Raw genomic sequence first — 115,343 nt, 5'->3', positions numbered from 1 at the left:
TTATACCTACATCGCTACACTTCAATTGGTCATGGAAGCCTGTGCCGAAAGCAATATCCCAGTGGTGGTCTTGGATCGGCCCAATCCGAATGCCCATTATGTAGACGGACCCACCATGGAAAAGGAACATACCGGTTTTCTGGGCATGACCACGATCCCCTTGGTCTATGGGATGACCATTGGGGAATATGCCACGATGATCAACGATGAAGGCTGGCTTACAGATAAGGTGAAGGTAAATTTGACGGTCATACCCTTAAAGCACTATACCCATGATTCGGAATACAGCTTACCCATACGACCTTCCCCCAACCTCCCTAATGATACGGCCATCAATCTTTATCCAAGTTTAGGATTGTTCGAAGGAACCAATATCAATGCCGGACGGGGAACAGAGTTTCAGTTTCAACGGTATGGCGCTTCTTTCATGGACAGCACCCAATACGATTTCAACTACCTGCCAAAACCGAATTTCGGATCAAAAAATCCAAAAGAAAATGGAAAAATCTGTTATGGCAAGGACCTTTCAGAAACCTCCCCCATGAACGAAGTCTCCTTAAAATGGCTTATCGATGCCTATAAAAACACCCCGGACAAATCCAAATTTTTCAATACATCAGGCTTTACAAAACATGCGGGAACGGCACTTTTACAACAACAAATAGAAAATGGACTGTCGGAAGGGGAAATAAAAGCGACCTGGCAATCCGATTTGGAGTCGTTCAAGGCGGTTCGGGCAAAATACCTGATCTACGATTAAAGCAAACCCCTTAAGGCAACCTTTTTTTCATTTCCTCTACGATATTGAATGCAGCAGGACAAATGGCTATGTTCTTTAGGGTAAGATGGCTTATTTGTTGGAATTTTTTGCGGTCGGTATGCGGAAACTCCCGACACGCCTTGGGCCGAACATCGTATATGGCACAAAGGTTGTCCTCACCCAAAAACGTACAGGGCAATTCCTGCAACACATAGTCATTATCCTCATCAACACGTAAAAATGCCTCAATGAATTTTTGGGGCTTCATTCGAAAGTACTTTGAAATACGCTCAATGTCATTATTGGTAAATAGCGGCCCTGTGGTCTTACAGCAATTGGCACAGGTCAAACAATCCGTTCGTTCAAATTCGGCCTCATGCAATTCTTGCATTACATAGTCCAGATCCTTAGGTGGTTTCTTTCTTAGTTTGGCAAAGAATTTCTTGTTTTCCTTCTGTTTTTCAGCGGCTTTTTTAGGGAGCTGTTTTAAGACCTTATCCATTCTTTAAAAAGCTTAAAAAGGTTACAGCCCCCTGATCGAAGTGATTTTCGGAGACCTTTGATTTATTTTCTTCCAAGTACGTTGACCCCTGTTTGTCCATATCGATTTTAGGCCGGCGTCCTTCCATTCCGATCCATGGCTGGCCATAGGTATACGACAAGCACTGCTTGTTGCCCAAATGCCCCGAAATGGGCTCGGCATCTTTTAAGGAACCGGAACCCTGTGCGCTAAAGACCATTGCAACAAGCCAACAAATAGGGTGAAATTGAAAAATGCTTCATGTTCGGTTTTTTAAAACGGAGGAAAAGCCCCAATTTTGCCTGCAAAGTACGAATTCTATGGAAACCGATGTTTTCGGCAAGGCTTTATTGGATTATCTAAACGACGATTATAGCGAAGATATCCTCACCTATTCTTCTTTGGACGAGGACGATGTTATCCCCGTACCCTACCTATTCAGAACTTACGAAGACATGCCCGGTATTGAGCAAAAGGCGTTGGATCTGTGCAACGGCCATGTCCTGGACATTGGGTGTGGATCGGGAAGCCATAGTCTTTACCTACAAAAAAAAGGAATCCGGGTCACGGCACTGGACCATTCGGCCGGAGCCATGGAATGCTGCCAACTACGGGAAATCGAAAACACCCTATGTACGCCGATCTTGGAGCATAAAGGAATGAAATACGACACCCTGCTCTTATTGATGAACGGTATCGGAATTGTCGGGAAATTAGGGCAATTAAAAACCTATTTGGAACATTTTAAATCACTGATGAACCCTCAGGCGCAAATATTGTTGGATTCCTCGGATATCATTTATATGTTTGATGATGAAAACAAGGATGAAGATCCAGATGACCTTCAGGATTGGGAATTGGATTCAGGGGATTATTATGGAGAGGTAGATTTCACCATGCAGTACAAAGGGATGCAAAGCAAGCCATTCCCATGGTTATATATAGACTTTACGACCCTGAAAAATGTGGCCCATGAATGTCATTTAGAATGCGAATTGGTTACCGAGGGGGAACATTTTGACTATTTGGCCAGATTAACGCACCTCTAATACCAATTTATCAGTTTAAACGTTATCCTTTTTAAACCCGACTATGAAAAATCGATATTGGGCCGTACTATTTCTATTTTTGGTTCTTGTAAATAGTTGCTCTAAAGAATCAAGTGACCAAAGCGATCAGAGCAGAATCGACAATTCGGCAAATTACCAAGCCTCCGGCTCTTCTGCCAACGATATTCTATCGAACAATACGTTCGACAAACTACAGATTCAAATCGCATATGTTACCGGCTACAAACCAACAACCACGGCCATGACCGACTTTGTTGCGTTCTTGGAGCAATACTCCTATAAAGAGGATATTGAGTTGGTTTATACCGAATTGCCTTCGCCAGAAGAAGAAACCTTATCATTGGAGGAAATCGACGCATTGGAAAAGGAGAACAGAACCGTATATAACGATGGGACCACCTTGGGTATTTACATTTATTTTGCCGATGCCCCTTCTGAAGATGACAACGAAGAGGAGGATTTGGTGACCTTAGGTGCCGTGTATTGGAATACATCGATGGTCATCTATGAGGAGACGGTACAGACCCTGGCCAATAAAAGCTACTATATTGGCATCGACGATGTGGAAACCGCAACCCTAAACCATGAGTTCGGTCATTTGATGGGGCTCGTGGATATAGGCTCCGAACCCGTGCACGATCATGAGGACACCACGACCGATGACGATGGCAATGAAATCGGCAACAACCACTGCAATGTGGAAGGATGCCTTATGCGTGCGGAATTGCAATTCGGTGCCAGCATGGGAAAATTTTTGGAAAACAGGGCCTCAAAAGGATTGGTCACCATCCCCGAACTCGGGGAGGAATGTCTATTGGACCTCCAGGCGAATGGGGGTCGGTAATCGGTTCTGTACACTGCGGAAACATCGCAGATCGGCGTCTACCACACCCGGTTCACTGACAACTGATTACTGATCACTGGTTACTGATCACTGGTTACTGACCACTGATTACTGGTTACTGACCACTGATTACTGATTACTGAAAAAGGAATTACGGAATATTCAAATATTTATGGGTCTGTAAAGACACCTTCCATTTTGGATGTTTCATCACAAAATCCACGATCAAAGGCATCATTTTATCCCGAACGCTCCATTCCGGTTGCAGGTACAATATACAATCCCCATTCACCTTCGCTGCTTGCTCTTCGGCAAAGATAAAATCGTGTTTGTTGAACACAATGACCTTTAATTCATGGGCCTTATCATAAATGACCCCGGTAGGCAATTTGTTTTTTTTGGGAGACAGGCAGATCCAGTCCCATGTACCACTTAGCGGATAGGCACCGGATGTCTCGATGTGGGTTTTTACCTTCTTGTCTTTTAAAGCTTTGGTCAATGGACCCATATCCCAAGTCAAAGGTTCCCCTCCGGTCACGACAATCGTATCGGAATGTAACACGGCATTTTCAACAATACTGGCAATATCGGTGGGCGGATGTGTTTCGGCATTCCAACTTTCCTTCACATCGCACCAATGGCAACCTACATCGCAACCTCCGACACGAATAAAATAAGCGGCCGTTCCTTTATGGAAGCCTTCGCCCTGTATCGTATAAAACTCTTCCATTAACGGAAGCATCAACCCCTTGTTGACCAATTCTAAAACCTCATCTTTCATCATTTGGCAAAGATAGTACTTACCAATCGTTTTATTGTTGCCTAAAAATGCCCTATTTTTATCAAAAATTAGACCTTATGAGTACCAAAGACGAATTCTTTGCACATATCGAAAAAGGATACGCCACCAAAGGGGATTCAATTATCATGGGAGCAGCGATGCTCAATGGTGAAGCGGTTTCCAATGCCCTTGTCAAAGTACCCCTTAAAACCCTCAACCGCCATGGTTTGATTGCAGGGGCGACAGGGACGGGAAAAACGAAAACGCTCCAGGTACTTGCAGAAAATTTATCGGATAAGGGAATACCCGTTTTATTGATGGATTTGAAAGGCGACCTGAGTGGTCTCGCCCAACCGAGTCCCGGGCATCCCAAAATAGATGAGCGCCATGCCAAAATAGGTATCCCCTTTGACGCGAAAAGTTTTCCCGTGGAAATACTTTCGCTCTCCGAACAGGATGGCGTCAAATTACGGGCTACGGTTTCAGAATTCGGACCTACCCTATTGTCCAGGATATTGGATTTATCGGAAACCCAGGAAGGTATCGTTGCCGTGGTATTCAAATACTGCGACGACAACAAATTGCCCCTATTGGATTTAAAGGATTTTAAAAAAGTACTTCAATACGCCACAGGGGCCGGCAAGAAGGAATTCACCAAAGATTACGGTCGAATTTCAACAAGTTCAACCGGTGCCATATTACGAAAGATCATTGAACTTGAACAACAAGGTGCCGATCTGTTTTTTGGCGAAAAATCTTTTGATGTCGACGACTTGACCCGTATCGATGAAAAAGGCAGGGGGTATATCAATATTCTGCGATTAACGGATATCCAAGATCGCCCTAAACTGTTTTCCACTTTCATGTTGAGCCTTCTGGCAGAGATCTATGCCACCTTCCCCGAACAAGGCGATAGTGACAAACCGGAACTGATCCTCTTCATTGATGAGGCCCATTTGATCTTTAAAGAGGCTTCAAAGGCTTTGATGGACCAAATTGAAAGCATCGTTAAATTGATTCGATCTAAAGGCATTGGCCTCTATTTCGTGACACAAAACCCAACGGATGTACCCAATGAGGTATTGGCACAATTGGGGTTAAAAGTACAGCATGCCTTACGGGCGTTTACCGCGAGAGACCGAAAAGCCATCAAATTGACTGCGGAAAATTATCCTATTTCAGCATACTACGACACCAAGGAGGTCTTGACATCGCTCGGTATCGGAGAGGCTTTGATTTCGGCATTGGACGAAAAAGGGCGACCCACCCCATTGGCCGCAACATTGCTACGGGCCCCGATGAGCCGTATGGATATATTGACCCAGAAAGAATTGGATCAGGTAATCGAAAACTCGGGTCTGGTAAAAAAATACAATGAAACGATCGATAGGGAGAGTGCCTACGAACTATTGAACGAAAAAATAGAAAAGGCCGAAAAAGAAGCCGAAAAAGAGCGGGAAGCACCTAAAAGTAGGAGAACCAGCACCCGAAGCAGTACAAGGCAAAATCCATTAGTAAAAGTATTGACCAGTGCCACCTTTATCAGGGGCGTTTTAGGAGTGTTAAAAAAAGTAATGCGTTAATAGTAACATGAAGAATTTTTTTATTGTTTTTGGCATTTGTGCCATGGTTTTCTGCGTACAGTGCAAAAAAGAAAAGGACACCTCATTCCTTATCACCAACGACAGTGTGGGTAAATTGGAAAAAATAAGTTTGGTCCGGGATTTGGACCTCATTTTCTACCAAGATTCGATTGTAAGGGACACCATGAAATTAGCTTCGGGCCTAGGCGCCAGAAGCATAAAAATATATGAAAAGGGCGGCAAACACTTACTGACGATCACCCCCAGTTCCGATAGCATCCCCAAAGTACAGAATATCCGTATAAACGACCCTCGATTCTTAACGGAAAAAGGTATCGGTCTTAATAGTACTTTTAAGGATATCATTGAAAATTACGAGATTCAAAAAATAGTGACCTCGATAAACAACATCGTCATATTCGTTAAGGACAGTGACATTTATTTCACCATAGACAAAAGTCAGCTGCCCGAAAGCCTAAGGTATGTATCAAACGGAGGCATTGATGCGGTACAAGTTCCCGACGGTGCCAAAATAAAATATTTGATGGTCGGGTGGGAATAATCGCTATAAACCCCTTCCTATTTTGCCGTTAACGGAAACATCAACCCCCCAAAGAAACAATGCGCAAATATCTAAACACATATCTTCCCCTTTTTTATGGGGCATATTTCAATTCCCTTTCCTTGGTATCCAAGAAAAAAGCCGCGGAAAAAGCCTTTATGCTTTTTTGCACGCCCCGAAAAGGCAGCGTACGCTCAGAACAACAAGGATTTTTGAATGAAGCGAAAGGCATCAGGGTAAAAACAAATGGTTTGGAACTACAAACCTATCATTGGAAAGGCAGCAAGGAAACCGTACTGCTTATCCACGGATGGGAAAGCAATGTTTATCGTTGGAGGAACTTGGTGGGCTATTTGAAAAAAGAAGACTATAACATCATAGCTTTTGACGCCCCCGCCCAAGGATATTCCACGGGGGAAATTTTGAATGTTCCCTTATATACCGAATGCACCCAAGCTGTTGTCGACCAGTTCAAACCTAAGTTCGTTATCGGACATTCAATGGGCGGAATGACCACATTGTACCACCAGGAAAAATATCCCAACGAAGCCATTGAGAAGATCATTACCATAGGGGCCCCTTCGGATTTGACGGATGTAATGCTCCATTACCAAAGACTGTTGCGTTTCAATGATAAAGTCCTTAAGGGGTTGGATGATTACCTAAGGGAAAACTACGGATTTGGGATCAAAGAATTCTCAACTTCGAAATTTAAAGGCCATTTATCCAAGAAGGGGCTGGTCATACATGACAGGGAAGACCCCATAGCACCTTTTATCGCTTCGGAAAAAGTACATGCCAAATGGAAAAACAGTGAATTTTATATCACACAAGGCCTAGGGCATTCGATGCATCAGGATCAGGTGAACATTCATATAATGGATTTTCTAAATTCATAGGAAAACGGTAATTTTAATTCGGCAAGAGCTTTTTTGACATCAGGCAGTTCCTAACGGATCGACACCCTATTCAATACACCCAAAAAGGCCATCCATCGGACAACAACTTTTATATATGCAACAAATAACTCCTTTCCACATTGCCATTCCGGTTCATAATTTAGCGGAATGCCGTAAGTTTTATCGGGAAACCTTGAACTGCGAAGAAGGCCGTAGTAGTGACCATTGGGTAGATTTCAATTTATTCGGACATCAATTGGTGATCCATTACAAACCAAAACCCGCCTCACCGACAGGCAAAACGGATGAAGGGCTACATACGAACCCTGTGGACGGTAAAGACGTTCCCGTACCCCATTATGGCGTGGTCTTACCTTGGGACGTTTTTGAAACCTTTTCGGACGATTTGAAATCAAAGGGCGTGAATTTCATCATTGAACCCTATATTCGCTTTAAAGGTTTGGTGGGGGAGCAAGCTACGATGTTCTTTTTAGACCCGGCCGGGAATGCCTTGGAGTTCAAGGCTTTTAAGGACATGGGGCAGCTATTTGCCAAATAACCACCGGGTACAACGTTAAACAATCGGATTCGGTGATTTGACCGAAAAAATCGGGCCTGGAACAATCATCCCTTTTTATTCCTGTACTTTTCGCGGAACCAAATAAACACCCCATACAAAAGTCCAAAAACGACCCCCTCCAGGATTTCCCTTACGACAGTGGCCTGTGAGTATTCTTTTTCCAATATCAGGGAAATAACGACGTACAATAGGATTGCCGCAACTACCTGTACCAATAATTTTTTCTTGTTCATGCTATAATATTAAAATGAATGGACCCCCGTGACACAAATTGCAACACCCCTGACAACAAAAGCCCTTTAAAGCGTTTAATGGCGACCAACGCCAAAAAGCGAATGATTGCCTGCTAATTTACCCAATGACCAATCCACGTTTCCTGACCCAGAAAAAAGCGAACACGATATTCGGCACCCAACACAACCAGGACACTATTCGATAGGCTACAATATGGTCATCGAACAAAATATGTAAAATGGGCAACCAAATGCGTAGGGTAACAGCGGCAAAGGTGGCTGCATAACTATAAATCATAAATCCTTTATGCAAAGATAAATCCTTATTACGTACGGCAAGGTACCCTCTTAAGGTGTAAAAAAGCCAAATAAGTGCCAAACTGGCAAAACCTATGGTACTCACTATCCCCCCTGTCGCAAAGAATGCTATATAACCTCCACACACCGCACTGATCAAAACGGAAATAACATATAGCTTGCCGATACCCTTATGCAATTTTATATAGGTATTCCTTATCTTTTCACTGAATTGCACCCATCCTATGAGCAAGGCCACACCCCCAAAAACAATATGCCCATAAAACCCTATGTTCCAGAACGCATTGTCCAACAATTGCTCTCCTTTGGAGGGTAAAATACCGAACTCCCTACCTACAACAAAATACAGCAAAGGGTACAACCCGATACTCACGGCCGAAACCCCGAGAACAATCCATGCCACGATATTCGTTGTATTTTTCATAAGCTATTGATACCGCCAACTTTTTAAATCGGCCCCTTTGGGTGCACTTTCAGCAATTCGTTTCATGATTTTTGGAACATACATGGTATTATATCGCATACGACTTATGGCATTGGGCTGATCGGGGTCACCGTTCCAACAGTGTTCCGCCCTATCCCCATAGGCCACTTCACCTCCATAATAGGGCTCTGTTGTACTTTCGAGAAAATCTTCCATAAGATACACGGCATTATTAAGATAGTAATTATCCATGTCACCACAATAAATATGGATCTTTCCTTTCAGATCGTCGCCCAATTTATCCCAATCCCGCTCCAATATATACCTGAGATCATAGTTCTCTTTCCAATATTCGGCCACTTTATGATCGATATCCCCGGTCATTTTATCCCAAATCCGAACAGGATACCCATCATCCCCTTGGGGTGAATAGGTAGCCTCCCAAATGTCCCATTGCTGTCCCGATCTGGATTTATCGCCCAGGACCAATTCCAAATGATTCCCTTGACGCTGTGTGGATGTGATTTGCCCTAAATAGTCCCTATGTGAAGGTACTTCCAACTTCTTATGTTCACTGTCGTAGTAATACGCATTGTCATCTTCATAGATATTCGTTAGGCAATAGGCCCTAAAATCGATGGGATCTGGGCAAGCGGCAAAACAACCATTATATTCATTGGGATATTTAACCTGTACCGCCAGGGCTTCCCACCCCCCTGTAGAGCCCCCATATAAAAATCGGGACCAACCTTCCCCGATGCCACGGAATTGTTTTTCGATTTCGGGAATCAGCTCATAGGTAATGGCATCGCCATAAGGACCCTGACTGGCAGAATTCACTGCGTACGAATCATCATAATAAGGGGTTGGGTGCTGTATTTGGATAATCAAGAAACGAGGAAAATCAGGTTCATTCCATCGCTTGTAAAAATCGTAGGATTCCTGTGCTTGGACAATATTATAGCCCTCCATATCAAAACGCCCGGAATATTCCGGTTTCATGTTCGGATCCGGGGGGCTCGTGCTAAATCCCCCAAAATCGGACGGAAAATGACCATGGAAGACCATTAGGGGGTATTGGGCCTCAGGATGCTCATTAAAGCCTTTGGGCAGCAATACATGGGCGCCCAAATACATGTCCCTACCCCAGAATTCCGATAACTTTTCAGATTTTACCTTAATATGTTTTATCCACTCCGTATCCACGGGTTCTTCAATTGGCGGAATAATTTCATCCATGACCACATTTACATCTTTGACACCCGCTTCCGTAACCGTGATCTTAAAAGGTTTACTATACAAATTACCCGGAGATCTGTTCCATTTTTGTCCTTCACCATTATCCATCGGTAACTTAACCGTATGGCCTGTCGATAAATCAAAGGTCTCATAGACATGGAGCAAGGCCTGTACTTGATATTCCCCTGGAGGTACATTGGCCAAACTCGCATAAGGATACCCGAATACGGCATCGTCGAAGACGACGTTCTCCCCGGCGGTCATCCCAGCTACATTCATTCCAAAGATCAATTGGGTATCGAGTCCGTCATTGATCTGAAAACGGGGTTCTTTTTCATTGTTACTCGAAAGCATCAGTAATAATCGGCCATCCAATTTATCGGTGTTTACGGTTTCTGCGAAGGATACCGAAATTTGGCTCGTACTTTTTGAACCCGGTCCACATCCCGTTAGGCAAAGGAGCAAGATAAAGGGGAAGAACATTGATTTTTTCATAATTCAGGTTGATTTTCAACAAAAGGTACTGATTTACCCCCAACCAATCAACCCTTCTTTCAAAAGGAGGTAACAAATCCTAGATTTTTACGTTATCGAATGGCATAACCTCGGTAATCACCCCTACTAATAGTACTGGATATGAAAAAAATATTGATTGTAGTGATGGTGTTGACAGGCATCATCGGAATGGGCAGTTGTGAATATGATGACAGCAACGATCTGGATCTGCTTACGCCCGTCGACAGCACGGCCGCAATAGCTGTAAAACCCCAACCGGTAAATTAAAAAACCCCAATCTTTTCAATTGGGGTTTTCCGTAAAATTTTCCGTTAGGATGTTACCAAATTTTTACCCTGTTCTCCGGTGCCAAATATAAAGAATCCGATTCCTGTACATTAAAGGCCGAATAAAAATCCGGAACATTGCGAACAATCCCATTTACCCTGAACATAGATGGGGAATGTGGATTTGTGTTTACCTGCACCCTTAATGCTTCGTCCCTGGCCATTTTACGCCATACTTGTGCATAGCCCAAAAATACCCGTTGTTCTCCGGTAAAGCCATCCATTTCGGGGGCTTCCTTTCCATTCAAGGACATTTTATAAGCCTTTAGACCGATACTTAAACCGCCCAAATCCCCGATATTCTCCCCTAGGGTAAATTCGCCATTTACATATAACCCCGGCAAGACCTCATAGCCATTGTACTGTTGCACCAAGGCATCTGTCCGTTTTTTAAACTCTTCTTTATCGGCATCGGTCCACCAATTTCGCATCGCACCGTCCCCATCAAAAGTACTTCCCTTATCATCGAATCCGTGACCGATCTCATGTCCGATAACGGCTCCGATAGCGCCATAATTTACGGCATCATCGGCATCCATGTTAAAAAACGGTGGTTGTAAAATAGCTGCCGGAAAAACAATCTCATTCATGGTGGGTTTGTAATAAGCGTTCACGGTTTGGGGGGTTATCGCCCATTCTGTCTTATCGATGGGCTGTCCTAATTTGGCCAAGTTCCTTTTAAATTCCATGAGATCGGAACGTCTTAGGTTTCCGAAGAGATCATCCGCTTTGATTTCCAGATCATATTCCTTCCATTTGTCCGGATAACCGATTTTAGGTGTGAACTTACTTAACTTTTCCAAGGCTTCTTTTTTGGTATCCTCACCCATCCAATCCAAATCCTTGATACTCACTTCATACGCTTTCAACAAATTGTCGACCAATACCTCCATACGTTCTTTGGCCTCTGGCGGAAAATGCTTTTTTACGTAGACCTTACCTACAACTTCCCCAAGGGTACGGTTAACTACCGTAACACCCCTTCTCCATAGTGGACGTTGTTCTTTTGTCCCCCTTAGTTCTTTGCTGAAAAAGGACCAATTTTGATCACTCATTGCTTCATTCAAACGGGATGCATTGGCATCTATAACTCCCCATTTCAAGTATGTTTTCCAGGTGTCGAGGTCCGTGGAGGCAATAATACCATCCAGGGTTTTTGAATAATCGAGCATTAGTGTCCCGAGTTTTTTCTGATCTTTTAATCCGGCCTCACTAAGGTAATTATCCCAGTTGAATCTTGGCATTATATTCGACAAGGTATCTACGGGTAACATATTATACAAGCTGACCAAGTCCCTTGTTTTCTCTTTTGGCAAATGTTCTTTTGCGATTTTTGTTTCCAAGGCCATGACAACACCTGCGGCATCCTTGCCATGTTCAAGTCCGGCCAAACCATACATCTTCTCAATATGCCCAACATATTTTTCGCGTATTTCCTCAGTCCTCGCATCATCTTTCAAATAATATTCACGGTCTGGTAAACCCAAGCCTGATTGCCTTGTATAAACCGCATATTGCGTAGGGTCCTTGAAATCTTGATAAACAAACAACCCTAACGGAACAGTATAGCGGTACTTGTTGGCGTACGCAAAGTAAGTGGCCAAATCATCGTAGTTCTTTATGGCATCGATTTTATCGAACTCGGCTTTCAAAGGTGCTACGCCCACTTTGTTACGCATCTCCAAATTCATATAGGAGGCATACAAATCCCCTACCTTTTGCTCATCGGAACCTACTTCAAAATCCCCTTCGGCCGATTCTTCGATAATGGCTTTTACATTTTCTTCGGATTGATCGTTTAAAATATTGAAAGCCCCGTAAGTAGACTTGTCCGCAGGTATTTCCGCGGTTTTTAGCCAACCTCCATTCACGTAGGAATTGAAATCATCGCCGGGTTTGATCGTTGTATCCATAAACTCCTTATAAACCCCAGAAATGAGTGCTTTTTGTTCAGTTTTTTGTTCAGTTTCGCCTTTACATCCTATACCCAGTACAATGACCAAGGCTGATGCATATTTGAGCAAACTCATTCTCTTCATACTATTCTTATTTGTTTTAATTTGATATTTAGTAGTTCAAAGTAGTCATTTGTTTCCTGTATTACTTTAAAAATTCGTCCAAAAAAAAGCCTCAAATCAATGAGGCTTTTTTTTATTACTTTCTACTTCTATGTCTTTCGCGCGCCAATAAGGTGTTTTTCAACAACATGGCTATGGTCATTGGACCAACCCCACCAGGTACAGGAGTGATATAGGAGGCCTTTTTGCTGACATTCTCAAAATCTACATCCCCAGTGATGTAATATCCTTTTTCCTTGGTATCATCGGGCACTCGCGTGATCCCTACATCGATAATGACCACATCATCCTTGACCATTTCGGCCTTTAAGAATTTGGGTACGCCCAAGGCGGAGATAATGATATCGGCTTGGGAAGTGATTTGGGTTATGTTCTTTGTTCTACTGTGGGTTAGGGTCACGGTTGAATTTCCGGGAAATCCTTTACGCCCCATTAAGATACTCATAGGACGGCCCACAATATGGCTTCTTCCGATCACAACGGTATGCTTACCTTGGGTCTCTACCCCATAACGCTCAATCAATTCCAAAATCCCGAACGGTGTCGCAGGAATGAAGGTACTCATATCCAACGCCATTTTACCAAAATTAGTGGGGTGGAAACCATCGACGTCCTTATCGGGATCCACGGCCATGATTACCTTTTGGGTATCTATTTGGTCCGGTAAGGGCAACTGCACGATAAATCCGTCTATGTCATCATTCTTGTTCAGCTCTTCGATCTTCTTTAACAATTCGATTTCCGAGGTGGTACTCGGCATTTGAACCAATGTAGATTCAAAGCCTACCCGTTTGCACGAACGCACTTTACTGCCGACATAAGTAAGGCTAGCCCCATCATTACCAACGATTATGGCCGCCAAATGAGGGACTTTCTCCCCATTTTCCCTCATTTTTGCCACCTCGGCGGCAATTTCCTCTTTTATCTGATTTGATATTTTTTTTCCGTCTAGAATTTCCATATTATATTATGTTGGCAGAGGCAGTTTGCAGTATTGATTAGACTCCAAACTTACCGGTATTGTTCATCATGTACACCAAAGGTTTACCCATTTCCCGGACTTCACTTTTTCACTTATCGCTTTGTTCATTTGAAATCCCTTGGTCCAAATCCACTATCGGTAAACCGTCATTGTTTATCGTTAATTATTAATTGTTTATTGTCTATTGTTAAGGTCGCATTCCTTTCATTCCACCCATCATTTGCATCATCTTCTTACCGCCGCCACCTTGCATCATTTTCATCATTTTGCTCATTTGGTCGAATTGCTTCAACAATTGATTGACCTCTTGGATGGATCGACCACTACCTTTGGCAATTCGTTTTTTCCTGCTCGAATTCAGTTTTGAGGGAGTGGACCGTTCTTCGGGCGTCATCGAATGAATGATCGCTTCAATATGTTTAAAGGCGTCATCATCGATATCCAACCCTTTTAAAGCCTTTCCGGCTCCGGGGATCATTCCCATAAGGTCTTTGATGTTCCCCATTTTTTTGATCTGTTGGATCTGATTGAGGAAATCGTCAAAACCGAATTTATTCTTGGCGATCTTTTTCTGGATTTTCCTGGCCTCCTCCTCATCAAACTGTTCTTGGGCCCTTTCAACCAAGGATATCACATCGCCCATTCCCAAAATACGATCGGCCATACGTGAAGGATGGAAAACATCGATTGCTTCCATCTTTTCCCCGGTACCGATGAACTTAATGGGTTTGTCGACCACTGATTTAATCGAAATGGCGGCACCCCCACGGGTATCACCATCCAATTTGGTAAGGATCACCCCATCAAAATTAAGTACATCGTTAAAGGCCTTCGCCGTATTCACCGCATCTTGACCTGTCATGGCATCTACCACGAACAAAGTTTCCTGGGGTTGTATGGCATTGTGGATGTTCGATATCTCGGTCATCATCTTCTCATCAACCGCCAAACGACCTGCGGTATCTATGATGACCACATTATAACCATTGGCCTTGGCATGGGCAATACCAGCTTGGGCAATGGCCACCGGATCGTTGTTGTCACGGTCCGAAAATACCTCTACCCCAATTTGGTCGCCCACGACATGCAACTGATCAATGGCCGCAGGACGATAAACATCGCATGCAACCAACAAAGGTTTCTTGGTTTTCTTCGTCTTTAGATAGTTGGCCAACTTACCCGAAAAGGTAGTTTTACCCGAACCTTGAAGACCCGACATTAAAATGACCGAAGGCGCACCTGAAAGGTTGATGCCTTCCGTCTCACCCCCCATAAGTTGGGTAAGCTCATCCTTAACGATCTTGACCATTAACTGGCCCGGTTGCAAAGTGGTCAGTACATTCTCGCCCAAGGCTTTCTCTTTGACCCTATTGGTAAATTCCTTGGCAATCTTAAAATTGACATCGGCATCCAATAAAGCCCGCCGGACTTCCTTGGTGGTCTCTGCTACATTAATTTCCGTAATCTGCCCGTGTCCTTTAAGAACGTGCAGGGCCTTATCTAACTTTTCGCTTAAATTATCAAACATATGCTTTCCTTATTAGCGGAGGATTGCAAAGTAAAGAAATATAGCGTGCTTAGGCAAGGGAGTGTTAATAACAATAGTCGATTATTCAGGATTTTACAATTTATAGCCTACCTGACTTCCTGGAAATTAGAAATAAGAAAGCACCCCTTATTAGGTGGGTGCTTTCAAAAAAATTTGGGGCAAAAAAGTTTATACTTCCACAAAGGTCATATTAGCGGAATCCCGAACCTGCCATCTTCTACATTTTGGTACTGTTCCGAGGACAACCCTTTAGGTTATTTCTTTTCAAAAACCAGATGTTCATACCCATCGTACTCATTCTCATGCTTCAATTCTATACGATTTTCCACAACCTCAACGATGAGATAATCATTGCCTAATGGATAGAAATTACTTTCCGAACCAAAACGGATGATCATTTCCAAGTAGCCTTCACTATTTCGATACACATACCAGTTGCCGGTACTGATCGCAAGTAAATCCTGGTCCATTACCGTAATGGTACCATCGGTATTGAATTCATAGGTGAAATCGCTATAGGCATCGGTCAATGGATCTTCATTTTGGGAGAACAAGGCCAGCTCCCATTGCGTATCGCTGAATAGGTCCCTGATCCAAGTTACGTCCCCATCATTTTCATCGTCATCACAGTTTCTTTCAAGTACCAACTCATAATCGGTACCGGTAATCTCGAACTCCAATCTTTCGTCATCAAGAGAGGATAACGGCCATACAAAACTTACACTTTGTTCTTCACCCATGGTAATCTCCATGACCAATCTACCTTGTGCATTGGTCGAAACTTCCCAAGTCCCATCAGAAACCACATCGCCATTGCTGAGGGTTACAACACCTTCTGCCATAAAGTTGAATTCATAGCCCAACAACCTTTTTACATCCACACCGTCGTTGTATATTTCCTTGATGATCCAACTGCATTCCTTTAAAGCCTCCCGCAACGTTGTGGGGTCATCATCGACTAAATCGCAAGCCTTACTCAACATAATCGTATTGCCGTCGCTAACATGTAAATTCACCAATCCTTCCCCTTGTTCATATATGAACCATTCCATATTAAAGACCTCAAGCGATTCAAATTCCAAATCGAGAAGTAATGCGAAATCGGTTTCCCTGGTGCTCCAAGCCCCACCATAGACATTACCTTCACCATCTGTTGCAGATACCGACCCATCTTCTTCGAAATTCAAGACATAATCCAAATATAGTTCGGTCTGGTCCTGATCATTCCTTTTTACTTGTTTGACCAACCAAGGACATCCCGCCAAATAATCGACCAACTCATCTTGCGTAAAATCATCATCGTTATAATCATCATCATCATCTTCATCACAAAGATCCTTGGCATTTTCGATGGCATTGGCCAATTCGGCATTTGATTCCACTACAACGGTAGTATCATCATATAGTTCCAAAGTCACCGGGAAATCTATACTTATCAGGTCATTTTCATCCAAACCTGCGAAGAAAAGCCTAAACTCCATGTCGCTTTCCACGGTCACATTTCCGGTAGCCTCATTATTAAGGTCAAAAGTGTAGAGGGTAATCGGATACACAAAATCTATACATTCTATATCATCGTCTTCCCCACCTTCCACACATTCTTCCACCATTTCCTCAAAACCATCGATTCCGTCTATCGTCAGCTCCGAATAATCGGACAATGTGATCGTAATGGGAAAAATAATATCCAAAAGCTCCTCATTGTTGTCGACAGCATCAAGAAGTTCTTCTATACTTTCCAAATCTTCGATGTCATTGATGGTCAATGATACGCCGTTAACCTTCACCGTATAAGGAAAGTTAATACTAAAACAGCTCGCCGCATCCACGATATTATCAAAAGAACCATCATTGGCGGTAGTATTCTCTATCAACTTCGCAGTGGTCGAAGTGGAGGATATCGATTCGGTCTGTCCATCTTCATCAGGTAACGATTCAAATTCATCTTGGCACGAAGTGAAACTTAGTCCCATTACCAACAGGCTTACGTAAAAAATGTAATTGAAAAAATTTTTCATATCGGTTTGGCATTTTTGTTTATACCCCTTTAAAACAACCCACTTCCAAAATACCCTACCCCAATTATTCATTTTTTTCAAATATCTTTGTCCCAAACTAGTGTTGTGAATAAAGATACCAAGGATAACGTATGTAATGAAGAGGTGTACAGCCAACTCTTCAGGGCCAATTCCAAAACGGTTTTCAACTATATATATTATAAATACGGCAATGAGGAAAAAGCCTATGATGCCGTTCAGGAAGCTTTTACCCGACTTTGGGAAAATTGTTCCAAGGTAACACCCCCCAAAGCCAAAGCCTATGTTTACACGATAGCGAACAATCTTTACCTTAATGTTTTAAAGGCTGAAAAAGTACGTTTAAAGTATGCCGACCGGGTGAATACCACGAATCATGAGACCCCGGAATATGTCATGGAGGAAAATGAGTTCAAGAAAAAACTGGATACCGCATTAAACGGCTTACCGGAAAACCAACGTACCACCTTTTTATTAAATAGGATCGATGGTAAAAAATATGCGGAAATAGCCGAAATGGAGGGGGTAAGTGTCAAGGCCATCGAAAAACGGATGCACCTGGCCTTAAAATCACTTAGGGACCAAATTGATGGGATTTAGGGCGGAGGTAATTAAATAATACGATCAGGTAGGGTTTTTTCAACCTTGATTGTTATAAAAAAGTAAAGCAAGAAATCATGCAAGAGAATTACTTGGCAAAATGGCTCAATAACGAACTCTCCGAGGAAGAGCTCGCAGCATTCAAAAAATCTGACGAGTATGCTTCCTATCAACGCATTATAGAAACTTCGGACACTTTGGAAGCACCGGATTTCGATACTGAAACCGCACTTGAAGCCTTAAGGAACAAACAAAGCCTGACCGATACAAAAGTAATTCGTTTAAAACCCTTTAGAAGGTTCTTAAAAGTTGCTGCCGCAGTGGTAGTCATTATGATCGGGTCTTATTTTTATTTGAACACCTTGGAGGAGACCTTCACCACCCAATACGCCCAAAATGAAGAAATAACACTTCCCGATGCTTCAAAATTAATATTGAATGCCGATTCGGAAGTTTCATTCAGCGCCAAAAAGTGGGACAAAAAGAGAAAGGTCGCCTTAAAAGGGGAAGCTTTCTTTAAAGTCGCCAAAGGTAAAAAATTCACGGTAGAAACAGACCAGGGTACGGTAGCCGTACTTGGCACCCAATTCAATGTTGAAAATCGCAAGGGTATTTTCGAAGTAACCTGCTTTGAAGGCCTGGTAAGCGTTACTTATCAGGACAAAGAAACCAAATTACCCGCAGGATCCTCTTTCATGGTCATCGACGGGAAAATCATCCCCACCGAAAAAACCAATACGGCATTGCCTTCATGGATCAACAAGGAAAGTACCTTCAAAAGCATTCCCCTAAAATATGTATTTGAAGAACTTCAAAGGCAACATGCTATTACCGTACAAACCCAAAATATTGATTTGAACAAACTTTTCACCGGTACTTTTAGCAACACGGATGTAACTTTGGCGTTACAAAGTATTAGCGTACCTTCTCAATTAAAGTATAAATCAGAAGGAAATAAAGTGTTGTTCTATGCCGAAAGTGCACCATAAACCACTTTTCATACTTATTATAGGCTTACTGTTGTTTTTTACCCCCCAAAAAACAATGGCACAGGAAAATAATGCCGAATCATTACCCCTCACATCGGTACTTAAGAACCTGGAAAACAGGTTCAACATAAAATTCTCCTATGTTGACGAGGATATTGACAACACCTTACTTACCCTTGATATTACAAAAGATCTAAAATCGATCCTTGCCGATATTGAGGAACAGACCCCATTAAAGATAAAAAAACTGGATGAACGCTACTATTCCCTATACAAAAGCACTACGATAGCTATCTGTGCAACCGTCTTGGATAATTATAGCCAAAACACGGTAATGGGTTCTTCGGTAGAAGTTTTAGGGACCGATATTGCCTTGATTACGGATAGTGAGGGCCGATTTTCTTTGGAGGACATCCCCAGGAAATCGATTATACGGATAAAGCATATCGGTTTCAAACCCATTTTCATCCCGGCCGAAGATTTAACAAAGCACGACCCCTGTACGGTCCTGTTGTTGGATCTTAATTACGAACAACTCGATGAGGTCATCATATCCCAATTTTTAACCACGGGACTTCACAAGGAAATCGATGGAAGTATTCGTATGATTTCCAAAGATTTCGGCATTCTACCAGGTTTGATCGAACCCGATGTCCTACAAACCATTCAAGCGCTTCCTGGCATTGAAAGCATCGATGAAACCGTATCGAACATCAATGTACGGGGAGGCACCAATGACCAAAACCTTATTCTTTGGGACGGCATGAAAATGTACCAATCCGGGCACTTTTTTGGGCTTATTTCAGCCTTTAACCCCTACTTAACCCAAAAAGTCTCCTTGATTAAAAATGGTACAAGTGCCCAATACGGCGACGGGGTGAGTAGTGTCCTGGATATGGAAACCAATAATGAAATTACCGGGGATTTTTACGGTGGTGCAGGCTTTAACCTTATCAATGGGGATATATTCGGAGACGTTCCATTGACCAGAAATACCGCCTTCCAATTTTCCGCCAGACGCTCTTTGACCGATTTTTTTGATACCCCTACGTACAAACAATTTTTTTCCCGCGTATTCCAAGACAGTCAAATCAATGAAGATGCCGGACAGACTGAAGATACCAAAAGGACCGAGGATTTTTACTTTTATGACTTTACGGGAAAGTTTCTATTCGATATTCACCCAGACCACAAGATTCGGGTCAGTTTTATCAACATCAACAATAATCTCAATTATATTGAGGAAAACCTTAGTGATTCCAGCAAAACCCAAAGCCGGTTAAACCAAACGAATATTTCTTTCGGGGGAAGTCTGGAAAGTACCTGGAATACGAAATTCAACACCAAACTCAATACCTATTATACCAAGTACAACCTAGATTCGAGGAATACCTCGGAAGGTTCGTCCCAGTTGTTATCGCAGCGAAATGAAGTTATTGAAACAGGTCTTAAGATCAATACCTCCTTGAAGTTGGCAGAATCATTGGATTGGCTTAACGGGTACCAATTTACAGAAACCGGGGTATTGAATTTTTCCGATGTTACCGAACCCCCATACAGCAACAATTCAAAGGTGGTGATGCGGACACATGCCGTTTTTTCTGAATTGGAGTATCGGTCTCCCAACAAAACTTTCTATGCCCGTGGTGGTGCCAGACTCAACTATAATGAAAACCTCGACACGTTTAAGGAATACCGTATAGAACCCAGGCTTAATCTTAATTATGAATTTCAGAAAAACCTGAAGATCGAGCTACAGGGCGAATTCAAAAACCAAACCACCCATCAGGTAGTTGATCTGGAACAAAATTTCCTAGGCGTGGAAAAACGACGTTGGTATATCGCAGACCCTGAAAACAGCTTATTGCCTTTACCCATTACCAAAAGCAGGCAAGGCTCATTGGGCCTTAATTATGACCATCAAAGTCTTTATATAGGGGTCGAGGGCTTTTATAAAGAGGTTACCGGAATAAGTGCCAGAACCCAAGGTTTTCAGAACGAGGGGCAATTCAATGAGGAGATCGGCAATTATACCGCAAGAGGCTTGGAATTCCTCATCAATAAAAAAACCAGGGATTATAGTGCATGGCTCAGCTATGGCTATAACGTGAACGACTATACTTTCGATGAAGTCGCCCCACCTACCTTTCCGAACAATTTAGATATCAGGCACACGATATCCTTTGCCGGAAACTACACCCATAACCACTTTAAATTCGGAATAAGCCTGAATTACAAGACCGGAAAGCCCTATACGCAACCTGACCCGGAAAATCCGGTCGATAACAGATTTTTCCCTAGTAGTATTGCCTATCAGAAACCGAACAGTAGTCGATTGCCCGAATATCTTAGGGCCGATGCCTCCGCGATTTATGATTTTAAGATAAGCCCTAAAATAAAGGCCACGGCCGGAGCATCCGTCTTGAACTTAACCGACCGTAAAAATATTTTGACCAGGTATTATCAAATAAATGAAAACGATGAAATTGAAACGGTGGAAAGTGTCTCTTTGGGCCTTACCCCGAACATCAGTTTCAGGGTGGCCTTTTAATGGCACCTTCGATACTTTACCGGAACGGCATCGGTTCGGGAGCATACCATCATGCCGACAAATTTTCAGTCGTCAGAACCCGACATATTCCCTATTACATACGTTCGGGAACCTGTATGCCCAATAACAAAAATGCGGATTGGATCACTTCCCCCACTTTCTTGGATAGTTGAACCCGAAGTATTTTTCTTTCCTCATCGGATTCCCCCAAGATAGAGACTTGCTGATAAAAGGAATTGAATTCCTTGACCAGGTCATAGGTATAATTGGCAATCAATGCCGGACTATAATTCTCGGCCGCCAATTGAATGGTCTCCGGGAACAATTGTAACTGTTTTAAAAGTTCCTTTTCTTTTAAGTGAAGTTCCAAAGTATTAGCTACCGTAGTCGACCAAACAATCTCGATTTTATCCGCCTTTCTTAGGATAGACTGTATCCTGGCATAAGTGTACTGTATGAACGGTCCGGTATTCCCCTGAAAATCGACCGATTCCTCGGGATTGAACAAAATACGTTTTTTAGGATCTACCTTAAGAATATAATACTTTAGGGCACCCAATCCGATCATTCGGAATAGCTCCTGTTTTTCGGTATCGGTATACTCCTCCAACTTGCCCAATTCTTCGGAAATCGTTGCCGCTGTTTGGGACATATCGTCCATAAGATCATCGGCATCAACAACGGTACCTTCCCTACTCTTCATTTTACCACTGGGAAGATCCACCATACCATAACTCAAATGGTGTAATCTTTCCGCCCATGTGAAACCTAATTTTTTAAGGATCAAAAACAATACCTTAAAATGGTAATCCTGCTCATTCCCTACCGTATAGACCATTCCCGTTATATCAGGAAAATCCTTGACACGCTGTATGGCCGTTCCTATATCCTGGGTCATGTATACCGCCGTACCGTCCGAACGCAAGACTATTTTTTCATCGAGGCCTTCGTCGGTAAGATCGATCCAAACGCTCCCATCCCCCTTTTTATAAAAGATGCCTTTTTCCAATCCGTCAGCAACCACATCCTTCCCTAAAAGATAGGTATTGCTCTCATAATACAACTGGTCAAAATCGACCCCAAGGTTTTTATAGGTCTCATCAAAACCTTTATACACCCAACCGTTCATTCTTTTCCATAGGGTAACCACTTCTTCATCACCGGCCTCCCATTTTCGAAGCATTTCCTGTGCTTCCTTTAAAATAGGAGCTTCCTTTTCCGCGATTTCCTTTTCGACCCCTTCAGCGATCATTTCGGCAATCTCGGCCTTATAGGCCTTATCGAAGGCCACATAATAATTCCCTACCAACTTATCCCCTTTCAAGCCGGAACTTTCCGGGGTTTCCCCATTACCGAAGCGTTGCCAGGCCAACATACTCTTACAGATATGGATACCCCTATCGTTTATTATCTGGGTCTTGTACACCTTTTTCCCTGCCGCCTTTAAGATCTCGGCCACGGAATATCCCAATAAATTGTTCCTAATATGGCCTAAATGTAAGGGCTTATTGGTATTGGGGGAGGAATACTCCACCATTACCGCTTCATGCCCGGGCTCGGATACGCGTCCATAATCAGCCAATTCCTTTATCGTATTGAAGAAACTGAGATAATAAGAATCGCAGATCACAATGTTCAAAAAACCCTTGACCACATTAAAACCGGAAACCTCATCCACATTATTTTGAAGAAACTCCCCGATTTGCTTGCCGATCAGCTCTGGATTCCCCTTTACGAATCGAAGCATGGGAAATACCACTACAGTGACATCCCCTTCAAAATCTTTTCGTGTAGGTTGAAATTCCACATGGGGCAATTCCACATTGAAAATTGAATAAATCGCTTCTTTGACCTTATCCGACAGGACTTCTTGAATGTTCATTTACTATTGGATTATGAGCTGCAAAACTAAACATTTTTTAGGCTTTAGTAATACCGCGATTCTCTAAATCGTCTTGAATTGGTTAACTTTAGTACTGCTATCGAAAAAGAATCAACATGTTACTCAATGTTTCGTACAACCGTAGTGAAATTACCCAAAAGATCGATCGGGAAGTCGGGAAGCCCTTTACCCTTAAAGAACGCTGGGCAATGGGCGGTATTGGATCCCCTAAATTGTTCATTACAGCGGCCAGTATCGAAATCAGGAATTTATTGTTATTGGACAACAATATCGACTGCTGCAATATTGAATTACGCCCCAAAGGGATCATCGTGGGTTTCCGCTCTTTATTGGACTCCTATGCTCTGATCATCCCCTTTTATAAATTGGCCATTTACAAGGGTGCCCCTGCCGTATATTCAATCTACAGGGACAACCACTTTGTAAAAGTGAAATCGGATACCAAAGCCGTTCAAAAGTTCTTTAGAAAGGTCTTGGATTACAAAACAGACCAAAAACCCACTTCAATCGAGGACTTATGAAAATTCTACTCACCGGGGCCAATGGCTATATCGGCATGCGATTACTTCCCCAACTACTGGAGTTGGGCCACGAGGTTATCTGTGCCGTAAGGGACAAAAACCGCTTTTCCATTGATGCTTTGACCAAAGAAAAGATCAAGATCATTGAAATTGATTTTTTGAAGGGATATATCCCCGATTTGGTCCCGAAAGATATTGATATAGCGTATTACCTTATCCACTCCATGAGTTCATCGACCTCCGACTTTGATGAAAAGGAGGCTCGATCGGCCGTTACCTTTAATGCATATATGGCCGAAACCAATGTAAAACAGGTCATTTATTTGAGTGGGATCGTCAATGAGGAAAAGCTGTCAAAACATTTGGAATCCCGTAAGAACGTTGAGGAAACCCTTTACCAAGGCCCCTTTAACCTAACCGTTCTAAGGGCGGGTATTATTGTGGGATCGGGCAGTTCTTCCTTTGAGATCATCCGCGATCTCTGTGAGAAATTACCCTTTATGATCACCCCCAAATGGGTATTGACCAAAACCCAACCCATTGCCATCAGGGACGTCATACGATTCTTGACAGGGGTTATCGGCAATGAAAAAACCTATAACGATTCTTTTGATATCGGGGGCCCGGATGTGATGACATACAAAGAAATGTTACACGAATATGCCAAGTGCAGGGGGTTTAAAAATTGGATCGTAACCGTACCGATCATGACCCCTAAATTATCTTCGTATTGGCTCTATTTCGTTACCTCTACCTCTTACAAATTGGCGGTTAACCTTGTGGACAGTATGAAGATGGAGGTAGTTGCCAAAGACCGAAGGCTGCAGGATATCTTGGGCATAAAAACCCATAGCTACAGGGAAGCCATCGCAATGGCCTTCAAAAAAATCGAACAAAATTTGGTCATCAGCAGTTGGAAAGACAGTATGATCAGCGGGCGATTCCAAAAAAATTATGAACAGTACATTCAGGTACCCAAATATGGGGTCCTCAAAGATGTACAAAAAAGAAAGGTTACCGATGTAGATGCCGTTTTGGGGAACATTTGGAAAATAGGGGGTGAAAACGGATGGTACTATGGCAATTGGCTTTGGAAAATAAGGGGTATTCTCGACAAAATGAGTGGCGGGGTAGGTTTACGACGGGGACGCACCCACCCAGATAAGATTTACACCGGAGATGCCTTGGATTTCTGGCGGGTGCTTTTGGCGGACAAGAAGGCCAAAAGACTCTTGCTTTTTGCCGAAATGAAGTTGCCCGGAGAGGCTTGGTTGGAGTTTAAAATCGACGACGACGACATCCTGCACCAAACGGCTACCTTTAGGCCCCGTGGCCTAAAAGGTCGTTTATATTGGTACAGTATACTTCCCTTTCATTATTTTATTTTTGGGGGAATGATTCGAAATATTACCAATACCTAATATCCATTCCGTTCACCGGTAAGCAAGGTCCGAGCCATTTTGGTTGTTTTATTTGGGATTGGACCGTGTTCCATGATGTTTACCGTGGGCTTTACCGTTTGGGCATTTTAGGGGTCGTGACGACCGGGATTTTCATTAAAAGGGTGTTAGAAAAACACGGGTGACCTATAGGATTGTTATTTTAGGGATTTCAGGACCGTATTATTATATGGAACGTATTATTTTCGCCCTTCATTGCCTCTTGCATATGGTTAAAATTGCCGCTAGTATTAAAATCAATTTGATTAATGGAGAAAAAAATAGTCACTTACAACAAGATCTCGCCCGTAGACGCCATTAAAATAGAACCCTTTGACCCAAGCAAGCGATATACGAAACCCCATAGGCACAATAAATATCTAGAACTGGTGTATTTTCAAGAAGGTGAAGGATTCCATTATTTGGACGGAAAGCCTTACCCAATAACACCCCCCATTTTCTTCTTTATTTGGAAAGAGCAAATCCACAATTGGGAAATAGATACGATACCAAAGGGGTATGTGATCATCATAAAAGAAGCGTTCCTTGCTAAAAGTCTTGATAAAAGTCTTGGCACCCTATTGGCAAGGCTACACGACCTTCAGGTCTCAAAAGTGCCCAAAGACCCTACCATAGAAACCTTATTTGAAACCCTTACCCGAGAAATAAAACAGAATTCCCCTGTTCAAAAAGAGATCCTCGAGGGCTGTTTAAAATCCCTATTGGCCAAAATAATATCCTACGCGGAAGTTACCGCCAACCCCTCGGTCGATATGACTACGAAATTTATCGCGCTCTTGGAAAAACATCCTAAAAACAATGTTCGTTTTTATGCGGAAAACCTCAACACTACGGCCCAAAACCTCAACTTGCTCTGTAAAAAAAGGTTTTCAAAAACAGCTTCCGAAGTTATTGCGTCCTACATGGTCCAAAAAACAAAACGACTACTTCTATTTACCGATCTTTCGGTCGCGGAAATTTCTTTTTTTCTCGAATTTAAAGATACCTCCCATTTTATCAAGTACTTTAAGAGACAGGTTGGGCAGACACCATTACAATTTAAAAAAGAAGCCGTGTCATAAGTACCATTAATTTTACGAATAGACCATTTTCAAATGAACATTGGCCCTATGTTTGCAGGACAACCATAAAACCAGTGTACCTTGAAGTTGAAACACCTGAGTAGTTTATTCCTTTTACTTTTTGCAAATCATAGTTTCGGACAATTGACCGGAAGAATTGTGGACAATGCTGATGGGTCCCCTATCGAATACGCCACAGCGGTAGTTTACAATGAACAGGACAGTACCGTGGTAACCGGTGTTGTTACGGATACCGATGGCCATTTCTCCCTAAACAACTTGAAAAAAGGCAATTACTATTTAGAAGCTTCGTTCATAGGGTTCCAAAAAGAAACCATTTCCCCCATCCAAATTCAACATAGGGGTACTGCCATGGATTTAGGTTCCATTGCACTCTCTATTTACCAGAATCAACTTAACGAAGTAATTGTCAGTGCCGAACGAGCAACGGTCATCCATAAAATAGACCGTCAGGTTTATGATACGAAGAAGTTTCAAAATAGCCAAGGGGGCAATGCCGTTGACATTGTAAAGAACATTCCCTCGGTAAGTATCGACGTTCAAGGGGAAATCAGCGTAAGGGGCAGCAAAGGATTTGCCGTTTTGATGAATGGGAAGCCCACCCAGGGCGATGCCAGTGCCCTCTTGGCACAATTACCGGCGAATGCCATAGAATCGGTTGAATTGATTACGGCACCATCTGCTAAATACGACCCGGAAGGAAAAGGAGGTATTATCAATATAATCACAAAAAAAGGGGCTATGAACGGCACCTATGCACAAATTAATATTCGAGGCGGATTCCCTTCCATAGAACCTTATGACACCCAAGAAGCCGCCCAAAGATATGGGATCGATGCCACCTTGAACAAAAAAACCGAAAATTGGAACTTTTCGTTTGGGGCCAGTTACCAACGCAATGATAAAACCGGTAGAAGGGAAGGAGAGGTTTTTGTCATTAATGAACCCGAAGACAAGCAGACCTTTTTACCTTCGGATGGTGAACGCAGTTTTGACGACCTTAACTACAACGGAAGGTTAAATATTGATTTTACCCCAAATGATTCGGATACCTTTTCTTTGGGTTTTTATGCAGGAAAACATACCGTCGACCGTTTGGCCGATATCGATTATTACGACAACCATGCGGTTTCCCCGATAAACAGTAACAACAGGGAATATACTTTCCAATATTTCAACCACAACCTAAGAACCCGGAAAGGGGATTTTGTCTTGGGTAGTTTTGACTATTCCCATACCTTCGATAACGAATCAAAATTGGCTACATCGTTTTTATACGAGTATACCTTTTTGGGAGGCCCTACCTATAATGACAATTTAGGGCTTATTGATCGGGACATCATTTACCAACAGGAATACAATACAAACGACAACCCTTTGAATGGATATCGCGTCAACATTGATTACCAATGGAAACCCTTGTCCATAGGAACCTTGGAAACAGGATATCAATTCAGGGCCTTGGACCATAAGGGGGAGTTTGTTTACGAACGTGACGGAGTGCTGGTTCCGGAATTTTCAAGTGACATAAGTCTTGAGCGGATATTACATTCCGGCTATGCACAATTGACGGGCACAAAAGAGAAATGGGATTATGCAGGTGGCCTACGTGTTGAATCGATGGATCGCACCTATAAGGAAGATTTAAAAACAACCGACCCCGAACAGACCTACGAGTATGATTTTGTTAAATTATTCCCCTCGGCATCCTTACATTATGCCGCAAATGAATCCACAAAAATAAAAGCGGCCTATAGTAAACGGGTTGAGCGAACTACAACCCTTAAAATGAACAGTTTCGCAGAGCGGGAGCATTCCGAAGTTTTTGAACAAGGGGACAATCGATTAAAACCGGAATTCATAGATTTGGCAGAACTTGGGGTTGTCAAAAATTTCAAAGGCGGCCATTCATTAAGCGCAACGGCCTACTACAGGCATGTAAACAATGTCATTAACCGAGTGAATACCTTGGCTTATGAAACCGATGGTTCAGTATTGGATAGCATTATCAATCGGGTATACTCCAACGTCGGAAAAAGCAATTCGCTGGGATTGGAAGTGGGCGCCCAACTTAAACCCACAGAAAACTGGTCTAATTATATAGGGGCAAATGTATACTCTTATGATATTGAAGGCGCCTTTACTTTTAGGCACCGGGACGGTATTACCAGAAATTATGACGTAAATAGCTCTGCTACGGTCTATTCCTTTAATGTCAATTCCACCTATTCGTTTTGGGAAAATGCCTCGGTACAATTTACTTTCAATTACCTGTCCGATAGAAATACCGCCCAAGGGGAGGATTCAAGATTTTACAACCCGAACCTTACTTTTCGGAAAACATTTCTCGACAATAAATTGACGGCGACCTTGCAATGGCAAAATATGGACATGGGGCTATTGCGATCGAACGAACAGCGCATAACCACCCTGAAGGCCAATGAATTTTATACCACCACCAATTACAGGTATGAAGTGGATATGGTATCGATCAACCTAACATACGTATTCAACCCGACAAAAAACAAGTCTAAATTCATTGAGAGTGAATTCGGAAAGAAAGAATTTTAAGCTCCCGTAGTATTCCTTGGGGCATCAGCGCTTCTTTGGCAAGAACACCTCTGCCATCATACAACGTGCACTACCCCCACCGCAAGTCTCGATGGTATCCAACGGACTATGGATGATCTCGCAACGTTTCCTTATTTGTGCCAATTGACCGGAATCAAGACTATTGAATGCCGCCGAACTCATTACCAAAAAACGTTTATTATCGGCCCCTAGGACTTCGAGCATATTCCCTGCAAAAAAATGCATTTGTGCTTCGGTAATTGCGATAATCTCCTTCCCATCCCTTTTTAGATGGTCGATAACGTTCTTACGCTCTTTCTTATCATCGATGGCATCTAAACAGATTACGGCAAAATCCTCCCCCAAAGCCATCATAACATTGGTATGGTAAATGGGTAAGCGCTGGTTGTCCACCGTTTGGTTGGCCGTAAAAATAACAGGGAAACAATCGAAATCCTCACAGAATTCAATGATCAATTCCTCATGGGCCCTATCGGACAAGGCGCAATACACTTTTTGGTGTACCCTGTCCATAAGTATACTTCCGGTACCTTCCAAGAAAACATCTTGCCCTTCCGCCGAAGTATAATCCACAATATCCCTTATTTCGAACCCTTTTTCCTCGAGGATATCCAAAATATCCTCCCTTCGTTCATTTCTTCTGTTCTCGGCGAACATCGGATAGATGACAACGGTCCCATTCTCATGGAATGATATCCAATTGTTCGGAAAAATGGAATCCGGAGTATCGAACTCATCGGTATCATCAACAACGATCACTTGAACCCCTTTATCCCTCAATGCCTTCACAAATGCATCGAATTCGGTCTGGGCTTTTGAATTTATGGTCTGATTTTTCAATTCCAATTCCTCCATGAAATAATTGTTCACGGCGGTTTGCTCGTTCATCCTGAAGTTAATCGGGCGAATCATCAATATGGTATTGGTAATCTGCATCCTTGAAGTTATGTATTATGGCAAATATACCTTTTCGGTAAGGGTAATGGCTTAATTATATCGTAAAATTGTTTTGAACTTATACCGAACTTATTGTTCCCGAACCAAGGGCATCGTGCTACAGCGCAATAAACCTCCCTGTTTAGAGATTTCGGCATAGGGAATTTCCTCGACCGTAAAGCCCTGTTCCCTTAACCAAGTATTCAATCGATTGAAATTACGTTCAGAAACAACAACATCCGGGGCAATCGAGAATACATTGCTATACATTTGATACATCTCATCGGATGTGATCTCAAAGATATTCTCCTTACCAAAATAGGCGACCAGCCATTCGTATTCCTCTTCAATCAAAAAGCCGTTCTTATGTATGATCGCCTTATCCCTGCCAACAGGCTGAAAGCAACAATCCAAATGCAATGCATTTTCCCTGGGGTTCTTGATCGACTTTCGCAATTCGAAAGATTTGACCTTTTTCCCCGGGAACATCCCTTGAATATATTCAACCCCTTCCTTATTGGTCCGTGCCGTTATATAATCGGGATAATCGCTCCCCGTATAAGTACCGATAAAGATATAATCGCCCCAAGGCATCACATCCCCTCCTTCAATATGTACTTCCTCCGGTGGATATAGGATGTTTTCTTCTTTGATCATATCGAGTACATGACGAATGGCCTCGAATTCTTCCTCCCGATCGGGTAGGATATTCGCCTTGACCAACTTATCGTCTATGACGAAAGCTATATCCCTTGAAAATATCTGATTGCAATCGGCAATGACTTCAGGTCGAAAGACCCGTACCCCATATTTTTCAAAAACCTTTGCGAATGCCTCCATTTCCTTGACCATATCCTCTTCCTTTGGATACGTGCCCAACAGGATATGCTCCAAGGACTTTGGGTCATAGGCCTCTTCAGGTAGTGGAACGGGACCGCTTGCCTTGGCCGTACCCAAAATCACTGCCTTCAACTTTGAGGTTTCGTTATTTATATGCAGGTGCAACATGCCTAAATTTTGACCAAATATAGACAATCGGAATCTTTGACCATAAAAAAACACCCTAATCTAAATTAAAAAAGGGTGTTTCCTATACAAGTTTCCAAAGTGTTTACCTTTCTTCCAAAGGTTTAAAAGGTCTATACGTTTTCCCGATATACACTTGCCTTGGCCTTCCTATCGGCTCATGTCGAAGTCTCATTTCCCTCCATTGTGCAATCCACCCCGGAAGTCTTCCCATGGCGAACATCACCGTGAACATTTCACGTGGAATACCCAGGGCCCTATAAATGATTCCGGAATAAAAATCCACATTGGGATATAAGTTTCGTTCTACAAAATATTCATCCTCCAAGGCTACTTTCTCCAAGCTCTTCGCAATATCCAAAATAGGGTCTACAATACCCAAATCTTCTAGCACCTCGTCGGCCGCCTTTTTAATTATCCTAGCCCTTGGGTCAAAGTTTTTATAAACCCGGTGACCAAATCCCATCAACCTAAACTCATCGTTTTTGTCTTTGGCTTTATCCATATATTTATGGGTATCCCCACCATCTTCCTTAATGGCTTCCAACATTTCAATGACCGCTTGGTTGGCCCCTCCGTGCAAGGGACCCCAAAGGGCTGATATCCCTGCGGACAATGAAACGAATAATCCTGCGTGGGATGAACCGGTGATACGAACCGCCGAGGTAGAACAGTTTTGTTCGTGATCCGCATGAAGGATCAACAATTTATCCAGGGCGTCGATGACGATCTTATTGCTTTTGTATTCCTTACTCGGCTTTTTGAACATCATTTTATGAAGATTTTCAACATAGCCCAAATTATCATCGCCATAATCAAGGGGCAAGCCTTTCTTTTTACGCATGGTCCAAGCCACCAAAACAGGGAATTTCCCTAAAATCTTTACAATGGCATGGTACATATCCTTTTCAGAAGAGATATTCACCGATGTGGGATTAAATGCGATCAAAGCACTTGTCAAGGAAGATAAAACCCCCATTGGGTGTGCCGACTTTGGAAAACCATCCAAAATTTTCTTCATCTCCTCATCTACTTGGGATTCGGCTTTTATATCCTCATGAAAGGTCTCCAACTGTTCTTTATTGGGTAATTCACCAAATATCAGTAGATAGGCAACTTCCAGAAAATCGGCCTTTTCGGCCAGTTCCTCTATCGCATACCCCCTATACCTAAGCATTCCTTTTTCACCATCCAAAAAAGTTATTTCACTCTCACATGAACCGGTATTCTTAAAGCCCGGATCAATGGTTATCATCCCTGTGGACGACCTTAATGATTTGATGTCGATGGCCAATTCATTCTCAGTATCCTTTATTACTGGGAATTCATACCTCTTACCATCGTATTCAAGAATTGCTTTGTCTGACATTTTTTTATTTTAATGAGTTAAATCAAGCGGTAAATTTAAGGAAAACGCATCATTTTAACAATTCCGCAATTGTTAATAATCCTTATAGGAAATTCAGTGAAATATTTAGGTGGAAATGTATCAAAAAAAGGCTATGAGCTACACAGATATAAGGACTTATAATATTCGTCAACGGACTTCTTCCATGTAAATCGCATTTTTTTCGCATTGCTCTGTAACTTTTTCCAAAGTTCCTTATCGTTATAAAAGACATCAAGGACAACATCGAATGAGGCAACCATGTTCTTGATTTTTTCATCATAGGTATCCCCATCAAAACTAAATCCGGTTTTCATATGTTCCACCGTATCCTTTAATCCACCTGTATGATGAACCAAACAGGGGTGTCCATTTCTCATGGCAAGCATTTGACTGATTCCACAAGGCTCAAAGAGGCTTGGCATGAAATACAGGTCTGTTTCCAAATAAATGGAATCAATAACATCTTCCGATTGGGCATTGATAAAGATCAGGTTGGAATATTGATAACTAATGGACCTTAGCAACTCCTCATATTCGGGAGCTCCCGTCCCTAAAATCATAAGGATGCCATTGCGTTCCTCCAACTTCCTCAATATTTCGATCAAAGCCTCTGGAGACCGTTTAAAGAAATAAAATTTCTGTTCGGTTAAGCGTGCCACACTGGATACAACAAAACTGGGTGGTGCCGTTAAATACTTAACCACTTTTTCCCCGGTATGGGCCAAAAAGTCCGCCTTATATTTTTTTGATTCTTCCTGAAGCCATTGAAAAATGGCGATAATGATATTTCCATAGATCTGGTTTTTCTGGGCCACCCTAATATTGGAATAATTACTGCCATTTAGAATACCGAACAACCTACCTTCGTTTTCCGCCTTCAGTAAATCGACCTCTAGCCCTTCCCCTCCTATGAATTCGGGCGGAGCGCTAGGTAGCAGTACATCTTCCTTATACGACGGCGAAACGGTATGTACGGCATCTGAAAAACGGATACCAACGGCCATCAGGTTAATACAATCCTGATATCTATAGTCTTTCAGTTGATCGGTATCATAATCGATGTCCCGAAACCAATTCCGTAGCGATGCATAATTATTCTCAAAAGGCCGAATGCCCTGTATTGCCAAATTGTGGATGCTATATACGAATCTGATTTTCTTGAGCACTTCGTATGCTGGGTGAAAGGTCTTTAAAAACACCACCAGACTCGAATGCCAATCGTGCATATGCACGATATCCAAGTCACCAAAAGCGCCTTGTTTTATGGCCTCGGCCACGGCTGTACAGAAAATCACGTATTTTATGAAATCCGAATAAAAGGGTTCAACCGGGTTGTTGTGATAAATCTGGGCTATATCCCCAGCTTCGATTTCCGGATGGTGGATGACATAGTGGTGGACATTGGGAAACTCTTTCTTGGGAACAACCTCATACAACTCGGCGGTATAAATCGTCCCCCGCAGCTCAAAATGAAGCAGGGTTTTGAACGTCCCTCCTTTATGTAGCCTGGAATAGGCCGGCACAATGACATGGGCTTTATCCCCCCTTTCTGAAATTTGCCTTGGCACATCGCGGACCACATCGCCCATACCCCCAGCCTTACATTTATATAGCCCATCATTTTCCGCGGCTACGAAAAGAAAATTAGTCATGCAATAGCGTAATCATTAATTAATAATCATTATGCTATGAAGTTACTTAAACTTAGACTCAAAGCCAAAAAAAAAGCCTTTCAAATGAAAGGCTTTTTAAAATTATTTTAACATTACTGGTTTACCTTAAATGCTTTCTCTTGTGGAAAATATGCCGTACTTCCCAATTCCTCTTCGATGCGGAGCAATTGATTGTATTTGGCCATTCTATCCGAACGTGAAGCAGAACCGGTTTTTATCTGACCCGTATTCAATGCCACCGCCAAATCGGCGATCGTATTGTCTTCAGTCTCACCTGAACGGTGTGACATTACTGAAGTGTATCCAGCATCCTTGGCCATGTTTACTGCAGCAATGGTTTCGGTCAAAGAACCTATTTGGTTTACTTTGATTAGGATTGAATTGGCAATACCATTTTCAATACCTTTTGACAAACGCTCTACATTGGTAACGTAAAGGTCATCACCTACCAATTGCACTTTGTCCCCGATCATTTCAGTCAAGACTTTCCAACCGTCCCAGTCGTTTTCATCCATACCGTCTTCAATGGAGATAATAGGGTACTTTTCACAAAGTTCGGCCAAATACTTGGCTTGTTCCTCTGAAGTACGTACAGCACCTTTGTCGCCCTCGAATTTCGTATAATCGTATTTTCCGTTTTCGTAGAATTCGGCAGAAGCGCAATCCAAAGCGATCATCACTTCGCTACCAAATTTATACCCTGCATTTTCAACTGCTTTACCGATGGTTTCAATAGCATCCTCCGTACCGTCCAAAGTAGGTGCAAAACCACCTTCGTCACCAACCGCGGTACTTAGGTTTCTATCGTGCAATACTTTTTTAAGATTGTGGAATATTTCAGTTCCCATTTGCATGGCATGGGTAAAACTTTTGGCCTTTACGGGCATGATCATGAATTCCTGAAAAGCGATCGGCGCATCTGAATGCGAACCACCGTTTATGATATTCATCATAGGAACCGGAAGTGTATTTGCACTGACACCACCTACATACCTGTATAATGATATTCCAAGCTCGTTGGCAGCAGCTTTTGCCGTAGCCAAAGAAACCCCTAGAATTGCATTGGCACCGAGTTTTGATTTGTTTGGCGTACCATCCAAATCTATCATGGTTTGATCTATAAGGTTCTGTTCAAAGACAGACATTCCCAAAATCTCTTCCGCTATGACGGTATTTACATTTTCAACCGCTTTGCTGACTCCTTTACCCATGAAAGCACTGCCACCATCACGAAGTTCAACGGCCTCGTGCTCACCGGTTGAAGCGCCTGAAGGCACCGCAGCACGCCCCATAACACCATTTTCCGTAATTACATCTACCTCTACTGTTGGATTGCCCCGAGAATCTAAAATTTGTCTCGCATGGACACTAAGAATAATACTCATATGAATTTGTTTTAGTATTGATTTTTGAAGGTACAAAGATACAAAACGAGCTACTTTTCAGAGGCTTTTAAGGTCTCTTTTTACATCAAAATAACGATAGTTTAAACTTCTTGTTTCACTTTGGACGATTTCGCCAACAATTCAATAAACTGATCAAAAAGATATTCCGCATCATGGGGTCCCGGACTGGCTTCCGGATGGTATTGCACAGAGAAAACATCCTTGTTTTTCATGCGCAGACCCGCTACGGTATGATCATTGAGATGTACATGGGTAATCTCCAATTCGGGGTGTGACTCCGTCTCTTCCCTATTGATGGCAAAACCGTGGTTTTGACTTGTGATTTCCCCTTTGCCCGTGAGCAAATTCTTTACCGGATGGTTTATACCACGATGTCCGTTGTACATCTTATAGGTAGACACCCCATTTGCCAAGGCAATTACCTGATGCCCCAAACAGATACCAAAGAGGGGTTTATCACTTGCAATGATATCCTTGGCGGTTTGAATGGCATTTTTCAAAGGTTCCGGATCACCAGGGCCATTGGAAATGAAATAACCGTCAGGATTCCATGAACCCATTTCCTCAAAGGAGGTATCGTACGGGAACACTTTTATGTAACAGTCCCTCTTGGCAAGGTTTCTAAGGATATTCTTTTTAATTCCGATATCCAAAGCGGAAACCTTGTAAGTGGCGTTTTCATCCCCAAAAAAGTACGCTTCTTGGGTAGAGACTTTCGACGCCAACTCAAGACCTTCCATACCGGGCATTTCCTTAAGCGCTTCTTTCAGCTTATCCAAGTCATCCACTTCGGTCGATATTACGGCATTCATGGCACCGTGATCACGTATATACCCCACCAAAGCCCTTGTATCCACATCGGAAATGGCCAGGGTATTGTTCGCCTCCAAAAATTCCAACAAACTTTTGTCGGCATCGGGTCGGGAATAATCGTAGCTGAAATTCTTACAGATCAACCCGGCAATCTTGACGTTATCGGATTCCGATTCATCTTCATTGGTTCCATAATTGCCAATATGGGCATTGGTAGTGACCATAAGTTGTCCAAAATAGGAAGGGTCTGTAAAAATCTCCTGATATCCGGTCATACCAGTGTTGAAACAAACCTCCCCAAAGGACGTTCCTTCTTTTCCTCCAACTGATTTTCCATAAAAAACGGTTCCATCGGCCAATAACAACAATGCTTTTTTCTTAGATTGATATTTCATTAATAATTATTTTAATTTTGCTTTACTCTTGTATTTAATTTCCTTTCATCCAAACTTCAGGATTTGAATATATATAATTAAGTGGTTATAGCTAAATAATACTTAAGAATTGAAACAACATCGTGAAGATTGTTATATTTTAATTTATGCTTCTTCACATACGTCTCCACTTCCTTTAGACTATTTTCGGATATTAATTTCAATACATCCTTTTTCCTGAATTTCAACTTTTCCAACAGTTCATTTGCCCCCTTTTTCACATAATAATCTTCCTGATGAAGTAATTTGGGCAACCCTTCGGGAACTTTCGTCAATGGATTTATGTTCGGCTCACGCATAACGATAAAATGTTTTCGTAAGAAAAGGAAGTCGTTAGCGACCAGAATCTCTTCGAAATAAGAGTTCCTCATATATTCCGTATCCAAATACCTCCTGTATACCTTATCCCGTATAATGACTTTATCGACCCCTCTAGGATTAATGATATAAACCGAATCCTCAGAAATCTTAGCTTCAAATCGTTCCGCATATGCATTGTAATTGAAGCGTTTGAAAGTGTATACCTTATCCTCAAAGTACACTTTGGAATCATTTTCCCAGGTTTGATAGATGTAAGGGGAACCGTCGACGGTCTTATTTTTTATAATATCCTTCCTGTTTACCAAACTTAACGTGGATCCCCCTGGAATTTCGACATAATCACTCGAGGCAAAGGGAAGCTGTAAAGTCTGGCCAAAAATCGGTAGACTAACGAAGGTTACGGACAATAAAACAACATAAGATATTAATTTTCCCATATACCGATGAATTTCAATTATATTCCAACTGTTTAAAAATAAACAATATTCCGCTTTCAAGAAGCCCATTCCGGATAATCCAATTTCAGATACGGTAGGATATTCCATTATACCCCCAAATATCAATCCCCATTTTAATTATATAAAAAAAGGATAAACCGTTAAGCTTATCCTTCTGTAAATTGTATTGGTAAATGACATCCTATTCTTCTGAATCGTCAGATTTGTTATCAGCCACAGGAACCGGCGGAACCTCTTTTTTAGCACCACTACCTCTTCTACTACGTCTTGTAGTTTTCTTCTTAGCCTTGTCCGCATTGTAGATCTCATTAAAATCAACCAATTCGATCATTGCCATATCCGCATTATCCCCCAATCGGTTCCCAAGTTTAATGATCCTTGTATAACCACCGGGTCTATCCCCTACTTTTTCAGATACCTCACTGAACAATTCCGCAACTGCCAATTTGTTTCTTAGGTATTTGAAAACGATACGTCTGTTATGCGTACCCTTATCCGCAGTTTGGTTGTTTTCCGCTTTTGACTTTGTGATCAAAGGCTCAACAAACTGTTTTAGGGCTTTGGCCTTGGCCACAGTGGTATTGATTCTCTTGTGCTCGATCAAGGAACAGGCCATATTGGCCAACATCGCCTTTCTATGGGCTGCCTTTCTTCCTAAATGATTAACTTTTTTTCCGTGTCTCATCTCTTAATTTTATCATCTTGCTACCAAACCCGAATTAGCCGAGGAGCAAAATATGATTATTTAATCTTTGTCTAATTTATATTTTGAAAGATCCATACCGAAGCTAAGACCTTTATTGATCACCAATTCTTCCAATTCAGTCAAGGATTTCTTTCCAAAATTCCTGAACTTCATCAAATCGTTCTTATTGAAGGAAACCAAATCACCCAAGGTATCCACTTCAGCGGCTTTCAAACAATTCAAAGCACGTACTGAAAGGTCCATATCAACCAATTTGGTCTTCAACAACTGACGCATATGCAATGATTCCTCATCATAGGTTTCGGTTTGAGCAATTTCATCGGCTTCCAATGTAATTCGCTCGTCGGAGAACAACATGAAATGGTGAATCAAAACCTTGGCACCTTCTGTCAAAGCATCCTTTGGATGGATAGATCCATCGGTAACGATTTCAAAAACCAATTTTTCATAATCGGTTTTCTGTTCTACCCTAAAGTTCTCGATACTGTATTTTACATTTTTGATCGGTGTAAAAATAGAATCGATGGCAATGGTACCCAAAGCAGCATTCGATTTCTTATTTTCCTCGGCAGGAACATATCCCCTACCTTTATCAATAACGATTTCCATATTGATCGCCACTTTGGAATCCATGTTACAAATCACCAAATCAGGATTCAATACTTGATATCCCGAAATGAATTTTTGAAAATCGCCTGCAGTCAACTGTTCTTTACCACTTACGGAAATAGATACCACTTCTGCTTCAGAATCCTCAATCTGTTTTTTGAAACGAACTTGTTTCAAATTTAGGATAACCTCGGTAACATCTTCTACAACACCAGGTATAACAGAGAATTCATGTTCGACTTTGTCGATTCTTACCGAAGTAATCGCATGGCCTTCCAAAGAAGAAAGCAAAACTCTTCGCAATGCATTCCCTATGGTCAATCCGTAGCCAGGTTCCAATGGTCGAAATTCAAATTTCCCTTCGAAATCTGAAGAATCGATCATTATTACTTTATCGGGTTTCTGAAAATTAAATAATGCCATAATTGGATCAGTGTTGTTTTATTTTGAGTATAACTCGACTATTAATTGTTCCTTAATGTTCTCAGGAATCTGTATTCTCTCTGGAATGGAAACAAAGGTCCCCTCTTTCTTTTCAGAATTCCAGGTAATCCATTCGTACACATGATTACTGGCCGCCAAGGAATCTTGGATGGTTTGCAGCGACTTCGATTTTTCCCTTACCCCAACAACATCACCGGCTTTTAACGAATATGATGGAATATCCACCAACTCCCCGTTAACCGTAATATGTCTGTGTGAAACCAATTGTCTTGCTCCCCTTCTTGAAGTGGAAATACCCATTCTATAAACAACATTGTCCAGTCTGGACTCACATAATTGCAAAAGCACCTCACCGGTAACGCCTTTACTTCTGTTCGCACTGGAAAACAGATTTCTAAATTGGCGTTCCAATATACCATAGGTATATTTCGCTTTTTGTTTCTCCATCAACTGAACTGCGTATTCGGATTTTTTACCCCTACGTCTATTTTGTCCGTGTTGTCCTGGAGGATAATTTTTCTTTTCAAAAGACTTATCGTCTCCAAAAATCGCTTCACCGAATTTACGGGCGATTTTACTTTTTGGTCCTGTATATCTTGCCATCTTCTATTTGTTTGGAAATGTGATTATGAATTAAGGCTTAATCCTTCGATAATCGTAACTACACCTCCTGTGAATTACTGTTGTTAATTATACTCTTCTTCTCTTTGGAGGTCTACAGCCATTGTGTGGCATAGGCGTAACATCGATGATTTCGGTAACCTCGATCCCTGCATTATGTATGGAACGAATTGCGGATTCCCTACCATTACCAGGTCCCTTTACATAAACCTTCACCTTTCTTAGACCGGCTTCATGGGCTACTTTGGCACAATCCTCGGCAGCTACCTGTGCAGCATAAGGAGTGTTCTTCTTAGACCCTCTGAATCCTTGTTTACCAGCTGATGACCAAGAAATAACGTCTCCCTTTTTATTGGTCAATGAAATAATGATGTTATTGAAAGATGCCGTTACGTGAGCTTCTCCTACAGCATCAACTATAACCTTACGTTTCTTGGCCGTTTTTGCATTTGACTTTGCCATAATCTGCTACTTATTATTTAGTTGCCTTTTTCTTGTTGGCCACTGTTTTTCTTTTTCCTTTACGGGTTCTGGAGTTGTTCTTGGTCCTTTGACCCCTTAATGGTAGACCGGCTCTATGGCGAATACCCCTGTAACAACCAATATCCATTAATCGCTTAATGTTCAATTGGGTCTCTGATCGCAATTCACCTTCAATGGTGTATGAAGCCACGGCTTCACGAATACGACCGATTTCATCATCATTCCAGTCAGACACTTTAGCATCCTCACTAACTTGTGCCTTTTCCAAAATCTCTTTAGCTCTACTTTTTCCGATACCAAAAATGTAGGTAAGGGCTATAACCCCTCTTTTCTGTTTTGGTATATCTATACCTGCAATTCTTGCCATAATTATCCTTGTCTTTGTTTAAATCTAGGATTCTTTTTGTTGATTACGTACAACCTGCCTTTTCTGCGTACTATTTTGCAATCGGCACTTCTTTTTTTTACTGAAGCTCTAACTTTCATCTTACTGTCTTAATATCTATATGTAATTCTCGCTTTGGTAAGGTCATATGGGCTCATTTCCAATTTAACCTTATCACCAGGAAGCAATTTTATATAATGCATTCTCATCTTACCTGAAATATGCGCTGTTACCACATGCCCATTTTCCAGTTCAACTCGAAACATTGCATTGGAAAGGGCCTCTATAATAGACCCATCTTGTTCTATTGCTGCTTGTTTAGCCATAACTTATGCTACTTTCCTATTTTTACCAGTTTTCATTAAACCATCGTAATGTCTGTTCAACAAATAAGCGTTCACTTGTTGTACCGTATCGATGGCAACACCTACCATGATCAATAAGGACGTACCACCATAAAACATGGCCCAACCGGATTGTACATCCATTACCTTGACGATAATGGCCGGTAATACCGCCAACAAGGCCAAGAATACCGATCCGGGCAATGTAATCAATGACATGATCTTATCCAGAAAGTCACCCGTTTCTTTACCTGGTCTGATTCCAGGAATAAATCCGCCACTCCTCTTAAGGTCATCGGCCATTTTATTCGTCGGTACCGTTATTGCCGTATAGAAATATGTAAAAACGATGATCAAAAATGCAAACAATATGTTATAGGCCAATCCGAATATATCCTGGAATTGTACCTCCATCCATTGTCCTACGCCCGTATTGTTGAATGTTCTTCCCAGTAAACCCGGTGCGAACATAATCGCTTGGGCAAAGATAATGGGCATCACCCCTGAGGCATTCAATTTTAATGGGATATACTGTCTAGATCCCATTATGTTCTTTTCATATCCTCCGGATGCCGTTCTCCTGGCATACTGTACAGCTACCTGCCTTGTGGCCATGACCAACAATATACTGGCCAAGATTACCAAGAACCATAGAATTACTTCAATAAGGATGAACATCAATCCTCCGTTGTTATTCGCAGTCCTTGAAATGAATTCCTGCGCGAATGATTGTGGCAACCCAGCGATAATACCTACCATGATCAATAAGGAAATACCATTACCGATACCTTTATCGGTAATCTTTTCTCCCAACCACATTGCAAATACACAACCTGTTACCAAAATGATGACCGCCGGAATTATGAAGTCCAAACCTTTTCCCAAAACAAATGCACTATCAGGAACCCCTAAAGCGCCAAGTGAATATAAATAGGCCGGTGCCTGGACAATACATATCCCGATCGTCAACCATCTCGTGATCTGGTTGATCGTTTTTCTACCACTTTCGCCTTCTTTCTGCAATTTCTGTAAATACGGAATCGCTATACCCATCAATTGTACGACAATCGAAGCTGAGATATATGGCATGATCCCTAAAGCAAAAACGGAAGCATTGGCAAAAGCCCCTCCGGTAAAAGCGTTAAGAATACCTAAAATACCACTGTCGGTACTAGAGGTCAATTCAGCCAATTGTGCCGTATCAATACCAGGAAGGACAATTTGACAACCAAAGCGGTAAACCAAAAGAAGACCCAAGGTAATCGTTATCCTATTCCTTAGTTCTTCAATCTTCCAAATATTGGATAGTGTATCGAAAAATTTCTTCATAGTAGTGTATTGTCTGCTTATAAACTTATTGCTTCACCGCCAGCTGCTTCAATAGCCGCTTTTGCAGTAGCCGTAAATTTATGCACTGATACTTTTAAAGGCGCTTTTAATTCCCCTCCTCCTAAAATCTTCACTAAATCGTTCTTTCTTACCAAACCGGCCTCAACAAGGTTATCAAAGGTTACAACATCCTTGAAGACTTTATTGTCTACCAATTCCTGAAGCTTGCCTAGGTTGATCCCTTTATATTCTTTTCGGTTGATGTTGGTAAACCCAAACTTAGGTACACGTCTTTGCAATGGCATCTGACCTCCTTCAAAACCGATCTTTTTAGAATAACCAGATCTTGACTTTGCCCCTTTATGACCTCTTGTTGCAGTTCCACCTTTACCGGAACCTTGACCTCTACCTACCCTTTTGCCATCTCTATTGACAGCACCTTCAGCTGGTGTTAAATTACTTAAATTCATTACACAGGTATATATTAAGCTTCCTCTGTGGAAACTAAGTGTTTTACTTTATCTATCATGCCAAGAATATTTGGCGTGGCATCATGCTCTACAATCTGGCCAATCTTACGTAGTCCCAAAGCTTCCAAAGTCCTTTTTTGGTTTTGGGGGCGCTTAATACTACTCTTTAACTGTTTTACTTTAATCTTTGCCATTTTCCTTTTAGTATTTGGTATTTGGCCTTACTGTCGGGTTTTAATTAAAAACCATGACTTCAACCATTTACCTATTACCTCTATTTATCCTTTAAATACTTTATCCAATGATACCCCTCTTTGCTGGGCAACAGTACTGGCACCCCTCAATTGTAAAAGCGCATCAAAAGTCGCTTTGACCACATTATGGGGATTGGAAGAACCTTGGGATTTAGACAATACATCATGAACACCTACTGCTTCCAATACCGCTCTAACCGCACCACCTGCAATTACTCCTGTACCATGGGATGCAGGCTGAATGTAAACCCTGGCCCCACCGAATTTCCCTTTTTGCTCATGGGGAAGTGTATGTTTGTCCAAAGGAATTCTTATCAGGTTCTTTTTAGCATCCTCGATAGCCTTGGCAATGGCAGTGGCAACCTCTTTCGATTTACCCAAACCATGGCCAACTACACCTGCTTCATCCCCTACCACTACGATAGCGGAAAAGCCAAATGCCCTACCACCTTTGGTCACCTTGGTTACTCTTTGTACACCAACCAACCTATCTTTTAGCTCTAAACCTCCCGGTTTAACGGTTTCTACGTTTTTGTATTTCTGGTACATACTATTTATTAAAATTTTAGTCCTGCTTCCCTTGCTCCTTCAGCGAGCGATTTAACCCTACCGTGATATAAATTACCCCCTCTGTCAAAGGCAACTTTATCGATTCCGGCTTTCAAACATTTCTCAGCTATGGCCTTACCTACCAATTCGGCGATTTCGGATTTACTGCCTTTTGCTGATGCCAATTCCTTATCCCTTGATGAAGCAGCACATAATGTAGTTCCTTCATTATCATCGATTACTTGGACGTAGATACCAGTATTACTTCTAAATACAGCTAATCTCGGCCTTTCAGCGGTTCCGAAAGAGACCTTTCTGATTCTCCTTCTAATTCTAAATTTTCTCTGAGTCTTTGATAATCCCATGACACTAATTATTAAGCTGATTTACCTGCTTTTCTTCTTAATAGTTCCCCAACGAACTTGATTCCTTTTCCTTTGTAAGGCTCTGGCTTACGGAAAGAACGGATCTTAGCCGCTACCTGTCCTACCAATTGCTTGTCAAAAGAGGTAAGCTTTATGATTGGGTTCTTTCCTTTTTCAGAGGTGGTTTCGATTTTAACTTCCGGTGCAATATCCATTATGATATTGTGCGAAAAACCGAGTGCCAAATCCAATTTTTGTCCTTGGTTGCTGGCCCTATAACCAACTCCTACCAATTCCAACTCCTTGGTCCATCCATTGGATACCCCTTCGACCATGTTTAAAACAAGTGATCTGTAAAGACCGTGCTTGGCCTTGTGTTCTTTCGAATCAGATGGTCTGGTAACCCACGCTTGCCCGTCTTCAACCTTAATAGCCACACCAGAAAACTCTTGGGTCAATTCGCCCAGTTTACCTTTTACAGTAACTACATTCTCTTTTACTTCTATAGTCACTCCTTCTGGAATTGCTATCGGATTATTACCTATTCTTGACATTTCTTTACTCTTTATATAGTATTAATACACATAGCATAAAACCTCACCGCCCACGTTCTCTTTCTTGGCCTGCTTACTCGTCATTACCCCATGGGACGTAGACACGATAGCAATACCCAAACCATTCAATACCCTTGGCATATCTGTTGAATTGGCATATTTACGTAGACCCGGCTTACTAATACGTTGTATTTTTTTAATTACAGGCTCTTTCGTCACTTTGTCATATTTCAAAGCGATCTTTATTGACCCCTGTACTTTATCTTCTTCAAATTTATAACTCAAGATATATCCTTGATCGAACAATATCTTGGTTATTTCCTTTTTAACATTGGAAGCAGGAATTTCAACTACCCTGTGGCCCGCTGAACTGGCGTTTCTAACCCTAGTTAAGTAATCTGCTATAGTATCTGTTACCATATTTATTTATTTTGGAATCGGTTTCCGGTAATCTTACCGGACCTAAAACCAGTTTATATTTATTTACCAGCTGGCTTTTTTTACACCTGGAATCAACCCTTGATTTGCCATTTCCCTAAAAGTTACCCTCGATATACCGAAAGTCCTCATATACCCCTTAGGTCTTCCTGTAAGCTTGCAACGATTGTGCATACGTACGGGAGAAGCATTTTTTGGCAATTTCTGAAGCGCTTCGTAGTCACCGGCTTCTTTCAAAGCTTTACGCTTTTCAGCATATTTAGCAACTGTTCTCGCCCTTTTTCTTTCACGGGCCTTCATTGATTCTTTAGCCATACTAATTCTTTTTAAAAGGTAATCCTAATTCTGTTAATAATGATTTTGCTTCCTTATCGGTTGGCGCTGAGGTAACAAAAGTAATATCCATTCCGTTGATCCTATTGATCTTGTCAATGTTGATTTCAGGAAAAATGATTTGTTCGGTAATACCCAAACTGTAATTTCCACGACCATCGAAGCCCGTTGCACGAATTCCTTGAAAATCACGAACCCTAGGCAATGCTGAAGTCACCAAACGATCCATAAATTCGTACATCCGCTCACCACGCAAGGTTACTTTGGCCCCAATGGGCATACCTTTACGCAATTTAAATGCAGCGACATCTTTCTTGGACATCGTGGAAACCGCTTTTTGACCCGTGATCAACGTCAACTCATCAACAGCATGATCGATCAATTTCTTATCGGCCACGGCAGCTCCAACACCTCTACTCACGACGATTTTCTCTAATTTAGGTACTTGCATTACATTTTTGTAACCAAATTCCTCTCTAAGCGCATCAACGATACGCTCACTATAATCTTTTTTTAATCTTGCAACGTAAGCCATAACTAAATTACTTCATTGGATTTTTTAGAAAACCTAACCTTCTTACCATCCCTAACTTCGAAACCTACTTTTGTAGCTTCATTGGATTTAGAATCTATCAATGATAGATTCGAAATATGGATAGGAGCTTCTTTCTTCACTATACCACCTTGAGGGTTATTGGCACTGGGCTTCTCATGTTTGGAAACCATATTGGCCCCTTCAACGATAGCCTTATTTTTCTCAATAAACACCTTGGTCACCTTACCTTCGGTACCTTTATGGTCTCCGGCAATGATCCTTACGGTATCTCCTGTTTTTATCTTTAACTTATTCATTGTCTTAAATATTAAAGCACCTCTGGGGCCAATGATACGATTTTCATGAATTGCTTATCACGCAATTCCCTTGCTACAGGTCCAAAAACACGTGTACCTCTCATTTCACCGGCAGGGTTCAATAATACGCAAGCATTGTCATCAAAACGAATATATGAACCATCCGGTCTTCTAACTTCCTTTTTTGTCCTAACCACAACAGCGGTAGAAACTGCTCCTTTTTTGATACCACCATTCGGTGTAGCTTCTTTAACAGTAACAACTATTTTATCACCAATAGAAGCATATCTTCTTTTTGTACCACCCAAAACACGAATGGTCAAAACCTCTTTTGCTCCAGTATTGTCCGCTACCTTTAGTCTTGATTCTTGCTGTAACATATTATTTAGCTCTTTCTAGGATTTCTACTAACCTCCAACATTTGGTCTTACTCATGGGACGGGTCTCCATAATTTTTACGGTATCACCAATGTTGCAATCGTTCTTTTCGTCGTGTGCAACATATTTCTTTGTCTTTAACACGAACTTACCGTACATAGGGTGCTTAACTCTTTTTACTTCGGACACAACGATGGATTTCTCCATTTTGTCACTGGTAACAACCCCTACTCTCTCTTTTCTTAAGTTTCTTTTTTCCATAAAGCAGAACCAATTATTGGTTTTCCCTTTTAGTTAATTCAGTAGCCAATCTCGCAACCGTTCTTCTTACCTTCCTGATTTGAAGTGGATTCTCCAACGGAGTTACAAAATGTGCCATTTTTAAATCGGCATGCTGCTTCTTATACTCAGCTAGCTTTTCCGTAAGTTCTTCGACCGATAATTTTTTGATTTCTAAATTTTTCATGATTCCTTACGATTAATTCTGATCTGTATAATCCCTCGCAACAATAAATTTTGTTTTCACAGGTAATTTTTGAGCTGCCAAACGCAAGGCTTCCTTCGCTATTTCCTGACTAACCCCACCAACTTCGAACATAATTCTACCTGGTTTGACCACTGCAACAAAATATTCAGGAGCACCTTTTCCCTTACCCATACGTACCTCTAGAGGTTTCTTTGTAATAGGCTTATCTGGAAATATCTTTATCCACAATTGCCCTTCCCTTTTCATATACCTTGTTGCAGCGATACGCGCAGCTTCGATTTGACGGGAAGTCAAAAATGATGAATCCAAGGATTTAATGCCAAACATACCGTTAGAAAGCTGATGACCCCTTCCGGAGTTACCCTTCATCCGGCCTTTCTGCATTTTACGAAACTTGGTTCTTTTAGGTTGTAACATTTCTTTACTTCTTTAAAAAATTACTTTCTACGACGTTGCTTTCTCTGACCGTCTTGCTTTCCACCTTTTCCACCTTGGCTCTTTTGCATTCCAACCAATGGCGATAGTTCACGCTTACCATAAACCTCTCCTTTCATGATCCACACCTTGATACCCAACCTTCCGTAGGTGGTATGTGCCTCATGTAAAGCATAATCTATGTCTGCCCTAAAAGTGGATAACGGAATACGGCCATCCTTATATGACTCGGACCTCGCCATTTCAGCACCGTTCAAACGTCCTGAAATCTGGACTTTAATACCTTCGGCATTCATACGCATGGCAGCAGCGATCGACATTTTGATAGCCCTTCTGAATGAAATCCTACTTTCAATCTGCCTAGCAATACTTGCCGCTACTAAATTCGCATCGACTTCCGGTCTTTTGATCTCGTAGATATTGATCTGGACCTCTTTATTGGTAATCTTCTTAAGCTCTTCCTTAAGCTTATCAACTTCCTGACCTCCTTTACCGATAATGATACCCGGTCTAGCAGTGGTCACGGTTATCGTGATCAACTTCAAGGTTCTTTCAATGATCACCCTTGATACACTTGCCTTTGAAAGACGAGCGTGTATGTACTTACGGATTTTGTCGTCTTCAGCCAGCTTATCACCATAATCATTTCCTCCATACCAGTTAGATTCCCATCCCCTGATAATACCAAGACGATTTCCTATTGGATTTGTTTTCTGTCCCATTCTAGCTTGCTGTATTATTATTAGACCCCAAAACCAATGTTACATGGTTCGAACGTTTTCGTATTCTATGCGCCCTACCCTGTGGAGCTGGTCGCAATCTTTTCAACATAGTACCACTATCGACCCTTACCTCTTTCACGATAAGATCCGCATCTTCCAAACTAGCATCCTCATTTTTGGCTTGCCAGTTTGCCAAAGCCGATAAAAGCAACTTTTCCAATTTACCGGAAGCTTCCTTTGAGTTGAACTTCAAGATCGCCAATGCTTTCTCAACTTCAACACCCCTGATTAAATCAGCCACCAATCGCATCTTCCTAGGTGATGTAGGACAGTTGTTCAATTTGGCAAAAGCCAATTGTTTTTTCTCAGCCTTGATTCTTTCGGCCATTTGTCTTTTTCGAACTCCCATAGCTTACTTTTTACCTTTATTCTTTGCCCCTGCGTGACCCCTAAAAGATCGTGTTGGAGAAAATTCACCTAATTTATGACCTACCATGTTTTCTGTAACATACACAGGAACAAATTGTCTGCCATTATGAACTGCTATCGTCAACCCTACGAAATCCGGTGTAATCATTGAAGCCCTAGACCAAGTCTTGATAACGCTTTTCTTACCTGAGGATACACTCTGCTCGACTTTCTTTTCCAAGCTATAATGAACGTAAGGTCCTTTTTTTAATGAACGTGCCATTTCTTTATCTTTTTATTTCTTTCTACGTTCCAATATATATCTATTCGTACTCTTGGTCTTAGAACGTGTTCTAAAGCCTTTAGCAGGAATTCCGTTTTTAGATCTTGGGTGACCACCGGAAGCCCTACCTTCACCACCACCCATTGGGTGATCGACAGGGTTCATCGCTACTGGTCTTGTTCTTGGTCTTCTACCCAACCATCTGCTTCTACCCGCTTTACCTGACACCAATAACTGATGATCGGAATTGGATACGGCACCTATCGTAGCCAAACATTCGGACAAAATAAGTCTTGTCTCCCCTGAAGGCATCTTAACGGTAACGAACTTACCTTCCTTTGCCATCAACTGGGCAAAAGTACCGGCACTTCTCGCCATTACGGCCCCTTGTCCAGGACGCAATTCTATACAGGAAATTATGGTACCCAACGGAATATTTTTCAGCGGCAATGCATTTCCGATTTCCGGAGCAACATTATCACCGGAGACAACGGTTTGATCGACTTGCAGACCGTTTTGAGCGATTATATATCGCTTTTCCCCATCGACATATTCCAACAAAGCAATAAATGCCGTTCTGTTGGGATCGTACTGAATCGACTTAACGGTAGAAGCAACATCTTGCTTGTCCCTTTTAAAATCGATAACCCGATACCTTCTTTTGTGACCCCCACCTCTATGGCGCATGGTCATCTTTCCTTGACTGTTTCTACCTCCCGACTTTTTTAACGGAGCAAGCAAGCTTTTCTCCGGCTTATCAGCAGTAATGGAGTCAAACCCATTTACTACTCTAAAACGCTGTCCTGGAGTGATTGGTTTTAATTTTCTAACTGACATCTTTTGCCTTTATAGATTACTGTAAAAATCAATTATATCACCTTCTACAACATCGACAATCGCTTTTTTGATAGCGTTTGTCTTTCCATGTTGAATTCCGGTCTTGGTATATCTCGTCTTTCTGGTAGGACCATAATTCATGGTTCTTACTTTCTTGACAGAGACACCGTAAGTTGCTTCAACAGCATCTTTGATCTGAATTTTGTTCGCTTTAGGATCCACAATGAAACCATAACGATTATGCAACTCGCTGTCCGCAGTCATTTTTTCCGTTATAATCGGCTTTATCAACACACTCATCGTTTCCTATTTATTTAAGTTCGATTCAATTCCTTCCAGAGAACCTTCCAACAATACAATATTATTTGCGTTCAATATTTTGTAAGTGCTTAATTCTGCGTTAGTTACAACTTCAGAGCGCTCCAAATTACGCGAAGACAAATATACACCATTATTTGAATCACCCAACACAAATAAAGATTTTTTGTTTTCCAAGCCCAAAGACTTTAAAATCTGCACAAAATCCTTCGTTTTTGGCGTATCGAAATCAAAATCCTCAACAACCATTACGGAATTCTCTTTTGTCTTAAGACTCAAAGCGGATTTCCTGGCCAAACGTTTTAAATTCTTGTTCAATTTTTGTGAGTAATCCTTAGGTCTAGGGCCGAAAATTCGACCACCACCCCTAAAAATCGGGGATTTAATACTACCGGCCCTTGCGGTACCGGTACCTTTTTGCTTTTTGATCTTGCGCGTACTACCGGCAATCTCACCACGCTCTTTAGCCTTATGTGTACCCTGTCTTTGATGTGCCAAATACTGCTTAACATCAAGATAGATCGCGTGATTATTCGGTTCTATGGCGAAAACAGTATCGGAAAGGTCTGCCTTTCTACCTGTTTCTTTTCCTTTAATATCTAAAACTGCTACTTTCATTACTCCCACCTTTTAATGGTTACATAAGCATTTTTATGACCAGGGACACAACCTTTTACCACTAAAAGATTCTTTTCTGGAACTACTTTCAAAACTTTAAGGTTTTGGGCGGTTACTTTGTCTCCACCCATTCTACCGGCCATCTTCATACCCTTGAATACACGGGCAGGATAAGAAGCCGCACCGATGGAACCGGGAGCCCTAAGCCTGTTGTGCTGACCGTGCGTGGCCTGTCCAACACCTCCAAAGCCATGTCGTTTTACAACACCTTGGAAACCTTTACCTTTTGATGTTCCTACAACATCAACAAACTCTCCTTCAACAAATACGTCAACACCTACGGTGTCCCCTAATTTGTATTCACCTTCAAAACCTTGGAATTCAACGACCTTTTTCTTGGGAGAAGTACCTGCTTTCTTAAAATGGCCTATTTCAGCCTTGATTGCACGTTTTTCTGCCTTGTCATCGAAACCAAGCTGAAGGGCATTATACCCGTCGACCTCTTCGGTTCTGACTTGGGTAACTACGCATGGTCCTGCTTCAATGACAGTACAAGGAACATTCTTCCCATTCTCGTCAAAGATGCTGGTCATACCTACTTTTTTACCTATTAACCCAGACATACTATTACTATTTAATTATTACTATTATTTTCAAAAAAACAGGGCCAAAAATAATTCAGCCCTGAATTTATTTTTTGTTTCCGTTTTTCCCTCGCACGCAGCTTGGGACATGTTACCCTGAAATTCCTTCAAGGCCGTATCAATCCTATAGTTCCCGTCACAGTATCACGACACTGTTCAAACGGTCATACTTCTTTACAGAAGCCGGTTTACAATTAAACCTTTATCTCTACCTCAACACCACTGGGAAGCTCCAACTTCATTAAGGCGTCTATGGTCTTTGATGAAGAACTATAGATATCCAACAAACGCTTATAAGAACTCAATTGAAATTGTTCCCTGGATTTTTTATTGACGTGTGGCGAACGCAACACGGTAAAAATCTTTTTATGCGTTGGTAAAGGAATAGGTCCTGTAACCACAGCACCGGTAGTCTTCACCGTTTTTACGATTTTTTCAGCAGATTTATCCACTAAATTGTGATCGTATGACTTTAGTTTTATTCTGATTTTTTGACTCATCTTCTAAAAATTAAGCGGTTACGCCTTTTGCTGCCTTAATAACTTCTTCTGCAATGTTCGATGGTGTTTCCGCGTAGTGGGAAAATTCCATCGTAGAGGTTGCCCTACCAGACGAAAGTGTCCTTAACGAAGTAACATATCCGAACATTTCTGAAAGTGGAACGGTACCTTTTACGACTTTGGAACCTGCCCGATCACTCATATCGGAAATCGTACCCCTTCTACGGTTAAGATCCCCAACAATGTCACCCATGTTTTCTTCCGGAGTCAATACCTCCAATTTCATGATAGGTTCCATGATAACGGCACCAGCAGCTTTACCAGCGGCTTTATAACCCAATTTGGCAGCCAACTCGAAAGACAATGCATCCGAATCCACAGGGTGGAAAGAACCGTCTTTAAGTACAACCTTCATGGTATCCATTTCATATCCTGCAAGCGGACCGTTTTTCATAGCTGCACTGAAACCTTTTTCTACAGACGGTATGAATTCCTTTGGAATACGACCCCCTTTGATTTCATCGACAAACTGAAGTCCATCCCCTTCGAAATCCTCATCAGCAGGACCCATTTCAAATACGATGTCACCAAACTTACCTCTACCACCGGATTGTTTCTTGTAAACCTCCCTATGGGCTGCAGTTTTGGTCAACGCCTCTTTATATTCCACTTGTGGCTCACCTTGGTTCACCTCAACCTTGAATTCCCTTCGCAAACGATCCACGATAATATCCAAGTGAAGCTCACCCATACCGGATATAATGGTTTGGCCTGAAGCCTCGTCGGTTTTTACTTGGAATGTTGGATCTTCCTCAGCCAATTTAGCCAAAGCCATACCCAATTTATCCACATCAGCCTTTGTTTTGGGCTCTACCGCGATACCGATTACCGGATCGGGGAAATCCATACTCTCAAGAACGATCGGATGTTTTTCAGCAGACATGGTATCACCGGTCTTAATATCCTTAAAACCAACAGCTGCACCGATATCCCCAGCCTCGATATAATCGATGGCATTCTGTTTATTGGAATGCATCTGATAAATACGCGATATCCTTTCTTTTTTACCGGACCTATTGTTCAAAATATAAGAACCGGCTTCCAAACGACCTGAATACGTTCTAAAGAACGCCAATCGACCCACAAAAGGATCGGTAGCGATTTTAAACGCCAATGCAGAAAACGGTTCCTTTACATCCGGCTTACGGCTTTCCGCCTCACCTGTGTCAGGATTAGTCCCTACGATATCTTCCTTATCCAATGGAGAAGGCAAATACCTACATACGGCATCCAATAAAAATTGGACCCCTTTATTCTTGAAAGAAGAACCACATACCATAGGTATGATAGCCCTATCCATAACTGCTGCCCTTAATGCAGCATGTACTTCCTCTTCGGTAATGGAGTCTTCATCCTCGAAGAATTTCTCCATCAACTCTTCATCGTATTCCGCAACGGCTTCGATCAAGGCAGCACGATACTCATGCACCTCTTCCTTCATTTCTTCCGGAATATCGATCACATCGAACGTAGAACCGAAGTTCTCATCATGCCAAACAATGGCCCTATTCTTAGCCAAATCAACGATTCCCCTAAAATCAGCTTCATCACCAATAGGCAAAACAATAGGAACCGCATTGGAACCCAACATCTCTTTTACCTGCTTACAAACCATTAAAAAGTTAGATCCTTGACGGTCCATCTTATTAACGAAACCGATTCTTGGTACCTTATAATTATCGGCCAACCTCCAGTTAGTCTCTGATTGAGGCTCAACACCATCAACAGCACTAAACAAGAAAACCAACCCATCAAGAACACGCAATGAACGATTCACCTCAACGGTAAAATCAACGTGTCCCGGGGTATCTATAATATTAAAATGGTAAGGTTTTGTTTCATCGGTAACTTTACCATTCTTCATCGGGAAATTCCACTCACATGTGGTAGCCGCAGAAGTAATGGTAATACCACGCTCTTGCTCCTGTTCCATCCAATCCATGGTAGCCGCACCATCGTGCACCTCACCTATCTTGTGACTAACCCCCGTATAAAATAAAATACGTTCCGTAGTCGTGGTTTTCCCAGCATCAATATGCGCCGCAATACCTATATTCCTAGTATATTTTAAATCTCTTGCCATTTCTGATTAAAATCTAAAGTGAGAGAATGCTTTGTTTGCCTCCGCCATCTTGTGCGTATCGACCCTTTTCTTCACGGCCGCACCTTCTTCTTTGGAAGCTGCCAAAATCTCAGCTGCCAATTTCTGGGCCATACCTTTCTCATTACGCTTACGCGCAAAACTGATAAGCCATTTCATTGCCGTTGAAATTTTCCTGTCCGGTCTGATCTGCATAGGAATCTGGAAGGTAGCCCCACCAACTCTCCTACTTCTCACCTCAACATGGGGCATAACATTGGATAATGCATCTTTCCACAGCTCCAATGCCGTTTTTTCCTCATCGGTGTTCTTCGACTCTACAATATCTATTGCATCATAAAATACATTGAATGCCACGGATTTTTTACCATCCCACATCATCATATTCACAAAACGCGTCACCAGCTGGTCATTGAACCTTGGATCTGGTAATATCGGTCTTTTCTTTGCCTGTCTTTTTCTCATTACTGTCTTTTAAAAAAGTTTAGATTACTTCTTTGGTCGTTTTGCTCCATATTTAGACCTACGTTGGGTTCTTCCCGCAACACCAGCAGTATCCAAGGCACCTCGGACAATATGATATCTAACACCTGGCAAATCTTTAACTCTTCCGCCTCTTACCAATACTATCGAGTGCTCTTGCAAGTTGTGTCCTTCTCCTGGAATGTAAGCGTTCACTTCCTTTCCATTGGTCAACCTTACCCTAGCAACTTTACGCATTGCGGAGTTTGGTTTCTTAGGAGTTGTGGTATATACCCTCGTACATACGCCCCTCCTTTGAGGACACGAATCCAAAGCAGCCGATTTACTCTTCTTGGTAATCGAGGCCCTTCCTTTTCGTACTAATTGTGAAATTGTTGGCATACTATATATAATGTATAAAAATTGTACCCTTCGTTTAAGGGCTGGCAAATGTAGTAATATTTCGTTATAATTCAAACCATTGCGGAATAATTTTAAAGATTTTTTACCCTCCTGGCATCCGTTTGGTTTTTTTCGTGAAAACAATAATACAAATCACCTTGTAATCCAACCCTCTTTCAAACGACTTTGCGCCGGTTTTTCATCAAAAGACCTGAAGTTATATTTTTTGCAAAACACGTATTTTTAAGGATGTTTTAATTTTAATAGGTGATTTTTGCAGAATAAATATCTTAAAATAACAAGATACATAAGAATTGTGTTATTTGAAATAATTTGCCTTATATCATTGATTTCCATTTGTGATTTCACCCTAATATGACCATATTCGTCAGCAAAACCAATCAAATATTATTCAAAATGAAAAAAAGTTTAAGCAGAGCCTTAACGCTGATACTGGCGTTAATCGTGCACATTTCGTTTGCACAGGAGAAATCCATCTCAGGTACGGTCACAGACCAATTCGACATGCCACTTCCCGGGGTCAACATTGTCGTAGTGGGCACGACCAGTGGTACCCAAACCGATTTTGACGGAAATTATACCATCAAAGCTTCAGCGGGCCAAAAGTTATTATTTACCTATATCGGACAAAAGGACATTACCATAACCATTGGTTCAAACAACACGATCAATGTCCAAATGGAAGATGATGCGCAAGCGCTGGATGAAGTTGTCCTAACGGCCTTGGGTCTGGAAAAAAAGAAAGACGATGATTTGAGTTCTTCTTCCATCGTTAAAGTGGACCAACTTCAAAAGTCCGGGGAATCTGGTGTGCTACAGGGGTTGTCAGGAAAAACCTCAGGTGTAAACATCACGAGAACTTCTGGAGATCCAGGGGCTGGAGCCTATATTCAAATTCGTGGACAGAATACGATCCTCGGTGACAACACCCCTTTAATCGTATTGGATGGCGCACTTATTTCCAATAGTAGCACCAACTTAAATACCACGCAAGGGGTAAGCGAACAATCCAGGTTAAATGACCTTAACCCCGATGATATTGAATCGATAACCGTACTTAAGGGCGCCTCCGCTGCCGCAGTCTACGGAACCGGAGCGGCCAACGGAGTTTTGGTCATAAATACCAAAAGGGCTGCAAAAGGCGGTAAAAAATGGAGTGTTAACGTTAAATCATCCGTATCCATAGACCAAATAAACCGGGAATGGACCAAACAGGGCACCTATGGACAAGGTACACCTTCCCATTGGTCAGGTATAGACGATTGGGAAAGCGGGCAGTATGTCACCAATTCCGGTTTTTCCTTTGGGGACAAAATAGCCCAAAGATCGGGTGGGGCAGACGAAGTCAACACATCCTCTTCGGAGTACTTCATTGCCGATGACGGAACCACATACTATCCCATTACCTCAAAAAATTCCCAAGAGGTTTTCAACCAATCGAACCGGGATGCCATATTCAAAACCGGTTTTGTATTCGACAATTCGGTTAGCTTTAGTTATTCCGGGGAAGAATCCTCAACATTCGTGAGTTTATCCAACTGGGATCAAGACGGTATCTACAACGGTGCCTCTGATTACAAAAGGACAACATTAAAATTGAATAATGATACGGATTTCTCAGACCAACTGAAATTCAGGTTATCCACAACATATGCGAATATCTCTTCAAACAGAGTTCAGACCGGTTCTAACGTAAACGGACTTTATTTAGGCTACTTACGCTCTTCTCCTGATTTTGACATTAGGGATTATAAGGGAACAAACTACAGAAATGGCACTCCCTCCCCAAATTCCCATAGAAGCTACCGTAGATACCTAGGCTCCTACAGGACATTCGACGCTTCATCCGGGGTATTCTCCTATACGGTACCAACCTACAACAACCCACTATGGACGCTTAACGAACAGAAAAACATCAGTAACGTAAATCGTTTCATTATCGCTCCTGAACTGAACTATAAAGTTAACGATAACCTAGGGCTTACGGCAAGATACAGTTTGGACTACTACCAAGACAACAGAATGAATTTATGGCCTGCCGGATCTGCCCGAGACGGTAGCAGTGGTCTTTTCCGAGAAGACCGGATTACGGAATCCATAGAAAACTATAACTTCTTTATAAATGGAAATTATGGTTTAGCAGAAAAAATAAACATGAATTTCATCTTAGGATATCAATTATATCAAAACGATTACAAAAGGCTAACCGCAGAAGAAACCGGTTTTACCAACCCGGATGAAGATTTTTGGAATGTTGGCAATGCCACATCCGCTAACTCAAATCCAGAAGACTATATACTTAAATCAAGAAAATCCGGTGGGTACGCCGTACTTAACTTTGATTTATGGGATCAACTTTTGTTAGAGGTCACAGGCAGGGCAGAATACGTTTCTTCCATACCTGAAGCCGGGTTGATTTTTTACCCAAGTACATCACTGGGTTGGAATTTTACACAATATTTGGAAGACAGCTTCATCTCTTTTGGTAAACTAAGAGCCTCTTATGGGGAAGTGGGTATTGAACCCGTACCTTATTCAACCCGAACGGTATATACGACCGGAGGTATTGCCTCTAATTGGGGAGATGGTCTTGACGCTTCCTTGTACGGAAATCCGCTTACCCGATCAACTACCCGTGGCAACCCAGACTTAAAGGAAGAACGCATCAAGGAGTATGAATTTGGCTTTGACACACGTTTTTTAAATAACGCCTTAAGTTTATCGGCAAGCTATTACAACAGAAGATCTGAAGACGTTTTGTTGGACCTTCCCACTGCTCCATCGAATGGTTATTCACAAGAATTGCGGAATGCTGCGGAAATCACCAACAAAGGGATTGAAATAGACTTGAATGCCAGAATCATCAATAATGGCGAGGTTACCTGGTCGGTAAACGCAAACTTTACCCAAAACAAAAGTAAAGTAGAGGATATGGCCGGCAGTGGCTACTACCTACTCAATGGTTTTGCCGGAACTTCTTCAGGTGTTGCGGAAGGTCAGCCCTTTGCCGTTTTAAGAGGCGGGTTATATGCCCGGGACGATAATGGCGATTTGATATTGAACGATTACGGATTTCCAGTAGCCGATACGGAAGCCGGTTATTTAGGAGACCCCAATCCCGATTGGAGAGGTGGTCTGGGCACCAGTGTTTCCTGGAAAGGCCTTACTTTATCGGCCATGCTGGAAACCTCTCAAGGAAATGATGCTTGGAACGGTACAAGAGGCGCTTTGACCTTTTTTGGAATTTCGCCCGAAACCGATGTGGAAACCGTGGCTTCACAGGATTTGGTGAATGCAGCAGGCTATGTAATACCTGCAGGAGCCACCTTCAGGGGACGTGAAGTTGATTATGGCGGTGGCCCAGTAGCTGTCGATGCCGATTGGTGGACTACAACCGGTGGTGGATTTGGAGACGTTGACGAAGAGTTCATCGAAGATGCTTCCTGGACCAGATTGCGTGAAGTTTCCTTGTTCTATCAACTCCCATCTAATTTTATCCAAAAAATGGGACTCACCTCGGTAGAATTTGGAATTACAGGACGAAACCTGTTCTTATGGACAGCAATAGACGGTTTTGACCCTGACAACAACCTCACCGGTGCCTCCAAAGGTAGAGGATTGGAATATTTCAGTAATCCTGGAACCAAATCCTATATAACGACATTAAGATTATCCTTCTAAAAAAAAATCAAAATGAAAAATAAACTTTTAAAACTTAGTATTTTATCCATTATCCTTATCGCGGGTTCCTGTTCGAAATACACGGAAGGATTGGATACAGACCCAAACTCCTTTAGCGATTCCGCTCCGGAATTGATTATCGGACAAGCCCAACTCGGTTGGATGTATTTGGCAGAAAGTAATTCAGCGAGGTATGCCGGAATTTTTACGAACCAGTTTACAGGAAGTGACAGACAATATCTTAATATTGAAGTCTATTCCATAACCTCAACCGTATTTGACGATATGTGGGACGATGCTTATGTAGAAGGCATATCCCAAGCCCAAGTGACGAAAGAGAAAGCTATAGAAAACGGAAACCCCCAGCTAACCGGAGTTGCCCAAATCACAGAAGCAGCCATGATGGGCGAGGTTGCTGCTTTATGGGGAGACGTTCCTTATTCCGAAGCGAATTCCGTAGACGACTATTACACCCCAAATTATGATTCACAAGAATCCGTTTACGCCGAGGTACAATCGTTATTGGATCAAGGAATAACCAATGTAGGAACCGAAGACGCTAGCCTCTATAGCGGAAACCGTTTGGCCAGTGGATCCACTTGGGGGGTTATCGCCCATTCCCTAAAGGCCAGATATTATTTGCACACCAAAGAATATGATTTGGCATTGGAAGAAGCTCAAGCCGGTATTTCGAGTGTTGAAGGCGACCTGGAAATACAACATGGCACCTCTGCGGAAAACAGAAACCTTTTTTATCAATTTACCGTGGATAACAGAGTAGGATATTTAACAGTTGATGATTCTTACCTTTACCGATTATTGGATTCTTCTGATGATGTGGACAGGATTTTGACCACCCCGGGAGATGACACTAGGTTTGCCCATTATTTTAATGGATTTGAATTAAACACCGGCGATGGTGGTCGTTTCGCCCAATCCAACAGTTTTCCTTTGATCTCCTATTACGAAGTGAAGCTTATCGAAGCGGAAGCTGCCTATAGAACGGGGGACGAACCTACGGCATTGGCCGCCTTAAACGCAGTCCGTGCCGCATTGGCCATAGAATACGATGCGGAATTTCCTGCATCAACTGCAACCGGCAATGATTTACTTCTTCAAATATTGGAAGAAAAGTATATTACTTTAATCGGAGAACTACAGACGTTCCACGATGTTCGCAGAACCAAAAATGCTATGGGCATTCCTCCAAAAACAGGTACGGAAATCCCTCAAAGGTTCCTTTACCCACAGACCGAACTAGACAACAACCCAAATACACCTTCCCCAACCCCTGGGCTGTTCGAAGCAACGCCGGTAAATGAATAGATTCAATTAGAACTATTATTTAGATAGCAAGCCCCTGTAGTTGCACTACAGGGGCTTTTTATTTCCATTACTTTAAGGACGATATTAAACCCTCGCCCCATTACTACCCATCGGCTGTAATCGATCCGGATGGCAACCCCTATCAAGGTCACGGAAAATCACAAGCAAATCCCTTAGGGAACACTTTACACCCAATAAATCAACTTCGGCCGTTTTTAAGGAAAAAGGACATTTCCAATACACCAGGCGACACTTGTAATGTTAAAAAAACCAATCTATTTTTAACAAGGCACAACCCATTTTCCCTTCTCCCTACCCCCCATAAAGTATTGCACGTCAATTCTTAACCAACCCATGAACACACCGATAGACGCAAAAGTTTCGCTGAACATAATTCATGTTTTTACTGCTTTTCCGAAATTATTTATCGCCTACCCATTCAAATGTTGCCGATTCTTCAGTTTTAACCCTTTTAATTGAATAATACTTATTTAAATACCGTCAATTTTATGAGTATTGAATTAATCGCAACAGACCAGCTATTATTGTGATTAATATTTTGCTTTATTAACAATCTATTAAGATTTTTGCCGCCAACCAATTAAATTATTGAAACAAATGAAAAGAATTTTAAGTAGGATCCTAATGTTGCTCATGGCATTAGTTGTGCATATCTCTTTTGCACAGGAAAAAACGATTTCCGGTACGGTCACAGACCAGTTCGACATGCCACTGCCAGGTGTCAACATAGTTGTGATCGGCACAACTAGAGGCACCCTTACCGATTTTGACGGTAATTACACCATCAATGCCTCAGAAGGCGAAAGCTTATTATTTACCTACGTCGGACAAAAAGACGTGACCATTACTGTAGGTGCCGGCAGCAGTATCGATGTAACAATGGAAGATGATGCACAGGCCCTTCAAGAGGTCGTAGTTACCGGTTTAGGTATCAAAAGGGACAAAAAATCCTTAGGGTACTCCCAACAATCCGTATCTGGGGAAGAATTACAGAAAGGACGACAAACAGACATCAACAATGCCTTGGCAGGTAGGGTATCGGGTGTACAGGTCGTTGGTAATTCGTCATCAACATTCGGAAACTCCGAAATCAAATTAAGGGGGGAAACCGGTGCTTTATATGTTGTTGATGGGGTTCAAGTATATTCGATCAGTGATATCAATATGGAAAGCGTTGAAGATATGTCGGTATTGAAAGGCGCATCTGCAACCGCAATCTACGGACCAAACGGTCGCAATGGGGTAATCATCATTACCACTAAAAAAGCGGCATCGGGGAAAGCGGTATTTTCCATCGATCAAACAACAACAATCAATGCGGTATCTGCCGTACCTGATTTCCAAAACGAATATGGCGGCGGTTATAGCCAAACTTTCAATACCTTCACCTATGACCCCACCCAAGATCCCGATTCATGGGCAGATTTTGATGGTCATCTGTATCCTGATTACTATGCCGATGAATCCTGGGGACCAAAATTGGAAGGACAATTGGTGCGCCATTGGGACTCCTGGTTGGAAGGTTCCGACAATTTCGGGGAATTAAGGGAATGGTCCCCTACTACCAGTGATGTCAAGGATTTTTACGAAACCGCCATCACCACAAATACCACCTTTGCGTTTGCCAAAGGAGGGGAAGGATACAACCTTAGAACTTCATTATCCCTTATCAATCAAGGCGGTATTATCCCCAATTCAAACAGAAGGACAGTGAATGCCTCCATCAATGCAGGCTACGACATTACCGAAAAACTATCGATCCAAACCGTATTCAATTACCAGGATAGGACCACATTGAACAACCCCGATCAAAACTACGGAAACTTGGGATCGAACTTCAACCAATGGTGGCAAAGACAGTTGAGCATGGATCGATTGAAAGAATACGAACAAAACGGTACCATACTCTCGTGGAATATCGGAGGACCTAGAAATTTCCAACCTCTATATTGGGATTCACCCTATTTCCAAACCGATGAAAACTTAAGGAACGATTATAAAAACAATGCCTTTGGTAAAGTAGGGATCACCTATGAATTCAATGAAAAATTCAGCGTATTGGGTGAGATCAGAAGCACTTTCAATTCGTATTCAGGAAATGACAGGGGATCTACAAAAAGTACCTTAGACACCCCATTTTATGAGGAATACCAATATAGGAACACCAAAGAGCACTATTTTGGAATGGCCACCTATAACGATAAATTTTCCGATGGTGATATCGACTTAAACGTTGCCTTGGGGGGCGAATTGATCAACAACGACTATAACTACCTATATGCCACCACCAATGGAGGCCTTTCGATTCCAGGTTTTTATAATTTGTCCGGTTCGGTCGATGCCGTTACCACGACCACCTATTATGAAAAAAGCAAGACCAGAGGTGCCTTTATCAAAGCTTCGGTTGGTTATAAAGACTTGCTTTATTTGGATGGCTCCTATAGATTGGATTGGTCTTCCACCGCATCTGCAGATGACAACAGGGTAGAAACTTTCGGTGCCTCTGCCAGTTTATTGGCCCATAAGCTTATTGAACCAAGTGATGCCATTACTTTTGCCAAATTCCGAGCCGGTTACGCAGGTGCCCCTTATTTTCCAGAGCCTTACAACATCACCAGCGTATATGAATCCGGGGATCTATATCAAGGTTACGGAACTTTATCCGTCCCCGATACCCAGAGCAACAGCAGTTTAGTTGGAGGTACCAGGACTGAGTTTGAGGTTGGTGCGGAATTCCGTTTTGTAAAAAATAGGATTGGATTTGACGTAACTTACTTTAACAGGGTCGACGAAGATCTACCAACATCGGTTTCATTGGATGGATCGACCGGTTATACCGATATTACCGTCAACTCCGGAAAAACAACCTCAAACGGTTTGGAAATGGCCCTAAGCGGAACCATTCTCAAAAGCGATGACTTCTCTTGGGATTTAGGGGTCAATTTCGGGACACTTACCAAGGTTGTTGACGAAATATACCCTGGGGTAGATTCTTATGACATCAGTACATACACCACCAACATGAAATTACAAGCCCGTGTAGGTGAAGAGTATGGCTTATTTTACGGTACCGGTTTTGCCAGGCATACCGATGGAAGTGTCATATTGACCGACACCGACTACTACGCGATCCAAAGCAACAAGAAAATAGGAAGTTTACTACCTGATTTCACTGGAGGTCTCTCAACTTCCTTAAAGTATAAAAACCTTGACCTGTATTTAGGCTTTGATGGACAAAAAGGAGGATTGTACTACTCAAGAACGGAAAGGTATATGAATCATTCCGGCCTTTCTGCCATTACCGCAGGCCTAAACGATTTAGGAAACCCTCTTAGAGATCCAGTTGCCAGTGGCGGGGGTGTTCATGTTGTCGGTGTACTCCAAACCGGTACGGATAGCGATGGCAATCCAACATCCGACGGTACTGTGGTCGACACCTATGTTGATGCACAAACTTATTTTGGTTCAAGCAACCTAGGAAACATCTACGAAAACAACGTTCACGATGCCAGCTATTTTAAATTAAGGACCGTAAAACTAACGTACACCTTTAACCAATCATTGGTCAAAAAATTTGGTTTGGACGACGCACAGGTTTCCCTGTTGGGCAACAATGTTTGGTTGATCCATTCCGACCTACCTTGGATAGACCCTTCTGAATTGGAAAAAAGAGATGACGTCAACTGGGCCGAAGCCGGTACCCTACCAATGACCTCCTCATTTGGCCTTAATTTAAAATTAACATTTTAAAAAAATACGATAAAATGAATAAAATATTTAAACAAATAGTCCTATTGACATGTATTACGGCTATATATAGTTCGTGTGAAAATGTCGATTTTGGTGATACCAACGAAAATCCGAACGGACCCACTTCTGCGGTAACTTCACAATTACTTACAGAAGCCCAAAAAGACATCTCCACGATAACCACCAGTACGACTGGCATCCTTTATATGCAGCATCTTACCCAAGGTCAATATCCCGGTGATTCGAGATATGCCACCCTAACCTTTAGTTATGATGACTACTATACCGGTGCCATTATGAACCTGAATGAAATCATTTCCCTGAATGAAGACGAATCCACCATGGAAGAAGCTTCAGCTTATGGCGATAATGACAACCAAATAGCAACGGCCAAACTTGTTAGGGCCTTTATCTTACATTACATGACCGATAGCTGGGGTGGATTACCATGGGAAGAAGCTTTCCAAGGTGTGGATAATGCACAGCCTGCATTCAATACCCAAGAAGAAATCTATGACATATTATTCACTGAAATCGACGAGGCTCTGGCCATGATAGACGAAACCGCTTCCGGACCGGAAGGCGACCTAATGTTCGATGGGGATATGAGTAGATGGATTGTTTTTGCCAATTCATTGAAAATGACGGCTGCCTTAAGACTATCCGATGTAAATGCGACTTTGGCCCAATCAAAATTCGAAGAGGTTATTGCTTCCGGGAATTACATCCAAAGCAATGATGAAAACATAGAATTCAACTATGCATCGGATGACGCCAGTGACAGTCCGTGGGAAGATCGTTTTGAAACTAGGGAAGACTATATCCTTTCCGAGGAAATGGTAGAATCCTTACGTTCCAATTTAGACCCAAGATTGTTCAAATATGCCGAACCCGCGACCGATTCCATTGTCAGCAATCCGGCGTGGCCCGATGAATCGGATGCTGCCTACGTTGGTGCACCCGATGGTGCTGTAAATGGTAATACCCCTGACTACTCGTTCCCTACGGCAACGATAATCTACGATCCGGTTTATCCTACCCCGGTTTACACAGCAGCACAGACCAAATTCGCTATGGCCGAGGCAGCCCTAAGAGGTTGGAGCGTTGGCTCGGATACCGCAACCTTGTTTGCAGAAGCCATTACTGCCTCTATGGAGTATTGGGATGTTGACAGCGCAGACATCACCGACTATTTAAGTTCCCATACATCGGCAACCCTTGAGGATATCGCTTACGAAAAGTGGGTGGCCTTATACTTGAACGGACCTGAAGCATGGGCCGAATGGAGAAGACTTGACGCACCTACTTTGATTCCTTCTGAATATGCAGGTGACCCAAGAATTCCCGTTAGACTTGCGTATGATTCTTCCGTAGAGGACAACAACAAGGACAATTATGACGCCATAATAGCCATACAAGGCACAGATGACTTACATACCAACCTTTGGTGGGATGTAAACTAAACCCTTAAGTTTAAGTTTTAAGTAAAAAAGCCTGTTATTCATTTAACAGGCTTTTTTTGTTAAAAACAATTTTTTTTAACAACCTATAGAACCAAACGCGCTACATGGTCCCTATTCATTAATTCCTTTTCAACCGGATATGTCATAAGTTCCATTATTTACCCTCATCACCCTTTTAAGCAACAACCATTAATCAATTTATGTCCCCTAACTCAATTTAACACAAATAAGATTTATTTATTTTTTTAATAGTTTTACTATCATTAATCATTTTTTATTGCGATTTTCATTATTATTTCCATTCTTTTTGGTGTTTTTATTGATATTATTCTCAATCAAAGTATTCGTTGGTTAATAGATTCTCTTTTTTATATTTTTTTGTGTTTTTTGTTGATTTCACGCTTGTTTCTTTAACATTTTTTTATGTTTTTTGGCAACTACTAAACCAAACTCAACTAATATGAAAACACATTCAAATGTAATCCTAACGCTATTTTTAGCGTTTGTTGTGCATGTTGCGGTTGCACAGGAAAAAACGATTTCCGGTACGGTAACGGATCAGGCCGGTTTACCGCTCCCAGGGGTCAATATCGTGGTATTAGGGACCACTAGTGGCTCACAAACCGATTTTGACGGCAATTATTCCATAAAAGCCTCAGAAGGACAAACATTACTGTTCACTTATATTGGACAGAAAGACGTACGACAAAATATAGGTAGCGACACTACCTATAACGTACAAATGGAAGATGACGCCCAGGCTTTACAAGAAGTCGTTGTTACCGCCCTAGGCGTTCAAAAGGAAACAAGGGCTGTGGGATATGCCGTACAATCCGTTGGTGCGGAAACAATTTCCCAATCCAATGCGACAGATGCGCTTTCCGCACTTACCGGTCAAGCAGCCGGTGTACAAATCACTAGTGCCTCCGGATCTGCAGGAGCAGGTAGCAGGATTGTAATCAGAGGCCAAACCTCCTTGTCAGGCAACAACCAGGCCCTAATGATAGTAGACGGTGTTCGTGTCAACAATGATCAATTCGCTAGTGAAGATAGGGTCGCCGGGGTTGCCGGATCAAACAGGGGAATGGACATCAACCCTGCGGATATAGAGTCTATCAACGTATTGAAAGGGGCAGGTGCAGCCGCTCTTTACGGAGTTGAAGGTGGTAACGGTGTTATTGTAATTACTACGAAAAAAGGTAAGGCCGGAAAAATGAAAGTAAATATTCGCTCTAACATAACTTTTGCCGATGTCAACAAATACCCCGAACTCCAAACGACCTTTGTCCAAGGTTTAAATGGCGTCTGGGCCGGACCGGAAACAGGTACATTTGGGAGCTGGGGGCCCAGTAGTGAAAACCTCTACTGGGATGGATCGGATTATGCCTATGACAAGAATGGTAGAATTGTTGAAGGTAATCTAACCGGAAATCTAAAGAAATACGAACCTTACGACGTTTTTGAAGTTTTTAAAACAGGGGTTACCACCGAAAACAGTTTGTCAATTTCAGGTGGTGGCGAAAACACAACTTTTAGAATGTCATATAGTAAAATGACCGAAAAGGGGGTCATACCAAAAAATGATTTCACAAGAAACACCCTGAATTTTTCAGGTTCCGCTCAGATAAATGAGAGATTTTCAGTAAACCTTTCAGGTACTTACACCAATTCAGATGCCTATAGGATCCAACAAGGCAGTAACATTTCCGGTTTTATGCTTGGATTATTAAGAACCCCTCCTTCATTTGATAATAGCAATGGATTTGATAATGCGGTAGACGAAGTTTCTGCATATGAGTTCGAGGATGGATCTCAAAGGAATTATCGCGGGGGCGGAGGTTACGACAACCCATACTGGATTATCAACAATGCCCCAAGGACAGACGAGGTCAATCGGTTTGTGGGAAGTGTCGGTTTCAATTATAAGTTTACAGATTGGTTAAACCTAGCAGGCAACATTGGTGTTGATGCCTATTCAGATGATAGGGTACAGTTTTTTGATATTGGTTCTAGAACCAATGTTGCCGGTACCATAATTTTAGACAATTACAATTACCGACACACCGACAATTATTTTAACTTGAACGGTAATGTGGACCTATCGGATAAATTGAATTTCGGCTATTTAATAGGTACTAACATTTACTCCGAAAGGGTAACCGAGACTTATGTCCAAGGTGACGAATTAGGGATCAAAGGATTCAACAATATCACCAATGCATCTTCAATACAATCTGATTATGACATCTCAAGAGAGAAGAATATTGGATTTTACGGACAACTTGACTTTGAATACGACCGCACCCTCTATTTAACACTGACAGCCAGACAAGATTATTTATCGACCCTGGAAGACCCCAATGACTTTAAACTGGACAATTTATCCTTATTCTACCCTTCTGCCAGTTTGGGATTTGTCTTCAGTGAAGTAACAGGTACAAGCGATTTTCTTTCCTTCGGAAAGTTAAGGGCTTCATGGGCACAAGTAGGAGCAGGTGCGCCAAGTGCATATGCAACTTCAACAGCCTACGAAGTAGCGGACATAGGAGACGGATGGACAACTGGTATCACCTTTCCTTTCGACGGTATGGCCGGATTCCAAATTAACGATGATCTAGGAAACAACGAACTAAAACCCTCGACCGTTACGTCTGAAGAAATTGGTTTGGACCTACGATTGTTCAGAAACAGGTTATCACTGGATTTTGCATATTACCACAGACTCGCAGAAGATCAAATTCTTGCGGTTCCAATCGCAAATTCCACAGGGTTCAATTCGAGCTTTTTAAATTCAGGTGAGTTGGAAACCAATGGATACGAAGCTACCCTAAACGCAAAAATCATAGATGGCCCTAATTTCAAGTATAACCTAGGCATCAATTTTGACAAAAGCGAAACCATTGTCAATACCTTGGCAGAAGGGGTAGAAAGTCAATATTTAGGTGGTTTTGTGATATCCAACATTCCTGGGGAACGATTCGGACAAATTTACGGAGGTGCTTTCTTGAGGGACGATGATGGAAATGTCATCATTGATGACAATCCGGAAAGCCTCAATTATGGGTACCAAATAGCAGACCCACAACAAAGAATAGTAGGCGACCCTACCCCAGACTTCACCTTAGGATTCAACAACACGTTCACCTATAAGGACTTAACCTTGAACTTTTTACTCGAATGGAAAGAAGGAGGAGATATGTGGAATGGTACTGACTGGGCACTAACATGGGTTGGAACCGCTAAAATTACCGAAGATAGAGGCTCAACAAGAATTATTGAAGGCGTTAAACAATCCGATGGATCCGTCAACGACATACCCGCGGAAATCAACGAGTATTTCTATCGCTCTAGCGGTTTAAATGGCTTCGGAAATGTTGATGAACATTTTGTCCAAGATGCCTCATGGGTACGTTTAAGAACCTTGAATTTAAGTTATGATTTGACCAACACTATCAAAAGTGAATTTTTTGACAATATAAGTGTCACATTCACTGGAAATAATCTTTTCCTTTCAACACCTTACACCGGTGTTGACCCGGAATCAAGTTTAACAGGTGCAGCAAGTAATGCCCAAGGGGTAGACTACTTCAACAATCCTGGAACAAAATCATATGGTTTCGGCATTAATTTAACATTCTAAAAAATAAGCGATGAAAAAAAATATATTATTTAAAGGATTTTTATTATCCCTACTAAGCTTAAGCCTATCGTGCGAAGACTTTTTAGAAGACACCAATGAAAACCCCAACGACCCCGTTTCTGTTTCTCCAAGCGCTTTGTTAACTCCGGCCGAATTGACCCTCGCCTATACTTACGGAGCGAATTTTTCAAGATGGTCTGGCTTTTTCGTACAGCATGTTGAAGGGGTTGCCAGGCAACAGGCAGGCTTCAATAGTTATAACTTTGCCGGGTCAAATTTTGACACTGATTGGAGTAATCTCTATGTGGATGTACTTGAAAACCTCAACATAATGATCGAAAACTCGGCCGAAAATGGTTATAATCATTATGTAGGCATAGGACAGACCCTAAAGGCATATACTTTAATGCTAATGACCGACTACTGGAACAGCATTCCATACACGGAAGCATTTACCGGAGTTGAAATCTTACAACCTGCCTTTGACAGCCAAGCATCAATTTACACTGAAATTCATTCTTTATTGGCATCCGCCCGATCAAATTTATCAGCAGGAGATGGGGGATTATCCATTTCTGGCGATGTCATCTATTCCGGAGACACCTCTTTATGGATAAAAGGGACCCATGCTATTGATGCAAGGGCATATCTTCATCAAGGATTGTTAAACAATTCCAATTATACAGCCGCTTTAAACTCAATCAACTCCGCATTCGATTCATCTGCCGAAGACATGACTTTCCAATTTGGAACAGGAGCAACAACAGCAGCACCCTGGTACCAGTTTAACAGAGATAGGGGAGATATCGGCTTCAACACTACCTTTGGTGAAGCCCTAGCGGCTTATTCAGACCCAAGATTGGATATTTATGATGGCGACGGATCATCTCTTTTTGGAGATGTTTTGGATGAACATGAATTTTTCGTTATAAACCAAGCTGTAGAACTGACAACCTACACGGAACTTATGTTCGCAAAAGCAGAAGCCTTGATAGCAACCGGGGGTTCACAAGCAGCTATTAGTGAAGCTTATCTCGCCGGTATCGAAAGCTCTTTTTCAAGCCTAGGCCTTGAAGCGGAATATGACACCTATATTGCACAAGCATCGGTTACGCCAGCGACAATTACATTAGAAGAAGTTATGACCCAAAAATGGTTTGCCTTATACGCCAATCCGGAATCTTTTACGGATTGGAGAAGAACTGGCATACCGGAACTCGAACCCAATAACGGGGTTGCCATTCCTACAAGGTGGCTTTACCCACAAACCGAAGTGGAACTCAATACCAATACCCCAACTGCTACTTTAACCGACAAAGTCGACTGGGATACCAATTAAAACATCAAACTTTTTAAAAAAACCATCCGAAAAACGGATGGTTTTTTTTAACCCATACATCCCATATCAATCATTTAAAGACAAAGCAAACCGTTCAACATCAATATTGATTGAGATACTTTAATGTCAATTTTCCATATTTGATTCCTTCTGAATATGCAGGCGACCCAAGAATTCCCGTTAGACTTGCGTATGATCCTCCCTAGAGGACAACAACAAGGACAATTATGACGCCATAATAGCCATACAAGGTACAGATACTTACACACCAACCTTTGGTGGGATGTAAACCAATCCCTTAAGTTTAAGTTTTTGAAGTAACAAAGCCTGTTATTCATTTAACAGGCTTTTTTTGTGAAATCAAATTCAAATTCCCACACCCATACTTTGTTGAAGAGTCCTTTCCCTTGGTTACGGACCAATATCGGGAAAGTGACCCATTCCCTTTCATAACACACCGAAAATGTTGTAATACATGCATAATACTTTTATGTTCAGGATTACGAACTACGGAATTCCCACACCGACAGAACCATTGAAATATATATCTTCCGATCACCGGGTTTTAGAACAAACAGTACCTACCCCCTATTTGAGGTTTTCCGTAGCATCTTAAATCCCCATACTTTGAATGAATTCAATAGCTATGCCTACATATTAATTACAGGCTAGACCTAGGTTAAGGTCATGAAGATGGACTTACCATCCACCTGATATTGGAGACACCCCTGCAAGTACCCACCCAATAGATAAGAATTAACTCAAAACATCTCGGTGATAATCCTATTGGATTAAAAACCAGGGTCATCCAAAATTCAGGGTCTTCGTAAGTTATAGTCCACCTCACATACCACCCAGTTAAGGCTATTTCATACAAGAGCGACCAACAACCCAGACCAAAAGGTTTTTATTTGTTTAATGTGCCTAAACTGCTTTTTTTTACCTGCTTCAAACTTTTGAGCATATGCCATGTATCTCTATATTTTACTACGTATTCCGCCACATTTGAAGTTTTATATTTAACAATTACTAATTTTTTTATTAAAATAAACTTGTATTATTAACTTAATATTAAGATTTTAGCTCAGAACTAATTCAAACATCATGAAAATGAAAACAACTTTAAGTGGAATCTTAACGCTACTTTTAGCGTTTGTTGTGCACATTTCTTATGCACAGGAAAAAGCGATTTCCGGTACAATTACAGATCAAGACGGTCTACCTTTACCGGGGGTCAACATTGTTATACTAGGTACCACGACTGGGACCCAGTCTGATTTTGATGGACTTTACACCATAAGGGCATCAGAAGGCCAAACCCTACTCTTCACTTATGTAGGACAAAAAGACATCAGAAAGGTGGTCGGTGCCGGCAATACGATTGATGTTCAAATGCAAGACGATGCCCAAGCTTTGGACGAGGTGGTAGTAACCGCCGTGGGTATTACCCGAAGTGAAAAAGGACTAGGGTATAACGTACAGAGTGTTGAAGCTGAAGCCATTAGCGTAAAACCCAATGCCGATCTCGTAAACTCCCTTTCAGGGGCAACATCAGGGGTCCAAATCGTCAACTCCTCTGGTGAAGCAGGAGCCTCTACATTTATCACCATTAGGGGTTCGGCGTCCATAACGGGAAACAACCAACCCCTTTTCGTAGTCAATGGCCAGCCCATCGACTCGGGTGGGGGTTTCAGTGGAACCGGCGGGGTCAACACCTCAAACAGAACCATTGACATCAACCCTGATGATATTGCGACCCTTTCCGTATTAAAAGGTGGTGCCGCAACTGCTCTTTATGGAGTTCGCGCTGCGAACGGAGCCATAATCATCACCACTAAATCAGGTAAGAACCTAACACAAAGAAAAATAGAGTTCCATACTTCCATTGGTGTCGATGTGGTTTCCAATCTACCTGCAAGGCAAAAAAAATACGCTCAAGGATCCGCCGGAACCTGGATAGGCGGCTCAGCATTTTCTTGGGGGCCCGAAATATCGAGTTTGGAATACGACGGGGACACTTCCTATATCTGGGACCCCAATGGCAGATTGGTTGCCAAAGGAACAGGAAACGGCACTCCAGCCCAATATTATGATCCTTTTGATTTTTTTCAAAATGGATATCAATTGAACAACCGTTTCAGTATAAGTAATGGCACGGAACAAGGTGATTATTTCTTCTCCTTGTCCAACTTGGAACAAACCGGTATCATACCCAACAATACTTACGGAAGAACCACAGTTCGCCTGAATGGTTCAACCAAAATTTCCGAAAGTATCAAATTTGGTGCGAATATGGCCTATACCAATTCAAGAGCGGTCCAAATTCAAAAAGGATCCAATGTTTCGGGTATTATGTTGGGTCTGTTACGAACCGCAACCACTTTTGACAACAGCGCCGGTTATGAATTTGCCGATGGCTCACAACGAAACTATCGAAACGGTGGCGGGTACGACAACCCCTATTGGGTAGCCAACAATATTGCCTATGAAGAGGATGTTAACCGATTTACCGGAAACATAAACCTCAACATCCAATTTACCGATGAATTGAGCTTAAACTACAACACAGGTATCGATTGGTACAATACCAAGTATGTGGATCGTTTCAAAATCGGATCTAGAGGAAATCCAACAGGGTATTTAGGGGAATATATGGAATTCAACAGTGTTTTCAATTCGGATTTATTGCTTACCTATCGAAAAGACATTTCGGATAAACTGGACATGAGTATTACCTTGGGTAACAACTTTTTTTCAGATTACAACAAGTTCTTATTCGGGGATGCTACCGGTTTGGAAATCCCGGATTTCTACCAACTGAACAACTCAAGTGCCAATACAACCCAGACCGGAACCGCGAATTATAGGACCTCGGCCGTTTTTGCCGACTTACAAGTATCCTATGACGATATTATCTTTTTAGGATTTACGGGAAGAAATGATTGGGCCACGACCATGCCACAGCAAAACAAATCGGCATTCTATCCTTCAGCCAGCCTTGGATTCGTCTTTAGCGAACTAGGGGATTTAAAAAGTGATTTCTTCAGTTTTGGTAAATTAAGGGCTTCCGCAGCACGCACAGCGAACATCGCTCCAGTATATAGCACTAGCAACTATTACGAAGCTGCTAACGGAGGGGACGGTTGGACCGGTGACGCCAATGGTATTTCCTACCAGTTCCCATATCAAGATCAAACAGCGTTTTTCGTTGATGATGATTTAGGGAATTCAGATTTGAAACACGAGACACAGGATACCTGGGAAGTTGGTGCCGACCTTCGATTTTTCAAAAGTAGGTTAGGTATTGATTTCACGTATTTCAACAATACCAATACCGACCTATTAATGGCCGTACCGATTGCACCCTCTTCAGGATTTAACTCTGTCTTCCTAAACGCCGCGGCAATGGAATCCAAAGGTGTTGAAATAAGCCTGACCGCCAATCCTATAAAAACTGAGGATTTCTCATGGGATTTTGTTGCGAACTACACCCAATTCACCAATATTGTAACCGCTTTGGCAGATGGTGTTGACAACATCTTCCTTGGTGGATTTACCACCCCTCAAGTACGGGCCGTAGTAGGTGAGGAATACCGAAGCATTTTCGGAGAAGATTGGTACAGGGACAACAATGGGAATATTTTGATCAATGACGACCCAACAGACAGCTATAGGGATGGCTACCCAATGACCAATACCGCTCAAGGATTGGTACCCATTGGAAACTTCAATCCCGATTGGACCGCAAACATCACCAATACCATTACCTACAAAAACCTCTCCCTATCTTTCTTGATAGACATAAAGAAAGGAGGCGTCATGTATAACGGTACCGCCTTTGCAATGAACTACTTTGGGGTTAGTGAGCGTACGGTAAATCGCGAAGTATACTACAACACCGATGGCAGTATCGATTTTAATGCCACCCCGGAAGAGAATTTGGTTGTGATGGATGGCGTCTATGGACATATTGATTCCAATGGTGACATAGTCACTAATGGGGTCAAGAACGTGACCCCGGTAGTCCAAGACCAAGAATGGTTCACAGGCCAAGGTAGTAACTTTGGTGGGGGACCATCTTCTGCAGCCATGGAGCCCGCTGATTGGGTGCGGTTAAGAGATTTGACCTTTGCTTACAACCTACCGGAAATAGGTGACGTCATCAAAGGAGGGCAGATATACTTCTCAGGCAGGAACTTATGGATAGACACCCCGTATTCAGGTATCGACCCAGAAACCAATCTAGGTGGAGCTACCAACGCCCAGGGTATGGACTATTTCAATAGTCCGGGTACCCGCAGCTATACCTTAGGCCTTAAATTGACATTTTAAAAAAAAATAGATCATGAAAAAAAACAAAATCACAACATATAAAAGCCTGATACTTCTGTTGTCAGTACTTGTTTTCACCATATCTTGCGAGAAGTGGAATGACTCTGACATCAATATCGATCCGGACAAACCGTCAGATGTTTCCATGAGTCTGATACTTCCCGGTATTCAACAATCCATGGGGTATAACCTTGTAGGCAACAACTCGGTACGTACCAACAATATCTGGATGCAAATTTTCGAAGGTGTCGACCGTCAATCCTTTACCGAAGGTAGGTACCAATTAACCGCAGCGGACACAGGAAACCTATGGAACCCCATCTACACGGAAATGATGATGAACTGCACCCTTATCATCGAAAAAGCCAATGAAGAAGGTATCGAATCCCCAAATTTCGAAGGGGTAGCCCAAGTACTTATGGCAACTTCCCTGGGAATCGGAACCGACTTGTTCGGGGATATGCCATTCACCGAAGCCTTTAAGGGCGGGGAGAATGTATTAAGTCCGACATATGACGGGCAGGAATCCATTTACACCATGATCAATACACTCCTAGACGATGCTATCGTAAACTTAAACAACAGTAGCAATACCATCTCAGTCTCTGGTGATGTTATATATGATGGGGATTTGGATCTTTGGACAAAAGCAGCCTATTCCTTAAAGGCAAGACACGCCATTCAATTGTCTGCCTTAAATGGAAATTCTGCATATACTGCAGCCTTAGAGGCTCTTGAGAATGGGTTCACCTCCAATGATGATGACATGTTGGTCCCATGGGAAGACGCCAACCGCAACCCTATCTACCAATTTATGGAAGAAAGAACGGACATTCGAATGGGAGCCTACTTAATCGACTTGTTATTGGCCACAGACGATCCAAGATTGCCTTTTTACGCGGAAGAAGATGCAGACGGCAATTACTCAGGTAGCGCCCTTAGAAGTCAGGATGCAGGCGCCTCATATCCAGGGCCCAATCTTGCCGCCTTTGATGCACCTACCAAATTGATGACCTATTCCGAATTGAAGTTCATTGAGGCCGAGGCAAAATTTGTCCTTGGACAAACCGGAGCACAAGAAGCGTATGAAGAAGCTGTGGCAGCCTCAATGTTAAGGATCACAGGTGATGCGAATACCGCTTGGTTGGATGCCAACATCAATGGAGACCCCGTTACTTTAGAGAAGATAATGACACAGAAATATATTGATGGAGCTGCTACCAACCAACCGTATGCAGATTATAGAAGGACCGGGTTTCCCGGCCTCACTTTGGCTTCCGATGCGGTTATCAGTGAAATCCCGCTTAGATTCCCTTACCCTCAGGCAGAGCTGGACTACAACACCCAAAATGTACCCAGTGTGACATTATTAACCAAACTTTGGTGGGACCAATAATCTTTTAAAAACATAAAAATGATGAAAAACATTATAAAACAATTGGCCTTTATTTCGGTTTCGATGCTACTGGTAGTATCCTGTGATTGGGACGAAAATAATTTTGAGGCACTCACCGGCAATAGTCCAGATCCCGATGCCACATATTATGTGCAGTTTAAAAACACCGAAAATTCATTTTCCACCGATTTTTCACCAACGGGGGACATTGTTGAAATAGAAACCACCATAGATATAGGAATCCTAGGCCTTCCTTTAGACGAAGCAACTACCATCAATTTCAGTATTGATGGCGCTTCAACCGCAGATGCGGACATGTATGAACTGGGGGCAACCTCCGTGGTTATTCCAGCAGGGGAAGTTACGGCATCAACTACCTTAACATCCGTTGCTGAAAATATGCCAATAGACGAAACGGTCACCCTAATTTTAAATTTGGATGCCGGTGAAAATGCAGCAGACACGGCCACGCAATTGATCTTGAGCTTATTTCGCCCTGCCCCATGCAGTTGGCTTGCCGGGGATTACACCATCAACATGGTCGATACCTATGGAGATGGTTGGCAGACGACTTCCGGAAACGGCGGGGACGGAATCCAAGTTACCATTGATGGCAGCATTACCGAAGTGGGTATGTGTACCCCATATGAAGCCAGTCCATATGACGGATGTGTTGAAGGCCCAAGTGAGGCGACTGCAATCGTAACCATTCCTGAAGGCGCACAATCGGTCAAATGGAACTTCCCTGGTGATTGGTGGGGTGAAATTGGATTGAGCATATTAGACCCCAATGGAGTAGAAGTTTATAAAATAAACGCGGGGGAAGGTGTTGCAGGACAAATGCCTTTCGAAGTCTGCACAAACAAATAACATAAGGTACTCCCTTATAAACCAAACCAACAGAACGCCACTACCCAAAAGGTAGTGGCGTTTTTCGTTTTAACAATTTAATCTTCAACATCATCATCACAATATCCTTATAACTTACTTCAACCCTATCCACCCTTTTACCTCCTCTAAATACAATGGACAACATTATAAACACAACGGATATAAAATAATGCCCCACTCCAACCACTTCCCCCATTCCCGAGAACATAAATAGGGCTACTTACTAAAATTTTATGGCACAACACCCTACCCCATCAAACAAAAAAGATGGATATAACAGGAAAGTATATCCAATATATATCATAATAAGCCACCTTTAAATCTTAAAAATCGAGCAACAAATATTCCATAATGCTCTTTTACCATTTTAACCAATAGCACCACATTTACCCACCTACCTTCAAAACAAAGCAAACAAAACACCTTTAAACAAAAGGCTACCGGACAAGATCCAATCAACACAGAAATCCCCTATAGGTTTTCAGGACAACAAGGCCCTGCAATGTGCACTGGACATCCATCGAAATTCCCGCTTTAACACCACCTTCCAAATCCGTCGGTTTTTCACTAAAACACCAAATACAAACTGTTAATTTTTTGCTTCTTTTTCAACACTATAACAGCATATCCGTTTTTTCAAAAACAAAAGTACCTTTATTAACATTTTATAATCGTTTTTTATGTTAATAACCTAAATTATCTTTAAGTTCAGATTATCATATTCATAAAAAACAACCCTTTAATTATCAGTATATTAACATATTGCCACTATATGGGTGTTTTTTTATTTTTTTAATATTTTATTGTTCTCAAAATAACAATTTATTAACCTACCACATAATTCGATGACAATGTTATAATTAACACAAGCATTTCTTAAGGTTTAAGAAACAATTATTGGATTATTAACACGCTTTTATAACTTTTACCCTTGCTAAATCAAATAAATATATAAGATGAGAACAATTTCAAGAGGAATCTTGACGCTCTTAATGGCGTTAATTGTGCACATTTCGTTTGCACAAGAAAAATCGATTTCAGGCAATGTCACAGACCAAGATGGTCTACCATTACCAGGGGTCAACATTTTAGTACAAAATACCACTCGGGGTACCCAAACCGACTTCGATGGCAATTATGCCATCAAGGCAACTGAGGGACAATCTTTGGTGTTTTCCTACATTGGATACAAAGATGAGATTTTAGTGGTTGGTGCTTCAAACACCGTTAATATCCAAATGTCGGAAGACGCCCAAGCCTTGGATGAGGTTGTGGTTACGGCACTAGGTATTGAAAGAAGTAAAAAATCTTTAGGTTACTCGGTACAGGAAGTTTCAGGAGAAGCCTTGAGCAACTCAAAAGAACAAAGTTTTATCAGCTCACTTTCCGGTAAGGTCGCCGGTTTGGACATTAAGAAGAGTAACAGTATTGGAGGCTCGATAAACGTTGTTTTAAGGGGGTCAAGTTCCTTATCGAACTCCAACCAAGCCTTGTTTGTTGTAGATGGTATTCCTATTAGTAACACCAATTACAACGACAGTTCCCAAGCAACCAATAGCGGAGGGTATGACTATGGTAATGCCGCTTCGGATATCAATCCTGAAGACATAGCTAGCGTTTCGGTTCTTAAAGGTACTACCGCTTCTGCCCTATACGGTTCGGATGCTGCCAATGGGGTGATTTTGATCACCACCAAAAAAGGCTCTAAGAACAAAGGTCTGGGCATTACCGTGAGCAATACAACATCCGTTAGCAAAGTGGATTTCTCCACCTTCCCGGAGTACCAATTCGAATATGGCGCCGGTTATGGTGCCTATTATGGTTCTACAGGGTATTTTTATGATACCGACGTTGATGGTGATGGCATTGATGACCTTCTGGCTCCTATTGGGGAAGACGCAAGTTTTGGTGGAGCCTATGATGAAAATCTAACCGTGTACCAATGGGATAACCTTTACCCTCAACTTGAGGACACCTATCTACAACCAGGCTCCTGGACAGCTCCGGAAAATGGACCTTCCAGTATATTCCAAACCGGGACATCCAATGTACTCAATATCTTTTTGGATGGGGGTACAGAGAAAAGTGCATTTAGATTTGGATATACCAATGATGATAGATCGGGTATATTACCCAACAGTAAAATCAGAAAGGATATCATTACCCTTTCCGGAACTACTGACCTTAGCGACAAGTTAAAAATGACCGCCAAGGGTACCTATTCCAAAACTTCCGGCCAAGGTCGTTATGGTACGGGATATGACAGCGGAAACGTCGTACAGATGTTACGTCAATGGTTCCAAACCAATGTGGATTTGGAAAAACAAAAACAAGCCTATTTTAGTACGGGCGAAAACATTACCTGGAACCCTAATTCCGCGGATGATTTATCTCCACACTATTTTGACAACCCTTACTATACGTTGTACGAAAATTATGAAACGGATACCAGGACCAGATTCTTGGGTAACGCCAATATTGACTACAAAGTTACCGATTGGTTGACCGCGACAGGTAGGATCGGTGCGGACACCTATTCGGATTTGGTTGAGGAAAGAAAAAACATCGGTAGTGTAGATCAATCGTACTATAGAAAAATAAATCGTAGGTACGAACAATACAATTACGACTTCTTATTGAACATCAACAAACAATTGAATGATGACCTTACACTTACAGGTTTGGTAGGTGCTAGTTTACAGGATAAAAAATATAACAGTACGGATGCCCAAACCAATGGAGGCTTGGTCATTGAAGGCTTATGGGCCCTTAGCAACACCTACAGCTCATTGAGTGCGCCATCGGAAAACGATTGGCAAACAAGAAAAGTCGGATTATACGCGCAAGCTTCCCTTGGCTATAAAAACATGTTATACCTAGACGGTACTATACGAAGGGACGTTTCCTCAACATTACCCGAGGACAACAACTCCTATATCTATCCTTCCGTATCGAGTAGCTTTATCTTTAGCAATGTGACCAATTTGGATTGGTTGACTTTTGGTAAATTACGATTGAGTTATGCCGAAGTTTCCAATGACGCACCTGTATATAGCGTTAACAATACGGTTTCTGCAGCGGATTCTTTCAACTCCACACCATTGTATTATATAAGCGCAACGTCCCAAAACAACGATTTAAAACCAGAATCAACAACTGAGTTGGAAGCTGGGGTCGAAGCGAAATTTTTACAAAACAGATTGGGACTTGAAGTATCGTTGTATAAGAAAAATACGATCGATCAGATCCTAAGTTCCCAAGTTTCCACAGCAACAGGTTTCTATTACAAATGGATCAACGCTGGGGAAATGGAAAACAAGGGTGTCGAAATAGCCTTGAATGCCACCCCAATACAAAACAATGATTTCCAATGGAACGTTAATCTAAACTGGGCCAAAAACAAAAATAAAGTCATTTCATTGGATGGTGATTCTGAAAACCTTCTGTTATACTCCGCTTGGGATGTTGCCATAAACGCTACCAAAGGAGAAGCCTATGGTACCATTACAGGTACCGACTACCAATATTATGGCGACACCAACCAAAGGATCGTTGGCTCTGACGGGAAATACATCGATTCCGATGATTCCGATGAAATTATCGGTAACATCCAACCAGACTGGATCGGTGGTGTTTACAACAACTTCAAGTATAAGAACTTTACTTTCGGATTCTTGATCGATATGCAAAAAGGTGGGGACATCTATAGTGTCGATATGGGCTTTGGTAATGCAACCGGTCTTTACAAAGAAACCGCTGGAAACAACGAATTGGGCAATCCGATCAGGGACGCCGTTGCCGATGGCGGTGGTGTTCTTTTAAATGGAGTTACTGCAGACGGTACAACCAATACGACCAGGGCAGATGCCAGTGATTATACCACACCTTTCGGTTATTATGGCGGTTCATCTGAAGGTAGCGGTTACGCCCCCTCCAAACAATTTGTTTATGACGCTTCCTATATTAAATTAAGGGAGGTTTCCCTTGGTTATGATTTCCCAAGCAGATTAATGGAAAAGCTACCCTTTACCGCACTAACCCTTAGTGCTTCTGCCAGGAATTTATGGATCATCCATAAAAACCTTCCTTACGGAGATCCAGAATATAGCTCCAGCTCTGGTAACTATAGGGGTATCCAAAATGGATCCCTCCCCTCTACAAAAGATGTTAGCTTTAATGTTACTCTTAAATTCTAAAAAAAAAGTCATGAAAAAAATATTATTTGCACTAACATTAGTACTCGCTACCATTTCCTGTACCGATAATATAGAAGAATATAATATTGACCCGAAAAACCCGGAAAGTGTTGATGGGGATTATTTGTTCTCTTATGGCCAATACAGGTTGGTATGGCAATTTTGCGATGCTAATTACAACAATAACGTAGGTAGATTTTGGGCAAACTATGCCACCCAAACCACCTATATCAATGAATCCAATTACGATGCGTCCAACAGGGATGTAGGAGGGAATATCTGGTACAACATCTATTCTACCAGTTTGTATGAATTACAGTCTGCCTATGAGCTTATTGAAGCCGAAGAAGCCTCTTCTGCAGAAGAACCCATCAAAAACAATAAGTTGGCCGTAATATCAATACTAAAAGTATTTGCTTATCAGTATTTGGTAGACAATTTTGGAGACATTCCATACACAGAAGCCTTGGATATCGATAATATTACTCCGGCCTATGATGATGACCTATATGTTTACGAACAGATCATTCAAGAATTGGAAAATGCCATCAGTTTAATAGATACTTCCGAAGATTCATTTGGCACCTCCGACTTGATCTATAGTGGCGACATGACGCTTTGGAAGAAATTCGCACATAGTTTACAATTGAAGTTGGGAACAAGAATTTCAAATTATGACACTACAACAGCTAGCGAATTGATCCAAGCTGCGGTAAGCGGAGGGGTATTTACCAGCAATGATGATATGCCCTTATTGACCTGGTCTGGGACCCAACCCTACATCAACCCATTGTATGACTATTTTTATGTAGACGCTAGGGCTTCAGACTTTGTGGCAACGGAAAATTTCTTAGAGTTATTAGAGTCTTATTCCGATCCAAGATTGGCGGTCTTTTATGATGACAATATTGATAGCGGATATGTTGGTGGCGTTTACGGAGCAAGTGGAAACGCCTATTCCGAACTCACACACTTCAATCCCGATTGGACCGAAAACTCGATTAGACCATCTGCCATCATGGAGTATGCCACAGTTTGTTTTGAACTGGCAGAAGCGGTAGAACGCGGATATATTTCCGGGTCGGCCTCAGACTATTATTCAGCCGGTATTACAGCTTCCTTTGAATATTTAGGCTTGACCGCAACGGAAGCAACGGCTTACATTGCACTTAACCCATACGATTCTGCCAATTGGGACGAATCCATCGGAATGCAAAAGTACATAGCCCTATTCCATAACGGTCATGAAGCATGGACAGAAGCAAGAAGAACAGGTATTCCAGAATTGGCTGTAGCCGAATCATCGGGAACCGAAAATCCTAATCGTATGATCTATCCTTTGGACGAATCCAAAATCAATGGAACCAATTATGACGAAGCTTCTTCCAATATGGGAGGAGACGAAGCAAGTTCAACCATTTTCTGGGATGTAAATTAATCCTTTGATAGTACTAAAATAGCTTAACACTAAAAAAAGGCTAACCATTTCGGTTAGCCTTTTTTATACCACATTAAAACACCCAAACCAACTACTTTGTATTAACTTACGAAGAACAACGGATTCCAAATCGATTTTCCAGAAATCCGCCTCCATATCAAGGCATCACCAAATCCGATAGTCCATAACCCACTACATTTCATTCATTCAAATCCCCATGGTCAAGTAAATACCAAAAGGGCAATCTACAAGGAAAACACCACGCTTCACTACCCTTACATCCAAAATGACAGATCCTTAAAAAATTCAATTGAGGATTACCCATACGATAATTTAAGGGAACAACTTTTTGGAACCCCAAACACGATCCACAATCCTTTATTTTTCATTTTTTTACGAATATTTCATTTATTTATTGTTTTTGTGTCGTTTTTATATGGTTTTACCCTTAACAGCCATTTATAATTAGCTATTCGTGCTTTTTATTAGGAATTCCTCAATCTTCATAACTATCTGTTTTTCATATCCTTACATTATATTCAGTATTTTAGTTATTTTTTGAATTATCTGTATTTATCACGCCTATTTTTTATTCTTCTGATATTATATCTGCCCCTTATTCAATAAGACCGCAATAAACAAAACCATCTATTCAAGTTTAAGAAACATTTATAGGATTATTAACTAAATATTAAGATTTTCGCCGGCTACTAATTCAAATTTTATTAAAATGAGAACAATTTCAAGAGGAATCTTGACGCTGCTTTTAGCGTTTGTTGTGCACATTTCGTTTGCACAAGAAAAAACGATTTCCGGTACCATAACAGATCAAGATGGTCTACCATTACCGGGGGTCAATATTGTTGTAGTGGGGACCATTACCGGAACCCAGTCCGATTTTGACGGTCTTTACACTATAAAAGCATCAGAAGGACAGACCTTACTTTTCACTTATATTGGACAAAAAGATGTTAGAAGGGTCGTTGGCTCCGGAAATACGATCGATGTTCAAATGGAAGAAGACGCCCAAGCCTTGGACGAAGTTGTAGTAACGGGTGTGGCCGGTGCAACAAGCAGGAAGAAATTATCCGTTACAGTGGCCAAAGTAGGTGCCGATGACATTCAGGAAGTAGTTGCCACCTCTGCCGCCAGTGCCCTCCAAGGCAAGGTTGCCGGGGTCACGGTCAGCAATCTGGGACAACCCGGTCAAGGTGCCAACATCATCCTAAGAGGATCGGCCAACTTCTACGGTTCACAAGAACCCCTTGTAATCTTAGATGGAGTTTTCGTTGAGAATGGTTTACAGGACATCAATGTCGACGATATTGAAAGTATGGAAATCGTTAAAGGAGCTTCCGCTTCTTCCCTTTATGGATCTAGGGCAGGAAATGGTGTTATCGTGATAACCACTAAAAAAGGTCAATTGGGCAAAACCGTGGTAACCATAAGAAATGAGGTCGGTATCACAAAATTAACCAACTTCGTGACCACCAACCAATCGCACCAGTACCAGTTAGCAAGTGATTGGGAAGACTACAAAGGCCAATACACAAAATTTGAAGGTGTAACCTACCCAGACAATTTCCAAAGTGTTTATGCCAACAGTGGTTCAACGTCCACATCAGGTTCTAGAATCATAACCTCAAACGGATATGCCGATCAGCCCTATGGGGTCTACAATGATTTTCAAAATCAAATCTTCAAAGAAGGTTTGACAAGAACATTCTACACTTCCGTAGCCAGCGGAAGCGAAAACTCCAACGTATTCTTCTCCCTTGAGGATTTCGAATACGAAGGGGTACTGAAAGAAATAGAAGGTTACAAACGTAACAGTTACCGCATTAATGCGGATTACCAAATCAATGACTGGTTAAAATTCAATACCAGTAATCTATACGTACATGTAGACGATACCCAACCGGTCAATGACGATGACATATATCGTGTGATCATGAGGTTATCCCCAGATGCCAATTTATTGGCTACTAACCCCGACGGACAACCATACTATTACAAACCCGACCCATGGGATAGTGAGATAGACAACCCACTTTATGACCTATATGCCACCGACAGGACTTCTAGGCAACAAAGGTTCTTGGGATCGTATAACTTCAATGTCATGTTCACCTCCTGGTTGAATATGGGATTGGAATACTCCTTTGAAAGTGACAATTACCGCTATACCAATAACCACAAATACGAAACCTATACGACTGATGGGTCCGAAATAGGCTTTGGATATTCAAAAGGTAGCCTTTACAAGTATAGTAGTAATCAACTTGCCCAAAAGGCCCAAGCAACTTTGAATTTCATTCAAGAGTATGGCGATTTGGAGATAAAAGGTAAGTTGAGCTATCTAAATGAAAACAGGGATTTTGAAAGTTTCTATACTCAAGGAGTCGATTATTTATATCCTGGTATCGTAAGTATGGACAACTTTGATTCGGACACCTTGATAAGCGGCTCCAATGCCGAAACGGTCACGGCCCAAAACTTCTTTGCAATCGGGGGCTTGGTATATAAAGACAGATACATCTTTGATGGATTGTTCAGACGGGATGGATCTTCCCTATTCGGAGCAAACCACAAATGGAACAATTACTACAGGGTATCCGGAGCTTACAGGTTATCGGAAGATTTCAAAATACCCCATGTTGATGAACTGAAACTGAATTTCGCATTGGGTACGGCCGGTCAGAGACCAGGGTATTCTTGGCAATATGAACAGGTCGAAATTTCCAATGGTAGTTTATCAACGGACAGGATTGCGGGTAACCCAGATTTAAGACCTTCTGAAACAACAGAGATGGAATTGGGAATAAACTTCTCGTTGTTCAACAACAGACTTACTTTCGAAGGGGCCTATGCCAATCAAAAAACCGTCGATCAGTTCATGATCGTCAGTCTTTTCTCCCCGGCCAATTCCGGTTTTAATACCCAATGGCAAAATGTAGGAGATCTGGAAGCCAACACCTATGAAGCTTCCATAAATGCACATGTCATCAAATCGAACAACTTTAACTGGAACCTAGGGGTCAATTATTCCACTACGGAAAATGTCATCACGAAACTGAACGCTCCGGAACAGCAAGTCGGCTCCCAAGACCTATTCCTATTGAGGGAAGATGTTGAATTCGGCACCATGTGGGGAAGATCTTTCGTACAAGATCTGACCACCATGGCCAATCAACTACCTACAGGTGCTTCTATAGACGACTACGCCGTAAACTCCGATGGGGTTGTTGTTGAGCGTAGCACTATCGGCACCATTTATGAAGCCCCAATCATCAAGGAGAACGAAGAGGGCACTGCTGCTTTTGAGCAAATAGGTAACCAAAATGCGGATTTTAGGGTAGGCATCAACTCAACATTCAGTTACAAGAATTTTGACCTGTACACCCTTTGGGATTGGAAACAGGGCGGTGACGTCTACAATAAAAACAGACAATGGCTGACCATCAGCTCCAGATCCGACCTTGTGGATCAAGCCGGAAAACCTGAGGACGAAAAGAAAGCCTCGGTTTATTACGGACAATTATACGATACGAACGATAACAATGCCTTTTGGGTAGAGGACGGCTCCTTTGTAAAACTAAGGGAAGCCTCATTAACGTATCGATTACCCAAACAAACTCTTGATAAAATCGGCTTTTTTAACGAAGTTAAGTTTAGTTTAATCGGAAGGAACTTGTTGACATTTACCGATTACAAAGGATGGGACCCTGAAGTCAACAGTTACGATACTGACACCGAACAGTATTTTGCAGTGGATTATGGGGTTTATCCTGTTCAAACTACATACACCTTATCTATACAAGTAAAATTTTAAAAAAAAGAAATGAAAAAGCAAACCTTATATTATAGATTAACGATGCTGGTTCTCCTGTTCTTTGCATCTTGTACTGAGTTTGAGACCGATCTGGATGTCGCGAATACGGAAAATCCGGATTTGGACACGTTATATTTTGATGCTTCTGCCCTTGAGTCAACAGCAGCAGGCCTATATCAAAACTGGTATATGGCAACAACCAGTACCGGAGCAACGGGTTTTGCCATGAACACCATGGCCGACGTTTCTACTTGCTCTTGGGGTAACTATGCCATGAGGGATACCTCAAGTGAACCTAGAGTGGCATTCAACAATGCCACTTCGTACTCGTATGCAGACATTACGGAAGATATGTTCAACGCCTATTATTCCATCCTTAGTGACGCAAACGTAATCCTTGCCCAAGTCGATGCTGGATTGGAATTCGAAGAGCCCGAATTAATGCAGGCCATCGCAAAGTTTGCCCAAGCCCTGACCATTGGGTATAACGCTTTGGTATTCGATCAAGTATGGCTATCCGACGAAACCGGATCTTTAAATGACGGGGAAGCAGTGGATTATGCCACTGCCATGGACTTTGCCCTTGAAAAATTGGATGAAGCAATTGCGATATGCGACTCAAGTTCCTTTAGCGTACCGGAAACTTGGTTCCCTGGAAGTACAATGACCAACGTGGAATTGTCCCAGCTTATGAACAGTTATGGTGCGAGGATGCTTACTATGGTCTCTAGGAACGGAACCGAAAAAGCGGCCACCGACTGGTCTAAAGTCTTGGATTACACCAATAACGCCATTGCTTCGGACTTTGAGATCCTGCATGACGATACAACATGGTACGATCTGCTTAAAACATACTTGGTTTATCCAGGTTGGGCCAGGATAGATATGTATGTCATCAACAAGATGGACCCAAATACTCCGGACTACTGGCCTACAGGCGCTACGATCTTGGATCCATCAACCAGTGATGACGCCCGATTGGAATCGGATTTCGAATACTTATCGAGCAACAGTTTCTTGTTGGAAAGGGGGGATTACCATTTCAGTTCATACCGGTATGCGCGTTATGATGAGTATATTTCCGAATGGACGATTACCACTCCGGAAATCTATAAAGCCGAGATCGATCTTTATGCTGCCGAAGCCAATTTACAATTAGGGAATGTTGCCGACGCTGCAAGCATCATCAATGCCGGGACAAGGGTTACCAGAGGAGGTTTGCCCCCCATAGCATCGGATGCGGACGAAGTTTCCGACGCCATCCACTATGAGCGACTTGTAGAAATGCCCCTTTTATCCATGGGTCTAACATTCTTTGAAATGCGAAAAGAAGACCTATTGCAGGAAGGAACACTTTTACACTTCCCTGTACCGGGTTCCGCTTTGATAGCGATTCCTGCCGACAATTATACTTATGGAGGGACTACCGGTGAAGCCGGTTACGATTATTCCATCGGTGGCTGGAGATAATATTCAACAAACAACATTAAAATATTATGAAAAATAACAGATATATATCACTAATCATTTTGCTGGCTTTCGGACTGATGATCAGTTCGTGTTCGGATGACGATTCATCTTCCGATGCCTCAGAGGTAATTCCGTACATCTTTGATTTCGATGGGGATGCCATTGCATATGTTGGAACGGAAAGCGTGTATTCGGTTACCCCAAGAGGGGGATCCGAATATGTATGGACGGTAACAGGGGCTGACGCCACTGTGGTGACCGACGAAGATTACCCCGAAGAGATTTCCGTAAGTTTTACGGAATTTGGAACAGCCACAATTTCCGTTTATGAGATTGCATCCAACGGCCTAAGCTCAGAAGTCGAAACTATGGAGGTGACCGTATTGGGCACACCTTGTACTTGGACCATAGACATGCAGGATTCATGGGGAGACGGATGGAATGGCGCTTTCCTAACCTTCAGTTTTGACGGAACGGAAACCGTAGTTGAATTGGCCGATGGGGATTCACTGACCGAAACCATAGGCATTCCCGATGGCAGCTCCTTTGAAATCTCCTTTACATCCGGGAGTTTTGACGAGGAAGTATCTTTCCAAATTTACGACGCAAGTGGCACATTGGTCTATGAAGATGGCCCTACTCCGGCCACCGGGGTAATATATTCAGACGTTAACGATTGCCCTTGATTTAATAGGATAAATTTTTTCAATTCTTATAATACCAAATAGACCCGATGCAAATCGGGTCTATTTTTTTATCCAAGCCTCCCAAAAAACCATCTATTCCTTAATTCAAAAAATATGTAGTTCATACTATTAAATGATTACATCAACATCAAGAGCTACCAAATCCCCTTTTCCCCAACAATACGACATACCATAGATACCTACTTCCATCGAACAACAATAATTCAACAAACACTCATTGGTAATCAGCTGAACGGAAACCTTACTTTAAACCCAATATCCTCCCTTTACATCAAGATAACCGGTAAATTCCTTTACCGTACCCCACTATTTCGACACCTTTTAATCACCGAAAACCCTAAAAACGCAAAAATTCCCAAACTTAAGATTCCTTTAAGAAATCCGGCTTTTTTTCAAATTCACAATGCGCAACAAATTCACATATCTTTAATTATTTCGCTCCTTAATTCTCTTTATCTCTTTTTTTTAACTTTTTGCCGTTTTTACTTCAATTTATACCTGCCGATATTTTCAATACCTTATTTTCAACGTATTCACTACACACCCAATAACTGTCTATTTTTCAACATTTTAACATTTATGCTATTTTTTTATCATCTTTTTAATTATTTTTTAAAATAAAGTCCGATTTTCTTCAATACGATATTTTCAACAAACTTAATTTAACAAGACCATAATTAATAGGGTTATCCATTCAAGTTTATTTAACATTTATAGGATTTTTAACTTAATATTATGACTTTGGCGGCCTACTAATTCAAATTATTTTAAAATGAAAACAAATTTAAGTGGAATCTTAACGCTGCTTTTGGCGTTGGTTGTGCACATTTCATTTGCACAGGAAAAAACGATTTCCGGAACGATTACAGATCAATATGGTCTGCCGCTCCCGGGAGTAAACATTGTTGTACTTGGTACCACCACGGGAACCTTGTCCGATTTTGACGGTCTTTATTCAATTAGTGCTACAGAAGGACAAACCCTTCTTTTTACCTATGTGGGACAAAAAGACGTCAGTATAGTCATCGGCGCCGATAACACGATCAATGTTCAAATGCAAGATGACGCACAAGCGCTTGACGAAGTGGTCGTAACCGCCCAAGGTATCAAAAGGGAGAAGAAAGCTCTTGGTTATGCGGTCTCTTCCGTTGGGGCCGAAGAATTGGCGAACAAACCAACTGCCGATATCGCACAGGCCCTATCGGGACAAGTTGCCGGTGTTGAAGTCTTGTCAGGTGGTTCTATGGACGGATCCGGGGCAAACATCAACATTCGTGGTTTTTCCTCCATTACCGGTAGTAACCAACCTTTATTTGTCGTTGACGGTGTCCCTATCAGCTCTTCTGCCAATGGACAAAGTAGCTTTAATGAGTATAGCGGTGCCAGTTCAGGTAGTAGGATGTCAGATATTGACATGAACAATATTGAAAAATTGGAAGTCCTGAAAGGTTTGAGTGCCACGGTACTTTATGGTGAAGAAGGTCGTAACGGGGTTATCCTGATCACTACCAAAACAGGGAAAGTAGGGAAAACCAAATCAAGTGTTTCCGTAAGCTCCTCTGTTTTCTTCAGCCAAATTACCGGTCTTCCGGAATGGCAAGACTCGTACGGTGTAGGTTGGCAAGGTTCGGCCTCCAAGGCCTTTAGTAACTGGGGTGCAAATTTCGACGAAGTTACCACGGTAACCCACCCTTATAGCGGAAACTCCTATCAGTCTAGTCAAGGCGGAGGGTCATTCGATGATTTCTTTCCGGAATTTGTCGATGCCAGTTATGACTACAAACCATACAACAACGTAGAAGGCTTCTTTAGGACCGGAACAAACTTAGTGAACAGTGTCAATTTCACTGGTGGAACCGAAAAGTCGGCCATAAGCTTAAATTACACGAACACGAGTACCGAAGGTATTACCCCAGGCAACTCCGTTACAAAGAACCAAATAGGGTTAAATGCCCAAACTACCTTGGATAACGGGATCAATATCAGTGGAAGTATGAACTTTACAAGTAATACTTTTAAAGCCCCGCCATCATCCGCATCATACGGAAGTAATGCCTCAAGCGGTTCTTCTTCTGTTTTCTCCAATGTGATGTACACCCCAAGAAGTATAGATTTGAACGGTCTACCCTGGGAGGACAGTTTGCACCGATCTGTGTATTATCGATCGGACAACAGTATCCAAAATCCATACTGGACCGTTAATAACGAAAAATACAAAGAAGATACCGATCGTTTCTTTGGAAGGGTTTCCATTTCTTACCCTCTTAATGAAAACATGACCATTTCATGGAGATCCGGTTTCGATTCCTATACTACGGACGAAACTTTTGCCGTGAATACAGGAGGTATCAACTATGACGGTCTTGGACTATTCGTAAAAAACCAATATACCGAAAGAACCCAGAATCACGATTTGATGATTTCATTCCAAAAAGACCTGAATGATGACTTTGATCTTGATTTTCTAATTGGGGCAAATGGCAAAAAGAATACCTTCAACCAATTCTCTGCGGTCTATACCGACCAATTGGTCTACGGTTATTTCTTCTCCGACAACTTTGTCAACAAAAATGCAGGAAGCTTCTACAACCAAGATGTGAACAAACTAGGGGTTTACGCAACTACTACATTAGGTTATAAAGATTACCTTTACTTAAACCTATCTGCAAGGAACGACTGGGCATCTACCCATGAATCCGGTAACAATTCATTGTTCTACCCTGGTGGAAGTATTTCCTTCCTTCCCATGGACGCTTTTAACTTAGACAAACTTGGGGCCGTTAATTATCTGAAACTTCGTGCGGCTTATGGTACTTCCGCACGGTTTGCAGACGCCTACAACACCAGGGACGTTATCAACATTGCCACGAAAACCTGGTTGAATGCAGGGGCCGACGACGCCGTTATCAACACAAACAGTATCAGCAATTCCATAGGTAACCCAGACCTTAAGCCTGAGTTGCAAAAAGAAATTGAATTTGGTCTTGAAGGTAAATTCCTGAACAACCGTTTAAACCTTGACTTGTCCGTTTACAAGAGAAATGCCAAGGATCAGATTATCGAAAGGGACTTAGATCCTTCTTCTGGGGCAACATCAACACTTCAAAACCTTGGAGAGTTGGAAACCGAGGGTATTGAAGCTTTAATAGGCGGTACCATACTCAAGACAAGGGATTTCGCCTTGACCTCATCGATCAATTTTTCAAAATACGAAAGTACGGTTGTTGATTTACCGGATGACATTGACCAAATCAACTTGGCAGGATTTACCGACTTAGGGAACTTTGCCAAGGAAGGACAGCCCTTTAACGTTATCATGGGCTATTATGTAGAAAGGGACGATGCAGGAAACCCACTCATCCTTGATTCAGGATATTATGAGGTATCGAACGACATAGGGGTAATCGGGGATCCAAATCCAGATTGGAGTGCTACCCTGAAAACGGGAATCACCTATAAAAGCTGGAACCTTAATGCCCAACTAGAATATACCCAAGGCGGGGACATGATTTCCTATACGGCAGCAACCGTACTGGCCAGGGGTCTTACTGCAGATACCGATGTGGATAGGGGACAAACAGTAGTTTTAGCCGGTGTTACTTCTGATGGAGCGACAAATACCACCCAAATCAGTTTAACCGACTACTATTTCGACAACTACCTGTACGGAGCCAATGAATCCTTAATTTACGATGCCACCTTACTACGATTAAGAGAGGTCTCCTTAAGTTATGATGTTCCAAAGAAATATCTGGATCAAACCCCATTCGGGAGCATAACCATCTCCATTCTTGGAAACAACTTATGGAGAAAAGCATACAATTTCCCTGATGCGCATCAAGGAATGGACCCTTCTGTATCCAGTTTAGGTATCAGTAACTCTAGAGGATTGGACTTTATGGCTGGTCCGGCTACCAAAAGATATGGATTCACTTTAAAAGCCACATTTTAAAAATTGATATGATGAAAAAAAATATTATAAAATATCTGATAATCTGTTTCACTGCCCTGATCGGTGCCTGTGAAACGACCAACCTTGATTTGCTGGACGACCCAAACAATGCTACAGCAGATAGCGGGGATACCGACTTGCTCCTAAATGGCGCCTTGGTTAATTTCAAGAACTTCATGGAAGTCGTACACGAATCCCCAATGCAGGTAGTTCGTATGACCCATTTTTACGGACCAACCTATGACAATGGGGTAAGCCCATCCAATTTTGATACCGAATGGAGCTATGCCTATGCAAGTATCTTGGCAGATACCAGAGCGGTTATAACAGGTGCAACGGATTTGGAATTGTACGATCATGCCGGTGTGGCCAAAATCATCGAAGCCTACACGATCATGACCTTGGTAGATATGTTCGGCGACGTACCTTATTCGGAAGCCATTAGCTATGCCGACAACCTGAATCCGGCATTGGATGATGACGCCGATGTTTATGAAGCCGCACTAGCCCTTTTGAACGATGCGCTTTCAGATTTCGAAAAAACAAGCGTATCTACCATAGATTCCGATAACGACATTTATTATGGAGCGGATATTTCAAGTTGGACCACTTTAGCAAAAACCTTAAAGTTGCGGTACTACAACAACACCCGACTTGTAAATTCGTCTTCCGCTTCGGAAATCGAGGCGTTGATAGCCGAAGGGGATTTGATCTTCAGCTCCGAGCTGGATTTCCAAGTCGAGTATGGAACATCTGACAACGATCCGGATACCAGACATTATAAGTTCACCGATTCTTATGATGGTGGTGGGGAATATATAGCATCTTATTTCTTGGATCTATTATACTATGGAAAATCGGATCCTGACCCAAGAATCAGATATTATTTCTACAGACAAACATTGGAATACCCCGATGCCTCTACCGATGACGGTCTCTTTACCTTGCCTTGTTTGGCGCAATCCAGACCATTGCATTATTCTACCAGCGACCCATTTTGTGTAATAGGTGATGGTTATTGGGGCAGAGACCACATGAACGATGAAGGTGGTGTTCCCGATGGCGATCAAATTACCATATGGGGCCTATATCCTGCCGGAGGAAGATATGACAATAATGATGGTGAGGCCGCATCGATCTCCGATGGTGCAAAAGGTGCAGGTATCAACCCTATTTGGAATGTTGCCGCCACGTACTTTGTACTTGCAGAGGCTTCCCTTGAACTTGGAACCACTGGTGACCCAGCAACCTATTTGGAGGCGGCCATTAGGGCTTCCTTTACAAAAGTACTTAACTTCAACACCTCTTCCATACCTTCTGATGCAGATACCCCTACCGATGCGGAAATTGACGCATATGTAACGGAAGTTATCGACGAATTCAGCGCCGGAAGTGACGAAGAAAAACTCAACATCATCATGACTGAAGCAATGATCAGCCACTGGGGCAACGGATTGGAAGTATACAATGGATACAGGAGAACAGGGTATCCAGACAACTTACAACCGGCTATTACCGCTGAACCGGGATCTTTTATCAGAAGTTTCCCATACGCATCAAACGCCGTGAACAGAAACCAGAACATTTCTGCCAAATCGAGTTATGCAGTTCAGGTATTCTGGGATACCAATCCAGCGGAATTCATTGATTAATCTTAATATCCAAAAAATGAAAACAAAACATTTAACATATAAAACAGGTCTAAGGGCATTGGCATTTCTAGCTTTTTTCCATTCCTGTGATACAGACAACGTAAACGAGCTTCAAACGGCTGCATCGGATGAGTACGGAGCTTATGCCCGGATAATTGATATTTCCACTGACACCAATGCGAACATCAACAACGTTTCAGCTTCAACTTTCGATGTTGAAATCGAGTTTGTCGATCAAGAGTCCGGCTCTCTGGTTACGGATTATAGGATTTACGCCACTTTCAGGGATAACACCATTGTGGATGACGACGATCCGGATTACAGTATTAACGACCAAGTGTTGGTTTATGAGTATTCCAGTGATTCATTTGAGGAAGGGACTACCTACCCTACCTTAAGCTTTACCATAGCTGCAGCCGATGCCATTGATGCGTTGGATCTGGACTTAGGTCTTGCCGAGGGTGGCGACCAGTTAACCTATTACGCCGAAATAGAACTAAGTGATGGTCGTATATTCGGTTATGACAACACCGGGACAAGCATCTTATCGGAAACTTACTATAGTGACGCGTTTAGTTATACGTCCCAGTTCGTCTGTATTCCCGATGCCCCTCCGGCAGGGGACTATTTGGTAAAAATGCAGGATAGCTATGGAGATGGATGGCAAGGTGATGGTATCATGATCACTATAGATGGCACTACTGTCCTATATGCAGACATTCCTGATTATTGGAGTACGGGCGAAGGACCTTATTCTTCCTATGAAACCACCATCACCATTCCGGAAGGATCTACCTCAATGGAGTGGTATTTCACCGGTGACACCTATACCTCCGAAGTTTCATTCCAAATTTACGGTCCTACCAGTGGCGAGGTCATTGCGGATGTAGAAGCTCCAAGTGAAGGCTTGATCACGTTGAACCTTTGTAAGGAATAAATATGTTTTTGATTTAGCATATTTTTTTGATAGAAGTTAACCAACCATCTATCCAAAGCCATCTCTTTTGAGGTGGCTTTTTTTATTTACCTTTACCCCATGGAAAAACCCACCCAAATTTATGGTATCAGAGCCATCATCGAAGCGATCAACGCCGATGAAGCCATTGACAAGATTTTTATACAAAAAGGGCTTAAAGGAGACCTATCCAAGGAATTGGAGGGCCTAATCCGTAAGCATGGCATAAATGTTTCATACGTTCCGCCAGAGAAATTGCATCGACTTACCAAAAACAACCACCAGGGGGTTATCGCCAACATCTCCCCCATTACCTTCTACGACCTTGAAACCTTGGTAGAACAGGTCATGGAAAGCAAAAAAGCTCCCCTTTTCCTATTATTGGACCAACTTTCCGATGTCCGTAATTTTGGGGCCATTATCAGAACCGCGGAATGTACCGGGGTCGATGGTATCATTATACAAAAGAAAGGTTCTGCCCCTGTTACCGCAGATACCATTAAAACTTCTGCCGGGGCAGCATTCAAAGTGCCCATTGTCAAAGTGGACCATATCAAAGATGCGGTATTCTATCTCCAAGCTTCGGGCATTTCGGTGACCGTGGCTACCGAAAAAACGAACAGCACCATCTATGATGCCTCCTTTAACGGGCCTTCTGCCATTGTAATGGGAGCCGAAGACAAGGGGGTTTCCCCTTCGGTGATCAAAGCTGCAGACCAAACGGCCAAGCTGCCATTAATGGGTGAAATAGGATCATTGAATGTTTCCGTTGCTTGTGGGGTATTCTTATACGAAGTGGTCCGCCAGCGAATGGATGGATCAATCGGGTAGGCGATCCTTTTGATCCTTCGTGCGGTAATGGTAGGTGATCTTAATGGACCCTTCCTCTTCTTTATGCCCTTCGGGCTTTGTTTCGATAAAATTACCGTCTTCATCAAAGTGCCTTAGGAATTCATCGGCCTCCGCATCATAATCGTCACGTTCCCAATCGAACTTTTTCGGAGAGGGCGTTTTGGCCTTCATAAAAAAGGCAAGTACCAGTCCGGCAATGAACCCTCCCAAGTGTCCCTCCCAGGAAATGCCATCCTTTATCGGGAATACATACCACAAAAGACTTCCATAGATGAACACCACCACCAAAGACAAGGCCACCAACCGGTAATACTTTGAAAAAACTCCCTTGAAAAACACAAAACTGGCCAACAGATAAATTATGCCACTGGCCCCGATATGGTACGATGGCCTACCTACACCCCAGGTAAACAACCCCGAAAACAACAAACCATACAGCAATACCTTTAGGGCGATATCCCTATAGAAATAAAACAAGGATGCCGTTAATATCGCCAGAGGAATGGTATTGTTATACAAATGCTCGACCGACCCATGGATAAACGGACTGAACACTATACCCCTTAATCCTTTCAACGTCCTGGGATATACCCCATAATCATTAAAATTGGTATGAAGTTCGAGTTCTACCCAAAAAACGGTCCATATCAATATGACTCCTATTAAAGGAGCGATGATCACGGCCTGGGTAAACTTAAAATAATTGCTTTCGGACATGCTATTAAAATCGTTTCAACGTGTTCAAAAAACCTACCATATTCCACAAATATGATAAATTGTCATTTATTAATCATGAATCCGTCATTTATTCCCAATCCTACAGTATAAAAAACGGAACGATTGTAACTTTGTTTTAAATTTACCCCATGAATGAACCATTGGCAGAAAGGGTACGTCCTAAGACCTTAGAGGAATACATTAGCCAAAACCATTTGGTTGGCGAAAAGGGTTCCTTGACCCATCAAATAAAAAAAGGCATCATTCCTTCTTTGATTCTATGGGGTCCTCCTGGAACAGGCAAGACCACCTTGGCCAATATCATTGCCCACGAAAGCCAAAGGCCTTTCTATATCCTTAGTGCCATTAACAGTGGGGTAAAGGATATCCGTGAGGTCATTGATAAGGCCAAACAGAGTGGTGGTCTCTTTACTACGAAAAACCCGATTTTATTTATTGATGAGATCCATAGGTTCAGCAAATCACAACAAGATTCATTGTTGGCGGCCGTTGAGAAAGGTTGGGTAACCCTTATCGGTGCCACCACCGAAAATCCGAGTTTTGAGGTCATCCCTGCCTTATTGTCCCGTTGCCAAGTATATATATTGAACGCCTTTGGCAAAGAAGATCTTGAGGCTTTACTGGCAAGGGCCATCAAACAGGACGACTATCTGAAATCGAAGAAAATAACCCTAAAGGAAACCGAGGCCTTATTACGGCTATCGGGGGGAGACGGTAGAAAACTCCTGAACATTTTTGAATTGGTCGTGAATTCGGAGCAATCCGATACCATCACGATTACCGATGATCTTGTCTTGGGCAAAGTGCAAAGCAATACCGTTTTATATGACAAAACCGGCGAACAGCATTATGATATCATATCGGCATTCATCAAATCGATACGAGGGAGCGACCCCAATGGTGCGGTCTATTGGCTGGCCCGAATGATAGAAGGGGGTGAAGACTTGAAGTTCATTGCACGGAGGATGTTGATTTCGGCCTCCGAGGACATCGGCTTAGCGAACCCCACCGCCTTGGTCATTGCCAATAACACGTTTCAGGCGGTAACGACCATCGGATACCCCGAAGCACGTATCATTTTGAGTCAATGTGCCATTTATCTGGCCACTTCCGCTAAAAGCAATGCGAGTTACATGGCCATCAATACGGCCCAGCAAACCGTCAAACAGACCGGAAACCTATCTGTTCCCCTACCCTTGCGCAACGCCCCGACCAAATTAATGAAAGACCTGGGGTATGGTAAGGAATACAAATACGCCCACGACTACGACGACAACTTCGTGGATGAGGAATTTTTACCCGAGGAATTGACGGGGACGAGTTTTTACAAACCCGGAAAAAACCCACGCGAAAATGCGATCGGTGAATTTTTAAAAAAACGCTGGAAAAGCAAATACGACCATTAGAATTTTATGTTCAATGCCTCGGTCTTTATCTGACCGTTGGAACGATACTCCAAATACCATGTGCCGTTTTTCTTGAACACAATGCCGTTGGCATCCTTTTCATAGGTCACCGTATAGACATCAGGTATCGAAGTACGATAGATTTTTAAACGGATCTTCGGAGAACTGTCTACCAATTGATACCCGTTTGCGATTTCCTGGGCATATAGTATACCCCAATCATTGCCACCTCCCGGGTTTTCAATCCCTGCTTTTATCTTGGTCGATGGTACAGGTTCCTTACTTTTATAGGATTGCTTTTCAGGAGTTGCTTCCTGTTGAACCACTACAGCTTCCACTTTGTTCTTCGGAAGCTTTTTTACTTCGCTCTGCACAACGGCCACCGGTTTGGAGACTTCTGCGGTATGGGAAGGCGAATAACGGTAGTTCAATGCTTTGATCGTCCCGAACGCTTCGGTCAAGGCTTCTTTATAAGCACTCTCAAAATCTTTCTTTTTGCTGACGCCCTGTTTTGTGGCAAACACCTCCCTAGAGGAACAGTCTTTCAAAACCAAAGTTGTTTTCGTAGTGAACATGTTGGATTCTTCATTTATGAAGACCAGCAATCCCAGACAGCGGTTACGTTCCAATTCTGCGGGAAGGGCATCATCGTAAACCGCATTAAAGCCTTCTTGGGTGAACAGATGCTTGACCAATGTACTGGTCTTAAACTGGTTAACCTTCTTAAAAGCATCGAATTTTTTTGGGACGATAATATATTTATAGGAGTTCAAATCATTCTGGGAATACCCAAAATTCACACTAAGCGCAACAAGTAATACAATAAATTTTTTCATAAAAATCATGCTATCATTTCTCACCCCAAGATATGATATTTAATCCGATTTGAAAAGATGAATAATGACTATCCGCTATATTCCGGTAAGCCAATAAATTATCTGCCATAAGATAGAAATTAAACGCCCCGGCTTGAAATGTCGCCCCCAAACCAAGGTTGGTAAACGTAAATTTATCCACGGTATATGTTGCCTTTAAGGCCATAAAATTGCCAAACCTTCTCTGATAAAAAGCGGTGAGGGCACTTTGGGGCCCCCTTGGTCTATTGATCATATACAACTGCCCCCCGATGCTATTCCGATACTTGACCGCACTCGAGGCACTATTGGCATTTTGGTAATCACAGTCACAAACAGCGGACCCCTGCATGGGCTCTCCAAAATTATAACGGATCGAACCATATAATTTCGTTGGCCTAAAGGTGACATAGGCCTTCGTATCATTTTCAAAAGGAATGAATTCCTCCACCTCATCGACCAAGTCTTGCCAAAAGTCTTGATCCGGATCGTCAAGGGCATCGGGCAATATGACCTCTACCCCTTCAATGGTAGCGTTTCCCTCAAGGGTATAATTCTCAACATCGTTCGCATGGTAAATAAAACCCAGATCCAAAAGACTTCCGGTTACCACCGTTTGCCCATTCAAATAATAGGTAAAACCAAGATCGACCCCTAAGCCCAGATTCCCTCCGAACAACCCTCTTTTTATTAGCGTAGCGGCAACATTATCATCATCCGATGCTCGTTCCAAGGCATTTACCCCAGAAGTACGTAATTCGAGATCGGCATCCAACGTACTGGCATAAACATTGTTCTCCCCTTCGGTAGTCACAAAATAACCATCGTTATCGACCGTGTTGAAATCCAATATGCTCGAATAGATTTTTCCCCTAGCCCCCAACGTAAGATCTTTGTTCATTCGTTTATTGATCCCGAAATGGAACACATTGAGCATTTCGCCCCTTGTTACCAAATCACTTAGATCAAAACGTTCATTGAGTCTATCCGCATTGCCCTCATACCCCAGAATGGCGTAATCCTTGAACCAATAAACTATGGCATCGACCTCATTGTAGAGTCCGAAAGAATAAAAAACACTTGGATCCTTACCCCTGAATCCCCCACTAAAAATCTCTACTTGATCCGTACTGCTCACTTCATCCCGGGTGGCCATTCCGTAGATAAGCCTATCGCGAACCTTATCATTGATATCGAGACCGTCATTGGCAAAAATATCATTGACCGTAATACCACTGGAACCGGCCTGTACCGAAATTCCGGACAATAGCGGAATGCCCGCATACCATGAAAAATCGGTTTCCATTCCTGGATTGATCATCAAAGCTTGGGGAACTTCGGTAAAATCGTACAACAATTGCTTGTTTTGGGCGTGCATGAACAACCCGATGCAAAATATGGTAATAACAACCGCTTTCTTTACCATCCTCATTTAATGCTTACCGTGAATGCACCACTACTCTTTAGGGTGACCATTGGATTGTCTTGTGAAGAAGTGCTTACATTATCCCCATTGTTGGTAGCGGTTACCGAAATACTTGAAATATTACGGATAATGTCGATATCCTCCCCATAGGGTCCATAATAGGTTTCCCGTATCACCTCAGCAGAAGGTTCCGGATCCAGTTCGAATACTTCGGTAGCCAGAACATTTCCTGTCGCATCCAAAAACCGTATTTCCAATTCCAGGGGTTTACTGGTCGTATTTTCGACATAATAGGTCAACACCCCTTCCAGCACCCGATCTGCGAAAACGGTTTCACTAAAGGCTTCAAATTCAAATTCACGGGAGTAGGTGTCCGGTGCCGGCAAGTCATTTATCGTACTTTCGGGAACCTCCAAATAAAGGACACTGGCCTCATAGGTCGGGGTAATACTAAGATCATCATACTGATTGAAATCCTGTTCCTCGACACAGGAAAAAAGAATTGAAAAAACAAACATCAACCATACATACGTCCCTATCCTTTTGATTTTCATTGTAGAAATCCTTTTTATCGCTAAAAAGCACATAATGTTATACTATGTATAACTCTACAAATACTTTTTTATTTCACCCAAATCATGAATGATCTGGCAAATTTCATGTTCCGGTTCGTTATGTGCGTTGAAATGCAAGGTGTGTATGCCTACGGCCCGGGCCCCAAGGATATCCGCTTCAATACTGTCCCCGATCATCATCGAATTCCCGGAAGTCGTTTTTGCCTTGTTCAATGCCAATTCAAAAATCAAGGGATTCGGTTTTTTTACCCCGGCCATTTCCGAATTCACCACCTGATCGAAATATCCCCGGATATGGGCATTTTTCAATTTCCTTTCCTGAACCTCCTGAAATCCGTTGGTGATGATATGGAGTTTGTATTTCGGCTTTAAATAATCGAGGACCTCCATGGCATTGGGAAAAAGATGGTTATACGTTGAAAGATACTCAATATAATCTATGGCCAACTGATCGATGACGGCATCGGAAACCCTATATTTCAAGGTGTCGAATACGGTTTTCAGCCGCTGGTAGCGCAATTCCGATTTAGTGACTTTCTCTTCCCGGTACAATTTCCAGAACGCCAGGTTAACGGGGATATATACTTCAAGGAAATCGTCTAGATCGACATCGACCCGATTCTCTTGTAAGATCCGCTCAAAAGTAAGCGCCGAATTCCTTTCAAAATCCCAAAGGGTATGATCTAAATCAAAAAACACATCCGAAACTTGATCTCTATACATTGTAGTTTTTGATTATTTGCCCATACATATCCTTCCAGTCAATATGGTGTTCGGTACCTAAAAGTTCGTTCGAGAAAACCGTTATCAACCTGCCATTCACTTTTTTCACTTCTTGGTACAACACCTTCACTTTCCCCATAATATCCCCAAGAGAAGCTTCATCCCGAAGGGCGTAATCATGCAATGCAAAGGAATGGACCCTTATGGGTTGTTGCAATTCCAAATTGATGTCATATAAATAAAACGGAAAGGACGTACCAGCCCTAAATCCTATTTCGTGGGTATACCCCATCGAATAATCATCGGTAAACTCGGCATCGACCAAATTTCGATAGGTCTGGGGCACGTCTACCCTATTGTACCGCATCCTTACGTCATCTACCTGTCTATTGATCACATTGGCCAGGCTCTTTTTCTCCTTTCGCAATACCTCTACATCATTGAACGAAGTATAGGAAGCTGCCAAAGAAACCTTGCAATAATCGGCTATCGACTTTATCAAATAACGAAAGTTATTGTTATTGGGAGATACATTCTTATCATAGGTGGAATAGGAGGCGAACTGAAAAAAGAACTTACAATCAAGGTCGTATTGCTTTCTTTTTTGGATTAGGAAATCGAAATTATCATAGGGGTCTTTTCGCGGATTGAACCATACCACGACCCTCTCCAACAACCGTCGTATCCTTAAATGGGCCAAATCCAACAGAAATCCGGCCACACTACGCGTAAATCCACGATGGGCATAACAATGGGAAGTAGTCACATCCAAGATGGAAGTGTATTTGAAGACCGGTTTCTTGACTTCCATATCCGGGAACCGCTCCAAAAGCCTGTCCAGCAATTTGTTGGCCCAAATATCGACCACCGGCAACATCAGAAAATCATTTTGGTAAGCCAGACTATCCTTTGGGGAAAATCTGCCGTGCATATCCTTTACGTGGGGCAGGTATTCCTCGTAGCGTGAAAGCAGGTAAAAACTTGCCGAAAAAATATCGAAAGGCAGGGCACTATTCTCCCCGGTTGTAAAAAAGCAGGGTACCCCCTCCCAATCCAGAACATTGATCTGGATGTCATTGATCCCCTGTTCAAAAAGCAAATCGTTGCTTCGTACAAAAAACTCATTTTGTAAGGGTTGTTTCGTATAGGTGATTTTGGCCCCCGTATGTTTTATAAAGTCTTCGACCTTGGTCGTGTAGGACACCTCTATTCCCAAAATCCTTTTGAAAATATGGCGCATGATGTAACTGAACCGTGGTGTTATCCTATGCGTGTAAATCAGTAACATCTTTACGTAGTAGCGGGTTATAAAATAGATTCATCGGCAAAGCTAAAGTAATCCTTTTGGGTAATGATCAAATGATCTAAAATTTTTATATCCAGGGCCAAACCCCCATTTTTCAGTTTTTGGGTCAGCTGTTTATCGGCACTGCTCGGTTTCAATCCTCCCGAAGGGTGGTTATGGGCAAGGATAAGGGCCACTGCACCAAGTTCGAGGGCCTGTTTCATGACCAAACGAACATCTACCAAAGTACCGGTGATACCCCCTTTGCTCAATTGGGCCATATGCATCACCTTATTGGAATTATTCAGGTACAGGATCCAAAATTCTTCATGGGGCAACTCGCCCAATTGCGGTTGCAAAAGCTCAAAAGCGTCTTTACTACTCGATATTTTGGTAATCCTTTGGGCCTCTTCCCCCCTTCTTCTTCTGCCGATTTCCAATGCTGAGGCTATGGTGACCGCCTTGGCTTCCCCGATGCCTTTGAACTGCATCAATTGTTTTATGGAGAGTTTTCCAAGTTCATTCAAGTTGTTGTTCACCGAGGCCAAGATACGTTTGGAGAGTTCTACCGCACTTTCATTTCGACTTCCCGACCCAATTAAAATGGCGATCAATTCGGCATCGGACAAAATGGATTTTCCCTTTTGCACCATTTTTTCCCTGGGTTTATCATCATCGGACCAATGCTTTATGGAAAATGAGGTTGGTTTGTCTTGCATGACCTAAAGATAATGAACAATTATTTTTATCGTAAATTTCATTTATAATTCTTAAACCCAATACAATGAAATCGATCTTTGAGGAAGAAGCATACCACGAGACCCTGGAACGGGTCAACCAGCTCAATGAAAACACCTTAGGGCAATGGGGAAAGATGAGTGTCGGCCAAATGGTCTGGCATTGCCAAGTGCCTTTAAGAACGGCCATTGAAAACAAAAAAACCACCGTAAAAGGCAATCCTTTGATCAGGTGGTTTTTCAAAAAATCGCTCTATAATGATACACCATGGCGAAAGAACCTACCTACAGCCCCCATGGCCAAAACCAAGGAAGATAAGGATTTCCATACGGAGCTGGAAACCTTAAAAAAACTGATCCACGATGTATATCAAATCAGGGACCGTAAAGTGTGGAACCCCCATCCCCTTTTTGGCAACTTCACTAGGGAACAATGGGGACAATTACAGTACAAACATTTAGACCACCATTTACGGCAATTCGGGGTTTAAGACCAAAAAGGAAACCCCTCAAAAAAAGACCTTTTGCCATCCGGCCATACCACTATGGCCACCAAATATTCCAACTGCTCCTGGATTGACACTTGATGGGCTCGGCATAGTGGCGAACCAAGGAATTGTGAATATCCCTAAGTTGCCCAACGATTAAACGGTAAACCCCTTCGCTTTGAGCAGCTAACGCGAACAGTATAGCGCTTCGGGTTTATTTTTGAATCAGTGTTTTCAAGGCCACAAGATCCAATCCACCATAATTACCGGAGCTCATCAACAGTAACACGGCATTTTCATAGTCCTGCCCGAACACATATTCCTTAAAGGCCCCGGAATCGGTATATATCCTTAAATCCTCACGTACGAAAGCCTCTGAGATCTGCTGGGGCGTCACTTCCTTCAATTTTTTGATCTTTACCGATTCAGGCAAAAAGAAGACCACGGCCTCATCGGCAGCATCCAATGCCCCTTTATATTCCTTTAGGAAGTCGGCATTGAAACTACTATACGTATGCAATTCCAAACAGGCGATCACCTTTCTATCGGGATACTGTTCCTTTACGGCTTTCGTTGTCGCCATCACCTTACTTGGCGAATGGGCAAAATCTTTATAAACCACGGCCGTATCGGTTTCCGCAATTTTCTCTAACCGTTTGGAGGCTCCTGAAAACGTTGCAATGGCCTCGTAAAAATCCTCCTCATCAACGCCCATATTCTGACAGATCCATTTGGCGCCCGCCAAATTACTAAGGTTATGCCTACCAAATACCTCAATAGGCATTGGACCTTCGGGGGTTTCCAACAGGGTTTCCCCATTTTCAACGGTATATTCAGGAGTGCGATATGGTAATTTACGAATCGCATTTTCCGAGGCTTCCACTACTTTTTTCACCTCCTGATCTTCTTCATTATAGGTAATGCTCCCCCCTTTAACAATACTATCCATGAAAATCCGGAACTGCTCTACATAGTTTTCGAACGTCGGAAATACGTTTATATGGTCCCAAGCGATACCGCTCAATAAGGCAATATTGGGTTTGTACAAATGGAATTTCGGTCTTCGATCTATGGGTGACGACAGGTATTCATCGCCCTCCAATACCATAAAATCATTCTCTTCGGTCAAATGGACCATACGATCAAATCCGTCCAATTGGGCACCCACCATATAATCTACCGCTATATCGTGATAACTGAGCACATGCAAGATCATGGAGGTGATGGTGGTTTTCCCATGGCTTCCCCCTATGACCACTCGGGTCTTGTTCTTGGATTGCTCATAAAGGAACTCCGGGTAGGAATAGATGGCGACCCCCAACTCCTGGGCCTTTAACAACTCAGGGTTATCAGGTTTCGCATGCATCCCCAAAATAACGGCATCCAGACCTGCATGTATTTTTTCGGGAAACCAGCCGAACGTCTCGGGAAGGAGTCCTTTATCGGAAAGTCGGGTTTTTGAAGGTTCAAAAATGACATCATCACTGCCCGTAATGACATATCCTTTATGGTGAAGCGCTAAAGCAAGATTGTGCATGGCACTACCTCCGATAGCGATAAAATGTATTTGCATGAAGATTGAATTATACCGCAAAGATAGGCAATGCAAATTCGAAAAAAAACAGCAATCGCCATTGCGATCTGCCTTTATATATCAATGGTGGATTTCATAAGTTTCCCCTCCCTACAATGGCAACACCGAGTGACTTCCGGTTTTAGAGCGACCCTTCCATAGGGTTTTTTCATTTCTGTCGCTATTCTTCATATCTTCGTTAGAGAAATAATCAGCTATGAACCTAACAAATATCCCCACTAGAGAAATCATGCCCGGTTATCATGGTAAATTGATTCATTCCGAAAATATGTCGATGGCCTTTTGGGAGGTGGAAAAAGATGCTGAAGTACCCGAACACTTCCATATAAATGAACAGATCATGCATGTCATCGAGGGGGAATTTGAATTTACTTTGAACGGCATCACCAAGGTTTATCGACCCGGTGACCTGGTCATTATCGCCCCGAATGTTCCCCACGGCGGAAAAGCATTGACACCCTGTAAACTCATGGATGTCTTTAGTCCGACAAGAGAAGAATATAAATAAATCGATATGAACATTTCATTAAAAGGCAAAAATGCACTGGTAGGCGGCAGTAGCCGGGGTATCGGAAGGGCCATTGCAGAACAATTGGCCAAAAGCGGTGCCAGTGTCACCCTTATGTCACGCAGTGCGGACAAACTCAAAAAAATAATAGCCGACCTTCCTTCAGCACCCCATCAGTGCCATAGCTATTTGGTCGTTGATTTTACCGACTTTGAAAACTATCGCAAAACGATGGAGACTTATTTCGAAAACAACCAAGTCGACATCCTGGTGAACAACACCCAGGGCCCTGAGGCGGGCAGTGCCTTGGAAAAGAAAACTTCCGATTACCAAGAAGCCTTCGATTTGCTTTTTAAAACCGTCGTCTTCACCACTGAACTGGCTTTAAAACATATGATCGCGAACAAATGGGGCCGTATTATCAATGTGGCCTCGGTATCGGTAAAAGAACCTTTGTCCTATTTGGCACTGTCGAATACCATAAGGGCGGCAGTAGTTACTTGGGCCAAATCATTGGCCAATGATGTCGGCCAATACCAAATAACGGTGAACAGTATTCTTACGGGGTATTTCGATACGGAACGCATTAGGCAATTAAATGCCAAAAAAGCGATACAATTCGGTATTTCCGAGGATGAGGTTCTTACCGACATGGAAACCAAAGTGCCGGTCAGAAGGATTGGAGACCCCAAGGAATATGGTTTCCTTGCCACTTTCTTGGCTTCGGATCAAGCCGCATACATTACGGGTACCCAAATCCCCATTGATGGCGGATTGTTGAAGTCGTTATAGGCTTTATCGATCCTTCCCATGGGAATATCAGTAGTCATGCGTTTCCATTTTCCTTTCGGTAAACCCATCACACTTCAAACAACCAACAATGTCATTGGCTCACCCTATACGTCCGCTCACTCATCAGCGGTTGTCATTGGCATAGGTTTTGCACACCTTTGAGTACTAAATTCATGACCATGAAACATCTTATTACCCTACTCACCATAATCCTATTTTCACAAATGGCAAATTCCCAAAAAAATGAAGGATCTTACGAAGTGCTATGGGAAAATGTAGCCCAATTTGAAAAGGAGGCCTTGACCAAATCGGCACTTGGGGTGGTCGAAAAAATCTCGAAAAAAGCGCATAAGGAAAACAATACGGGTCAAATCATAAAATCCCTTTTATACACCTCCAAATACGCCCTGACCCTTGAGGAAGACGCTCAATTGCGTATTGTAAATGATTTTAAACAGGAAATCCTGAAGGCTGCATTTCCCACCAAAAACATCTTAGAAAGCTATTTGGCCAATTTATATTGGCAATATTTTCAGCAGAACCGATATCAGTTTTACCATAGGACAAAAACCGAAACAAAAATAGATCCGGTCGATTTTAGAACCTGGGACCTCATGACACTGTTCACTGAAATAAACCTTCGTTTCAAAAATTCACTCACCCATCCCGAGTCATTACAACAGATCCCCATTGATACGTATAAAGACATCCTAAATGAGCAAAAGGGCCCTGAAACCTATCGCCCTACCCTATTCGATATTTTGGCCCATACGGCCCTCGATTTTTACAAGACCCAAGAGTCGGACATTACCCGACCGGCGAATAAATTTGAAATCGATGACCCTTCCTTTTTGGGCGAGGTCCAAGAATTCATAAAGGTAAAATCGGATACGGAGGACAAGACATCATTACAGGCCCAGGCCATAGCGACCTATCAGCAATTATTGGCTTTCCACCTCGAGAACAATAACCCGGAAGCCATGGTCGATGTCGATATCGAACGCCTTCAATACGTACACCAGTATGCGGTATTCCCCGATAAGGACTCGTTCTATTTGAAAGTTTTACAACAATCATCCCTAGGGACAGCCCCCCATGCGACATCGGCCCTTTATCGGCATGAAACCGCTTTGTTATACCGGCAATGGGGCAATACCTACCATCCAAAGACCCAAAAAGAACACCAAAAGAAATTAAAGGAAGCCGTTGCCCTATGCGATGGTATTATCAAGGAATTTCCCAAGAGTAAGGCTGCCGATAAAAGTAGGGACCTTAAAGCGACCATATTGTCCAAAAACCTTGAACTTACCGCAGAGAAGTCCATCCCCACCGACCAGCCATCCCGCATATTGGTCAATTATAAAAACCACGACCATCTGCAATTCTCGGCCTTTAAAATTTCCCCTCAGGACCTAAAGGAACTGCATAAACACCATCCCGAACCCAAGAAACTCGCTTTCATCAAAAAACTCGAATTGGTCAAATCCTGGGATGCCGTTTTAAAAAACGAAGGGGATCATCAAAACCATAGCACCGAGGTACTTTTACCCGCATTGGGGAACGGCTTATATCTCATCTTGGCAACCCCTAAGGACCAAGACCCTTCATTTGCCTATTCGGATATCCAAGTTACGGATTTGGCACTGGTCGAAACCCGCACATCTTCGGAATACCGTTTTCAAGTCATAGACAGAAACGATGGACAGCCCAAGAAAGGCGCCCAACTCCAACTAACGTATAAAGAGAACTACGACCGTGGCTTTTTGACCAAAACCTATACCACCGATGCCTTGGGCCAAGTCTTGATCCCATTAAGCAGTAAACGATGGACGAGTGTCAGGGCCACCATTACGGCGGGTGACGATACCGCCTATTTTGGGGATTATTTCATCGATAAGGAGTATGACCAAGAGGACCATACCGAAACAACCTATAACTCATTTCTTTTTACCGACCGAAGTATATACCGCCCCGGTCAACCTTTGTATTTTAAAGGAATCGCCATTTTACAGGAAAAATCGGGATCCAACGTACAGCCGAATACGGCAATAACCGTAACCCTACTTGATGCCAATGGCCAAGAAGTGAGTTCACAAGAATTACGGACCAATGAATTTGGATCATTTACAGGGGAATTCATACTCCCCAACAACGGACTTACAGGACGTCATTCTTTGCAAGTCCGTTCCAAGGCCATCAATATCAACGGGGGCCTGAACTTCTCGGTGGAGGAATATAAACGTCCCAAATTCGAGACTTCATTCGATCCCATTACGGCCACCGTAAAAATAAACGATAGTGTCATCGTCTCCGGTAAGGCCATGGCCTATGCCGGAAGCGCCATTACCGATGCCAAGGTCACCTATAGGGTCAAACGGATCGTAGATTTCCCAAGATGGTATTTTGGGTACCGACCTTATTTCAACGGCGCCCCCCAGGAAATTACCCATGGGGAAACGACCACGGATGCTTCAGGCAACTATCAATTTAAATTCATGGCCCTTCCCGATATGTCGGTCGCTAAGGAAAGTGTGCCCACCTTCAATTATGAAATCAGTGCCGATGTTACCGATATAAACGGGGAAACCCATAGTACCATGACCACGGTCCGCGTAGGGTACCATGCACTAACCGCAAACATCGTAGTTGGCGAAACCTTGGATAAGGATAAAAAAGACCATACTATTACCGTATACACCAATAACCTCAACGGCCAATTTGTTCCCGCTAAAGGGACCCTAAAAATCTATAAGTTGAAATCCCCTGCCCATGTATTGCGAAACAGGCCATGGGAAGCCCCGGATTATCCCGGTTTTAACGAAGGGGAATTCAGAAAGCTTTTCCCCCACGATGCCTATGCAAACGAGCATGACCAAACCCAATGGGAAAACGGGCCATTGGTTTTGGAAACATCCTTCGATACGGGTACTTCCATGGACATAAACCTTGGTAGCATCAAAAAATGGGTTTCCGGAAAATACCGAATAACCCTGGAAACCAAGGATAAATTCGGACAGACCGTCAAAGACCTAACCCATATGACCCTTTTCAGCGAAAAGGATAATAGTTTGCCCGACAATCAGCTATTCCATATCAAGACAGACAAAGACCATTATGCGATAGGTGATAAAGCGGTAATAACCTTTTACTCCAATGCGGAAATGCTGAATGTAAGGGTAATGGTCGAAAAAGACCGTAAGATTATCCAAACCCAATTGGTCACCCTAGGAAACGGAGGAAAGAAAATCGTTGTTCCCGTTACCGAAGAAGACTTAGGAGGGTTCTCCCTTACCTATAGTTTTTCGGCATATAACTCTTTTTATACCGGAGTCTTGCCCATCTCCATCCCTTACCCTAAAACCGATTTGGAGATCGAAACCTTGACCTTTAGGGACAAGATAAAACCGGGAACCGATGAAACATGGAGCTTTGAAATCAAAGGCCCAAAAGGTGAAAAGGTCGCCGCCGAAGTATTGGCGAATATGTATGATGCCTCTTTGGACGCCTTTAAAGACCACTCTTGGGGTTTTAACCCTTTACACCAACCTATCTATTATTCGAACTTCCGTACCAATGCAGATCGAAGTTTCGGGAACTCCTATTTTTTCACATTCAGCGAACCAATGTATAGAAACCGGTACAAGCCCCCATATTACAACACCTTTAACTGGTTTGGGTTGCAGTTCGGAAATAGTCCCGTTCATATTCGCGGCCTAAGTAGGGTAATGAAAAATGCCGATCAACAGATCGCGATGGAAGCTGATCCGGAAACTTTGAACCTAGTAGTAGCTGTTGAAAACACAACGGGTATTGAAGTAGGGAACGAGCAAAAAGCCCCAATTACGGAAGAAGACAAAGGTCCTATCCAAATTCGCAAAAACCTTCAGGAAACCGCCTTCTTCTTTCCCCAATTGCATACTGACAAGGAGGGCCATGTATCTTTTAGCTTTACGACACCCGAAGCGCTGACCCAATGGAAATTACAGCTATTGGCACATACCAAGTCCTTACAAAGTGCCATGAGTACGCTCGAGACCGTGACCCAAAAGGAATTGATGGTGACACCCAATGTACCGCGTTTTCTCCGCGCAGGAGATCAAATTACCATCAGCACCAAAATCGCCAACCTAACGGAAAAAAAACTGACAGGGCAAGCGGAAATAACCTTGACCGATGTGATTTCCGGAAAGCAGATCACAAATGATCTCCTACTTGCCGAAACACAACAAATTTCCTTTTCGGCAGATGCCCTTGGAAACACCCAAGTGTCATGGACATTGAAGATTCCGGCTAACTTACAGGCCCTGCAATACAGGATCATTGCAAAAGCCGGTGATTTTAGTGATGGCGAACAAAATGTGCTTCCGGTTTTGACCAACCGCATGCTGGTGACCGAAACCTTACCCATGTGGGTAGGCAGTAACCAATCCAAGACCTTTACTTTGGATAAATTGAAGGACCCTGCTTCAACGACCCTAGAAAACCACAAACTAACTTTAGAGATCACCTCGAACCCGGCATGGTATGCCGTACAGGCCCTGCCCTATCTCATGGAATTCCCTTATGATTGCAACGAACAGGTATTTTCTAGATATTACGCCAATACCTTGGCGAGTCATATTGTCAATAGCTCCCCTAGGATCAAGGAGGTCTTTGACCAATGGGCCCATAGCGATGCCTTATTGAGCAATTTGGAAAAGAACCAGGAGCTAAAAGCATTGCTCATTCAGGAAACCCCTTGGTTGCGGGATGCACAATCGGAAACCGAGCAGAAAAAACGTATTGCCCTATTGTTCGACCTGAACCAAATGCAACAGGCACAAGCCAAAGCCCTGAACCAATTGAAACAAAACCAAATGTCGAACGGGGCCTGGGCATGGTTTAAAGGCGGAAGGGAAAACCGTTTTATCACACAACATATCATTACGGGCCTAGGGCATTTGAAAAAGCTGTCTGTACACACCGATGAGGATACCAAGCTGCCTGCCATGACCGCTAAAGCCATTCACTATTTGGATGAAGCCTTTATGAAGGAATACGAGCAAATGAACAAGCATGCGAAGAACATCGACAATGACCATTTGACGTATCTGCAAATGCATTACCTCTATATGCGCAGTTTTTTCCCGGAAATAGCAACCTCGGAAAAGCTTGATGCCATTACTTCCTACTACTTAGGGCAAGCCAAGAAATATTGGATCGAAAAAAGTCTTTATGCCAAGGGAATATTGGCTTTGGTACTGCATAGAAAGGACGATAATGCAACGGCTAGTAAAATTCTACGTTCCCTAAAGGATAACAGTATTGTTTCTGGGGAAATGGGCATGTACTGGAAAGAAAACACCCCATCTTGGTCTTGGTACCAAGCCCCTGTTGAGACCCAAGCGTTACTGATTGAAGCTTTTTCGGAAATCTCAGATGATAGCACTACGGTCGATAAACTTAAAATATGGTTGCTGAAAAACAAACAGACCAACCAATGGAAATCGACCAAAGCCACTACCGATGCGGTCTACGCCCTATTGCGTCAAGGAAGCGATTGGCTTTCGGTTACCGATGCCGTGGATATTTTGGTGGGCGGTAAAAAAATAGAACCGTCCAAAATGGAAAACATACGGGTTGAAGCCGGTACCGGATATTTTAAGACATCGTGGAACAACAGTGAAATAAATACAAACCTAGGTGAGGTGCAACTTACCGAAAAAGGAGAGGGTATCGTTTGGGGAGCCCTTTATTGGCAGTATTTTGAGGACTTGGACAACATAACCCCGTCCGCGACCCCTATACAACTGAAAAAGAAACTGTTCTTGAGAACCCATACCGATACCGGTGAGGAAATTTCGGAAATAACCCCTAAAACCAATTTAAAGGTAGGCGATCTTGTACGGGTGCGCATAGAACTCCGTGCTGACCGGAATATGGAATTCGTCCATATGAAAGACATGCGTGCAGCCGGACTGGAACCCATAAATGTGCTATCGCAATACAAATGGCAAGATGGGTTGGGGTATTATGAAAGCACGAAAGATGCCAGCACCGATTTCTTTTTCGATTCACTCCCAAAAGGCATCTATGTTTTCGAATATGACCTAAACGTTAACAATGCCGGTGATTTCAGTACGGGCATCACCACCATTCAAAGCATGTATGCCCCGGAGTTCAGCAGTCATAGCGAAGGTCAGAGAATAAACATAACTCTTAAATAATTGCCAATTATTCATTTTTTTGGTATTTTTTTTCATAATTTAATTGTTCATCAACTCAAAAACAATCAATTATGAACGCTACGATTTTCTTAGTACTCCGTTTTGTCCTTGGCGTTTTTTTACTCGCCGTAGGATTCGATAAGTTTTTTCATTTTATGCCAATGGGCGAAATGTCGGCCGCAGCAACCGATTATTTTTCCGCTCTTATGAGCACCAATACCCTTAAGGTAGTGGCCATTATCGAAATACTCGCAGGTATTTCATTATTGGTCAACAAATATGGGGCCTTAATGATGTTGGTACTCCTTACCGTATCGGTAAACACCATCTTATTCCATGCCTTTCTGGAACCGGGTTCCATTTTAAGGGCATTGGTTTTACTTATCCTTAATATAGTGATGTTATACAATTACAAAGACCGGTACAAAGATTTGCTTAGAGCTTAAGAGGGGAGCATTGATTGACGCTTCTTATAGACCCATTCGGTCTTTGAAAAGATAGGATTGCCTTCGGGACACTTCCACTTCTTCACCGTTGCGCATACTCAATTTTAATTTCCCTTGAACCAGGGCACCAAATCCTGGATGAAATTCGTATTGATAATCTGTTGGCGATTTGCCCTAAAAAAGTATTTTTCGGGAAGCTTTTCCTCTATTTGGTTGAACCATTTATAAAGCATGGGCCTTTCATCGCGAAAGAACACACGGTTATAATTGCCTACGACTTCCAAATGGGAAAAATCCCCGATTTTTATCAACCGGCACTTTTCCCCATCCTTTATGAAAACCTGACTGCTTCCGGTCAACCTTGCTGCGTTGACTGCCGTTTCATTATTCGATGCTTCCAATTTAGCCTTCACTTTATCAATGGCCATGGCGAAGCGTTTTTCATTTATCGGTTTTAGTAGGTAATCGAAGGCATGCTGTTCAAATGGTATGAAAAAAGGGTCGGATTTATTTTATATGGGTTGTAAAATCCCGAACGAAAAACAAAGTTGACCTAAGGCATATCCCTAATCCACATAGCTGTACGACCATCATACGGGAAGTCAAAAATACAGCTGGCCGTTATTTGGTTTTAGGCGGATATTTTGACAATACCTTTTCAACTATTTCCTGAAGTTTGGCTTCCCGTTCGGTAGGTGATGTATTTTCGTGGAAACTACTACTACTTACAGCCTGCCAAAACAATTGTTCTTTTTGACTATCGATAAAATCGAGTATGATTTCGCGTTGAACCTTTGAAGACGCAATGGGAATTCCGACAGACAGTCCACCAGCGACATTCCTTCCGCCACCACCTACCCCCAATCCAACCGTATTGTCATTTGGAGTCTGGTAGATTTCACTTTGGATATTGATAAAAAAGTCGGGCTCTTCGGATAACAGCAACCCTTTGCCCCTTAAAGCGGCATCGAGCACCTTTAGAAAGCGCCTTTCTTCCAAATCACCCAATCCCGTTTCCATATCACTGTAATAATTGTAGGTCGCGTAATTTGAAAAATCGGTGCCTTTTTGATAATCGGTCTGCACACGAACGGCTTGACACGAAGTAAACAAAAGGACCAATAATAAGTAGGGTATGATTTTCATCGCCTTAGCTTTTCTTAAATGTAAAGAAAAATCAGACTTTTCGTTTAGAACCGTCCCATTTTTCGATTAACTGTTGAGCATCTTCCAAAGTCTATCTTTCAGTTCGATGATTCCAAACTGGGATACAGAGGAAATGAACATATAGGGGATATCCTTGAAATCCTTATCGAGCTCAATTTTCATCTCATCCATCAATTCCGCATCGAGCATGTCACTTTTTGAGATGGCGACCAATCGTTCTTTATCCAAGAGTTCCGGATTGTACCTACGGAGTTCATCCAATAGGATTTCATATTCCTTACTGATATCCTTACTATCGGCCGGAATCAGAAACAACAACATCGAATTGCGTTCGATATGCCTAAGGAAATAATGGCCGAGACCTTTCCCTTCCGCAGCCCCCTCGATAATACCGGGAATATCGGCCATGACAAAACTCTGGAAACCACGATATTCGACAATGCCCAAATTGGGTTTGAGCGTAGTAAATTCATAATCCGCTATTTTGGGCTTGGCCGACGTTATGGCTGCCAATAAGGTTGATTTACCTGCATTGGGAAATCCGACCAAACCGACATCGGCCAAGACTTTCAATTCAAGGATAACATCGATTTCCTGCCCTTTTATCCCAGGCTGGGCATAACGGGGCGTTTGGTTCG

Annotated in this window: 100 protein-coding genes (2 of these 100 cut by a window edge); 39 read left to right on the top strand and 61 right to left on the bottom strand. The window is 42.3% G+C overall.

The window, feature by feature from the left end; genetic code table 11:
- On the top strand, positions 1-760 hold the 3' portion of the coding sequence (locus PHU20_RS07255) for an exo-beta-N-acetylmuramidase NamZ family protein (protein WP_274824688.1). The gene continues 479 nt to the left of window position 1, outside the view; only the last 760 of its 1,239 coding nucleotides appear in the window; its start codon lies off the left edge, out of view; the stop codon is at positions 758-760.
- 10 nt (positions 761-770) lie between these two features.
- Here the strand turns inward: PHU20_RS07255 and PHU20_RS07250 are convergent, their stop codons facing one another.
- Both PHU20_RS07250 and PHU20_RS07245 read right to left on the bottom strand, forming a co-directional pair.
- Positions 771-1,262, bottom strand: a complete 492-nt coding sequence (locus PHU20_RS07250; RefSeq protein WP_274824687.1) for a YkgJ family cysteine cluster protein — start codon at positions 1,260-1,262, stop codon at positions 771-773.
- The gene (locus PHU20_RS07245) at positions 1,255-1,500 is read right to left on the bottom strand and encodes a hypothetical protein (protein ID WP_274824686.1); all 246 of its coding nucleotides are present in this window, start codon (positions 1,498-1,500) and stop codon (positions 1,255-1,257) included. The genes PHU20_RS07250 and PHU20_RS07245 overlap by 8 nt, the downstream gene beginning before the upstream one ends.
- A gap of 100 nt (positions 1,501-1,600) precedes the next feature.
- Between PHU20_RS07245 and PHU20_RS07240 the strand changes: the two genes are divergently transcribed.
- The gene (locus PHU20_RS07240) at positions 1,601-2,329 is read left to right on the top strand and encodes a class I SAM-dependent methyltransferase (RefSeq protein WP_274824685.1); all 729 of its coding nucleotides are present in this window, start codon (positions 1,601-1,603) and stop codon (positions 2,327-2,329) included.
- A gap of 43 nt (positions 2,330-2,372) precedes the next feature.
- Positions 2,373-3,194 (top strand): hypothetical protein, encoded by an 822-nt coding sequence (locus tag PHU20_RS07235; RefSeq protein WP_274824684.1) that lies wholly within the window; start codon positions 2,373-2,375, stop codon positions 3,192-3,194.
- 151 nt (positions 3,195-3,345) lie between these two features.
- On the opposite strand, the gene PHU20_RS07230 is transcribed toward PHU20_RS07235, so the two are convergent.
- Positions 3,346-3,978: a 7-carboxy-7-deazaguanine synthase QueE gene (locus tag PHU20_RS07230; RefSeq protein ID WP_274824683.1), complete on the bottom strand. Its 633-nt coding sequence runs from the start codon at positions 3,976-3,978 to the stop codon at positions 3,346-3,348.
- 74 nt (positions 3,979-4,052) lie between these two features.
- Here PHU20_RS07230 and PHU20_RS07225 point away from each other — a divergent pair, with 74 nt between their 5' ends.
- From PHU20_RS07225 to PHU20_RS07210, 4 genes are all read left to right on the top strand, one after another.
- Positions 4,053-5,558: a helicase HerA-like domain-containing protein gene (locus tag PHU20_RS07225; RefSeq protein WP_274824682.1), complete on the top strand. Its 1,506-nt coding sequence runs from the start codon at positions 4,053-4,055 to the stop codon at positions 5,556-5,558.
- Positions 5,559-5,565: 7 nt separating this feature from the next.
- A complete protein-coding gene (locus tag PHU20_RS07220; RefSeq protein WP_274824681.1) occupies positions 5,566-6,120 on the top strand; it encodes a hypothetical protein in 555 nt (184 codons plus the stop codon).
- Positions 6,121-6,179: 59 nt separating this feature from the next.
- Positions 6,180-7,019, top strand: coding sequence for an alpha/beta fold hydrolase (locus tag PHU20_RS07215; protein ID WP_274824680.1), 840 nt, complete (start codon positions 6,180-6,182; stop codon positions 7,017-7,019).
- A 115-nt stretch (positions 7,020-7,134) separates the two neighbouring features.
- Positions 7,135-7,578 (top strand): VOC family protein, encoded by a 444-nt coding sequence (locus PHU20_RS07210; protein WP_274824679.1) that lies wholly within the window; start codon positions 7,135-7,137, stop codon positions 7,576-7,578.
- 65 nt (positions 7,579-7,643) lie between these two features.
- Here the strand turns inward: PHU20_RS07210 and PHU20_RS07205 are convergent, their stop codons facing one another.
- The 3 genes from PHU20_RS07205 to PHU20_RS07195 all read right to left on the bottom strand — a co-directional run bounded on the left by PHU20_RS07205 (position 7,644) and on the right by PHU20_RS07195 (position 10,308).
- Complete coding sequence (locus tag PHU20_RS07205) at positions 7,644-7,832, bottom strand: hypothetical protein (protein ID WP_274824678.1); 189 nt, start codon at positions 7,830-7,832, stop codon at positions 7,644-7,646.
- A gap of 118 nt (positions 7,833-7,950) precedes the next feature.
- Positions 7,951-8,574, bottom strand: coding sequence for a DUF2306 domain-containing protein (locus PHU20_RS07200; RefSeq protein ID WP_274824677.1), 624 nt, complete (start codon positions 8,572-8,574; stop codon positions 7,951-7,953).
- A gap of 3 nt (positions 8,575-8,577) precedes the next feature.
- Positions 8,578-10,308, bottom strand: coding sequence for an alpha/beta hydrolase (locus PHU20_RS07195; protein ID WP_274824676.1), 1,731 nt, complete (start codon positions 10,306-10,308; stop codon positions 8,578-8,580).
- A gap of 141 nt (positions 10,309-10,449) precedes the next feature.
- Here PHU20_RS07195 and PHU20_RS07190 point away from each other — a divergent pair, with 141 nt between their 5' ends.
- Entirely contained in the window at positions 10,450-10,596 is a 147-nt protein-coding gene (locus PHU20_RS07190; protein WP_274824675.1) for a hypothetical protein, read from the top strand.
- Positions 10,597-10,648: 52 nt separating this feature from the next.
- Here PHU20_RS07190 and PHU20_RS07185 read toward each other — a convergent pair whose 3' ends face one another.
- The 4 genes from PHU20_RS07185 to PHU20_RS07170 all read right to left on the bottom strand — a co-directional run bounded on the left by PHU20_RS07185 (position 10,649) and on the right by PHU20_RS07170 (position 17,282).
- Positions 10,649-12,694 (bottom strand): M13 family metallopeptidase, encoded by a 2,046-nt coding sequence (locus PHU20_RS07185; RefSeq protein ID WP_274824674.1) that lies wholly within the window; start codon positions 12,692-12,694, stop codon positions 10,649-10,651.
- A gap of 115 nt (positions 12,695-12,809) precedes the next feature.
- Positions 12,810-13,694, bottom strand: coding sequence for a bifunctional 5,10-methylenetetrahydrofolate dehydrogenase/5,10-methenyltetrahydrofolate cyclohydrolase (locus PHU20_RS07180; protein ID WP_274824673.1), 885 nt, complete (start codon positions 13,692-13,694; stop codon positions 12,810-12,812).
- A 208-nt stretch (positions 13,695-13,902) separates the two neighbouring features.
- Positions 13,903-15,243, bottom strand: coding sequence for a signal recognition particle protein (gene ffh, locus PHU20_RS07175; RefSeq protein WP_274824672.1), 1,341 nt, complete (start codon positions 15,241-15,243; stop codon positions 13,903-13,905).
- 275 nt (positions 15,244-15,518) lie between these two features.
- Positions 15,519-17,282: a hypothetical protein gene (locus tag PHU20_RS07170; protein ID WP_274824671.1), complete on the bottom strand. Its 1,764-nt coding sequence runs from the start codon at positions 17,280-17,282 to the stop codon at positions 15,519-15,521.
- Between the two features lie 105 nt (positions 17,283-17,387).
- Here PHU20_RS07170 and PHU20_RS07165 point away from each other — a divergent pair, with 105 nt between their 5' ends.
- The 3 genes from PHU20_RS07165 (at position 17,388) to PHU20_RS07155 (ending at position 21,440) form a co-directional block, all read left to right on the top strand.
- Positions 17,388-17,900 (top strand): RNA polymerase sigma factor, encoded by a 513-nt coding sequence (locus PHU20_RS07165; RefSeq protein ID WP_274824670.1) that lies wholly within the window; start codon positions 17,388-17,390, stop codon positions 17,898-17,900.
- A 77-nt stretch (positions 17,901-17,977) separates the two neighbouring features.
- Entirely contained in the window at positions 17,978-18,889 is a 912-nt protein-coding gene (locus PHU20_RS07160; protein ID WP_274824669.1) for a FecR family protein, read from the top strand.
- Positions 18,890-18,944: 55 nt separating this feature from the next.
- Positions 18,945-21,440: a TonB-dependent receptor plug domain-containing protein gene (locus PHU20_RS07155; protein ID WP_274824668.1), complete on the top strand. Its 2,496-nt coding sequence runs from the start codon at positions 18,945-18,947 to the stop codon at positions 21,438-21,440.
- Between the two features lie 94 nt (positions 21,441-21,534).
- Here the strand turns inward: PHU20_RS07155 and argS are convergent, their stop codons facing one another.
- On the bottom strand, positions 21,535-23,322 hold the full coding sequence (argS, locus tag PHU20_RS07150) for an arginine--tRNA ligase (protein WP_274824667.1): 1,788 nt from the start codon (positions 23,320-23,322) through the stop codon (positions 21,535-21,537).
- Between the two features lie 116 nt (positions 23,323-23,438).
- On the opposite strand from argS, the gene PHU20_RS07145 reads away from it, so the two are divergent.
- The 4 genes from PHU20_RS07145 (at position 23,439) to PHU20_RS07130 (ending at position 28,977) form a co-directional block, all read left to right on the top strand.
- Positions 23,439-23,864, top strand: coding sequence for a hypothetical protein (locus tag PHU20_RS07145; protein ID WP_274824666.1), 426 nt, complete (start codon positions 23,439-23,441; stop codon positions 23,862-23,864).
- Positions 23,861-25,285 carry an SDR family oxidoreductase gene (locus PHU20_RS07140; RefSeq protein ID WP_274824665.1) on the top strand — a complete coding sequence of 475 codons (1,425 nt, stop codon included), beginning with the start codon at positions 23,861-23,863 and terminating at the stop codon, positions 25,283-25,285. Before PHU20_RS07145 ends, PHU20_RS07140 begins: the two co-directional genes overlap by 4 nt.
- A 287-nt stretch (positions 25,286-25,572) precedes the next feature.
- Positions 25,573-26,385, top strand: a complete 813-nt coding sequence (locus PHU20_RS07135) for an AraC family transcriptional regulator (protein WP_274824664.1) — start codon at positions 25,573-25,575, stop codon at positions 26,383-26,385.
- Positions 26,386-26,466: 81 nt separating this feature from the next.
- On the top strand, positions 26,467-28,977 hold the full coding sequence (locus tag PHU20_RS07130; protein ID WP_274824663.1) for an outer membrane beta-barrel protein: 2,511 nt from the start codon (positions 26,467-26,469) through the stop codon (positions 28,975-28,977).
- A 24-nt stretch (positions 28,978-29,001) separates the two neighbouring features.
- On the opposite strand, the gene ctlX is transcribed toward PHU20_RS07130, so the two are convergent.
- The 39 genes from ctlX to rpsL all read right to left on the bottom strand — a co-directional run bounded on the left by ctlX (position 29,002) and on the right by rpsL (position 54,846).
- A complete protein-coding gene (ctlX, locus tag PHU20_RS07125) occupies positions 29,002-29,934 on the bottom strand; it encodes a citrulline utilization hydrolase CtlX (protein WP_274824662.1) in 933 nt (310 codons plus the stop codon).
- Positions 29,935-30,024: 90 nt separating this feature from the next.
- On the bottom strand, positions 30,025-30,942 hold the full coding sequence (locus tag PHU20_RS07120; protein WP_274824661.1) for a dimethylarginine dimethylaminohydrolase family protein: 918 nt from the start codon (positions 30,940-30,942) through the stop codon (positions 30,025-30,027).
- A gap of 103 nt (positions 30,943-31,045) precedes the next feature.
- Positions 31,046-32,329 (bottom strand): citrate synthase, encoded by a 1,284-nt coding sequence (locus PHU20_RS07115; protein WP_274824660.1) that lies wholly within the window; start codon positions 32,327-32,329, stop codon positions 31,046-31,048.
- Between the two features lie 131 nt (positions 32,330-32,460).
- Complete coding sequence (locus PHU20_RS07110) at positions 32,461-34,002, bottom strand: glycogen synthase (protein ID WP_274824659.1); 1,542 nt, start codon at positions 34,000-34,002, stop codon at positions 32,461-32,463.
- A gap of 113 nt (positions 34,003-34,115) precedes the next feature.
- Positions 34,116-35,408, bottom strand: coding sequence for a phosphopyruvate hydratase (gene eno / locus PHU20_RS07105; protein ID WP_274824658.1), 1,293 nt, complete (start codon positions 35,406-35,408; stop codon positions 34,116-34,118).
- Positions 35,409-35,509: 101 nt separating this feature from the next.
- Positions 35,510-36,637: a glutamine-hydrolyzing carbamoyl-phosphate synthase small subunit gene (gene carA / locus PHU20_RS07100; protein ID WP_274824657.1), complete on the bottom strand. Its 1,128-nt coding sequence runs from the start codon at positions 36,635-36,637 to the stop codon at positions 35,510-35,512.
- 77 nt (positions 36,638-36,714) lie between these two features.
- Positions 36,715-37,434: a hypothetical protein gene (locus PHU20_RS07095; RefSeq protein ID WP_274824656.1), complete on the bottom strand. Its 720-nt coding sequence runs from the start codon at positions 37,432-37,434 to the stop codon at positions 36,715-36,717.
- A gap of 202 nt (positions 37,435-37,636) precedes the next feature.
- On the bottom strand, positions 37,637-38,140 hold the full coding sequence (gene rplQ / locus PHU20_RS07090; RefSeq protein WP_274824655.1) for a 50S ribosomal protein L17: 504 nt from the start codon (positions 38,138-38,140) through the stop codon (positions 37,637-37,639).
- 60 nt (positions 38,141-38,200) lie between these two features.
- Entirely contained in the window at positions 38,201-39,193 is a 993-nt protein-coding gene (locus PHU20_RS07085) for a DNA-directed RNA polymerase subunit alpha (protein WP_274824654.1), read from the bottom strand.
- A gap of 18 nt (positions 39,194-39,211) precedes the next feature.
- On the bottom strand, positions 39,212-39,817 hold the full coding sequence (gene rpsD, locus PHU20_RS07080; protein ID WP_154363814.1) for a 30S ribosomal protein S4: 606 nt from the start codon (positions 39,815-39,817) through the stop codon (positions 39,212-39,214).
- 87 nt (positions 39,818-39,904) lie between these two features.
- Entirely contained in the window at positions 39,905-40,297 is a 393-nt protein-coding gene (gene rpsK / locus PHU20_RS07075) for a 30S ribosomal protein S11 (protein WP_274824653.1), read from the bottom strand.
- 13 nt (positions 40,298-40,310) lie between these two features.
- A complete protein-coding gene (gene rpsM / locus PHU20_RS07070; protein WP_274824652.1) occupies positions 40,311-40,685 on the bottom strand; it encodes a 30S ribosomal protein S13 in 375 nt (124 codons plus the stop codon).
- 2 nt (positions 40,686-40,687) lie between these two features.
- Positions 40,688-40,804 (bottom strand): type B 50S ribosomal protein L36, encoded by a 117-nt coding sequence (ykgO, locus tag PHU20_RS07065; protein ID WP_013305171.1) that lies wholly within the window; start codon positions 40,802-40,804, stop codon positions 40,688-40,690.
- Between the two features lie 9 nt (positions 40,805-40,813).
- Complete coding sequence (infA, locus tag PHU20_RS07060; RefSeq protein WP_013305172.1) at positions 40,814-41,029, bottom strand: translation initiation factor IF-1; 216 nt, start codon at positions 41,027-41,029, stop codon at positions 40,814-40,816.
- Between the two features lie 3 nt (positions 41,030-41,032).
- Positions 41,033-42,376 (bottom strand): preprotein translocase subunit SecY, encoded by a 1,344-nt coding sequence (gene secY, locus PHU20_RS07055; protein WP_274824651.1) that lies wholly within the window; start codon positions 42,374-42,376, stop codon positions 41,033-41,035.
- Positions 42,377-42,393: 17 nt separating this feature from the next.
- Positions 42,394-42,846, bottom strand: a complete 453-nt coding sequence (rplO, locus tag PHU20_RS07050) for a 50S ribosomal protein L15 (RefSeq protein WP_274824650.1) — start codon at positions 42,844-42,846, stop codon at positions 42,394-42,396.
- Between the two features lie 14 nt (positions 42,847-42,860).
- On the bottom strand, positions 42,861-43,040 hold the full coding sequence (gene rpmD, locus PHU20_RS07045) for a 50S ribosomal protein L30 (protein ID WP_013305175.1): 180 nt from the start codon (positions 43,038-43,040) through the stop codon (positions 42,861-42,863).
- Positions 43,041-43,124: 84 nt separating this feature from the next.
- The gene (rpsE, locus tag PHU20_RS07040) at positions 43,125-43,649 is read right to left on the bottom strand and encodes a 30S ribosomal protein S5 (protein ID WP_274824649.1); all 525 of its coding nucleotides are present in this window, start codon (positions 43,647-43,649) and stop codon (positions 43,125-43,127) included.
- An 8-nt stretch (positions 43,650-43,657) separates the two neighbouring features.
- Positions 43,658-44,014, bottom strand: coding sequence for a 50S ribosomal protein L18 (gene rplR / locus PHU20_RS07035; protein WP_274824648.1), 357 nt, complete (start codon positions 44,012-44,014; stop codon positions 43,658-43,660).
- Between the two features lie 11 nt (positions 44,015-44,025).
- A complete protein-coding gene (gene rplF / locus PHU20_RS07030; protein WP_274824647.1) occupies positions 44,026-44,568 on the bottom strand; it encodes a 50S ribosomal protein L6 in 543 nt (180 codons plus the stop codon).
- Between the two features lie 21 nt (positions 44,569-44,589).
- Entirely contained in the window at positions 44,590-44,988 is a 399-nt protein-coding gene (gene rpsH, locus PHU20_RS07025; RefSeq protein ID WP_274824646.1) for a 30S ribosomal protein S8, read from the bottom strand.
- Between the two features lie 63 nt (positions 44,989-45,051).
- On the bottom strand, positions 45,052-45,321 hold the full coding sequence (gene rpsN / locus PHU20_RS07020) for a 30S ribosomal protein S14 (protein ID WP_109649553.1): 270 nt from the start codon (positions 45,319-45,321) through the stop codon (positions 45,052-45,054).
- Position 45,322: 1 nt separating this feature from the next.
- On the bottom strand, positions 45,323-45,874 hold the full coding sequence (gene rplE, locus PHU20_RS07015) for a 50S ribosomal protein L5 (RefSeq protein ID WP_274824645.1): 552 nt from the start codon (positions 45,872-45,874) through the stop codon (positions 45,323-45,325).
- A gap of 2 nt (positions 45,875-45,876) precedes the next feature.
- Entirely contained in the window at positions 45,877-46,191 is a 315-nt protein-coding gene (gene rplX, locus PHU20_RS07010) for a 50S ribosomal protein L24 (protein WP_274824644.1), read from the bottom strand.
- A gap of 11 nt (positions 46,192-46,202) precedes the next feature.
- Positions 46,203-46,571 (bottom strand): 50S ribosomal protein L14, encoded by a 369-nt coding sequence (gene rplN, locus PHU20_RS07005; RefSeq protein ID WP_027064819.1) that lies wholly within the window; start codon positions 46,569-46,571, stop codon positions 46,203-46,205.
- Position 46,572: 1 nt separating this feature from the next.
- Entirely contained in the window at positions 46,573-46,830 is a 258-nt protein-coding gene (rpsQ, locus tag PHU20_RS07000) for a 30S ribosomal protein S17 (protein WP_154363837.1), read from the bottom strand.
- Positions 46,831-46,843: 13 nt separating this feature from the next.
- A complete protein-coding gene (rpmC, locus tag PHU20_RS06995; protein ID WP_274824643.1) occupies positions 46,844-47,035 on the bottom strand; it encodes a 50S ribosomal protein L29 in 192 nt (63 codons plus the stop codon).
- A 12-nt stretch (positions 47,036-47,047) separates the two neighbouring features.
- On the bottom strand, positions 47,048-47,473 hold the full coding sequence (gene rplP, locus PHU20_RS06990; protein ID WP_274824642.1) for a 50S ribosomal protein L16: 426 nt from the start codon (positions 47,471-47,473) through the stop codon (positions 47,048-47,050).
- A 20-nt stretch (positions 47,474-47,493) separates the two neighbouring features.
- Positions 47,494-48,213: a 30S ribosomal protein S3 gene (rpsC, locus tag PHU20_RS06985; protein WP_274824641.1), complete on the bottom strand. Its 720-nt coding sequence runs from the start codon at positions 48,211-48,213 to the stop codon at positions 47,494-47,496.
- 1 nt (position 48,214) lies between these two features.
- Complete coding sequence (rplV, locus tag PHU20_RS06980; RefSeq protein ID WP_274824640.1) at positions 48,215-48,622, bottom strand: 50S ribosomal protein L22; 408 nt, start codon at positions 48,620-48,622, stop codon at positions 48,215-48,217.
- Positions 48,623-48,625: 3 nt separating this feature from the next.
- Positions 48,626-48,904, bottom strand: coding sequence for a 30S ribosomal protein S19 (gene rpsS / locus PHU20_RS06975; protein WP_274824639.1), 279 nt, complete (start codon positions 48,902-48,904; stop codon positions 48,626-48,628).
- A gap of 12 nt (positions 48,905-48,916) precedes the next feature.
- Positions 48,917-49,741, bottom strand: coding sequence for a 50S ribosomal protein L2 (gene rplB / locus PHU20_RS06970; protein ID WP_274824638.1), 825 nt, complete (start codon positions 49,739-49,741; stop codon positions 48,917-48,919).
- A gap of 9 nt (positions 49,742-49,750) precedes the next feature.
- Entirely contained in the window at positions 49,751-50,041 is a 291-nt protein-coding gene (gene rplW / locus PHU20_RS06965; protein ID WP_274824637.1) for a 50S ribosomal protein L23, read from the bottom strand.
- 6 nt (positions 50,042-50,047) lie between these two features.
- Positions 50,048-50,677: a 50S ribosomal protein L4 gene (rplD, locus tag PHU20_RS06960; protein ID WP_274824636.1), complete on the bottom strand. Its 630-nt coding sequence runs from the start codon at positions 50,675-50,677 to the stop codon at positions 50,048-50,050.
- A complete protein-coding gene (rplC, locus tag PHU20_RS06955; protein WP_274824635.1) occupies positions 50,677-51,300 on the bottom strand; it encodes a 50S ribosomal protein L3 in 624 nt (207 codons plus the stop codon). The genes rplD and rplC overlap by 1 nt, the downstream gene beginning before the upstream one ends.
- 215 nt (positions 51,301-51,515) lie before the next feature.
- Entirely contained in the window at positions 51,516-51,821 is a 306-nt protein-coding gene (gene rpsJ, locus PHU20_RS06950) for a 30S ribosomal protein S10 (RefSeq protein ID WP_007094989.1), read from the bottom strand.
- A gap of 10 nt (positions 51,822-51,831) precedes the next feature.
- Positions 51,832-53,964, bottom strand: a complete 2,133-nt coding sequence (fusA, locus tag PHU20_RS06945; protein ID WP_274824634.1) for an elongation factor G — start codon at positions 53,962-53,964, stop codon at positions 51,832-51,834.
- Between the two features lie 6 nt (positions 53,965-53,970).
- On the bottom strand, positions 53,971-54,447 hold the full coding sequence (gene rpsG, locus PHU20_RS06940) for a 30S ribosomal protein S7 (RefSeq protein WP_274824633.1): 477 nt from the start codon (positions 54,445-54,447) through the stop codon (positions 53,971-53,973).
- A gap of 24 nt (positions 54,448-54,471) precedes the next feature.
- Entirely contained in the window at positions 54,472-54,846 is a 375-nt protein-coding gene (gene rpsL, locus PHU20_RS06935) for a 30S ribosomal protein S12 (protein ID WP_154363865.1), read from the bottom strand.
- A gap of 417 nt (positions 54,847-55,263) precedes the next feature.
- Between rpsL and PHU20_RS06930 the strand changes: the two genes are divergently transcribed.
- From PHU20_RS06930 to rlmB, 18 genes are all read left to right on the top strand, one after another.
- Entirely contained in the window at positions 55,264-58,548 is a 3,285-nt protein-coding gene (locus tag PHU20_RS06930) for a SusC/RagA family TonB-linked outer membrane protein (protein WP_274824632.1), read from the top strand.
- A 12-nt stretch (positions 58,549-58,560) separates the two neighbouring features.
- Complete coding sequence (locus PHU20_RS06925; protein ID WP_274824631.1) at positions 58,561-59,874, top strand: SusD/RagB family nutrient-binding outer membrane lipoprotein; 1,314 nt, start codon at positions 58,561-58,563, stop codon at positions 59,872-59,874.
- Positions 59,875-60,492: 618 nt separating this feature from the next.
- The gene (locus PHU20_RS06920) at positions 60,493-63,645 is read left to right on the top strand and encodes a SusC/RagA family TonB-linked outer membrane protein (protein WP_274824630.1); all 3,153 of its coding nucleotides are present in this window, start codon (positions 60,493-60,495) and stop codon (positions 63,643-63,645) included.
- A 14-nt stretch (positions 63,646-63,659) separates the two neighbouring features.
- Positions 63,660-65,108, top strand: a complete 1,449-nt coding sequence (locus tag PHU20_RS06915; protein WP_274824629.1) for a SusD/RagB family nutrient-binding outer membrane lipoprotein — start codon at positions 63,660-63,662, stop codon at positions 65,106-65,108.
- A 460-nt stretch (positions 65,109-65,568) separates the two neighbouring features.
- Positions 65,569-68,748 carry a SusC/RagA family TonB-linked outer membrane protein gene (locus tag PHU20_RS06910; protein ID WP_274824628.1) on the top strand — a complete coding sequence of 1,060 codons (3,180 nt, stop codon included), beginning with the start codon at positions 65,569-65,571 and terminating at the stop codon, positions 68,746-68,748.
- Between the two features lie 10 nt (positions 68,749-68,758).
- Entirely contained in the window at positions 68,759-70,087 is a 1,329-nt protein-coding gene (locus PHU20_RS06905) for a SusD/RagB family nutrient-binding outer membrane lipoprotein (protein ID WP_274824627.1), read from the top strand.
- 1,110 nt (positions 70,088-71,197) lie between these two features.
- The gene (locus tag PHU20_RS06900) at positions 71,198-74,419 is read left to right on the top strand and encodes a SusC/RagA family TonB-linked outer membrane protein (protein ID WP_274824626.1); all 3,222 of its coding nucleotides are present in this window, start codon (positions 71,198-71,200) and stop codon (positions 74,417-74,419) included.
- A gap of 13 nt (positions 74,420-74,432) precedes the next feature.
- Entirely contained in the window at positions 74,433-75,815 is a 1,383-nt protein-coding gene (locus PHU20_RS06895) for a SusD/RagB family nutrient-binding outer membrane lipoprotein (protein WP_274824625.1), read from the top strand.
- Positions 75,816-75,833: 18 nt separating this feature from the next.
- Positions 75,834-76,685, top strand: a complete 852-nt coding sequence (locus tag PHU20_RS06890) for a hypothetical protein (protein WP_274824624.1) — start codon at positions 75,834-75,836, stop codon at positions 76,683-76,685.
- Between the two features lie 977 nt (positions 76,686-77,662).
- A complete protein-coding gene (locus tag PHU20_RS06885) occupies positions 77,663-80,902 on the top strand; it encodes a SusC/RagA family TonB-linked outer membrane protein (RefSeq protein ID WP_274824623.1) in 3,240 nt (1,079 codons plus the stop codon).
- Between the two features lie 10 nt (positions 80,903-80,912).
- Positions 80,913-82,340, top strand: a complete 1,428-nt coding sequence (locus PHU20_RS06880) for a SusD/RagB family nutrient-binding outer membrane lipoprotein (protein WP_274824622.1) — start codon at positions 80,913-80,915, stop codon at positions 82,338-82,340.
- A 730-nt stretch (positions 82,341-83,070) separates the two neighbouring features.
- Positions 83,071-86,172 carry a SusC/RagA family TonB-linked outer membrane protein gene (locus PHU20_RS06875; RefSeq protein WP_274824621.1) on the top strand — a complete coding sequence of 1,034 codons (3,102 nt, stop codon included), beginning with the start codon at positions 83,071-83,073 and terminating at the stop codon, positions 86,170-86,172.
- A 9-nt stretch (positions 86,173-86,181) separates the two neighbouring features.
- Positions 86,182-87,642, top strand: coding sequence for a RagB/SusD family nutrient uptake outer membrane protein (locus tag PHU20_RS06870; RefSeq protein WP_274824620.1), 1,461 nt, complete (start codon positions 86,182-86,184; stop codon positions 87,640-87,642).
- A 26-nt stretch (positions 87,643-87,668) separates the two neighbouring features.
- The gene (locus PHU20_RS06865; RefSeq protein WP_274824619.1) at positions 87,669-88,328 is read left to right on the top strand and encodes a hypothetical protein; all 660 of its coding nucleotides are present in this window, start codon (positions 87,669-87,671) and stop codon (positions 88,326-88,328) included.
- A gap of 793 nt (positions 88,329-89,121) precedes the next feature.
- Positions 89,122-92,301 carry a SusC/RagA family TonB-linked outer membrane protein gene (locus tag PHU20_RS06860; protein ID WP_274824618.1) on the top strand — a complete coding sequence of 1,060 codons (3,180 nt, stop codon included), beginning with the start codon at positions 89,122-89,124 and terminating at the stop codon, positions 92,299-92,301.
- Between the two features lie 8 nt (positions 92,302-92,309).
- Positions 92,310-93,953 (top strand): SusD/RagB family nutrient-binding outer membrane lipoprotein, encoded by a 1,644-nt coding sequence (locus PHU20_RS06855; protein ID WP_274824617.1) that lies wholly within the window; start codon positions 92,310-92,312, stop codon positions 93,951-93,953.
- A gap of 16 nt (positions 93,954-93,969) precedes the next feature.
- Positions 93,970-94,890, top strand: a complete 921-nt coding sequence (locus PHU20_RS06850; RefSeq protein WP_274824616.1) for a hypothetical protein — start codon at positions 93,970-93,972, stop codon at positions 94,888-94,890.
- Positions 94,891-94,989: 99 nt separating this feature from the next.
- A complete protein-coding gene (gene rlmB / locus PHU20_RS06845; protein ID WP_274824615.1) occupies positions 94,990-95,739 on the top strand; it encodes a 23S rRNA (guanosine(2251)-2'-O)-methyltransferase RlmB in 750 nt (249 codons plus the stop codon).
- On the opposite strand, the gene PHU20_RS06840 is transcribed toward rlmB, so the two are convergent.
- Positions 95,728-96,477 (bottom strand): rhomboid family intramembrane serine protease, encoded by a 750-nt coding sequence (locus PHU20_RS06840; RefSeq protein WP_274824614.1) that lies wholly within the window; start codon positions 96,475-96,477, stop codon positions 95,728-95,730. The genes rlmB and PHU20_RS06840 overlap by 12 nt on opposite strands.
- Positions 96,478-96,626: 149 nt before the next feature.
- Between PHU20_RS06840 and PHU20_RS06835 the strand changes: the two genes are divergently transcribed.
- Positions 96,627-97,904, top strand: a complete 1,278-nt coding sequence (locus PHU20_RS06835; protein ID WP_274824613.1) for a replication-associated recombination protein A — start codon at positions 96,627-96,629, stop codon at positions 97,902-97,904.
- Here the strand turns inward: PHU20_RS06835 and PHU20_RS06830 are convergent.
- The 6 genes from PHU20_RS06830 to radC are packed head-to-tail and all read right to left on the bottom strand — an operon-like array spanning position 97,901 to position 103,486.
- Complete coding sequence (locus tag PHU20_RS06830) at positions 97,901-98,740, bottom strand: hypothetical protein (protein WP_274824612.1); 840 nt, start codon at positions 98,738-98,740, stop codon at positions 97,901-97,903. The two genes, PHU20_RS06835 and PHU20_RS06830, sit on opposite strands and share 4 nt — an antisense overlap.
- Before the next feature lie 13 nt (positions 98,741-98,753).
- Entirely contained in the window at positions 98,754-100,184 is a 1,431-nt protein-coding gene (locus PHU20_RS06825) for a DUF5723 family protein (protein ID WP_274824611.1), read from the bottom strand.
- Between the two features lie 2 nt (positions 100,185-100,186).
- Entirely contained in the window at positions 100,187-100,738 is a 552-nt protein-coding gene (locus PHU20_RS06820) for a hypothetical protein (RefSeq protein WP_274824610.1), read from the bottom strand.
- 54 nt (positions 100,739-100,792) lie between these two features.
- A complete protein-coding gene (locus tag PHU20_RS06815) occupies positions 100,793-101,482 on the bottom strand; it encodes a YjjG family noncanonical pyrimidine nucleotidase (protein ID WP_274824609.1) in 690 nt (229 codons plus the stop codon).
- Positions 101,475-102,770: a polysaccharide deacetylase family protein gene (locus PHU20_RS06810; RefSeq protein WP_274824608.1), complete on the bottom strand. Its 1,296-nt coding sequence runs from the start codon at positions 102,768-102,770 to the stop codon at positions 101,475-101,477. Before PHU20_RS06810 ends, PHU20_RS06815 begins: the two co-directional genes overlap by 8 nt.
- Before the next feature lie 17 nt (positions 102,771-102,787).
- Complete coding sequence (gene radC / locus PHU20_RS06805; protein ID WP_274824607.1) at positions 102,788-103,486, bottom strand: RadC family protein; 699 nt, start codon at positions 103,484-103,486, stop codon at positions 102,788-102,790.
- Between the two features lie 65 nt (positions 103,487-103,551).
- Between radC and PHU20_RS06800 the strand changes: the two genes are divergently transcribed.
- Positions 103,552-103,995: a DUF1569 domain-containing protein gene (locus tag PHU20_RS06800; RefSeq protein WP_274824606.1), complete on the top strand. Its 444-nt coding sequence runs from the start codon at positions 103,552-103,554 to the stop codon at positions 103,993-103,995.
- Positions 103,996-104,206: 211 nt separating this feature from the next.
- Here the strand turns inward: PHU20_RS06800 and PHU20_RS06795 are convergent, their stop codons facing one another.
- Positions 104,207-105,565, bottom strand: coding sequence for a UDP-N-acetylmuramate--L-alanine ligase (locus tag PHU20_RS06795; protein ID WP_274824605.1), 1,359 nt, complete (start codon positions 105,563-105,565; stop codon positions 104,207-104,209).
- A 217-nt stretch (positions 105,566-105,782) separates the two neighbouring features.
- Here PHU20_RS06795 and PHU20_RS06790 point away from each other — a divergent pair, with 217 nt between their 5' ends.
- The 4 genes from PHU20_RS06790 (at position 105,783) to PHU20_RS06775 (ending at position 113,538) form a co-directional block, all read left to right on the top strand.
- Complete coding sequence (locus PHU20_RS06790) at positions 105,783-106,094, top strand: cupin domain-containing protein (protein WP_274824604.1); 312 nt, start codon at positions 105,783-105,785, stop codon at positions 106,092-106,094.
- 6 nt (positions 106,095-106,100) lie between these two features.
- Positions 106,101-106,886: an SDR family oxidoreductase gene (locus tag PHU20_RS06785; protein WP_274824603.1), complete on the top strand. Its 786-nt coding sequence runs from the start codon at positions 106,101-106,103 to the stop codon at positions 106,884-106,886.
- A 179-nt stretch (positions 106,887-107,065) separates the two neighbouring features.
- A complete protein-coding gene (locus tag PHU20_RS06780; RefSeq protein WP_274824602.1) occupies positions 107,066-113,092 on the top strand; it encodes an alpha-2-macroglobulin family protein in 6,027 nt (2,008 codons plus the stop codon).
- Between the two features lie 71 nt (positions 113,093-113,163).
- Positions 113,164-113,538 (top strand): DoxX family membrane protein, encoded by a 375-nt coding sequence (locus PHU20_RS06775; RefSeq protein WP_274824601.1) that lies wholly within the window; start codon positions 113,164-113,166, stop codon positions 113,536-113,538.
- Between the two features lie 104 nt (positions 113,539-113,642).
- Here PHU20_RS06775 and PHU20_RS06770 read toward each other — a convergent pair whose 3' ends face one another.
- From PHU20_RS06770 to obgE, 3 genes are all read right to left on the bottom strand, one after another.
- Positions 113,643-113,966, bottom strand: a complete 324-nt coding sequence (locus PHU20_RS06770) for a LytR/AlgR family response regulator transcription factor (protein ID WP_274824600.1) — start codon at positions 113,964-113,966, stop codon at positions 113,643-113,645.
- Positions 113,967-114,159: 193 nt separating this feature from the next.
- Positions 114,160-114,684: a DUF4136 domain-containing protein gene (locus PHU20_RS06765; protein ID WP_274824599.1), complete on the bottom strand. Its 525-nt coding sequence runs from the start codon at positions 114,682-114,684 to the stop codon at positions 114,160-114,162.
- Between the two features lie 66 nt (positions 114,685-114,750).
- Positions 114,751-115,343, bottom strand: the 3' portion of a protein-coding gene (gene obgE / locus PHU20_RS06760; RefSeq protein ID WP_274824598.1) for a GTPase ObgE. Its footprint extends 409 nt past the window's final position; only the last 593 of its 1,002 coding nucleotides appear in the window; its start codon lies off the right edge, out of view; the stop codon is at positions 114,751-114,753.

The organism is Maribacter polysaccharolyticus (assembly GCF_028882255.1).
GTDB classification, from domain to species: domain Bacteria; phylum Bacteroidota; class Bacteroidia; order Flavobacteriales; family Flavobacteriaceae; genus Maribacter_A; species Maribacter_A polysaccharolyticus.
The sequence above is the reverse complement of the archived record's forward strand: the minus strand, read 5'-3'. Positions and strand labels throughout refer to the sequence as shown.

Excerpts from the sequence above, each read along its gene's own strand:
- PHU20_RS07155 (WP_274824668.1), top strand. The coding sequence starts at position 18,945 with ATGGCACAGGAAAATAATGCCGAATCATTACCCCTCACATCGGTACTT.
- PHU20_RS06925 (WP_274824631.1), top strand. The coding sequence starts at position 58,561 with ATGAAAAATAAACTTTTAAAACTTAGTATTTTATCCATTATCCTTATC.
- PHU20_RS07225 (WP_274824682.1), top strand. The coding sequence starts at position 4,053 with ATGAGTACCAAAGACGAATTCTTTGCACATATCGAAAAAGGATACGCC.
- PHU20_RS06765 (WP_274824599.1), bottom strand. The coding sequence starts at position 114,684 with ATGAAAATCATACCCTACTTATTATTGGTCCTTTTGTTTACTTCGTGT.
- PHU20_RS06885 (WP_274824623.1), top strand. The coding sequence starts at position 77,663 with ATGAGAACAATTTCAAGAGGAATCTTGACGCTCTTAATGGCGTTAATT.
- PHU20_RS06850 (WP_274824616.1), top strand. The coding sequence starts at position 93,970 with ATGAAAACAAAACATTTAACATATAAAACAGGTCTAAGGGCATTGGCA.
- PHU20_RS07180 (WP_274824673.1), bottom strand. The coding sequence starts at position 13,694 with ATGGAAATTCTAGACGGAAAAAAAATATCAAATCAGATAAAAGAGGAA.
- PHU20_RS07205 (WP_274824678.1), bottom strand. The coding sequence starts at position 7,832 with ATGAACAAGAAAAAATTATTGGTACAGGTAGTTGCGGCAATCCTATTG.
- PHU20_RS07145 (WP_274824666.1), top strand. The coding sequence starts at position 23,439 with ATGTTACTCAATGTTTCGTACAACCGTAGTGAAATTACCCAAAAGATC.
- PHU20_RS06810 (WP_274824608.1), bottom strand. The coding sequence starts at position 102,770 with ATGTTACTGATTTACACGCATAGGATAACACCACGGTTCAGTTACATC.
- PHU20_RS06815 (WP_274824609.1), bottom strand. The coding sequence starts at position 101,482 with ATGTATAGAGATCAAGTTTCGGATGTGTTTTTTGATTTAGATCATACC.
- PHU20_RS07110 (WP_274824659.1), bottom strand. The coding sequence starts at position 34,002 with ATGACTAATTTTCTTTTCGTAGCCGCGGAAAATGATGGGCTATATAAA.
- rplN (WP_027064819.1), bottom strand. The coding sequence starts at position 46,571 with ATGTTACAGCAAGAATCAAGACTAAAGGTAGCGGACAATACTGGAGCA.
- PHU20_RS06910 (WP_274824628.1), top strand. The coding sequence starts at position 65,569 with ATGAAAACACATTCAAATGTAATCCTAACGCTATTTTTAGCGTTTGTT.
- ffh (WP_274824672.1), bottom strand. The coding sequence starts at position 15,243 with ATGTTTGATAATTTAAGCGAAAAGTTAGATAAGGCCCTGCACGTTCTT.
- rpsD (WP_154363814.1), bottom strand. The coding sequence starts at position 39,817 with ATGGCAAGATATACAGGACCAAAAAGTAAAATCGCCCGTAAATTCGGT.
- PHU20_RS07245 (WP_274824686.1), bottom strand. The coding sequence starts at position 1,500 with ATGGTCTTTAGCGCACAGGGTTCCGGTTCCTTAAAAGATGCCGAGCCC.
- PHU20_RS07085 (WP_274824654.1), bottom strand. The coding sequence starts at position 39,193 with ATGGCATTATTTAATTTTCAGAAACCCGATAAAGTAATAATGATCGAT.
- rplD (WP_274824636.1), bottom strand. The coding sequence starts at position 50,677 with ATGAAAGTAGCAGTTTTAGATATTAAAGGAAAAGAAACAGGTAGAAAG.
- PHU20_RS06900 (WP_274824626.1), top strand. The coding sequence starts at position 71,198 with ATGAAAACAACTTTAAGTGGAATCTTAACGCTACTTTTAGCGTTTGTT.
- rpmC (WP_274824643.1), bottom strand. The coding sequence starts at position 47,035 with ATGAAAAATTTAGAAATCAAAAAATTATCGGTCGAAGAACTTACGGAA.
- rpsM (WP_274824652.1), bottom strand. The coding sequence starts at position 40,685 with ATGGCAAGAATTGCAGGTATAGATATACCAAAACAGAAAAGAGGGGTT.
- PHU20_RS07220 (WP_274824681.1), top strand. The coding sequence starts at position 5,566 with ATGAAGAATTTTTTTATTGTTTTTGGCATTTGTGCCATGGTTTTCTGC.
- rpsE (WP_274824649.1), bottom strand. The coding sequence starts at position 43,649 with ATGTACCAGAAATACAAAAACGTAGAAACCGTTAAACCGGGAGGTTTA.
- rpsC (WP_274824641.1), bottom strand. The coding sequence starts at position 48,213 with ATGGGACAGAAAACAAATCCAATAGGAAATCGTCTTGGTATTATCAGG.
- rplC (WP_274824635.1), bottom strand. The coding sequence starts at position 51,300 with ATGTCTGGGTTAATAGGTAAAAAAGTAGGTATGACCAGCATCTTTGAC.
- PHU20_RS07185 (WP_274824674.1), bottom strand. The coding sequence starts at position 12,694 with ATGAAGAGAATGAGTTTGCTCAAATATGCATCAGCCTTGGTCATTGTA.
- PHU20_RS07095 (WP_274824656.1), bottom strand. The coding sequence starts at position 37,434 with ATGGGAAAATTAATATCTTATGTTGTTTTATTGTCCGTAACCTTCGTT.
- rpsQ (WP_154363837.1), bottom strand. The coding sequence starts at position 46,830 with ATGGAAAAAAGAAACTTAAGAAAAGAGAGAGTAGGGGTTGTTACCAGT.
- PHU20_RS06880 (WP_274824622.1), top strand. The coding sequence starts at position 80,913 with ATGAAAAAAATATTATTTGCACTAACATTAGTACTCGCTACCATTTCC.
- PHU20_RS06930 (WP_274824632.1), top strand. The coding sequence starts at position 55,264 with ATGAAAAAAAGTTTAAGCAGAGCCTTAACGCTGATACTGGCGTTAATC.
- PHU20_RS07230 (WP_274824683.1), bottom strand. The coding sequence starts at position 3,978 with ATGATGAAAGATGAGGTTTTAGAATTGGTCAACAAGGGGTTGATGCTT.
- rplQ (WP_274824655.1), bottom strand. The coding sequence starts at position 38,140 with ATGAGACACGGAAAAAAAGTTAATCATTTAGGAAGAAAGGCAGCCCAT.
- PHU20_RS06780 (WP_274824602.1), top strand. The coding sequence starts at position 107,066 with ATGAAACATCTTATTACCCTACTCACCATAATCCTATTTTCACAAATG.
- PHU20_RS07135 (WP_274824664.1), top strand. The coding sequence starts at position 25,573 with ATGGAGAAAAAAATAGTCACTTACAACAAGATCTCGCCCGTAGACGCC.
- rlmB (WP_274824615.1), top strand. The coding sequence starts at position 94,990 with ATGGAAAAACCCACCCAAATTTATGGTATCAGAGCCATCATCGAAGCG.
- infA (WP_013305172.1), bottom strand. The coding sequence starts at position 41,029 with ATGGCTAAACAAGCAGCAATAGAACAAGATGGGTCTATTATAGAGGCC.
- rplE (WP_274824645.1), bottom strand. The coding sequence starts at position 45,874 with ATGGCTTACGTTGCAAGATTAAAAAAAGATTATAGTGAGCGTATCGTT.
- radC (WP_274824607.1), bottom strand. The coding sequence starts at position 103,486 with ATGCAAGACAAACCAACCTCATTTTCCATAAAGCATTGGTCCGATGAT.
- PHU20_RS06775 (WP_274824601.1), top strand. The coding sequence starts at position 113,164 with ATGAACGCTACGATTTTCTTAGTACTCCGTTTTGTCCTTGGCGTTTTT.
- PHU20_RS06920 (WP_274824630.1), top strand. The coding sequence starts at position 60,493 with ATGAAAAGAATTTTAAGTAGGATCCTAATGTTGCTCATGGCATTAGTT.
- PHU20_RS07240 (WP_274824685.1), top strand. The coding sequence starts at position 1,601 with ATGGAAACCGATGTTTTCGGCAAGGCTTTATTGGATTATCTAAACGAC.
- PHU20_RS07250 (WP_274824687.1), bottom strand. The coding sequence starts at position 1,262 with ATGGATAAGGTCTTAAAACAGCTCCCTAAAAAAGCCGCTGAAAAACAG.
- rplO (WP_274824650.1), bottom strand. The coding sequence starts at position 42,846 with ATGAATTTAAGTAATTTAACACCAGCTGAAGGTGCTGTCAATAGAGAT.
- PHU20_RS07140 (WP_274824665.1), top strand. The coding sequence starts at position 23,861 with ATGAAAATTCTACTCACCGGGGCCAATGGCTATATCGGCATGCGATTA.
- argS (WP_274824667.1), bottom strand. The coding sequence starts at position 23,322 with ATGAACATTCAAGAAGTCCTGTCGGATAAGGTCAAAGAAGCGATTTAT.
- secY (WP_274824651.1), bottom strand. The coding sequence starts at position 42,376 with ATGAAGAAATTTTTCGATACACTATCCAATATTTGGAAGATTGAAGAA.
- rplB (WP_274824638.1), bottom strand. The coding sequence starts at position 49,741 with ATGTCAGTTAGAAAATTAAAACCAATCACTCCAGGACAGCGTTTTAGA.
- rpmD (WP_013305175.1), bottom strand. The coding sequence starts at position 43,040 with ATGGCAAAGATTAAAGTAAAACAGTTAAAGAGTAGTATTAAGCGCCCC.
- PHU20_RS07115 (WP_274824660.1), bottom strand. The coding sequence starts at position 32,329 with ATGTCAGACAAAGCAATTCTTGAATACGATGGTAAGAGGTATGAATTC.
- ykgO (WP_013305171.1), bottom strand. The coding sequence starts at position 40,804 with ATGAAAGTTAGAGCTTCAGTAAAAAAAAGAAGTGCCGATTGCAAAATA.
- rpsL (WP_154363865.1), bottom strand. The coding sequence starts at position 54,846 with ATGCCAACAATTTCACAATTAGTACGAAAAGGAAGGGCCTCGATTACC.
- PHU20_RS06890 (WP_274824624.1), top strand. The coding sequence starts at position 75,834 with ATGATGAAAAACATTATAAAACAATTGGCCTTTATTTCGGTTTCGATG.
- PHU20_RS06785 (WP_274824603.1), top strand. The coding sequence starts at position 106,101 with ATGAACATTTCATTAAAAGGCAAAAATGCACTGGTAGGCGGCAGTAGC.
- PHU20_RS07215 (WP_274824680.1), top strand. The coding sequence starts at position 6,180 with ATGCGCAAATATCTAAACACATATCTTCCCCTTTTTTATGGGGCATAT.
- fusA (WP_274824634.1), bottom strand. The coding sequence starts at position 53,964 with ATGGCAAGAGATTTAAAATATACTAGGAATATAGGTATTGCGGCGCAT.
- PHU20_RS06770 (WP_274824600.1), bottom strand. The coding sequence starts at position 113,966 with ATGGCCATTGATAAAGTGAAGGCTAAATTGGAAGCATCGAATAATGAA.
- PHU20_RS06870 (WP_274824620.1), top strand. The coding sequence starts at position 86,182 with ATGAAAAAGCAAACCTTATATTATAGATTAACGATGCTGGTTCTCCTG.
- PHU20_RS06830 (WP_274824612.1), bottom strand. The coding sequence starts at position 98,740 with ATGAAAAAATTTATTGTATTACTTGTTGCGCTTAGTGTGAATTTTGGG.
- PHU20_RS06820 (WP_274824610.1), bottom strand. The coding sequence starts at position 100,738 with ATGAAAATCAAAAGGATAGGGACGTATGTATGGTTGATGTTTGTTTTT.
- PHU20_RS07160 (WP_274824669.1), top strand. The coding sequence starts at position 17,978 with ATGCAAGAGAATTACTTGGCAAAATGGCTCAATAACGAACTCTCCGAG.
- rplR (WP_274824648.1), bottom strand. The coding sequence starts at position 44,014 with ATGGGATTATCAAAGACTCAGAGAAAATTTAGAATTAGAAGGAGAATC.
- rplW (WP_274824637.1), bottom strand. The coding sequence starts at position 50,041 with ATGAGTGTGTTGATAAAGCCGATTATAACGGAAAAAATGACTGCGGAC.
- PHU20_RS07195 (WP_274824676.1), bottom strand. The coding sequence starts at position 10,308 with ATGAAAAAATCAATGTTCTTCCCCTTTATCTTGCTCCTTTGCCTAACG.
- PHU20_RS06865 (WP_274824619.1), top strand. The coding sequence starts at position 87,669 with ATGAAAAATAACAGATATATATCACTAATCATTTTGCTGGCTTTCGGA.
- PHU20_RS06790 (WP_274824604.1), top strand. The coding sequence starts at position 105,783 with ATGAACCTAACAAATATCCCCACTAGAGAAATCATGCCCGGTTATCAT.
- PHU20_RS06860 (WP_274824618.1), top strand. The coding sequence starts at position 89,122 with ATGAAAACAAATTTAAGTGGAATCTTAACGCTGCTTTTGGCGTTGGTT.
- PHU20_RS06915 (WP_274824629.1), top strand. The coding sequence starts at position 63,660 with ATGAATAAAATATTTAAACAAATAGTCCTATTGACATGTATTACGGCT.
- PHU20_RS07200 (WP_274824677.1), bottom strand. The coding sequence starts at position 8,574 with ATGAAAAATACAACGAATATCGTGGCATGGATTGTTCTCGGGGTTTCG.
- PHU20_RS06855 (WP_274824617.1), top strand. The coding sequence starts at position 92,310 with ATGATGAAAAAAAATATTATAAAATATCTGATAATCTGTTTCACTGCC.
- PHU20_RS07235 (WP_274824684.1), top strand. The coding sequence starts at position 2,373 with ATGAAAAATCGATATTGGGCCGTACTATTTCTATTTTTGGTTCTTGTA.
- PHU20_RS06875 (WP_274824621.1), top strand. The coding sequence starts at position 83,071 with ATGAGAACAATTTCAAGAGGAATCTTGACGCTGCTTTTAGCGTTTGTT.
- rplV (WP_274824640.1), bottom strand. The coding sequence starts at position 48,622 with ATGGGAGTTCGAAAAAGACAAATGGCCGAAAGAATCAAGGCTGAGAAA.
- rpsK (WP_274824653.1), bottom strand. The coding sequence starts at position 40,297 with ATGGCAAAGTCAAATGCAAAAACGGCCAAGAAACGTAAGGTTATAGTT.
- PHU20_RS06905 (WP_274824627.1), top strand. The coding sequence starts at position 68,759 with ATGAAAAAAAATATATTATTTAAAGGATTTTTATTATCCCTACTAAGC.
- rpsN (WP_109649553.1), bottom strand. The coding sequence starts at position 45,321 with ATGGCTAAAGAATCAATGAAGGCCCGTGAAAGAAAAAGGGCGAGAACA.
- rpsJ (WP_007094989.1), bottom strand. The coding sequence starts at position 51,821 with ATGAGTCAAAAAATCAGAATAAAACTAAAGTCATACGATCACAATTTA.
- PHU20_RS06835 (WP_274824613.1), top strand. The coding sequence starts at position 96,627 with ATGAATGAACCATTGGCAGAAAGGGTACGTCCTAAGACCTTAGAGGAA.
- PHU20_RS07190 (WP_274824675.1), top strand. The coding sequence starts at position 10,450 with ATGAAAAAAATATTGATTGTAGTGATGGTGTTGACAGGCATCATCGGA.
- rpsG (WP_274824633.1), bottom strand. The coding sequence starts at position 54,447 with ATGAGAAAAAGACAGGCAAAGAAAAGACCGATATTACCAGATCCAAGG.
- eno (WP_274824658.1), bottom strand. The coding sequence starts at position 35,408 with ATGAGTATTATTCTTAGTGTCCATGCGAGACAAATTTTAGATTCTCGG.
- rpsH (WP_274824646.1), bottom strand. The coding sequence starts at position 44,988 with ATGGTAACAGATACTATAGCAGATTACTTAACTAGGGTTAGAAACGCC.
- PHU20_RS06840 (WP_274824614.1), bottom strand. The coding sequence starts at position 96,477 with ATGTCCGAAAGCAATTATTTTAAGTTTACCCAGGCCGTGATCATCGCT.
- rplP (WP_274824642.1), bottom strand. The coding sequence starts at position 47,473 with ATGTTACAACCTAAAAGAACCAAGTTTCGTAAAATGCAGAAAGGCCGG.
- PHU20_RS07120 (WP_274824661.1), bottom strand. The coding sequence starts at position 30,942 with ATGTTGCACCTGCATATAAATAACGAAACCTCAAAGTTGAAGGCAGTG.
- PHU20_RS06895 (WP_274824625.1), top strand. The coding sequence starts at position 74,433 with ATGAAAAAAAACAAAATCACAACATATAAAAGCCTGATACTTCTGTTG.
- rplX (WP_274824644.1), bottom strand. The coding sequence starts at position 46,191 with ATGAATAAGTTAAAGATAAAAACAGGAGATACCGTAAGGATCATTGCC.
- carA (WP_274824657.1), bottom strand. The coding sequence starts at position 36,637 with ATGAAATATCAATCTAAGAAAAAAGCATTGTTGTTATTGGCCGATGGA.
- PHU20_RS07210 (WP_274824679.1), top strand. The coding sequence starts at position 7,135 with ATGCAACAAATAACTCCTTTCCACATTGCCATTCCGGTTCATAATTTA.
- rplF (WP_274824647.1), bottom strand. The coding sequence starts at position 44,568 with ATGTCAAGAATAGGTAATAATCCGATAGCAATTCCAGAAGGAGTGACT.
- ctlX (WP_274824662.1), bottom strand. The coding sequence starts at position 29,934 with ATGCAGATTACCAATACCATATTGATGATTCGCCCGATTAACTTCAGG.
- PHU20_RS07170 (WP_274824671.1), bottom strand. The coding sequence starts at position 17,282 with ATGAAAAATTTTTTCAATTACATTTTTTACGTAAGCCTGTTGGTAATG.
- PHU20_RS06800 (WP_274824606.1), top strand. The coding sequence starts at position 103,552 with ATGAAATCGATCTTTGAGGAAGAAGCATACCACGAGACCCTGGAACGG.
- PHU20_RS06795 (WP_274824605.1), bottom strand. The coding sequence starts at position 105,565 with ATGCAAATACATTTTATCGCTATCGGAGGTAGTGCCATGCACAATCTT.
- PHU20_RS06825 (WP_274824611.1), bottom strand. The coding sequence starts at position 100,184 with ATGGTAAAGAAAGCGGTTGTTATTACCATATTTTGCATCGGGTTGTTC.
- rpsS (WP_274824639.1), bottom strand. The coding sequence starts at position 48,904 with ATGGCACGTTCATTAAAAAAAGGACCTTACGTTCATTATAGCTTGGAA.